The sequence below is a fragment of the Actinacidiphila guanduensis genome (genome assembly GCF_900103985.1).
GTDB classification, from domain to species: Bacteria; Actinomycetota; Actinomycetes; order Streptomycetales; family Streptomycetaceae; genus Actinacidiphila; species Actinacidiphila guanduensis.
In genome coordinates this window covers 513386-628728 of sequence record NZ_FNIE01000004.1, presented here as the reverse complement: position 1 = coordinate 628728, position 115343 = coordinate 513386, and the positions used below count along the sequence as shown (strand labels likewise).

94 protein-coding genes and 2 pseudogenes (1 of these 96 cut by a window edge) are annotated in these 115343 nt (G+C 74.1%); 51 read left to right on the top strand and 45 right to left on the bottom strand.

Annotation, left to right across the window (positions count from 1 at the left end; all coding sequences use genetic code 11):
• Positions 1-415: 415 nt before the first annotated feature.
• Positions 416-1066 (bottom strand): hemerythrin domain-containing protein, encoded by a 651-nt coding sequence (locus BLR33_RS11640; RefSeq protein WP_218136641.1) that lies wholly within the window; start codon positions 1064-1066, stop codon positions 416-418.
• A 652-nt stretch (positions 1067-1718) separates the two neighbouring features.
• On the opposite strand from BLR33_RS11640, the gene BLR33_RS11635 reads away from it, so the two are divergent.
• Together BLR33_RS11635 and BLR33_RS35165 are read left to right on the top strand one after the other, a co-directional pair.
• Positions 1719-2576 (top strand): NmrA family NAD(P)-binding protein, encoded by an 858-nt coding sequence (locus BLR33_RS11635; protein WP_093784257.1) that lies wholly within the window; start codon positions 1719-1721, stop codon positions 2574-2576.
• A 210-nt stretch (positions 2577-2786) separates the two neighbouring features.
• Positions 2787-2975: a hypothetical protein gene (locus BLR33_RS35165; protein WP_176930228.1), complete on the top strand. Its 189-nt coding sequence runs from the start codon at positions 2787-2789 to the stop codon at positions 2973-2975.
• Positions 2976-3689: 714 nt separating this feature from the next.
• Here BLR33_RS35165 and BLR33_RS11625 read toward each other — a convergent pair.
• Positions 3690-4733 carry an NAD-dependent epimerase/dehydratase family protein gene (locus BLR33_RS11625; protein WP_093784255.1) on the bottom strand — a complete coding sequence of 348 codons (1044 nt, stop codon included), beginning with the start codon at positions 4731-4733 and terminating at the stop codon, positions 3690-3692.
• 412 nt (positions 4734-5145) lie between these two features.
• Between BLR33_RS11625 and BLR33_RS11620 the strand changes: the two genes are divergently transcribed.
• The gene (locus tag BLR33_RS11620) at positions 5146-6618 is read left to right on the top strand and encodes an MFS transporter (RefSeq protein WP_093784254.1); all 1473 of its coding nucleotides are present in this window, start codon (positions 5146-5148) and stop codon (positions 6616-6618) included.
• Positions 6619-6685: 67 nt separating this feature from the next.
• Here the strand turns inward: BLR33_RS11620 and BLR33_RS11615 are convergent, their stop codons facing one another.
• From BLR33_RS11615 to BLR33_RS11590, 6 genes are all read right to left on the bottom strand, one after another.
• Positions 6686-8914, bottom strand: a complete 2229-nt coding sequence (locus BLR33_RS11615) for a hypothetical protein (protein WP_093784253.1) — start codon at positions 8912-8914, stop codon at positions 6686-6688.
• Between the two features lie 191 nt (positions 8915-9105).
• The gene (locus BLR33_RS11610; protein WP_093784252.1) at positions 9106-10089 is read right to left on the bottom strand and encodes a cytochrome c oxidase assembly protein; all 984 of its coding nucleotides are present in this window, start codon (positions 10087-10089) and stop codon (positions 9106-9108) included.
• A 163-nt stretch (positions 10090-10252) separates the two neighbouring features.
• Positions 10253-11278, bottom strand: coding sequence for a 6-phosphofructokinase (locus BLR33_RS11605; RefSeq protein ID WP_093784251.1), 1026 nt, complete (start codon positions 11276-11278; stop codon positions 10253-10255).
• Between the two features lie 256 nt (positions 11279-11534).
• Positions 11535-12263 carry a type 1 glutamine amidotransferase gene (locus BLR33_RS11600; RefSeq protein WP_093784250.1) on the bottom strand — a complete coding sequence of 243 codons (729 nt, stop codon included), beginning with the start codon at positions 12261-12263 and terminating at the stop codon, positions 11535-11537.
• A 29-nt stretch (positions 12264-12292) separates the two neighbouring features.
• Positions 12293-13534, bottom strand: coding sequence for a Mur ligase family protein (locus tag BLR33_RS11595; protein ID WP_093784249.1), 1242 nt, complete (start codon positions 13532-13534; stop codon positions 12293-12295).
• Positions 13535-13771: 237 nt separating this feature from the next.
• Positions 13772-14413, bottom strand: coding sequence for a TetR family transcriptional regulator (locus BLR33_RS11590; protein WP_093784248.1), 642 nt, complete (start codon positions 14411-14413; stop codon positions 13772-13774).
• Positions 14414-14627: 214 nt separating this feature from the next.
• Between BLR33_RS11590 and BLR33_RS11585 the strand changes: the two genes are divergently transcribed.
• Entirely contained in the window at positions 14628-15860 is a 1233-nt protein-coding gene (locus BLR33_RS11585) for an acyl-CoA dehydrogenase family protein (protein ID WP_093784247.1), read from the top strand.
• A gap of 121 nt (positions 15861-15981) precedes the next feature.
• Here the strand turns inward: BLR33_RS11585 and BLR33_RS35160 are convergent, their stop codons facing one another.
• The gene (locus BLR33_RS35160) at positions 15982-16128 is read right to left on the bottom strand and encodes a hypothetical protein (protein WP_176930199.1); all 147 of its coding nucleotides are present in this window, start codon (positions 16126-16128) and stop codon (positions 15982-15984) included.
• Between the two features lie 403 nt (positions 16129-16531).
• On the opposite strand from BLR33_RS35160, the gene BLR33_RS11580 reads away from it, so the two are divergent.
• Positions 16532-17095: a winged helix-turn-helix domain-containing protein gene (locus BLR33_RS11580; RefSeq protein ID WP_093784246.1), complete on the top strand. Its 564-nt coding sequence runs from the start codon at positions 16532-16534 to the stop codon at positions 17093-17095.
• A gap of 47 nt (positions 17096-17142) precedes the next feature.
• On the opposite strand, the gene BLR33_RS11575 is transcribed toward BLR33_RS11580, so the two are convergent.
• Positions 17143-17607, bottom strand: coding sequence for a universal stress protein (locus BLR33_RS11575; protein ID WP_093784245.1), 465 nt, complete (start codon positions 17605-17607; stop codon positions 17143-17145).
• 224 nt (positions 17608-17831) lie between these two features.
• On the opposite strand from BLR33_RS11575, the gene BLR33_RS11570 reads away from it, so the two are divergent.
• On the top strand, positions 17832-18398 hold the full coding sequence (locus tag BLR33_RS11570; RefSeq protein WP_176930227.1) for an SRPBCC family protein: 567 nt from the start codon (positions 17832-17834) through the stop codon (positions 18396-18398).
• Positions 18399-18488: 90 nt separating this feature from the next.
• On the opposite strand, the gene BLR33_RS35155 is transcribed toward BLR33_RS11570, so the two are convergent.
• From BLR33_RS35155 to BLR33_RS11530, 8 genes are all read right to left on the bottom strand, one after another.
• On the bottom strand, positions 18489-19742 hold the full coding sequence (locus tag BLR33_RS35155) for an MAB_1171c family putative transporter (RefSeq protein ID WP_093784243.1): 1254 nt from the start codon (positions 19740-19742) through the stop codon (positions 18489-18491).
• Entirely contained in the window at positions 19735-20259 is a 525-nt protein-coding gene (locus BLR33_RS11560; RefSeq protein WP_107408873.1) for a ParH-like protein, read from the bottom strand. The genes BLR33_RS35155 and BLR33_RS11560 overlap by 8 nt, the downstream gene beginning before the upstream one ends.
• 74 nt (positions 20260-20333) lie before the next feature.
• Entirely contained in the window at positions 20334-20759 is a 426-nt protein-coding gene (locus tag BLR33_RS11555) for a transcriptional regulator (protein ID WP_093784242.1), read from the bottom strand.
• 188 nt (positions 20760-20947) lie between these two features.
• On the bottom strand, positions 20948-22051 hold the full coding sequence (locus BLR33_RS11550; protein WP_093784241.1) for a baeRF3 domain-containing protein: 1104 nt from the start codon (positions 22049-22051) through the stop codon (positions 20948-20950).
• Between the two features lie 110 nt (positions 22052-22161).
• A complete protein-coding gene (locus BLR33_RS11545; protein WP_093784240.1) occupies positions 22162-24309 on the bottom strand; it encodes a dipeptide ABC transporter ATP-binding protein in 2148 nt (715 codons plus the stop codon).
• 61 nt (positions 24310-24370) lie between these two features.
• Entirely contained in the window at positions 24371-25297 is a 927-nt protein-coding gene (locus BLR33_RS11540) for an ABC transporter permease (protein ID WP_093784239.1), read from the bottom strand.
• Positions 25284-26237 carry an ABC transporter permease gene (locus BLR33_RS11535; protein WP_093784238.1) on the bottom strand — a complete coding sequence of 318 codons (954 nt, stop codon included), beginning with the start codon at positions 26235-26237 and terminating at the stop codon, positions 25284-25286. Before BLR33_RS11535 ends, BLR33_RS11540 begins: the two co-directional genes overlap by 14 nt.
• 10 nt (positions 26238-26247) lie before the next feature.
• Positions 26248-28095: a peptide ABC transporter substrate-binding protein gene (locus BLR33_RS11530; RefSeq protein WP_176930226.1), complete on the bottom strand. Its 1848-nt coding sequence runs from the start codon at positions 28093-28095 to the stop codon at positions 26248-26250.
• Positions 28096-28688: 593 nt separating this feature from the next.
• Between BLR33_RS11530 and BLR33_RS11525 the strand changes: the two genes are divergently transcribed.
• The 7 genes from BLR33_RS11525 to BLR33_RS11495 all read left to right on the top strand — a co-directional run bounded on the left by BLR33_RS11525 (position 28689) and on the right by BLR33_RS11495 (position 36756).
• Complete coding sequence (locus BLR33_RS11525) at positions 28689-29675, top strand: DUF4129 domain-containing protein (protein WP_245771339.1); 987 nt, start codon at positions 28689-28691, stop codon at positions 29673-29675.
• Positions 29672-30241 (top strand): hypothetical protein, encoded by a 570-nt coding sequence (locus tag BLR33_RS11520; protein WP_176930225.1) that lies wholly within the window; start codon positions 29672-29674, stop codon positions 30239-30241. Before BLR33_RS11525 ends, BLR33_RS11520 begins: the two co-directional genes overlap by 4 nt.
• 150 nt (positions 30242-30391) lie before the next feature.
• Positions 30392-31399, top strand: a complete 1008-nt coding sequence (locus BLR33_RS11515; protein ID WP_093784235.1) for an AAA family ATPase — start codon at positions 30392-30394, stop codon at positions 31397-31399.
• On the top strand, positions 31396-32808 hold the full coding sequence (locus BLR33_RS11510; protein WP_093784234.1) for a DUF58 domain-containing protein: 1413 nt from the start codon (positions 31396-31398) through the stop codon (positions 32806-32808). The genes BLR33_RS11515 and BLR33_RS11510 overlap by 4 nt, the downstream gene beginning before the upstream one ends.
• Positions 32805-33404, top strand: coding sequence for a hypothetical protein (locus BLR33_RS11505; protein WP_093784233.1), 600 nt, complete (start codon positions 32805-32807; stop codon positions 33402-33404). The genes BLR33_RS11510 and BLR33_RS11505 overlap by 4 nt, the downstream gene beginning before the upstream one ends.
• Before the next feature lie 122 nt (positions 33405-33526).
• Complete coding sequence (locus BLR33_RS11500) at positions 33527-35983, top strand: glycoside hydrolase family 2 protein (RefSeq protein ID WP_093784232.1); 2457 nt, start codon at positions 33527-33529, stop codon at positions 35981-35983.
• On the top strand, positions 35980-36756 hold the full coding sequence (locus BLR33_RS11495) for a putative protein N(5)-glutamine methyltransferase (RefSeq protein ID WP_093784231.1): 777 nt from the start codon (positions 35980-35982) through the stop codon (positions 36754-36756). Before BLR33_RS11500 ends, BLR33_RS11495 begins: the two co-directional genes overlap by 4 nt.
• A 53-nt stretch (positions 36757-36809) precedes the next feature.
• Here the strand turns inward: BLR33_RS11495 and nicT are convergent, their stop codons facing one another.
• Entirely contained in the window at positions 36810-37883 is a 1074-nt protein-coding gene (gene nicT, locus BLR33_RS11490) for a Nickel transporter NicT (RefSeq protein WP_093784322.1), read from the bottom strand.
• A 258-nt stretch (positions 37884-38141) separates the two neighbouring features.
• Positions 38142-40463 (bottom strand): MMPL family transporter, encoded by a 2322-nt coding sequence (locus tag BLR33_RS11485; RefSeq protein ID WP_176930224.1) that lies wholly within the window; start codon positions 40461-40463, stop codon positions 38142-38144.
• A 102-nt stretch (positions 40464-40565) separates the two neighbouring features.
• Between BLR33_RS11485 and BLR33_RS11480 the strand changes: the two genes are divergently transcribed.
• Positions 40566-41168 carry a TetR/AcrR family transcriptional regulator gene (locus BLR33_RS11480; RefSeq protein WP_093784229.1) on the top strand — a complete coding sequence of 201 codons (603 nt, stop codon included), beginning with the start codon at positions 40566-40568 and terminating at the stop codon, positions 41166-41168.
• Between the two features lie 117 nt (positions 41169-41285).
• Positions 41286-41510 carry a DUF6296 family protein gene (locus tag BLR33_RS11475; protein ID WP_093784228.1) on the top strand — a complete coding sequence of 75 codons (225 nt, stop codon included), beginning with the start codon at positions 41286-41288 and terminating at the stop codon, positions 41508-41510.
• Between the two features lie 54 nt (positions 41511-41564).
• On the opposite strand, the gene nhaA is transcribed toward BLR33_RS11475, so the two are convergent.
• The gene (gene nhaA / locus BLR33_RS11470) at positions 41565-43514 is read right to left on the bottom strand and encodes a Na+/H+ antiporter NhaA (RefSeq protein ID WP_093784227.1); all 1950 of its coding nucleotides are present in this window, start codon (positions 43512-43514) and stop codon (positions 41565-41567) included.
• A gap of 233 nt (positions 43515-43747) precedes the next feature.
• On the opposite strand from nhaA, the gene BLR33_RS11465 reads away from it, so the two are divergent.
• Together BLR33_RS11465 and BLR33_RS11460 are read left to right on the top strand one after the other, a co-directional pair.
• The gene (locus BLR33_RS11465; protein WP_093784226.1) at positions 43748-43981 is read left to right on the top strand and encodes a hypothetical protein; all 234 of its coding nucleotides are present in this window, start codon (positions 43748-43750) and stop codon (positions 43979-43981) included.
• A 25-nt stretch (positions 43982-44006) separates the two neighbouring features.
• Positions 44007-45176: an SPFH domain-containing protein gene (locus tag BLR33_RS11460; RefSeq protein WP_093784225.1), complete on the top strand. Its 1170-nt coding sequence runs from the start codon at positions 44007-44009 to the stop codon at positions 45174-45176.
• Positions 45177-45284: 108 nt separating this feature from the next.
• Here BLR33_RS11460 and paaK read toward each other — a convergent pair whose 3' ends face one another.
• Positions 45285-46547, bottom strand: a complete 1263-nt coding sequence (paaK, locus tag BLR33_RS11455) for a phenylacetate--CoA ligase PaaK (protein WP_407639661.1) — start codon at positions 46545-46547, stop codon at positions 45285-45287.
• Between the two features lie 376 nt (positions 46548-46923).
• Between paaK and BLR33_RS11450 the strand changes: the two genes are divergently transcribed.
• Both BLR33_RS11450 and BLR33_RS11445 read left to right on the top strand, forming a co-directional pair.
• Positions 46924-48288, top strand: coding sequence for an NAD(P)/FAD-dependent oxidoreductase (locus BLR33_RS11450; protein ID WP_093784223.1), 1365 nt, complete (start codon positions 46924-46926; stop codon positions 48286-48288).
• A gap of 58 nt (positions 48289-48346) precedes the next feature.
• Complete coding sequence (locus BLR33_RS11445; RefSeq protein WP_093784222.1) at positions 48347-49030, top strand: ribonuclease H family protein; 684 nt, start codon at positions 48347-48349, stop codon at positions 49028-49030.
• Positions 49031-49294: 264 nt separating this feature from the next.
• Here the strand turns inward: BLR33_RS11445 and BLR33_RS11440 are convergent, their stop codons facing one another.
• The 5 genes from BLR33_RS11440 to BLR33_RS11420 form a co-directional block, all read right to left on the bottom strand.
• Positions 49295-50443 carry a PP2C family protein-serine/threonine phosphatase gene (locus BLR33_RS11440; RefSeq protein WP_245771352.1) on the bottom strand — a complete coding sequence of 383 codons (1149 nt, stop codon included), beginning with the start codon at positions 50441-50443 and terminating at the stop codon, positions 49295-49297.
• A gap of 869 nt (positions 50444-51312) precedes the next feature.
• Positions 51313-52545 carry a DUF4232 domain-containing protein gene (locus BLR33_RS11435; protein ID WP_093784220.1) on the bottom strand — a complete coding sequence of 411 codons (1233 nt, stop codon included), beginning with the start codon at positions 52543-52545 and terminating at the stop codon, positions 51313-51315.
• Positions 52529-53017, bottom strand: coding sequence for an RNA polymerase sigma factor (locus BLR33_RS11430; protein ID WP_093784321.1), 489 nt, complete (start codon positions 53015-53017; stop codon positions 52529-52531). The genes BLR33_RS11435 and BLR33_RS11430 overlap by 17 nt, the downstream gene beginning before the upstream one ends.
• A 57-nt stretch (positions 53018-53074) precedes the next feature.
• Positions 53075-53749 carry a class F sortase gene (locus tag BLR33_RS11425; protein WP_245771337.1) on the bottom strand — a complete coding sequence of 225 codons (675 nt, stop codon included), beginning with the start codon at positions 53747-53749 and terminating at the stop codon, positions 53075-53077.
• On the bottom strand, positions 53746-54492 hold the full coding sequence (locus BLR33_RS11420; protein ID WP_176930223.1) for a DUF4232 domain-containing protein: 747 nt from the start codon (positions 54490-54492) through the stop codon (positions 53746-53748). The genes BLR33_RS11425 and BLR33_RS11420 overlap by 4 nt, the downstream gene beginning before the upstream one ends.
• Before the next feature lie 209 nt (positions 54493-54701).
• Between BLR33_RS11420 and BLR33_RS11415 the strand changes: the two genes are divergently transcribed.
• From BLR33_RS11415 to BLR33_RS11405, 3 genes are all read left to right on the top strand, one after another.
• Complete coding sequence (locus BLR33_RS11415; protein ID WP_093784218.1) at positions 54702-55958, top strand: VWA domain-containing protein; 1257 nt, start codon at positions 54702-54704, stop codon at positions 55956-55958.
• A complete protein-coding gene (locus tag BLR33_RS11410) occupies positions 55958-56785 on the top strand; it encodes a hypothetical protein (RefSeq protein WP_245771336.1) in 828 nt (275 codons plus the stop codon). Before BLR33_RS11415 ends, BLR33_RS11410 begins: the two co-directional genes overlap by 1 nt.
• Positions 56786-57082: 297 nt before the next feature.
• On the top strand, positions 57083-57910 hold the full coding sequence (locus tag BLR33_RS11405) for a VOC family protein (protein ID WP_093784217.1): 828 nt from the start codon (positions 57083-57085) through the stop codon (positions 57908-57910).
• A 58-nt stretch (positions 57911-57968) separates the two neighbouring features.
• On the opposite strand, the gene BLR33_RS11400 is transcribed toward BLR33_RS11405, so the two are convergent.
• On the bottom strand, positions 57969-59519 hold the full coding sequence (locus tag BLR33_RS11400) for an ATP-binding SpoIIE family protein phosphatase (protein WP_093784216.1): 1551 nt from the start codon (positions 59517-59519) through the stop codon (positions 57969-57971).
• A 356-nt stretch (positions 59520-59875) separates the two neighbouring features.
• Between BLR33_RS11400 and BLR33_RS11395 the strand changes: the two genes are divergently transcribed.
• Entirely contained in the window at positions 59876-60679 is an 804-nt protein-coding gene (locus tag BLR33_RS11395) for a class I SAM-dependent methyltransferase (RefSeq protein WP_093784215.1), read from the top strand.
• Between the two features lie 99 nt (positions 60680-60778).
• On the opposite strand, the gene BLR33_RS11390 is transcribed toward BLR33_RS11395, so the two are convergent.
• The gene (locus BLR33_RS11390; protein ID WP_093784214.1) at positions 60779-61648 is read right to left on the bottom strand and encodes a DUF3626 domain-containing protein; all 870 of its coding nucleotides are present in this window, start codon (positions 61646-61648) and stop codon (positions 60779-60781) included.
• A 52-nt stretch (positions 61649-61700) separates the two neighbouring features.
• Complete coding sequence (locus tag BLR33_RS11385; protein WP_176930222.1) at positions 61701-63605, bottom strand: acyltransferase family protein; 1905 nt, start codon at positions 63603-63605, stop codon at positions 61701-61703.
• A 337-nt stretch (positions 63606-63942) separates the two neighbouring features.
• On the opposite strand from BLR33_RS11385, the gene rpmG reads away from it, so the two are divergent.
• Together rpmG and BLR33_RS11375 are read left to right on the top strand one after the other, a co-directional pair.
• Positions 63943-64107, top strand: coding sequence for a 50S ribosomal protein L33 (gene rpmG / locus BLR33_RS11380; RefSeq protein ID WP_093784319.1), 165 nt, complete (start codon positions 63943-63945; stop codon positions 64105-64107).
• Between the two features lie 59 nt (positions 64108-64166).
• The gene (locus tag BLR33_RS11375) at positions 64167-64412 is read left to right on the top strand and encodes a type B 50S ribosomal protein L31 (RefSeq protein WP_093784212.1); all 246 of its coding nucleotides are present in this window, start codon (positions 64167-64169) and stop codon (positions 64410-64412) included.
• A gap of 477 nt (positions 64413-64889) precedes the next feature.
• On the opposite strand, the gene BLR33_RS11370 is transcribed toward BLR33_RS11375, so the two are convergent.
• Positions 64890-65546 (bottom strand): phosphatase PAP2 family protein, encoded by a 657-nt coding sequence (locus BLR33_RS11370; protein ID WP_143031677.1) that lies wholly within the window; start codon positions 65544-65546, stop codon positions 64890-64892.
• An 866-nt stretch (positions 65547-66412) separates the two neighbouring features.
• On the opposite strand from BLR33_RS11370, the gene BLR33_RS36920 reads away from it, so the two are divergent.
• Complete coding sequence (locus BLR33_RS36920; RefSeq protein WP_093784210.1) at positions 66413-67309, top strand: pentapeptide repeat-containing protein; 897 nt, start codon at positions 66413-66415, stop codon at positions 67307-67309.
• An 8-nt stretch (positions 67310-67317) separates the two neighbouring features.
• Here the strand turns inward: BLR33_RS36920 and BLR33_RS11360 are convergent, their stop codons facing one another.
• Complete coding sequence (locus BLR33_RS11360) at positions 67318-67809, bottom strand: GNAT family N-acetyltransferase (RefSeq protein ID WP_093784209.1); 492 nt, start codon at positions 67807-67809, stop codon at positions 67318-67320.
• 136 nt (positions 67810-67945) lie between these two features.
• On the opposite strand from BLR33_RS11360, the gene BLR33_RS11355 reads away from it, so the two are divergent.
• Entirely contained in the window at positions 67946-68569 is a 624-nt protein-coding gene (locus BLR33_RS11355; protein WP_093784208.1) for a C39 family peptidase, read from the top strand.
• On the opposite strand, the gene BLR33_RS11350 is transcribed toward BLR33_RS11355, so the two are convergent.
• Positions 68559-69539 (bottom strand): quinone oxidoreductase family protein, encoded by a 981-nt coding sequence (locus BLR33_RS11350; RefSeq protein WP_093784207.1) that lies wholly within the window; start codon positions 69537-69539, stop codon positions 68559-68561. The two genes, BLR33_RS11355 and BLR33_RS11350, sit on opposite strands and share 11 nt — an antisense overlap.
• A gap of 99 nt (positions 69540-69638) precedes the next feature.
• Here BLR33_RS11350 and BLR33_RS11345 point away from each other — a divergent pair, with 99 nt between their 5' ends.
• The 3 genes from BLR33_RS11345 (at position 69639) to BLR33_RS11335 (ending at position 72848) form a co-directional block, all read left to right on the top strand.
• Positions 69639-70289 (top strand): TetR family transcriptional regulator, encoded by a 651-nt coding sequence (locus BLR33_RS11345; protein WP_107408870.1) that lies wholly within the window; start codon positions 69639-69641, stop codon positions 70287-70289.
• Positions 70290-70830: 541 nt separating this feature from the next.
• Positions 70831-71625, top strand: coding sequence for a LysM peptidoglycan-binding domain-containing protein (locus BLR33_RS11340; protein WP_093784206.1), 795 nt, complete (start codon positions 70831-70833; stop codon positions 71623-71625).
• A 194-nt stretch (positions 71626-71819) separates the two neighbouring features.
• On the top strand, positions 71820-72848 hold the full coding sequence (locus BLR33_RS11335; RefSeq protein ID WP_093784205.1) for a hypothetical protein: 1029 nt from the start codon (positions 71820-71822) through the stop codon (positions 72846-72848).
• 61 nt (positions 72849-72909) lie between these two features.
• On the opposite strand, the gene BLR33_RS11330 is transcribed toward BLR33_RS11335, so the two are convergent.
• Positions 72910-73809, bottom strand: a complete 900-nt coding sequence (locus BLR33_RS11330) for a helix-turn-helix domain-containing protein (protein WP_093784204.1) — start codon at positions 73807-73809, stop codon at positions 72910-72912.
• Positions 73810-73952: 143 nt separating this feature from the next.
• Between BLR33_RS11330 and BLR33_RS11325 the strand changes: the two genes are divergently transcribed.
• Together BLR33_RS11325 and BLR33_RS11320 are read left to right on the top strand one after the other, a co-directional pair.
• Entirely contained in the window at positions 73953-74876 is a 924-nt protein-coding gene (locus BLR33_RS11325; protein ID WP_093784203.1) for an alpha/beta hydrolase, read from the top strand.
• A gap of 180 nt (positions 74877-75056) precedes the next feature.
• Positions 75057-76289 (top strand): glycosyltransferase, encoded by a 1233-nt coding sequence (locus BLR33_RS11320; protein WP_093784202.1) that lies wholly within the window; start codon positions 75057-75059, stop codon positions 76287-76289.
• Positions 76290-76575: 286 nt separating this feature from the next.
• On the opposite strand, the gene BLR33_RS11315 is transcribed toward BLR33_RS11320, so the two are convergent.
• The gene (locus tag BLR33_RS11315) at positions 76576-77538 is read right to left on the bottom strand and encodes a zinc-binding dehydrogenase (RefSeq protein WP_093784201.1); all 963 of its coding nucleotides are present in this window, start codon (positions 77536-77538) and stop codon (positions 76576-76578) included.
• Positions 77539-77659: 121 nt separating this feature from the next.
• Here BLR33_RS11315 and BLR33_RS11310 point away from each other — a divergent pair, with 121 nt between their 5' ends.
• Together BLR33_RS11310 and BLR33_RS11305 are read left to right on the top strand one after the other, a co-directional pair.
• Entirely contained in the window at positions 77660-78286 is a 627-nt protein-coding gene (locus BLR33_RS11310; protein WP_093784200.1) for a TetR/AcrR family transcriptional regulator, read from the top strand.
• Positions 78283-79119 (top strand): AraC family transcriptional regulator, encoded by an 837-nt coding sequence (locus tag BLR33_RS11305; RefSeq protein ID WP_093784199.1) that lies wholly within the window; start codon positions 78283-78285, stop codon positions 79117-79119. The genes BLR33_RS11310 and BLR33_RS11305 overlap by 4 nt, the downstream gene beginning before the upstream one ends.
• Before the next feature lie 98 nt (positions 79120-79217).
• Here BLR33_RS11305 and BLR33_RS11300 read toward each other — a convergent pair whose 3' ends face one another.
• A complete protein-coding gene (locus tag BLR33_RS11300; protein ID WP_093784198.1) occupies positions 79218-79532 on the bottom strand; it encodes an ArsR/SmtB family transcription factor in 315 nt (104 codons plus the stop codon).
• Positions 79533-79642: 110 nt separating this feature from the next.
• On the opposite strand from BLR33_RS11300, the gene BLR33_RS11295 reads away from it, so the two are divergent.
• Positions 79643-80050 carry an arsenate reductase ArsC gene (locus BLR33_RS11295; protein ID WP_093784197.1) on the top strand — a complete coding sequence of 136 codons (408 nt, stop codon included), beginning with the start codon at positions 79643-79645 and terminating at the stop codon, positions 80048-80050.
• 163 nt (positions 80051-80213) lie between these two features.
• On the opposite strand, the gene BLR33_RS11290 is transcribed toward BLR33_RS11295, so the two are convergent.
• Positions 80214-80564 carry an ArsR/SmtB family transcription factor gene (locus BLR33_RS11290; RefSeq protein ID WP_093784196.1) on the bottom strand — a complete coding sequence of 117 codons (351 nt, stop codon included), beginning with the start codon at positions 80562-80564 and terminating at the stop codon, positions 80214-80216.
• Between the two features lie 186 nt (positions 80565-80750).
• Between BLR33_RS11290 and BLR33_RS11285 the strand changes: the two genes are divergently transcribed.
• Positions 80751-82148, top strand: coding sequence for an FAD-dependent oxidoreductase (locus BLR33_RS11285; protein WP_093784195.1), 1398 nt, complete (start codon positions 80751-80753; stop codon positions 82146-82148).
• A 133-nt stretch (positions 82149-82281) separates the two neighbouring features.
• Here BLR33_RS11285 and BLR33_RS11280 read toward each other — a convergent pair.
• Both BLR33_RS11280 and BLR33_RS11275 read right to left on the bottom strand, forming a co-directional pair.
• A pseudogene (locus tag BLR33_RS11280) lies at positions 82282-82737 on the bottom strand (2OG-Fe(II) oxygenase); the annotation flags it as partial.
• A 123-nt stretch (positions 82738-82860) separates the two neighbouring features.
• The gene (locus BLR33_RS11275; RefSeq protein ID WP_093784193.1) at positions 82861-83706 is read right to left on the bottom strand and encodes a helix-turn-helix transcriptional regulator; all 846 of its coding nucleotides are present in this window, start codon (positions 83704-83706) and stop codon (positions 82861-82863) included.
• 34 nt (positions 83707-83740) lie between these two features.
• Between BLR33_RS11275 and BLR33_RS34715 the strand changes: the two genes are divergently transcribed.
• The 6 genes from BLR33_RS34715 to BLR33_RS11250 all read left to right on the top strand — a co-directional run bounded on the left by BLR33_RS34715 (position 83741) and on the right by BLR33_RS11250 (position 88500).
• Positions 83741-84097: a hypothetical protein gene (locus BLR33_RS34715; RefSeq protein ID WP_143031676.1), complete on the top strand. Its 357-nt coding sequence runs from the start codon at positions 83741-83743 to the stop codon at positions 84095-84097.
• A complete protein-coding gene (locus tag BLR33_RS11270; RefSeq protein WP_093784192.1) occupies positions 84094-85044 on the top strand; it encodes an NAD(P)-dependent alcohol dehydrogenase in 951 nt (316 codons plus the stop codon). The genes BLR33_RS34715 and BLR33_RS11270 overlap by 4 nt, the downstream gene beginning before the upstream one ends.
• Before the next feature lie 668 nt (positions 85045-85712).
• Positions 85713-86027, top strand: a complete 315-nt coding sequence (locus tag BLR33_RS11265) for a hypothetical protein (protein WP_093784191.1) — start codon at positions 85713-85715, stop codon at positions 86025-86027.
• On the top strand, positions 86027-87187 hold the full coding sequence (locus BLR33_RS11260; RefSeq protein WP_093784190.1) for an RNase A-like domain-containing protein: 1161 nt from the start codon (positions 86027-86029) through the stop codon (positions 87185-87187). The genes BLR33_RS11265 and BLR33_RS11260 overlap by 1 nt, the downstream gene beginning before the upstream one ends.
• A 69-nt stretch (positions 87188-87256) precedes the next feature.
• A complete protein-coding gene (locus BLR33_RS11255) occupies positions 87257-88003 on the top strand; it encodes a contact-dependent growth inhibition system immunity protein (protein ID WP_093784189.1) in 747 nt (248 codons plus the stop codon).
• Between the two features lie 5 nt (positions 88004-88008).
• Complete coding sequence (locus BLR33_RS11250) at positions 88009-88500, top strand: hypothetical protein (protein WP_093784188.1); 492 nt, start codon at positions 88009-88011, stop codon at positions 88498-88500.
• Here the strand turns inward: BLR33_RS11250 and BLR33_RS11245 are convergent.
• A complete protein-coding gene (locus BLR33_RS11245; RefSeq protein WP_093784187.1) occupies positions 88445-89344 on the bottom strand; it encodes a TVP38/TMEM64 family protein in 900 nt (299 codons plus the stop codon). The two genes, BLR33_RS11250 and BLR33_RS11245, sit on opposite strands and share 56 nt — an antisense overlap.
• A gap of 235 nt (positions 89345-89579) precedes the next feature.
• A complete protein-coding gene (locus tag BLR33_RS11240; protein WP_093784186.1) occupies positions 89580-90794 on the bottom strand; it encodes an MFS transporter in 1215 nt (404 codons plus the stop codon).
• A 327-nt stretch (positions 90795-91121) separates the two neighbouring features.
• Between BLR33_RS11240 and BLR33_RS11235 the strand changes: the two genes are divergently transcribed.
• Positions 91122-91550 (top strand): Hsp20/alpha crystallin family protein, encoded by a 429-nt coding sequence (locus BLR33_RS11235; RefSeq protein ID WP_093784185.1) that lies wholly within the window; start codon positions 91122-91124, stop codon positions 91548-91550.
• 5 nt (positions 91551-91555) lie between these two features.
• Here the strand turns inward: BLR33_RS11235 and BLR33_RS11230 are convergent, their stop codons facing one another.
• A complete protein-coding gene (locus BLR33_RS11230) occupies positions 91556-95152 on the bottom strand; it encodes a hydantoinase B/oxoprolinase family protein (RefSeq protein ID WP_093784184.1) in 3597 nt (1198 codons plus the stop codon).
• A 162-nt stretch (positions 95153-95314) separates the two neighbouring features.
• Here BLR33_RS11230 and BLR33_RS11225 point away from each other — a divergent pair, with 162 nt between their 5' ends.
• The 4 genes from BLR33_RS11225 (at position 95315) to BLR33_RS11210 (ending at position 98804) form a co-directional block, all read left to right on the top strand.
• Positions 95315-96262 (top strand): GlxA family transcriptional regulator, encoded by a 948-nt coding sequence (locus BLR33_RS11225; protein WP_093784183.1) that lies wholly within the window; start codon positions 95315-95317, stop codon positions 96260-96262.
• A 163-nt stretch (positions 96263-96425) separates the two neighbouring features.
• Entirely contained in the window at positions 96426-97424 is a 999-nt protein-coding gene (gene gap / locus BLR33_RS11220; RefSeq protein ID WP_093784182.1) for a type I glyceraldehyde-3-phosphate dehydrogenase, read from the top strand.
• A 124-nt stretch (positions 97425-97548) separates the two neighbouring features.
• A complete protein-coding gene (locus BLR33_RS11215) occupies positions 97549-98115 on the top strand; it encodes a DJ-1/PfpI family protein (RefSeq protein ID WP_093784181.1) in 567 nt (188 codons plus the stop codon).
• Positions 98116-98369: 254 nt separating this feature from the next.
• Positions 98370-98804 (top strand): universal stress protein, encoded by a 435-nt coding sequence (locus BLR33_RS11210; RefSeq protein WP_093784180.1) that lies wholly within the window; start codon positions 98370-98372, stop codon positions 98802-98804.
• Positions 98805-99009: 205 nt separating this feature from the next.
• On the opposite strand, the gene BLR33_RS11205 is transcribed toward BLR33_RS11210, so the two are convergent.
• A complete protein-coding gene (locus tag BLR33_RS11205) occupies positions 99010-100269 on the bottom strand; it encodes an MFS transporter (RefSeq protein ID WP_093784179.1) in 1260 nt (419 codons plus the stop codon).
• A gap of 81 nt (positions 100270-100350) precedes the next feature.
• Positions 100351-100911 (bottom strand): MarR family winged helix-turn-helix transcriptional regulator, encoded by a 561-nt coding sequence (locus BLR33_RS11200; RefSeq protein WP_093784178.1) that lies wholly within the window; start codon positions 100909-100911, stop codon positions 100351-100353.
• A gap of 101 nt (positions 100912-101012) precedes the next feature.
• Between BLR33_RS11200 and BLR33_RS11195 the strand changes: the two genes are divergently transcribed.
• The 4 genes and pseudogenes from BLR33_RS11195 to BLR33_RS11180 all read left to right on the top strand — a co-directional run bounded on the left by BLR33_RS11195 (position 101013) and on the right by BLR33_RS11180 (position 111948).
• Positions 101013-101735, top strand: a complete 723-nt coding sequence (locus BLR33_RS11195) for an SDR family NAD(P)-dependent oxidoreductase (RefSeq protein WP_245771335.1) — start codon at positions 101013-101015, stop codon at positions 101733-101735.
• 272 nt (positions 101736-102007) lie between these two features.
• Positions 102008-104182, top strand: a complete 2175-nt coding sequence (helR, locus tag BLR33_RS11190) for an RNA polymerase recycling motor ATPase HelR (protein WP_093784176.1) — start codon at positions 102008-102010, stop codon at positions 104180-104182.
• A gap of 408 nt (positions 104183-104590) precedes the next feature.
• Positions 104591-106957, top strand: a pseudogene (locus tag BLR33_RS11185) (GH92 family glycosyl hydrolase); the annotation flags it as partial.
• A gap of 1052 nt (positions 106958-108009) precedes the next feature.
• Positions 108010-111948, top strand: a complete 3939-nt coding sequence (locus BLR33_RS11180; RefSeq protein WP_093784174.1) for a GH92 family glycosyl hydrolase — start codon at positions 108010-108012, stop codon at positions 111946-111948.
• A 75-nt stretch (positions 111949-112023) separates the two neighbouring features.
• On the opposite strand, the gene BLR33_RS11175 is transcribed toward BLR33_RS11180, so the two are convergent.
• On the bottom strand, positions 112024-115343 hold the 3' portion of the coding sequence (locus BLR33_RS11175; RefSeq protein ID WP_093784173.1) for a TIM-barrel domain-containing protein. 10 nt of this gene lie beyond the right edge of the window; 3320 of the gene's 3330 nt are visible here — the last part of the coding sequence; its start codon lies beyond the right edge, outside the window; it ends in the stop codon at positions 112024-112026.

The window sequence follows — 115343 nt, the reverse complement described above, 5'->3', positions numbered from 1 at the left end:
CATCGCTCACCTGATCCCACGAGGTTCACACCCTACGCCAACGCCGCTGAGCCAGGCCGCCGCCGACCCCGTCGCGGCAGCGCGCGGACACCGCCGCGCGCGCCGCCTTCCGCGCACCGTGCTCCCCGCGCACCCTCCGCCCCTCGGCGACCTCGTACCTGCTCTCTTGTCAAGCGCGCCGCTCTGTACCTCTTGTGATAAAGAATCCTGACTGGAATGGCTGCCGAGAGAGCACGCGTGGGACGACGACATCGGCATCAAGCCCGACAGGGGAGCGGCCCGGTCACCGGCAGGTGAGCGGTTCGCCCTCGGCGAGGAGGGTTCGTGCGCCGCGTGCCGGCACGCCGGCGGCTGAAGGCGACCGGCACCGTAGCCCGCGCGGAGGTTCGGGGTGCGGTGTGGGTTCACCGGACGGTCAGCGGCGGATCGTGGCGGTTTCGCGGGTGAACTGGCGGTGGCCGATCAGCTTGTAGGCCAAGCGAGCTGGCGCCGGCACGACCTGCAGAAACGTCTGCCGTTCCGCGTCATCGGCTTCCTCGGTGATGTGGCCGAGCATGACCAGCCGCCGCGTGAGCGGAATCGCGCTCATCCCGTGCTTGCCGAGCGCGTCCCATTCGCTCTGCGTCACCGTGACGGAGACGATCGGGAGCAGTTTGTGCTCCTCCTCAGCCAGGTGATCGATCAGCGTCGGCATCATGGCCTCGATGAGGGCCGCCATCCGCTCGCCGGCGGCGGCGTCCGCGCTCGCCGTCCATCCGGGCAGTTCCGCGCTGATGCCGGTGACGGCATTGTCGACCTGCTCGTGCTGGGCGTCCATCCGGTCCATCAACTCCGGGTCGAGCGCGGCCCGTTCGCGGAGCAGGGGGAAGAGCAGCTCGTCCTCGCCGGAGTGGTGCGTGTGCAGGAAGCTCACCATCTCCCGGGCGTGCGCGCCGATGACCTTGGACCGTGCGCGGTCACCGGCCGCGGAGCGCAGCAGTCGGGGCAGCTGACCGAACTCGCGCCGGATGAGGCGGTGGATCAGGACCATCTCATGGGTGTCGACGCCAGGTCCGGAGGTGCTCACTGTGCCTCGTCGACAGTGGCGACGGTGTTCCGTACGGCTGCGCGCGCGGTGGCTGCCGGCCGGCCGACCACGGCCCGCCTGCCCGTCGGGCTTGATGGCGACGTCATAGCGCTACCTCTTTCTGTCTTCTCTGTGGGTGAACAGTCCTTGGGGCGCGCCGCGACGTGGCGCGCTTGCGAACGGCCGCGTCAGGTGACCCTGAAGTGACACCATTGGTCAGCGACTCTTACTACCGTACACCCGTGGCAATGGCGGACGGGCGTGAGGTCGCAAGAGGGCTGAGCCGTACGGAAGGAACGCGGCACGCGCGGCGCGGTGTGTCACCATGGTCAAAGGGGATCATCCGTCGCCGGACTCCCCTTCGTTGCGGCCCGTCGGCGCCCAGTGGCCACTCTCGGCGCCGCCTTGACGAAGTCAGTTTAGTTGACTAATCTCATCAATGATCCTGACGATCTGGTGATGGGTAATCGCGCAGCGACGCGCCTTGCGTACGTGGACGAGCGTCCATGTACGGACCGGTCCGTACGACGATCAGGGCCGTGGAGCAGCGGCGCGGCCCGGCAACTTCTCTCTCGGCGCCCGGCGAGTCCGGCCGGCTGCGTCCCCTCCCCGTTCGCCCTGGAACCCCGTATCAAGCAAAGGACCACAGGCCATGATTTTGATCACCGGAGCCACCGGCACCATCGGTTCGGAAGTCGTCAAAGCGCTTCTCCCCGCCCAGGCGGATCACCTTCGGGTCCTCACCCGCAATCCCGACGCGGTTTTCCCCGAAGGCACCGAGAAGGTCGTGGCCGATCTCGGTGACGGCGATCTGGCACCCGCGCTGGACGGCGTACGCACCGTGTTCTCGCTGACCGAAGGGCTCAACATAGCCGCGCACGGCCAGCGGCTCATCGACGCGGCGCAGCAAGCGGGCGTCGAGCGGATCGTCAAGCTGTCCGTACGCAATGTCGCACACGGCGCCACCGACCCGATCACCAGCCTGCACCGGGCCGACGAGGACGCCATTCGCGGCAGCGGCATCGGCTGGACGTTCCTGCGGCCCACCGGCTTCATGTCCAACGCGCTCAACTGGGTAGGAATGATCACGGGCGACCAGGTCGTGCACGCCCCGTTCGCCGCCGGCCGGGGCGCCTTCGTCGACCCGGCAGACATCGCCGCGGTCGCCGCGGCCTGCCTCACCCAGGACGGCCACAACCACCGGATCTACGAGCTCACGGGTCCCGATCCGCTCAGCCCCGCCGACCAGGTCGCCATCCTCGGCAAGGTGCTGGGCCGCGACCTGCAGTACGCCGAGGCCGACCCGATCGGCTGGGTCGCGCAGATGGTGTCCTCCGGCATGCCCGAGGAGCACGCGAACGCCATCGGGGAGCAATTCCGCTCCACCCTGGAACCGTGGAGCCCCGAGCCGACCAGCGACGTCACCGCCGTCACGAACCGCCCGGCGCGCAGCTTCACCCACTGGGCCGAGGCCCACCGCAACGAGCTGCTCACCCCCACCAGTTGGTGAAGTGATCCCGGCGACGGCCTACGCCGCTTTGCCCGGGTGACACCCGCGCGGTGAGTTGTCGGAGGTACGGCCAACTTGCGATGCTCGACCGGCTCTTGACAGCCCACCGGGTCCAACTGCGCGGTGCAGCAACCGAATCCGCCCCCCCCGTTGGCCCGGTCGGCCGGACCGTGCCCGGGCGGCAACGTTTCGAACGAGGAGTAGTGAGGCATGAACGACCACGTCGAGCAGAGTGATCCGGCGGCCATGCTGGAAGGTCAGCTGTGGGCACTGGCCGCGGTGGTCGTGACCTTGCGGGAGACCGGGACGGGCTCGTTGGAGGAGGCTCTGGCGGCGGACCCGGCGCGTACCGCGGTGCTGGAGGCGGCCGGAGTGGTGCGACGGGACGGGGAAAGCTGATACCCGCCCCCGTGCTGCAGCTCGGTCCCGCGGCTTCCAACATGGCGTCGGCCCGGCTCGTTCCAGGACCTCCCCCAATTCCCCACGGCACCCGGCGGCCCCATACTCGTAGCCGCCCGCCGCCCTGACCGCGCCACATCCCCGTCGTAACGGCTCGGCGGTAACACTTTCCTCCCCGGCATTCCCGGCTCGATAGGCGTGCCCATCATGCCGTGAACGGTGTGAGGCAGCTTCACGGAAGCTGCTTGAGGAAGTCGCCTGCGGGGCAGGGCTTCGGCGAAGCCGGGTGACGTACGTCTTGTGTTCATGCGAGGCCGAGCTGCGGGAGGGGCGTCGGGGGTCGCGGGGGTTGTGTCGCAGCGCGGATGCGACGGTGGTGGCGCAGGTGAGTCCGAGGATGCCGATGGCGAGGTTGCGCCAGCCGGCCGTCACGCGGGGCGCGTTGCCGGTCCGCAGCTGTGAGGCGTCTTCGGCGAAGGTGCCCGGCGGCTGGTCGCCGAGCTGGTCAACAGCGGGCCGGATCACTCCAGGGCTTCGGTGAAATCGTGTGAGGCCCGGTCCTGGCGGCACTACCCCGTGATCCGAGTGGAAGACCGCGTCTGCCGACGCGTCATCGCTGGTCCCGCCTGCCCGACAAGCCCTGCCGCTCGTGCCCACGGGCACCCTCACCCCCGCCGAATCCCCTGCTCAAGGGTGCCCTGTCGGCACGTCTCCTCAGCCGCCGTGGGTCGCCAGCCAGCGGTCCTCTTCCGCGTAGTCGTACGGGTTGTACGCCTTGGCGAGCTCGGCTGCTCTCGGGAAGGCCTCGCGCCAGTCCTTCGTGCGGAGCTGGTCGGCGATCCAGGCGACCGTGGTGGGGAGGGACGCTTCGTAGGTGGTGGGCGGCTGGTAGTCGAGGTCGCGGGCGGCCAGGGACATGTCGAGGACCATGGGGTGGGCCAGGGACCAGGGGGTGGCGCCGAGAGTCGGGGTGGGGGGCGGGCCGTCGATGGTGAACGTGGTGGCGGTGTGGCCGAGGACCTCGTCGATCGCGGTGGCGATCTCGGCGACCGTGGGGACGTGGGGGTCGCCCGCGTTCAGGACGCGGGTGCCGGGGCGGCGGGCGGCGAGGCGGATGAGCTCGGCGAGGTTCGAGGTGTGCACGGGGTGGAAGCGGCTGCGGCCCCCGTAGGCAAGGATGCGTACCTTGCGGCCGTCCAACGCCCTTTTGACGAAGTGGAGTTCGCGGGGGTACGTGCTGTGGGTGCCGTGGATCGCGCCGGCCCGCAGCAGCGTGGCGGGCAGGCGGTCGGCCGCCGCGAGGAGGGTCTGCTCCAGTTCGACCTTGCGGGTGCCGTAGGTGGACGGGCCCGGGGGGACCGTGAGGTTGGTCTCGGGGAGGGGCAGCGGGTAGCGCGGCTGGCCGTCGGGGTCGTCCTGGGTGTCGAAGCTGCGGCCCTGGTCGTCCAGGTACACCGCGGCGCTGGAGATCACCACGGCCGAGCCGATCCGGTCCGCGAGCGAGAGCAACTGCCCGGCGTCGGAGGCGTCGTAGGCCACCGTGTCCACCACGACGTCGTAGCCGTCGCCGAGCGCGTCCGCCAGCGCGGCGGTGTCCTTGCGGTCGACGCGCACCTCGCGGACGCCGTCGGGCAGGGCCTGCGGGTCGGCTCCCGTACGCGAGGCCGCCGTCACCTCCCAGCCGTCCTCGACGAGGGCCCGTACCGCCTGCCGTCCGATCTGGCCCGTGGCCCCGATCACCAATGCGCTCTGAGTCATGATCCCGAAGCTAGGGCATGTCTGCCAAATCCCGCCTGGGCGGCGGGGTCTGGCACGCTCCCCCTGCCTCCGGCGGGGGCGCCCCCAGCCGCGTTGTCGGTCGTCGGCGCAGCCCTCCCCCTGAGCCTGCGGCCAGGGAGGTACCCCCAGCGCTCTCCTCCCTCCGCCTTGCGATCCCGCCCCCGCCCTCACGGGCGGACGCCGCTATTTGCCAGACACACCCTAGGGCCGCCCGCGGGCGGCCACCAGTGCGGTTCGCCCTGCGCGGATTCGGCTCGCGGCGCAACCCGGCTGCGCGCGGCCAGGCCCCGATCGGGTGACATCAGCGGCTGCGCCTGACGGGAGTACGGCGCCGGTGGTCCACCATGGTGACCGCAGGACGATAACCGCCCGAATCAGGAGATAACGGCCCATGCACAAGGGTCCGCTGGCCCGGCACTACCCCGCGGTGGCGGCGATGGTCGTCTGCGCCCTGGTCCCGTACCTGGCCGTGTCCGCGGCCCTGGGGCCCATCACGCCGTTCGTCGCCGCCGACCTGCACATGAGCCTGCAGACCGTCGCCCTGACCTCCGGCATGGCCAACGCCGGGTACGCGGTCGGCACGGTGCTGGCCGTGCAGTGCGCCCAACTCCTGCCGCAGCGGCGGATGCTGCTCGTCTACGGCACGCTGCTCGTGATCGGCTCGGTGCTCGCCGCGGGCGCGACGGACGCGGCGATGTTCATCGTCGGGCACGTCCTGCAGGGCCTGTGCACCAGCCTGCTGCTGATCGCGGCCGTACCTCCGCTGATCATCGACTATCCCGCGACCAGGCTGCGCTCGACCGCCGTGATCATGAACGTGTGCGTCTTCGGCGCGGTCGCGCTCGGCCCGGTGCTCGGCGGGGTGCAGGCGTCGGGCCACGGCTGGCGGCCGCTCTTCTGGGTCAACGCGGGCATCGCCGTGGCGGCCCTCGCGCTGTCCGTCCTCACCTTCCGGGACACCCCGCCGGCCGCCCCCGGCACCCCTATCGACCAAATGGCGCTGGTGCTCGCCACCATCGGCTGCGTGGCCGCGTTCTTCGGCTCCGCCGAACTGCTCACGCACCCCTTCCTCGACGCCCGCACCATCGGGCCGCTGCTCGGCGGGCTGCTGCTGATCGCCGTCCTGTTCGTCCACGAGTACCTCGCCGCGCGGCCGCTGCTGTGCGTGCGCAGCCTGATCAGCACGCTCCCGGTGGCCGGCGTCGTCGCCGCCATCTGCGCGGCGGCCGCGTCGGTGTCGGCGATCGCGCTGACCCAGAGCGTGCTCGCTACCCGCCACACGCCGCTGCGCCTCGGGCTGCTCTACCTGCCGGAGTTCGGCGGCGCCGCCGTCGCCGCGGTCGTCTTCGGCATCGTCTTCCGCAGCCACCTGCTGCACTACTACGTGCTGCTCGGCCTGGTCCTGCTGACCGCGGGCATCGCGGTGCTGAACGGCGCCGTCCCGCCCACGCCCGCGCTCGTCGCGGTGGGCTCCGGACTGGTCGGCATCGGTGTCGGCGCCTCCGTGGTGCCCGCGCTGTTCATCGCCGGCTTCTCGCTGCGCTCCAGCAACGTCCAGCGCGTCTTCGCCATCATCGAGCTGCTGCGGGCGGTGGCCGCCTTCCTGATCGGGCCGGTCCTGCTGTACGTCGCCACCACCGTCGGCAGCAACGCCGACGAGGGCACCAGGACCGCGCTGTGGATCTGCTTCGCCATCGCTGCCCTGGGCGCGGTGATCGGCGTCGCCCTGTACGCGGCCGCCGGCGTCCGCCCGCCCGCGCCCTCGGTGGACGCCTGGATGAGCGGGCAGCAGACCGGATGGGACTCCCCGCCGCTGCTCGCCCGGCTCCGGCGGAGCACCTCAGCCGACGACGACTGCCTCTGAGGCGGCCACGCGCGGCACGCCCCGCGCGTTCGGCGGGGCGTGAGAAGGCCGCCCGCCCTGCGGCCGGCTACGCGTTTTCCGCCCTGTTCGTCGGCGAGGACGCGGCCATGGCCGCCTGGAGGTCCGCGGCCGCGCCGCGGGCGAAGGCGGTGGCGAAGTCCTCGTCGCCCAGCGCCGCGCGCGCGGTCTGCTCGCAGCGCTCCCGGACGGCGCGCAACTCCGGGGCGCCGCGCTGCGGGTGGCCGACGCTGCGCCAGTAGGCGCCGCCGGTGCCGTAGACCGACGCGGCGGCCTCCGCCCGGCCGTCGGCGGCGAGGGCCGCGGCCAGCAGGTCCAGGCCGAGCGCGATGCCGAAGGCGTCGCCCAGCAGCCGCTTGCTCTCCAGCATGGTGCGCGCGTACCCGATGGCCTCGGCGGGCGCCGAGGAGAAGAGCGCGACGACGGACAGCTGGTAGTCCAGATACGAGCGGGCCCACAACTCGCCCGCCCGCACGCACTGTTCCCGCAGGCGCAGGGCGCGGGTGCGGCCCCCCTCGAAGTCGCCGAGCGCGGTCAGCGACAGCACCTCCACCAGGCTGCAGCGCAGCCGGTCGGGGGAGTCGAAGGGCGAGCCGGGGGCGGCCGCGAGGGCGGCCCGCGCGGTGTCGACGGCCAGCTGCGCCTGCCCGGTGAGCATGCCGTGCAGCCCGGTCAGGCAGGCCGCGCCGATCCGGTCGTCGGGATCGCCGCTCGCCTCGGCCGCCGCCGCCACCTCGGCACCGACCTTGGCCGCGCCCGCGTGGTCGCCGTGCAGGGCGAGGGTGGCGCCGAGGCCGATGAGCGCGCGGGTGCGGGTGCCGTCCGGGACGGTGTGCCGGTCCAGGGCCCGCACCAGGTAGTCCCTGGCCTCCTTGAGATGGCCGCAGCAGGTCCAGAAGTAGACCAGCCGCCCGGCGAGTTCGGCGGCCCGGCGCGGATCGCGGTCGAGCCAGTGGTCCAGGGCCGCCCGCAGGTCGGTGTGGGCGTCCTCGACGGCGCGGTAGCCCTGCAGCTGGCCGGGACCCGCCCACGCCGCGTCCGCCCGGTGGGCCAGCGCGGCGAAGTGCTCGGCGTGCCGCTCCCGGGTGGCCGCCGTCTCGCCCAGCTCCCGCAGCCACGCGCCGCCGTACTCGCGGATGGTGTCGAGCATGCGGTAGCGCTCGGCCGCGGCGGTCCCGGTCCGGCGCAGCACCGACTGCGCGACCAGCCGCTCCAGCAGCGGCGCCACCTCCTCGGCGGCCAACGGGCCGCCCGCCGCGACCGCTTCGGCGGCCGGCAGGTCGAACGAGCCGCGGAAGACGCTGAGCCGCGCCCACAGCAGACGCTCCAGGGGCGCGCACAGCTCATGGCTCCAGCCGATCGTGGTGCGCAGCGCCTGGTGGCGGCGCGGCCAGACGAAGTCGGAGCGGGAGAGCACGTCGAAGCGCGAGTCCAGCCGCTCGGCGACCTCCGCCACCGGGGCGGGGCCGACCTGCGCCGCCGCCAGCTCGATGGCCAGCGGGATCCCCTCCAGGCGGCGGCAGATGGCTTCGGCGGCGGCCGCCGCGCCCGGCTCGGCCATGGGCCCGGGCCCGAGCCGGGCAGTGACGCGCGCGCCGAAGAGGGCGAGCGCGTCGGCGCCGCCGGCCGGCAGCGGGTCCACCTCCACGATCTCCTCCACGGTGTCGCCGAGCGGCCGCCGGCTGGTGGCGAGGACGGTCAGCCCCGGTGCGGAGGTGAGCAGTTCGCCCACCAGGTGGGCGCACTCCTCGACGACGTGCTCGCAGGAGTCCAGCACCAGCAGCAGCCGCTTGTCGGCCAGCCACTCGCACAGCGCCTCCACGGGCATCCGCGGGGAGTGGTCGGCGAGGTCGACGGCGTCGCTCACTGTGGGCAGCAGCAGATAGGAGCTGTCGAGCGTGGCGAGGTCGGCCCACCAGACCCCGTCGGGGAAGAGCGTGGCGGGGGGCGCGGCCGGGGCGCCGTCGAACCTTCGGGCCGGCAGCTCCTCGTCCAGCAGTTCGGCGTCCGCCAATTCGTCGTCCGGCAGTTCCTCGTCCGCGGCTCCCGCGCCCGCCGGTGCCTGCGTCCCGTCCGCCGGCTCCCCGCCCGAGGAGAACCGTTCCGGCGGTGCTCCGCCGGCCAGGGCCGCCGCGCGCTGCGCGAGGCGGGTCTTGCCGACGCCGCCGGGGCCGGTGAGGGTGACGAGCCGGTGGTGCTCCAAGGCGGCGCCCAGGCGCGCGAGTTCGGGCCCGCGACCGACGAAACTCGTGGTCTCGGGCGGGAGGTTGCCCTTCATGGGCACAGCCTGCCACCGTGCGACCACTCACGGAAGCCGTCATGCCCACTTTGTGATCACCGATCGTCCGCGCTGCACCACGCCCCGCGCACGCGGCCCGCGGCGTGCCTCGGGATGCGCGAAGAGAAAGGGCCCTTCCCCGGGGACATGTGCCGGGAAGGCCCCCTTGGCGTACCTGGAGAGCGGCGGCCTCAGCCGCGGGTGCCCCGGGACTGGAGCGAGGCCAGATAGGCGTTGTACGCCACCAGCTCCGCGTCGCCGTCGCGGTCGGCGGCCCGGTCCTTGCGGCGGGCCTGGCGCTGCTCGGAGGTGTACCACTGGAAGAGGAGCGCCACCAGGACGATCACCGAGGGCACCTCGCTGAACGCCCACGCGATGCCGCCGGCCGCCGTCTGGTCGCTGAGCGGGTCCACCCCGAGCGACGCCGCCGGGTGCTTGAACGTGCCGACCATCGGCTCGCTCGCCATCATCAGCGCGATGCCGAAGAAGGCGTGGAACGGCATCCCGGCGAACAGCTCCAGCATCCGCATCACATAGCCGGGCCGGTTCGGCCCCGGGTCCACGCCCATGATCGGCCAGAAAAAGATCAGGCCGACCGCGAGGAAGTGCACCATCATCGCGATGTGCCCGGCCTCGCTGCGCATCAGGCCGTCGAAGATCGGGGTGAAGTACAGCCCGTACAGGCTCGCCACGAACAGCGGGATGGTGAACGCCGGGTGGGTGATCACCTGCAGGTAGCGGCTGTGCAGCAGCTTCACCAGCAGCTCGCGCGGCCCGATCCGGCCCCGCCCGGCGGTCGGCAGGGCGCGCAGCGCCAGCGTCACCGGGGCGCCGAGCAGCAGCAGGATCGGCGAGACCATGCTGATGATCATGTGCTGCACCATGTGCACGCTGAACAGCACCATGCCGTAGTCGTTGAGCTTGGTGCACATCGTGACGCCGATGGTCACCACGCCGGCGGCGAAGGACACCGCGCGGCCGACCGGCCAGCGGTCGCCGCGCGACCACAGCCGCACCGCCCCCCAGCCGTAGAGGGCGAGCAGCACCACGCAGAGGACCAGGAAGAACGGGTCGCCGCCGAAGGCGAGGCCCCGGCCGAGGGTGAACGGCGGAAGGTCTGCGTCCATCCCCGGCATTCCGGGCATGGCGTACCCGCCGAATCCGCCCACATCCATCTGTCACTCCTTCGCCCGCCGCGGGGCCGTTGTCCCCGCACCAGACTAGAACCGCCCCCGTTCGGCGGACCGGGCGGGGGCGGGCAGGACGACCGGGCGCCGCTCGGGACCAGCCCGTTGCGGCCGGCTGCGGCCGCCTTCGAGGGGCGTCAGCCGCGCGGGCTCACAGCACGCACTCGGCCTCGGTGTAGCGCTCGGCCGGCACCGTCTTCAGCTGCTCGACCGCCTCGGCGAGCGGCACCAGCGAGATCTCGGTGCCGCGCAGGGCGGTCATCATGCCGAAGTGGCCGTTGTGCACGGCCTCCACCGCGTGCCAGCCGAAGCGGGTGGCGAGCACCCTGTCGTACGCGGTGGGGGTGCCGCCGCGCTGCACGTGACCGAGGATCACCGGGCGGGCCTCCTTGCCCAGCCGCTCCTCCAGCTCCATCGAGAGCTGGTTGGCGACGCCGGTGAACCGCTCGTGGCCGTAGATGTCCGTCTCGCCGGAGGTGAAGTCCATCGTGCCCGCCCGGGGCTTGGCCCCTTCGGAGACGACCACGATGGCGAACTTCTTGCCCGCCTCGAAGCGCTTGCCGACGACGTCGCTCAACTCCTGGACGTCGAAGGGGCGTTCGGGTACCAGGATGGCGTGCGCGCCGGCCGCCATGCCCGAGTGCAGCGCGATCCAGCCGGTGTGCCGGCCCATGACCTCCACGATCAGCACCCGCTGGTGCGACTCCGCGGTGGTCTTCAGCCGGTCCAGCGCCTCGGTGGCCACCGTGACCGCGGTGTCGAAGCCGAAGGTCACGTCGGTGGAGGCGATGTCGTTGTCGATCGTCTTCGGCACGCCGAGGATCGGCAGCCCGGCGTCCGACAGCAGCTTGGCGGCCTTCAGGGTGCCCTCGCCGCCGATCGGGATGATCGCGTCGAGGCCGAGGTCCTGCACATGGCCGCGGGCGCGCTCCACACCGCCGCGCAGATGCGCGGGCTGTACGCGGGAGGAGCCGAGGATGGTGCCGCCGCGGGCGAGGATGCCACCCACCGCGTCCAGGTCGAGCTTGCGGTAGTCGCATTCCAGCAGGCCCTTCCAGCCGTCGTGGAACCCGATCACCTCGTCGCCGTGGTCGACCACGGCGCGGTGCACGACGGACCGGATGACGGCGTTGAGTCCGGGGCAGTCGCCGCCGCTGGTCAGCACACCAATACGCATTGCTCTCGCTACTCCCGCAACTCAACCGGACGGCCGGACCCCTTCGTCCGGGTGGGCCGCGCCCCATGCTACCGAGACGGCCTCCGCGGCCTCCACGGAGACCGCTCTGCGGACGCCTGACCATTACCCGAACGGCAGGTGACGGCCGCACAGCGTGACGGCGGCCCCCACGCGTCCCCGGCGGCCCGACCTGCGGGGGACCGCCGGGAGCGGCGTATACGGGGGCGGCCGGAGGCGTGCCCCGGGGACGCGGGTGTCAGGCCGGCTGGCTCGCGGCGGCGATCCGCTCGGCCCGCAGCGCCTCGTACCACTGGTCGTCGACCGGCGGCAGCGCGTTGACGTCGAGGGCCAGCTTGATCAGCAGGTCGGCGATCTGCGGGTTGCGGGCCATGACGGGGCCGTGCATGTACGTGCCGAACACCGTCTCGTTGAAGGCGCCCTCGGTGCCGTCGCCGGTGCCGTTGCCCTTCCCGATTCGGGTACGGGCCAGCGGCCGCGCGCTCGGGCCCAGGTGCGTGACGCCCTGGTGGTTCTCGAACCCGGTCAGCGGCGGCAGGCCCAACTGCGGGTCGATGTCGGCCAGTACGTCGCCGACGCAGCGCTCGCCCTCGCCGCGCACGCTCACCACGTCCAGCAGGCCGAGGCCCGGCTCGGGGCGGCCCAGGTCGTTGACGAACTCGTGGCCCAGGATCTGGTAGCCGGCGCAGACCGAGAAGACGATGGCGCCGTTGGCCACCGCCCGCTCCAGGCCGCCGTCGCGGCGCAGCCGCTCGGCGGCCAGCCGCTGCGGGCGGTCCTCGCCGCCGCCGATCAGGTAGATGTCGCCCGACGTCGGGATCGCCTGGTCGGAGCGGACGTCCACCCGGCTGACCGGCACCCGGCGCTGCTGGGCCCGCCGCTCGACGACCAGCACGTTGCCCTGGTCGCCGTAGGTGCTGAGCAGGTCGGGGTAGACCCACACCAGACGCAGGCTGGAATCACTCATGCGTGCTTCTCCTCGGGTCCTCACGCGGTTCAGTTCCCCACCTTGCGGCGCAGGTCCTGGAAGGCCGTGTAGTTGGCGATGGCCTCGATCCGGCCGGGCGGGGCCGCGCCCACCGCCTCCTCCAGGTCCGCGCAGACCCGGAACCGCAGCCCGGCCACCTCCAGCCGCACCGCCAGGTCCAGCTTGCGGTCGCCGAGCACGAGGATCGGGTGGCCGGCCAGCCGGGTGTAGTCCACGTCCCACAGCCAGGAGGTGTCGGTGCCGTCGGCGCCGCGGGCGTTGACCGACAGGATCACCGGGGTGGGCGGGCCGTCGATGAGCGAGAAGGTCTCCAGCCAGCCCGCGGGGTTCTTCGCCAGCAGCAGCCGCAGTTCGCGCTGCCGGTAGGAGACCACGTCGTAGCGGCCGGCCACGGCCTGCACCTTGTACATCCGCTCCAGCGCGACCTTCGGGTCGATGCCGAAGGCCGCGGCGGCCACCGCGGTGGACATCGCGGCGTTGGACTTGTTGGCGCGGCCCGGCAGTTGGAGCTGGATCGGCCAGGCGACCCCGTGCGGGTCGATGACGTGGTCGCCGTGCAGGGCCCAGGTGGGCGTCGGGCGGCGGAAGCCGCACTCGCCGCAGTACCAGTCGTCCGAGGGGCGCTGCAGCACGCCGCCGCAGGACGGGCAGGACCAGGCGTCGTCCTTCCACGACTGGCCGCCGGCCACCCACACCACGGTGGGGCTGGAGGAGGCGGCCCAGGTGATCAGCGGGTCGTCGGCGTTCGCGATGATGATCGCGTCCGAACCGGCGAGGCCCTCGCGCCACTTCTCGGCGAGCATCCGCGTCTCGGCGGCGCGGTCCAGCTGGTCGCGGGAGAGGTTGAGCAGGGCGATCGCCTTGGGGGAGACGTCGCGGGCGACACCGGCCAGGTACTTCTCGTCCACCTCGATCACGCCGTAGCGCGCGTCGGAGCCGCCGGCCAGGGCGGAGGTGATGCCGGCCGGCATGTTGGCGCCCAGCGCGTTGGAGACGACCGGGCCGCCGGCCCGCAGCGCCTCGGCGAGCAGCCGGGTGGTGGTGGTCTTGCCGTTGGTGGCCGAGACGAGCACCACGTCGAGGTGGTGGGCCAACCGGGCGAGCAGGTCGGGGTCGAACCTGAGGGCGACCTTGCCGCCGATCACCGAACCGCTGCCCTTGCCCGCCGCCCGCGACACCGCCGCGGCGGCCTTGCCGGCCGTCACGGCCAGTTTGGCCCGCGGCGACAGCGGCTCCGAGTTGCCTGCCATCGTCTGTGCTCCTCCTCGACTTCGTCGCTGCTCAGCCTATCGACTCCGTCGGGTGCGGGGGCGGCTCCCCGCCGTGAGGGTTCGCCTCCGCCTCCGGCCGCAGGCCCGGGGTCCTTCTGCGGCTCCACGCCGCTGGGGTTCCTCTTGCGTTCCGGCCGCAGGCCGGGGGGCTTGTACGGCTCCCGCCGTCGGGGTTCTCCTCGTTTCCGGCCGCAGGCCGGCCGGTAGGGCGCCCTTCTACTGGGGGGCGGTGCGGTCGGGGGCGGTGGAGAGGCGGCCCCAGAGGAGGTCGGCGAGGGTGCGGACCAACTCGTCGCGGGGGCAGGGGCGTTCGCCGAGCCACCAGTCACCCGCCGCGTACATCATGCCGACGATGCCGTGGCCCCAGACGCGGGCGACGGTGCCGGCGTCGGGCCCGAGGTCGAGCTGCTCGGCGACGACGTCGCCGAGTTCCTCGCCCATGCGGCGCAGCAGCGGCACCTGGTGGCGGCCGAGGTCGAACCCCTTCTCGCCGTCGCCCGTCGGGGCTTCGGCCGGGTGCATCAGGAAGCGGTAGACCTGCGGGTTGCTCTCGATCGCGGACAGGTAGGCGTGCAGGGTGGCCTCGACCCGGTCCCGGCGGTCGCCGGGGGAGTCCAGGGCCGCGCGCAGGGTGGCGAGCAGCGCGTCGGTGTGCCGCTTGGCCAGCGCCCGGTAGAGCCCGGACTTGTCGCCGAAGTGCCGGTAGAGGATCGGCTTGGTGATGCCCGCCTCGGCCGCGATCGCGTTCATCGACGCCTCGGGCCCGTCCCGCAGCACGACCCGCTCGGCGGCCTCCAGGAGTTCGGTCCGCCGCCGCTCCGTGGCCGTCCGCTGGTCCTGCCGATGCCCGGTCTCCACCGCGCGCCTCCCGGTCTCTGCCTCGCCCCTGATCGGCTGCCGGTCCCGCAGCCGCGGCGGCACGCATATGCGCTCCGCCGTTGCCCCCGGCCGCAACGTAACACCTCACGAGCTCCGGGGGCGGCCCCGCCCGGGGCGGGCGGGGGCGGGTTGACATGCCCTACCCTCCGGTAACAGACTGCGGTTACCGCTAGTAACGTACGTGGAGGGGACGATGGGCGACTTCACGCTCGAACTCAACGACGAGCAGCAGTCGGTGCGCGAGTGGATCCACGGCTTCGCGGCCGACGTGATGCGCCCGGCCGCCGCGGAGTGGGACGAGCGCGAGGAGACACCCTGGCCGATCATCCAGGAGGCCGCCAAGATCGGCCTGTACTCCCTGGACTTCTACGCCCAGCAGTTCTTCGACCCCACCGGCCTGGGCATCCCCATGACGATGGAGGAGCTGTTCTGGGGCGACGCCGGCATCGCGCTGTCCATCGTCGGCACCGGCCTGGCCGCCGTCGGCGTGCTCGCCAACGGCACCGAGGAGCAGATCGGCACCTGGGTGCCGCAGATGTACGGTGACGCCGACGACGTGAAGGTCGCCGCCTTCTGCTCCTCCGAGCCCGACGCCGGCTCCGACGTCGGCTCGATGCGCACCCGCGCGGTCTACGACCAGGCCAAAGACGAGTGGGTGCTCAACGGCACCAAGACCTGGGCCACCAACGGCGGCATCGCCAACGTCCACGTGGTCGTCGCCGTGGTCGACCCCGACCTCGGCACCCGCGGCCACGCCTCCTTCATCGTGCCGCCGGGCACCGCGGGCCTCTCCCAGGGCCAGAAGTTCAAGAAGCACGGCATCCGCGCGTCGCACACCGCCGAAGTGGTGCTGGAGGACGTGCGCGTGCCCGGGCACTGCCTGCTCGGCGGCAAGGAGAAGCTGGACGAGCGGCTGGCCAGGGCCCGCGAGCGGGCCAAGTCGGCCGAAGGGGGCGAGAGGGTCAAGAACGCGGCGATGGCGACCTTCGAGGCGTCCCGCCCGGCGGTCGGCGCCATGGCCGTCGGCACCGCGCGGGCGGCCTACGAGTACGCCCTGGAGTACGCCAAGGGCCGCGAGCAGTTCGGCCGCCCGATCATCGACAACCAGGGCGTGGCCTTCCAACTGGCCGACATGCGCACGCAGATCGACGCTGCCCGGCTGCTGGTGTGGCGCGCCTCGTGGATGGCGACCGCCGGCCGCCCGTTCACCTCGGCCGAGGGCTCGATGTCCAAGCTGTTCGCCAGCGAGACCGCCAAGAAGGTCACCGCGCAGGCCATCCAGATCCTGGGCGGCAACGGCTACACCCGCGAGTACCCGGTCGAGCGGATGCACCGCGACAGCGCGATCTACACCATCTTCGAGGGCACCAGCGAGATCCAGCGGCTGGTCATCGCCCGTACCCTGTCCGGGCTGCCGATCCGCTGAGGCGGCACCGGCGGCCGCCGGAACGCGAGGGACGCCGCAGGAAGCGCGGGCACCAGCCCCGCGCTTCCTGCGGCGTCCCTTGTGCTGCGTGGGGGGCTGTGTGCTGCCCGCGCGCGCCGGTTCAGTCGTTGTCGCGGTAGCCGCGCAGCAGGAACCAGCCGAGGAACGCGGCGCCGACCACCGAGATCACGATGAGGCTGCGCATCACCGGGCCGGGGCCCGACGACTGGCTGACGGCCAGCGTCGTCAGCGCGTGGTGGATCTGCATGGCAACTCCTTATGCTCGACGCCCCAGCGTAGCCCCGCATCCGCCGCGCCCCGCGGCAGGGCCCCGGCTGCCCACGCGGGCGGCGCGGGAGTGACCGCGGACACGTCACCTCCTGTCCCCAACCCCTCACACCCGGCGGCCTTGGTCTGGTTCAATGGGGTCCATGGCCAGCACTACTGACACCGGGACAGGTCGCAACGACCTCGAGCCCTTCTGGCCGTCCCGGCAGGAGCACCACTTCGACCTCTGGTGTTGCCGCGCGATCCCCGCGCGGAACCGCACCTGCCGCTGATCCCTGCCGCACCGCCGCCCGACCGGCGGTGCCCACCCCAGGAGCAGGCACAGCGTTCCGGTCCGCGCACCACGGCGTCCACCGACCCCATCGCGCGAAAGAGCCGAAGCCATGTCGAACGTCTCTCCCGTTTCCCCTGTCCAGCCCCTGCCCGCGTCCGCCACCGCCCGCCAGCGGCTGCGTGCCGTGGGACCCGACGAGGTCCCGCCCGCACCGGACTTCCTGCCGCCCGGCGCCACCTGGCTGCCCGCCCCCGGACACGTGCTGCCCGCGGCACCCGGCGGCGCCCCGATGGTCGGCTACCTGGTCCTGGTGCCCGCCGACCAGGTCGAGCCGCCGATCACCGCCGAGCCCGAGCCCGCACCGCAGGCCGGTGAGGGCCCCCGGCTGCGGATCGACGGCGACCGCCGCACCGCCGTGGTCGACGGGCGCGCCCTGGACCTGACGTACCTGGAGTTCGAGCTGCTGGCCCACCTGGTCGCCCACCCGCACCGGGTGCACTCGCGCGACCAGCTCGTCACCACCGTCTGGGGCTACGGCCATGTCGGCGACGGCCGCACCGTGGACGTCCACATCGCCCGGCTGCGCCGCAAGCTGGGCGCCGAGCACCGCGCCAGCATCGTTACCGTCCGCCGGGTCGGCTACAAGTACGTCCCCGCCGCCGCCCTCGGCTGAGACCGGCGCCGGCCCGTCGGGGGCCCGTCGGGTCCGCGCCCGATCCGCTACGGCACCACCGTGACCGGCCAGCGGCCCGCCTTGACCAGGCGGACGGCGACGGACCCGACCAGCCGGTGCCCGGCCCGCTCCGAGGCGCCGACCACCACCGCGTCCGCGGTCAGCTGGTCGGCGGCCATCGCCAGGCCGTTGTACGGGTCGCCGCGGAAGGTGTGGAACTCCCAGCGGACCTGGAAGGCGTCCGACACCCGCCGCACCGACTCGCGGATCTCGGCGAGCAGCTGCTGGGCGACGCCGGTCTCCGCCTCGGAGACCGGCACCCCGAGGGCGGCGCCGCCGGCCATGAAAGGCTGCACGTAGACCAGGGCGAGCAGCGCGTTCTGCCGGCGGGCGAGCCCGCTGGCGTAGGCGGCCGCGCGCCACGAGGACTCCGAGCCGTCCAGCCCGGCGACGATCACTTTCGGTCCGTCGGTGCCGCGTTCGAACCGGGCCGGCAACTTCTGCTCTTCCACCTGGTCAGGCTATCGGCCCCGGACCCCTCCTGATCACCCCCGTGCGGGCGCCTGACTCACTCCAATGGCCGTATTGCCACGACATGTGACCTTTTGCGGGGCACGCTGTGGAAGAGGAGTGAAGCAGGCGGCCCCGCCCGGCCGGCGCACGCACCGTCGATTCGGTTCGCGCCCGCGCAGGCGGCTCGCCCACGCCGCTACCGGGGAGGTTTGTGATGCCGAGCGTGTCAACGAACGTGTTCGTGCGGCGGTCGCCGGCGGAGGTCTTCGACTTCCTCGCCGATGCCCGCAACCTCGCCCTCTGGAGCTCGGGGGTGGCCTCGGTCGATCCCGCGCAGGTGTGTCCGGGCCATGGCGCCGTCTACCGCTACCGCTTCCCCGGCCGGCGCCGGCCGCACCTGCTGGTGTGCGCCGAGTACGACCCCGCCCGCCGGATAGCATTCCGCGGCCGCCGGATGTGGAGCCCGCTGGGCACCCAGGTCCCGCTCTACTCCTTCGATCTGCTGCCGCACGCCGACGGCACCCTGGTGCGGCTGTCGGTGACCAGCACCCTCACCGCCGCGCTCCTCCTGCTCGCCCCGCTGGTGGCCATGGCCTGGCGCCGTGACCTGCCGGCCGACAGCCTGAAGCTGCGCGAACTGCTCGGCGACCCGGTCGCGCCGCCCACCGCGGCCACCGCCCCCGCAGCCCCCACGGCGCCCGCCCCGGCGGGAGAGCCCGAACCCCCCGTCCCGAGCGCGACCGCCATGCGCACGGCCCCGGCCCCGCACGGCTTCGACTACGCTCATTGAGTGTTAAACTAAGTTTCGCGAGAGGGTGCTTGCGCGCCCGCCTCCCGATGACCGCCCCGGCCTGGTCCCCCCGTCCCGGCCGGGGCTTCCTCATGTCCGGACCTGTTCCGGGGCCGCTCCGGGGGCCGGCACCGCCACCAGCGCCGTGAACGCCTCGGCCACGAGCAGCAGCCACTCCAGCTCCGCGTCGATCGTGCCGGGCGGCGCCGACGACGGGCCGGGGCCCACCGCCCCGCCCGCGAGGCGCCCCGAATCCACCGCGGCCGTCCCGGAGGCCCCGGCCGCCACCGGCGCTCGCACCCCCGCCCGCCGCGCCTCCAGGCCCGCCGCCAGCGAGGCGGCCTCCAGCAGCGCCGCCGAGGGCGGCTGCGAAGCCGCCTGCGGGCGGTGCTCCGCCAGCCACGCCGAGGCGTCGGCCGGGCAGTAGGGCCGCAGCGACAACCGCCCGTCGTGGATCTCGATCACCCGCCGGTAGAGCGCGAACCGCAACCGGCGCGGCCCCGGCAGCCACCCCGGCCGCCCGCGCCGGCCCGGCGTCAGCGCGATCCCCGGGTGCGCCTCGTACAGCGCCGACCACAGGGGCTCCAGCGTCCGGTAGGCCCGCAGGGCGCGCAGCGTGCGGGCCGGCACCTCCAGCGCGCGCCCCCACACCGCCGCGGTCGCCCCGCCCACCGCGAGCAGCGCGCAGGCCGCCGCGAGCAGTGCGGAGACCAGGTCCTCGGCGCTGTCCTGGCGGCCGTGCCGCAGCACGTCCACCACGTCGGGGAGCAGCCACAGCGTCCACACCACGGCGAGCGCGCCCGCGGCGGTCATCAGTCGCAGCCCCGTCCGCAGCGGGCTCGGCCCGATCCGGCGCGCGTGCCGGGCCACCAGCGTGCCGAAGAGCACCAGGCAGCGCACGGAATGGAAGACGAAGAGCAGGTCGTAGCCGGCCAGCAGGCACCGGCTCGGCACCGGCAGCGGGCCCGGGCCACGGGCGGCCGGCACCGCGGCGGTGAAGAGGACGGCCATCGCCGCGATCACCGCCAGCGCCTGGCGGCCGAACCGGCGGCCCGTGCCGTGCCCGGGGTCCTCCAGCTCCCGGGCGAACATGGCCAGCGAGGTCAGCCCCGCCAGCTTCAGCTCCGCGCCCGCCAGTACGGCCGCGTGCCGCAGCGGGCTCCAGCCGCCCAGCGCGGCCATGCTCGCCGGCGCGAGGACCGCGAGCGCCAGGCCGGTGCACACCGCGAACCAGCAGATCCAGCGCAGCGCGGGGTCGCGGGCGCGGCCGGTGTCGACCGCGAGGCGGTAGGGGGCGAAGCAGATCAGCAGGGCCGCCGCGGTGTAGGTGCCGGCGTCAGCCACGCCCGCGGCCCCACGGCACCCCGAACACCGAGCCCAGCCGCCGCTGCTGGCCCTCCGCCAGCGGCGGCGCCGCCGTGTCGCACGCGGCCCGCGTGCAGATCAGCGAGGCCAGCAACTCCGCCTCGTGCTCCTGCGGTTCGGAGTAGACGGTCCGGCCCAGCACCCGGCCGACCAGCGCGTCCGGCAGGTGGGGCAGCAGCGCGGCCGGGGAGGAGGCCGGCTGGCGGTCGTGGCCGCAGACCAGGTGCGCGGCCTCGTGCAGCAGGATGTGCCGGCGGTGCAGCGGGCTGGTGCCGCCGGCGTACAGGATGCAGTCGGCCTCGCCGGTGACCACCAGCAGGCCGCAGGGCAGGCCGGGCCGCTCGGGGACCGCGATCAGCTCGATCGGCCGCCCCCGCCGCTCGGCGAGCCGCCGGATCAGGGCCACCTCGTCGAAGGGCACGGGGAGGTCGGTGCCGCCCATGGCCCGGCGGTACTTCTCCCACAGCTCCCGGCGGGCCGAGTGCAGCAGCCGCACCTCTCCTCACCCCCATGCCTTGGCGCCCGGCCCAGCGGCGCCGCGAATCCGCCCATGCCCGATCGCAACGCTCCTCAGGGGGAGTTGCGGTCGGCCTCCCGCTTGGCGATCAGGTCGATCATGTCGCTGATCGTCCCCATCCCCTCCGGCGAGAGGTTGACCGCCCGCAGCGCCACGCTGCGCACGCCCGCGTCCCGCAGCGCCCCCAGCAGCTCCAACTCGGCGGAGATACGGGCACCTTGCTCGTCGTCGAAGAAGTACGCCACCGGTATCCGGAAGAACCCGGCGAGGGCTTCCAGGTGCCGCTTGGTCGGGTTGTCCCGGCGGCCGGTCCGCAACTGCCACAGATAGGTCGCCGAGAAGCTCTCGCCGGTGGCCTCCCGGCAGGCGCGGGCGACCTCCTCGTGCGTGTAGGGCTCGCGGTCGGGCCGGCGCACCACGCGGAACAGCGCGTCGATCTTCTCGGCCAGCGTCGCCGCCGTGCCGCCGCCCTCGCCCATGCCCGCCCCTCCGCCCGACCGGGCCCACATCCTAGCGGGGCAAGGGGGGTTGGAGGTGGACGGGGAACGAGAGGACGGCGCGGGAGAGGACGGATGCGGCGGGTCGGGGGACGCGGGCGCGGGGCAGGGGGACGGACCGGGAACGGCGGTGAGCACGGAACGCAGGTGCGGCGCTTGCGGGAGCGGGATCAGTAGCGCAGGACGGCGGCGATGTGGCCGGAGTCGGCCAGGCCCCCGTCCGGGACGAAGCGGACCTCGGCTCCGGTGTCCAGTGCCTGCTCGGCGATCTCGTCCACGATGTCGTCTCGGGCGCCGCGTTCCTCGGCGGAGGCGGGCACCAGGTGCTCGCCGTCGTCGCGGACCGTCGTGCGATAGCCGTCCTCGATCGCCACCAGCGCGACCCGGCCCTCGGTCACCGACTGCCACACCTCGTCCACGCCACCGGCGAACGCCTTGCGGCCCCTGGCCCGGTCCAGGTCGTCCAGCACCGCGGCCACCGCCGCCTCGTCCCGCTTGCGGTCCGCCTCGCGCACCGCCCTGCCCAGTGCCTCGGCCGGGCCCTCGGCCAGCCCGCCCTGGGGGATCCGGTCGACCGCCTCGCCGACCACCGGCCCCACCTCGTCGAGCGCGCTGAGCGCCTCCGTCTCGCCGACGACGTAGAGCGGCCGCGGGTCGGCGGCCAGTACCGCGCCGGTGGCCTCGGTGACCTCGCGCAGGAAGGTACGGGTGTCCTCGTCGTTGTAGATGCTCGGGGTGTCGCCGATCCGCTCCTGCCGCTCGGGGTCGAAGTCGATCTGCGGCCGGCGCACCGGGAAGAGGCCCGCGCCGTCCGCCCGCTCCAGGTTCTGCCGGCGGCTGCCGGACCACAGCGTGGCCACGTCGGCGGAGAAGGCCAGCACCCAGAACGGCTGGTTGGCGGCGTAGGCGGCCACCAGGTTGCGGGTCAGGAAGGTCTGCGCCAGCAGCACCCGCTCGGGCACCGAGCGGCCGAGCGACCACACCTGGTGCTCGCCGGGCGCCGCGAAGATCGCCAGGCCGTCCTCGGCGTGCACCAGGTCCACCTCGCCGAGCGCCTGGTCGAGCTGCCCGATGACGTCGATCCGGTCGCCCCGGGTGACCTCCGGGTCGTTGTGCACGGCGTTCTTGGCCTCCTCCAGGAGGTTGCGCAGCCGCACGGAGTCCTGGGCGTTGTCCGGCTCGCGCCGGTGCGTGGGCAGCAGCACCGACACGGCGGGGTACTTGCGGGGGCGGCGCAGGTCGGCGAGGGCGGCAGGGGTCAGCGGCTGGTGCATGGAAGGCATGGAACGACCTTTCCGGCGGGGCCCCCGATGTCTGTTTCCTGCTCTTTCCTGGATATATCAATCGGGCGGCATCCGCAGCCGCAGCCCGTGCCGGAGCGGGCTCAGGGCCGTCCGGCGGCCACGTCGGACGGGCTGTCCGCGGCCGGGGCGACGAGCGGGAAGTGGCACGCCGCGGTGTGGCCGGGGCCGAAGGAGCGCAGGGCGGGCTCCTCGCGGGCGCAGCGCTCCTGGGCCAGCGGGCAGCGGGTGCGGAAGCGGCAGCCCGACGGTGGCGCCGCCGGGTCGGGCAGCTCGCCGCCGATACCGGCGCCGCGCTTGGCGCGCTCCTGCGCCGGGTCGGGCACCGGCACGGCCGCCAGCAGGCCCGCGGTGTAGGGATGGGCGGGCCGCCGGTGCACCTCCGCCGCGGTGCCGACCTCGACCAGGCGGCCCAGGTACATCACCCCGATCCGGTCGGCCAGGTGCCGCACGACGGCCAGGTCGTGCGAGATGACGACGTAGGACAGCCCGTGCGCGGCCTGCAGCCGCTTCATCAGGTTGAGCACCTGGGCGCGCACCGAGACGTCCAGCGCGGAGACCGGCTCGTCGGCGACGATCACCTTCGGGGTCAGCGCCAGCGCGCGGGCCAGGCCCACCCGCTGCCGCTGGCCGCCGGAGAACTCGTGCGGGAACAGGTCGAGCCCCCGCTCGGGCAGCCCCACCTCGGCCATCAGCTCCGCGACGCGGGCGCGCTGCTCGCGCGCGGTGCCGATGCCCTGGATCCGCAGCGGCTCGCGCAGCACCGCGGAGACGCGCATCCGCGGGTCGAGCGAGGAGAAGGGGTCCTGGAAGACCATCTGCAGGTCGCGTCTGCGCCGCCGCAGCTCGCCGCCGCGCAGGGTGCCGATGTCGGTGCCCTCCAGCGTGACGGCCCCGGCGTCGGGGCGGTCCAGGCCGACCAGCAGCCGGCCCAGTGTGGTCTTGCCGCAGCCGGACTCGCCGACCAGACCGAAGGTCTCGCCGCGGGCCAGCGTGAAGGACACGTCCGAGACGGCGTGCACGACCCGCCGGTCCCGCCCCGGCAGCCAGGACCCGCGCAGCGGGTACTCCCGGACGAGCCCGCGCGCCTCCAGCAGCGGCGCCGCGGCGGCCGCCGGCTCCGGGGCGCGCGGCCGGACGACCGTGCCGGCGGCGGCCGGGCCCTCGGCGAGGCCGGTGGTGGCGGCAGCGCCCTCGCCGCCACCCGTGGCGGCGCCCGCGACCGCGTCCGCCACCTTTCCGCCGATCTCAGCGGGGGCGGGGCCGTCCACCGGGTGCCAGCAGGCGAAGCGGTGCTCGGCGGTGCCGTCCAGCTGCGGCTCCTCGGCCCGGCAGCGGGCCGTGGCGTACGGGCAGCGGTCGGCGAAGCGGCAGCCGGTCGGCGGGTCGGCGAGGTCGGGTGGCAGGCCCGGGATGGTGGGCAGCAGCAGGGCCGGGTCCTGGGTCAGGCGCGGCACCGAGGCGAGCAGCCGCTGGGTGTAGGGGTGGCGCATACGTGAGAAGAGCCGGTCGGTGCCGGTGCTCTCGGCGATGCGCCCGGCGTACATCACGTTGACCCGGTCGGTGTTGCCAGCCGTGACGCCCATGTCGTGGGTGATGAGGATCATCGCCATGCCCAGGCGCGCCCGCAGGTCGGCGAGCAGGGCGAGGATCTGCGCCTGGATGGTGACGTCGAGCGCGGTGGTCGGCTCGTCGGCGATGAGCACCCGCGGCTCGTTGGCCAGCGCCATGGCGATCAGGGCGCGCTGGCGCTGGCCGCCGGAGAGCTGGTGCGGGTAGTCCGAGAGGCGCCGGCGCGGCTGCGGCAGCCCGACCAGGCCCAGCACCTCCACGGCCCGCTCCCTGGCCGCGGCCCGGGAGACGCCGCGGTGCAGCAGCACCGGCTCGGCGACCTGGTGGCCGATGGTCTTGGTGGGGTCGAGCGAGGTCATCGGGTCCTGGAAGACCATCGCGATGTCGTTGCCGCGCACCGTGCGCAGTTCGCGGTCGGGCAGTCCCACCAGCTCGCGCCCGTCCAGCCGCACCGAGGAGCCCTCCACGAGGGTGCCGCCCGGCGGCAGCAGGCCCAGCAGCGACAGCCCCGTCATGGACTTGCCGCACCCCGACTCGCCGACCAGGCCGAGCGTCTCGCCCGCCTCCAGGGTGAAGGAGACGTCCTGGACGGCCCGTACGGTGCCGCGGCCGGTCCTGATGTGCGTGGTGAGGTTGCGTACGTCGAGCAGGGGAGGCATGCCTGGTCCTCGGGTCGTGGCCGCCGGCTGCACGGGGGGTGCTGCGCGGGTGCGGGCGGGGTCAGGTGCGCTGGAGGCGTACGTCCAGGGCGTCGTGGAGGGCGTCGCCGAGCAGGTTGAACGCCACCACGGTCGCGATGAGGATCACCGCCGGCGGGTACACCAGCCACCAGGAGCCGTCGTAGAGGAAGTCCAGGCCGCCGGTGAGCATGGTGCCCCAGTCGGCGTGCGGGGGCGGCAGGCCGAGGCCGAGGAAGCTCAGGGTGGAGAGCATCAGGATCGAGTCGGCGACGGTGAAGGTGGCGCTGACGATGACGACGCCCGCCGCGTTCGGCACCAGGTGGCGCAGCACGACCCGCGGTCCGGTGCCGCCCATCATCCGCGCGGCCTGCACGAACTCCCGTGTGCGCAGGGTCAGCACCTCGCCGCGGACCAGCCGGGCCGGGCTCAGCCAGGACAGCAGCGAGAGCAGCAGCACGATGCCCGGCAGGGTCGGGGTGAACATGCTGACCATGATCAGCAGCAGCACCAGGCCGGGGACGGCGAGGAAGGTGTCGACCGCGCGCATCATCAGCGCGTCGGCGATTCCGCCGAGGTAGCCGGCGAAGGCCCCGTACAGGGTGCCGAACACCGTGGTGGCCACCGCGACGGCCAGGCCGAGCTCCAGCGAGGAGCGCCCGCCGGCCATCAACCGGCCCAGCACGTCGTACCCGTTGGCGTCGGTGCCCAGCGGGTGGCCGCCGCCCGGGGGCAGCTGGGCCAGGTCGAGGTGCACGGTGACCTGGTCGGTGCGGTAGAGGAGCGGGCCGGCGAAACAGAACAGGGCGATCAGGGCGATCAGCACCAGTCCGGCCAGCGCGCGGCGGTTCCCGGCGAGCGCGGCGGCCCAGGGCCGGCGGGCGGCGGGGGCCGTCAGGGGCCCGGCCTCGGCGGGCCGGCCGGGTACGGGCGGGCCGGCCGCGACCGGTCCCGGGTCAGCCGCGGTCATAGCGGATCCGTGGGTCGAGGAGGGTGTAGGCGATGTCGGCGAGCAGGCTGCCGAGGACGGTGGCCACGCCGACCACCAGCGTCGAGGCGAGCAGGATCGGGTAGTCCTTGCTGGTGGCCGCCTGATAGAACAGCAGCCCCATACCGGGGTAGTTGAAGACCGACTCGGCGATCACCGCGCCGGTGACGATGGCCGGCGCGGCCAGGCCGAGGACGGTGATCACCGGCAGCAGGGCGTTGCGCAGCACGTGCCGCCGGAGCACCAAGTGCTCCGGCAGCCCCTTCGCGCGGGCCACCAGCACGTGGTCCTGGGCGAGGACGCCGATCGCCGAGGAGCGCATGTAGCGGCTGAAGCTCGCCAGGCTCACCAGCGCGAGCGTGACCACCGGCAGCACCAGGGCCTTCGGGTCGGCCAGGACACCGCCGACGGACTGCGCCTGCGGGGCCTGGGAGGGCAGCAGGTGCAGCTGGACGGAGAAGAGCGCCACCAGCAGCAGCCCGAAGAAGAAGTCCGGCATCGAGTACAGCACGAAGGACAGCACGGTCAGCATGTGGTCGCCGGCGCGGCCGCGGCGCACCGCCTGGTAGACGCCCATTGGCAGCGCCACCAGCAGGGCCAGCAGCGTGGACAGGCCCAGCAGCACCGCGTCCCTGGGCAGCCGCTGCGCGATGAGCGTGGAGACCGGCTCGTGCAGGGAGTACGAGGTGCCGAAGTTGCCCTCCGCGGCCTGCTTGACGAAGGTCGCGAACTGCGCCGCCAACGGCCGGTTCAGGCCGTTGGCGGCGTTGAAGACCGCGATCCGCTCGGCGGTTGCCTTTGTGCCCAGCGTGGCGCGGGCGGCGCTGCCCGGCGCCAGGTGGATCAGCGCGAAGGTCAGCACCATCACGCCGATCACCACCACGATCGCCTGGCCGGTGCGGCGCAGCAGGTACGCGGTCATCGGGTGCCCGTCATGAGGTGTAGGACCAGTCCTCGTAGTTGAGGCCGCCGTTGAAGGGGTTCAGCGGCACCACGCCCTGCAGCTTGGATCGGTAGACCAGGATGCTGCTGCGCAACGGGATCCACAGCCACGGCAGTTGGCGGGCGGCGTAGTCCTCGTAGGCGAAGAACGCCTGCTTGTCCGAGCCGTATTCGGTGGCCTTGATCAGCTGGTCCATCTTCGGGTCGGAGTAGCCGCCGTAGTTGTTGGTGCCGCCGGTGTCGAAGAAGCCGGTGCCGTTGGGGTAGAGCGGGTACGGGTCGTAGCCGTAGCTCGCCAGCTGCCAACCGCAGCCGGAGGCGGGGTGCGAGGCCGCGGTGCAGGTGCCCAGCGTGCTGATGAGGGTGTTGAACGGCTCGGACTTCAGGTTCACCGTGATGCCCGCCTGCGCCTCGGAGGACTTGATGGCGGCGAACTGCTGGTCGGTGGTGGCCCGTCCGGAGGAGTACACCAGCTGGAAGGTGAGCGCCTGTCCCGCCTTGATACCCGCGCCGCACTGGGTGGGCCCGGTGCCCGGGCTTCGGCAGGTGGTCTTCCCGCTGGGCACGACCTTCCAGCCGTGCGCCCGCAGCAGCGAGGTGGCCTTGTCCGGCGCGTACGGGTAGGGGCCGCCGGACTTCTCCAGCGGGGTGGCCCAGGTGCCGGTCGCCTTCACCGGCACCGGCCCGTTGCCGGGGTCGGCGTAGCCGTTGTAGACCTTCGAGACCAGCTGCGGCCGGTCGATCAGGTACTCCAGTGCCTGGCGCACGTACAGCTGCCGCAGCAGCGGTCCGGCGGAGGCGTTGTAGAGGTTGGGGACGATCTCGGCCACGCCCGGGATGGGGACGCTGGCGATCGAGTAGCCGCTGGAGCGCAGCGCCTGGGCCTGCGCGATGTCGTTGAGCGGCAGGCCGGCCACGTCCAGCGAGCTGCCCGAGCGCAGCGCGTTGATCTCGGGGGTGTCGGTGGTGAAGGGGGTGACGACCAGCTTGTCGATGGCCGGCTTGGCGCCGGAGTAGTTCGGGTTGGGCACGTAGGAGTAGTAGCCGTTGCTGCGGAACTCCTTGAGCTGCCAGGGCCCGTCGACCACCTGCCACAGCGGGTTCGTGGCGAAGCCGCCGGTCTTGGCGCCCTCCTTCTGCAGGAAGGAGTAGACGGCCTTCGCGCCGGCTGCGGTGGTGTCGCTGTCGCCGACCGGGCCGCTGGCCGAGGTCTTGTCCCAGGCGTGCTGGGGCAGCAGCGGGATCGTGCTCAGCACGTCGTCGGTGTAGAAGTCGGGGTTGTAGGACCGGGTGAGGTCGAGGACGACGGTGTGGGCGTCGGGCGTGGCGACCTTGGCGACGTCCTCGGGGAACAGGCCCTGCAGATGGGCGTTCCAGTTCTTGTAGTTCGCCTTGAGCAGGTTGTAGACGAAGGTGAAGTCCCGGCTGGTGACGGGCTTTCCGTCCGACCAGTTCCACGGCTTGAGGTGGATGGTCACCTGCTTGTCGCCGTTCGCCCAGTCCAGCGAGCTGAACAGGCTGCGGTCCTTGTTCACCTGCGCCTGGGCGCCGTCGCCGGCGACGACCAGGAAGGGCCACAGGCCCTCGGTGAGGTTGACGTTGTAGCCGTTCTCGTTGGTCGCCGGGGCGAGCGGGAAGACGAAGTCGGGCCGGGCGGACACCTCGGCGACGGTGACCGTGCCGCCGCGCTTGACCGGTCCGTGCGAGGCTGTCGCGCTCTGGCCGTCGCTGATCGAGCGGTGGCTGCCGCCGCCGCCCGTGCAGGCCGTTGCCGCCAGCGCGAGCACCGCGGCCACCGCGACACTCCTGGCCTGTCCGAGCACACGCATGCGTGCCATCGCCCTCCCCACTCGTACCGCGGCGGCCCCGACCGGGCCGCCGTCACTGCTGGCAGGTGCACGACACATCTGGAACCACAGGGGTCTACCCGCACCCCGGCCCCGCCACGCCTCGCCCACGCCAACTGCCCGCGGCTCGCCGTGCGTTCGCGTCCTGGATCGAAAACCGGCCTGCCTCCGGCGTGATCGAGACCAGCATGCCCGCCGATTGTTGCGGCAGTGCTTCGGGAGTGTGGAGTGATCGCCGGGCCGGATGCGCGGGGTGCGGCTGCGGCGGTCCGGGGGACGCCCCGGGCGCGGGGAGGTGAAGGGAGACGGCGGGGGCGGCGGGAAGGGTGGGGCGGAACGGGACCGGAACCGGGGCGGACCAGGGCGGAGTCGTAGGAAGGCCGTGGGAGGGCCGGGGGAGAATCGACACGCACAGGGTGATGTGCGAAGCTGCCGGGCAGGTGGGGGGCTCGGCCGGGCCGCGTGATGCCCGGCGCCCCGGGGTCCCGGGGCGGGCCGCGGGAACAGCACAGGAACGGTTCGGCAAACCGGTGCGCCCCCGGGAGGCGGGAAACCGCCAGGACGGCCTGGGAAGGGGCGTTTTCGTGGGGGCGCGGGAGCCGGCCGACCGGCACGCACAGGCGGCACGCGACGGGCAGCGCGCGGGACAGGCGGCGCTCGCCGTCCTCGTCGTCGCCGGACTCGCCGCCACCGCCCTGCTGCTGCGACCGGACGCGGACGCCCTCGTCCGCGGCAGGGGCCCGATCGGCCGGAACGGCGGCATCGTCGTACTCCTCGCCCTGGCCTGGGTGTGTGCCGCCCTCGTCGTCGGCAGCCGCTACCGCGACCGCGTCACCCCACCCGACCTGCACGCGGGCGCCGCCGCCCACCGCCTCGCCGACGTCGTCCGCCGCACCCTCTTCCTCGCTCCTCTCGTCGTGCCCGTCCTGCTGCTGGTGCTGCACCGCTTCTCGCCCGCCCCCGCGGACCACCGCACCGGCACCCGGCCCGCCGTGCCCCAACTCACCTGGTCCCAGGCGCCGCCACCGCCCACGCACTCGGCCGAGCCGACGCACAGCGGCGTCCACCTGCCCGGCTGGCTGCTGACCGCGCTCAGCGTCATCGGCATCGTGATCGCCCTGGCGGTGGTCGTCTTCGCCGCCTGGTACCTGTGGCGGCTGCTGCGCCGCCCCGCACCCGAGGAGTACGCGGCCACCTTCAGCGCCACCGACGACGACCGCGAGGTCCTCGCCCAGGCCGTCGCCGACGGCCGCCGCGCCCTGCTCGACGGCGACGACGCCCGCACCGCCGTGATCGCCTGCTACGTCGCCATGGAGCAGGCGCTCGCCGCGTCCGGCATCGCCCGGCTCGCCTCCGACAGCCCCACCGACCTGCTCGAACGCGCCACCTCCGGCGGCCTGTCGGGCGGCCCCGCCCGTGCGGCGGCCACCGAGCTGACCTTGCTGTTCCGCGAGGCCCGCTACTCCACCCACCCCATGGACGGCGGCCACCGCGACCGCGCGGCCGCGGCCCTGGCGGCCATCGCCGCCGCACTCGACGACCGCGCGGCCACCGCGGAGGCCGCCTCGTGAGCGGCGCTGGGAGCCGCCGGCCCGCACCGGGCGCGCGGGCCGCGGAAGCCGGCGACGGGAAGGCCACCGCCGCCGAGGGGACCTCCGCCGCCCGCCGCTCGCTCACCCTGCTGCTGCTCCTCGCCGTCGCCGCCAACGCGCTCGTCGCCCTGGCCGACGGGACCCGCGCGGCCGGCGTCTCACTCGTCCTCACCGTCGTCGCCGCCCTGGCCGCGGCCCGCTACGTCCTGGGCGCCGACGCGCAGGACAGCGGCCTCCGCTCCTCGGTGCGGCTGCTGGGCAGCAGGGCGCCCGCGCTGGGGGAGTGGCAGCGCATCGTGGAGCGCAGCCTGGGCCACGAGGGGGCCGTGCACTTCGCCACCACGCTGCGCCCGCAGCTGCAACGGCTGTTCGCCGCACGCCTGGCGGAGCGGCACGGCACCGACCTCCACCGCGACCCGCAGCGCGCCCGCACCCTGGTCGGCGCCGACCTGTGGCCCTGGCTCGACCCCGAGGCCGCGCCGCCGCAACCCGTGCCGCCCGAGCCCGTCCTGGCCGCGCTCCTGGACCGCCTCGATGCGCTGTGAGCCCGCACCGCGGCCCCGGGGTATCGCGCTGCCGCGCTGCCAAAAGCCGTACGAAGCCGTACGAAGCTACCCGACACCGTGTGAAGCCCTGCGCCCCCTACGAAGCCGCGCCGTACGAAGCCGACACGTCCGAGAAGTGAGGCCCCGCCCGTGACCAGCCCGCAGCCCAGCACCGCGTACGACGCCCTGACCCCGCGGCAGGCGGGGGAGCGGGCCGCGGCCGTGCTCGCCGAGATCCGCACCGCCGTCGTGGGCAAGCCCGAGCCGCTCGCGCTGGTGATGCTCGGCATCCTCGCCGGCGGCCATGTGCTCATCGAGGACCTGCCGGGCCTGGGCAAGACGCTGCTCGCCCGCTCCTTCGCCACCACCCTCGGCCTGGACTTCCGGCGCATCCAGTTCACCCCCGACCTGCTGCCCTCCGACGTCACCGGCGCGCCCTTCTACGACCAGCGCACGGGCGAGATGGTCTTCCGCCCCGGCCCGGTCTTCGCCCACCTGCTGCTCGCCGACGAGATCAACCGCACCCCGCCCAAGACCCAGGCCGCCCTGCTGGAGGCGATGGCCGAGTCGCAGGTGTCCATCGACGGCAGCACCCGCGCGCTGCCCGACCCCTTCGTCGTCGTCGCCACCGCCAACCCCATCGAGTACGAGGGCACCTACACCCTGCCCGAGGCCCAGCTCGACCGGTTCCTGCTGCGGGTGCGCATGGGCTACCTCACGCCCGCCGAGGAGACCGGCATGCTGCGCGCCCGCGTCGACCGGGCCGCCCCCGAGGCGCAGTTGCGCACCCTGACAGGACCCGGCGAGGTGCTCGCCATGCGGGCCGCCGTCGAACGGGTCGAGGTGGACGACGACCTGCTGGCGTACGTCGTCGCGCTGGTCGGCGCCACCCGCGGGCACCAGCACGTCCAGGTCGGCTCCTCCCCGCGCGGCGGCCTCGCCCTGGTGCAGCTCGCCCGCGCCCGGGCCGTGCTCGACCTGCGCGACTACGCCACGCCCGAGGACGTCAAGGCCGTCGCGGTGCCGGCGCTCGCCCACCGGATCAGCCTGAAGCCGGAGTTGTGGGTGCGGCAGATCGACGCCGACGAGGTGGTGCGCGAGATCGTCCGCGCCGTGCCCGCGCCGCAGACCCTGCCGCGCAGCACCGTCGCCTCATGACCGCGCCCACCCCGTCCACCCCGCCCGACGGGCCACCGGCTGCCTCCACGGTGGCCGGCACCCTCTCCGCCGCCGAGCGGCGGCGCCAGTCCGCCGCCGTGGAGCGCGCGTTGGGCGGGCGGCCGCCGCAGGAGGCGCCGAGCGGGCCGCCCCCGGTGCCGCCGGCCGGATGGCGGCCGGGCGAGCGCGTCCTCGGCTGGGCCACCGTCGCCGTCACCGCGCTGGCCGCCGCCCTGCTCAGCGGGCACGCCTGGCTGCTCGCGGCGGCCGCGGCCCCGCTCACCCTGCTCGCCCTGTCGCTGCCGCTGGGCCGCCCGCGGCGGATCGAGGCCGCCGCAGAGGTCGAGCCGCGCCGCTGCTTCGAGGGCGAGACCGTCACCGTGCGCGTCACCGTCGCCCACGACGGCGCCGCCGGCCGGCTCGACCCCGGCGTCACCCTGGGGCCCGGCGTCCACCTGGACCACCTCGGCGTCGCCGGCGGCCGCATCGACCTGGCCCTCACCCCGCGCCGCTGGGGCCGCTGGAGCCTGGGCACCCTCGACATCGACGTCTACGACACCGGTGGCGCCGCCCGCCGCACCCTGCGGGTCGACCTCGGCGAGGTCGCGGTCTTCCCGCGGCCCACCTCCTCCACGCTCACCCCGATCCCGGTCCGGCTGCCGCAGCGCCTCGGCGAGCACACCGCGGCCCAGCGGGGCGAGGGCGTCGAGGTGATCGGCGTCCACCCCTACGTCAGGGGCGAGCGCCAGCGCCGCATCCACTGGCCCGCCACCACCCGCCGCGGCTCCCTGCAACTGCACCGGTTCGCCGCCGAGCGGGCGTCCGACACCGTCGTGCTGCTCGACGCCTTCGGCGACGTGCGCGACCCGGCCACCGGCACCTCCTCGCTGGACGAGACCTTCCGTGCCGCGGCCGGCCTGGTCCGCGCCTACCTGCGCACCCACGACCGGATCGGCGTCGTCTCCGTCGGCGGCACCACCCGCTGGCTGCAACCCGGCAGCGGCGACGGCTACTTCTACCGGATCGTGGAGAGCGTCCTCGACGTCCGCAAGGACCTCGGCTACGGCGGCGCGGGCCTCGGTCGGCTGCCCGCGCCCGCCCTGCCCGAAGGCGCCCTCGTCTACGTCATCACCCCGCTCGCCGACCAGCGCATCCTCGACGTGCTGCACCAGGTGCGCACCCGGGCCAACCCCGTCGTGGTCGTGGCGATCCCCACCGGCGATCCGCCCGTCGAGCCCGGCGACCGCCGCGCCGCCCTCGCCCTGCGGCTGTGGCGGGCCAACCGCGACGCCATCCGCTTCGCCCTGACCGAGCGGGGCATCGCCGTGGTCGCCCACGAGCCCGGCCGGACCCTCGACCTCGCCCTGGCCCCGCTGCTGCGCACCCGCATCCACGGAGGCACCCGATGAACCCCCGTACGATCGCCGGCCTCGGGACCCGCCTGCTCGGCACCGCCCTCGCCGTCGCCGCCTGCGACCCCTCGGCGCTCGGTGGGGACAGCCCCGGGCGCTGGACGCTGACCGTGCTCGCCGCGGCCGCCGCCTGGTGGGCCGCGCCCATGGTGGACGAGCGGCCCGCCGCCACCACCGTGCGGTGGGCCGCGCTCGCCCTGCGCCGCCGCCCCACCCTGCTGGCCGCCGGAGCGGTCGCCCTGGCCGCGGTGTCCGGCCCGCCGGTCTGGATCGGCGCCTGTGTCACCGCGCTGCTGGCCGCCTACCTGCTGGTCACCGACCCCTGGACGTACGGGCTGACCGCCCCGCGGCCCCGGCCGCCCGCGACCGGCCGGGCGCTGGCGACCGCGGCCGCCTGCGCGGTGGTGTTCCTCGCCGCCGAGGTCCCGCTCGGCCGCACCGCGTGGGCCCGGCTGCCGGCCGCCCTCGCCGTGGCGGCCACGACCACCTGCCTCGCCCTGGCGCTGCGCTCCCGCCAGGGCGTCGACGCGCCGCCGCGGGAGCCCCCGGCCGCCCCGTCACCGCACCGGTACAGCGGCGGCCGGCCCCGCTGAAGGACCCCCTTCCTGCCGGTGGAAGGGGTGCCTTACGGTTTCACCGCGGGCCGGCAGTGATCACCGGCCGAGCGGCCGGCACCCCGAGGCCACCCGAGGCACCCCCGAGGCAAGGAGCACGGATGAAGGAGACCACGCCGGTCACCGACGGCTGGAGGCTGCGCCTTCCGGAGTCCGGCAGCGTGCCCGCCACCGTGCCGGGCTGCGTGCACACCGACCTGATGGCCGCCGGGCTGATCCCCGATCCCTTCCTGGACCGCAACGAGAAGGACGTCGCCTGGGTCGGCCGCGCGGACTGGACCTACGAGACGGTGCTGCCCGCCCGCGCGCCGGGCCACGAGCGCACCGACCTGGTCTTCGACGGCCTGGACACGGTGGCCGAGATCCGCCTCGGCGGCACCGTGCTCGGCACCACCCGCAACATGCACCGCTCGTACCGGTTCGACATCACCGGCGCGGAACCGGAAAGCACGCCGCTCACGGTGGCGTTCACCTCCGCCTACACCGAGGCCGAGCAGGTGCGCGCACAGCTCGGCGAGCGGCCCAACGCCTATCCCGAGCCCTTCCAGTACATCCGCAAGATGGCCTGCTCCTTCGGTTGGGACTGGGGCCCGACGCTGGTCACCGCCGGGGTGTGGAAGCCGGTCAGGATCGAGCAGTGGTCCACCGCGCGGCTGGCCGCCGTCACCCCGCTGGTCACCGTGGACGGCGCCACGGGCCGGGTCGAGGCGCGCGTGCGCGTCGAGCGCGCCGCCTCCGGGGCCGGCCGCGAGCTGACGGTGCGGCTGCGGCTGGGCGCCCTGACCGCCGAGGCCGTCCTCGCCCCGGGCACCGACGAGGCCGCGCCCGTGCTCACCGTGCCCGACGCCCCCCTGTGGTGGCCGCGCGGCTACGGCGAACAGCCGCTCCACGACTGCGAGGTGACCCTGCTCGCCGGACCTGAGGAACTGGACTCCTGGCAGCGCCGGATCGGCTTTCGCACCGTCGCCCTCGACACCTCCGCCGACGAGCGGGGCAGCGCCTTCACCCTCGTCGTCAACGGCACCCCGATCTTCGCCCGCGGCGTGAACTGGATCCCCGACGACGTGCTGCCCACCCGCCTGGACGCCGCCCGCTACCGCCGCCGCCTGGAGCAGGCCGCGGCCGCGGGCGTGGACCTGGTGCGGGTGTGGGGCGGCGGCCTGTACGAGAGCGACGACTTCTACGACGCCTGCGACGAACTCGGCCTGCTGGTCTGGCAGGACTTCCCCTTCGCGTGCGCCGCCTACCCCGAGGAGCAGCCGCTGCGCTCGGAGGTCGAGGCCGAGGCGCGCGAGAACGTCGCCCGCCTCGCCCCCCATCCCTCCCTCGCGCTGTGGAACGGCAACAACGAGAACCTGTGGGGCTTCCGCGACTGGGACTGGGAGCGGGAACTCGCCGGCGACTCCTGGGGCGAGGGCTACTACCTGGGGCTGCTGCCGCGGATCGTCGCCGAGACCGACCCCACCCGCCCGTACTGGGCCGGCAGCCCCTGGTCCGGCAGCTGGGACCACCACCCCAACGACCCGCGGCACGGCACCGCCCACTCCTGGGACGTGTGGAACCGCGACGACTACACCGCCTACCGGGCGAGCGTCCCGCGCTTCGTCGCCGAGTTCGGGTGGCAGGCGCCGCCCGCGTACGCCACGCTGCGCCGCGCGCTGGCCGACGACCCGCTCACCCCCGACGGGCCCGGCATGCTGCACCACCAGAAGGCCGGCGACGGCAACGGCAAGCTCGCCCGCGGCCTGTCCCACCACTTCCCGCCGCCCGCCGACTTCGACACCTGGCACTACCTCACCCAGGTCAACCAGGCCCGGGCGATCGCCACCGGCGTCGAGCACTGGCGCGCCCACTGGCCCACCTGCGCCGGCACGGTCGTCTGGCAGCTCAACGACTGCTGGCCGGTGACCTCCTGGGCCGCGATCGACGGCGACGAGCGCGAGAAGCCGCTCTACCACGAGCTGCGCCGCCTCTACGCCGACCGGCTCGCCACCCTCCAGCCCCGCGCCGGCGGCCTGGTCGCCGCCCTGGTCAACCAGGGCGGCAAGGAGTGGTCGGGCACCGCGGTGCTGCGCCGGCTCGCCGTGGACGGCGCCGTGCTGGCCGAGGCCCGGCTGCCCTTCACCGCGGCCGCCCGCGGTGTCGCCGACCTGGCCGTCCCCGAGGAGCTGCGCCCGCCGGAGAGCGGCTGCAAGGAACTGCTCACCTTGGAGGCCGACGGGCTGCGCGGCTACTGGTTCCCCGTCCGCGACAAGGACTTCGACTACCCGGCGCCCGTCTTCGAGCTGTCGCTTTCGGGTCCCGGCGGGTCGGCGGGGGACGCCGTGGAGGTCACGGTCACCGCCCGTACCCTGCTGCGGGACCTGCTGCTGCAGGCCGACCGGCTCGCCCCCGGGGCCGCCGCCGACCGCGGGCTGACCACGCTGCTGCCCGGCGAGAGCGCGGTGTTCACCGTCACGGGCTGGCCGCGGCCGGACGAACAGGCCGCGCGGGCGGCGCTGTTCACCGTCAACGCGGCCGTGCTCGCCGGGCGCGGGCCGCAGCCGGAGGGCGCGTGAGCGCCGATCCCGCGGTGGTGGCCGCGCTGCGGGTGGCAGGCTGCGTCTTCGCCGAGGACGAGGCCCGGCTGATCGCGGCGGCCGCGCGGACACCGGAGCAGACCGCCGCCATGGTGGCCCGGCGGTCGGCGGGCGAGCCGCTCGAACACGTGGTGGGTTTCGCGGAGTTCGCGGGCCTGCGGATCGGCGTCGGCCCGGGGGTGTTCGTGCCGCGGCGGCGCACCGAGTTCCTGGCCCGGCAGGCCGCCGCCCTGCTGCCGGCCCGCGGCGCGGTGGTGCTCGACCTGTGCTGCGGGAGCGGCGCCGTGGGCGCGTTCCTGGCCGCCTCGGCCGAAGGCGTCGAACTGCACGCGGCCGATGTCGATCCCGCCGCGGTCGCGTGCGCGCGCGGCAACGTGGCGGCGGCGGGCGGCAAGGTCCACCAGGGCGACCTGTTCGCGCCGCTGCCCGCGGCGCTGCGCGGCCGGGTGGACGTGCTGGCCGCCAACGTGCCCTATGTGCCGAGCGGCGCCATCGGCCTGCTGCCCGCCGAGGCCCGCGACCACGAGGCCCGGGTGGCGCTCGACGGCGGCGCCGACGGCCTGGACGTGCTGCGCCGGGTGGCCGCCGAGGCGCGCGGCTGGCTGGCCGCGGGCGGCAGCCTGCTCTCCGAGACGAGCCAGGAGCAGGCGCCGCTCGCGCTGGCGGCCCTGCGCGCGGGCGGGTTGGCCGCGCGCGAGGTCACGGACGAGGAGATGGGCGCCACCGTGGTGATCGGCACCCGGCCCGCGTGAGGCCGCGGGGCCGCGGGGCCGCGCGGCCGCGGCCACCGTGGGCCGGGCCTGCCTCACTCGGTGTTCTGCTCGGCCGGACGCAGCCCGGCGGTCCACTTCTCCTCGATGTTGCCGAACTTCCACACCGCCAGGGCGACGGCCCAGGTGAGGAAGAACAGCCCGACGATGACATAGCCGATGATGTTGAGGTCGAGGCCGCCGACCCAGTCCCAGAAGGCGCCGTGCAGCTTCGCCTTGTCCGCGACGAGGCCGAGGAGTTCGACGGTGCCGATGATGAGGGCGACGGCCACCGACAGCCCGGTGATCGTGAGGTTGTAGTAGACCTTGCGGACCGGCTTGGAGAACGCCCACTCGTAGGCGAAGTTCATGAACGAGCCGTCGATGGTGTCCAGCAGGCACATCCCGGCGGCGAACAGCACCGGCAGGCACAGGATCGCGTACCAGGGCAGGCCGGAGGCGGCGCCGGAGCCGGCCAGCACCAGCAGGGCAATCTCGGTGGCGGTGTCGAAGCCGAGGCCGAAGAGCAGGCCCAGCGGGTACATCTGCCAGGGCTTGGTGATGGACTTCATCACCCGGCCCAGCAGGCGGTTCATGAAACCGCGGTTGTTCAGGTGCTCCTCCAGCGCCGCCTCGTCGAAGTCGCCGCCGCGCATCCGCCGGAAGACCTTCCAGATCCCGCCGAGGATCAGCAGGTTGATGAAGGCGATCAGGTAGAGGAACGTGCCCGAGACGGTGGTGCCGATCCAGCCCGTCACGTCGTGCAGCCCGGAGTTGTCGTTCTCCACGGGGCTGGCCAGCGAGCGGACGCCGATCGAGAGCAGGAAGGCCAGCGCGAAGACGATCGAGGAGTGGCCGAGGGAGAACCAGAAGCCCACCGACAGCGGCCGCTTGCCCTGGTGCATGAGCTTGCGGGTGGTGTTGTCGATCGCGGCGATGTGGTCGGCGTCGAAGGCGTGCCGCATGCCGAGGGTGTAGGCGGTCACGCCGATGCCGACGCCGAACATGCCGGTGCCGACCTTGTAGTGCTGCGGCGCGACCACGCCGACCAGGGTGAACCAGCCGATGACGTGCAGGGCGATGATGAAGCCGGCCATACCGGCCAGCCGGGTCCACTCCGCCCGGGTCATCGATGCGGTGAACCGGCGCCGGCGGGACCCGGGAGCGGCCGGGCCCTGGACGATGGTGGTCATGCGGCTGCGTCCTTTGCGACGGGGACAGGAAGTATCTGCGGCACCATGCTTGTTGCAATTTAATCGCAACAAGCCTCGACCGTCACCCCCTGCCCCGTGCGACCAGCCCTCATGCCGGCCGCACCGCACGCCAACACGCCGCTGCCGCGCACCGGTTGGCGGTGCGCGGCAGCGGCGTCGCGGCTCTTGGGGACGCTACGGCCGGCGGACGGCGGCGGGCGGCACGCCGGCGGCGGGCTCCGGACCCGCCGCGGGCGCCGGCAGCGAGGCGCCCTCGATGTCCACCGCCGGCAGCACCCGGGCCAGCGGCCGCGGCAGCCACCAGGCGTACCGGCCGAGCAGCGCCAGCACCGCGGGCACCAGCGTCATCCGCACCACGAAGGCGTCGATGAGCACCCCGGCGGTCAGCGCGAAGCCGATGGACTTCACGATCGGGTCGCCGTCGAAGACGAAGCTGCCGAAGACCGCCGCCATGATCAGCGCGGCCGCGCACACCACGCGCCCGCTGCGCGTCACGCCCGCCACCACGGCCGCCCGGGGCTGGCCGTGCTGCGAGAAGTGCTCGCGCATCCGGCTGACCAGGAAGACCTCGTAGTCCATGGCCAGGCCGAAGAGCACCCCGATCAGCAGCACCGGCAGGAAGGCGATCACCGGGGCCGCCGCGGCCGCCTGGACCGCGCCGCCGAGGTGGCCGTCCTGGAAGACCCAGGTGACCAGGCCCAGGCTCGCGCCGATCGACAGCAGGAACCCGGCGACGGCCTTCAGCGGCACCAGCAGCGAGCGGAAGGCGATCATGAGCAGCAGCACCGCGAGCACCACGATGATGCCGACGTAGAGCGGCAGGGCGGCCGACAGCTTCGCCGAGACGTCGATCGCGGCGGCGGTGGTGCCGGTGACGTAGACGCGGCCGCCGGCCTTCTCCACCTGCTGCTTGCCGTCGGCGGCCGAGTGGCGGATGCGGTGCACGAGGTCGGCGGTCGCCTGGTCGTCGGGCCCGCTGCGGGGCACCACGTTGAGCGCGCCGAGGGTGCCGGCCGGGTTCGCCAGCGGCGGGGTGACGGCGGCGACGTCGGGGTCGTGGCGCAGCGCGGCGGCCAGGCCGGAGACGGCGGCGGACCGCTGCTGCCGCGGCATCTTCGAGGTGTCCACGGCGACGGTGAGGGCGGCGTTGAAGCCGGGGCCGAAGCCGCGGGTGAGCAGGTCGTAGCTGCGGTGCTGGGTGCTGGCGGCGGGCTGCGTCTCGTTGCTGGGCAGGCCGAGCCGCAGGTGCAGCGCGGGTGCGGCGAGCACCCCGAGGCCCACCACGGCGAGCAGCACCACGGCCACCGGGCGGCGGGTGACCGCCCGCGCCCATGCGGCGCCCCAGCGGCCCGGCTCGCCGCCGCCGATCCGGCCGCGGCCCGGCCCGGCGGCGCTCGCCGCACGCGGCTCCCCGGTGTCGCTCTGCGCGGCTGCCCCGCCGGTCCCGTGCGCACCCGCCGCCCGTGCGGCCCGCGCCTGCCGCGCCTGTTTCGGCCGCAGCCGCTCGCCCGCCCAGCCGAGCAGCGCGGGCAGCAGCGTGAGCGCCACCAGCACCGCGATGAGGACGGTTGCGGCCGCGGCCAGGCCCATCGTGCTCAGGAACGGGATGCCGGTCGCGGTGAGCGCGGCCAGGGCGACCACCACGGTGCCGCCGGCGAAGACGACGCTGCTGCCGGCTGTCGCGGTCGCGCGAGCGATCGAGTCGGCCACCTCGGTGCGGGGGTCGGCCAGTTGCTCGCGGTGCCGGGAGACGATGAAGAGCGCGTAGTCGATGCCCACGGCCAGGCCCAGCATGAGCGCGAGCACGGTCGCGGTGTCGGTCATCGTCACGAAGCGGGCGGTGAAGCCCACCCCGAGCACGCCGATCGCCACCCCGACCAGGGCCGTCACCAGCGGCAGCCCGGCCGCCAGCAGCGAGCCGAGGGCGAGCGCGAGGACCACGAACGCGATGGCCACGCCGACGATCTCGCTCGGCCCGCCGACATGGGTGGCCGGGTGCATGGCGGTGCCGCCGAACTCCACGGTCAGGCCCGCCTGGCGGACCGGCGCCATGGACGCCTGCAGCGCGTCCTGGGCGGACTTGGGCACGTCGTCGGGGATCTGCCGGAACTGCACGTCGGCATAGGCGACGGTGTGGTCGGGCGAGACGCCGCCGCCCTGGGCCGGCGGGCGCACCGCCACGACGCCGGGCACCTCGGCGGCCGCCCGCAGCCCCCGGTCGATGGCGGCCCGGTCGGCCGGCGCGTCGAGGGTGCTGCCCTTGGGCGCGGCGAAGACGACCCGGGCCACGCCCGCGGCGGCCTGCGGGAAGTCCGCGCGCAGCAGGTCCTGGGCGCGCTGGGACTCGATGCCGGGGACGGAGAACTCGGTGGTGTAGCTGCCGCCGAAGCCCGCGCCCAGGCCGCCGACCACCGCCACCAGCAGCAGCCAGACCGCCAGCACCCGCCCTCGCCGGCGGGCCGCCCACGCCCCCAACGCGTACAACCGACCGGCCATGGACCCTCCTTCGCGCCGGCGCCCCGCACGGGCGCCCGTAAGTGCAGTCCACGGCAAAAATGCAGTTAACTGCAAACTGACGCCCCACGGTAACATGAGGCCATGACCGAGCACGCGGCACAGGGGGCGGCCGTACCCGGCCTGCGGGAACGGGGCAAGGCGCGGCGCCGGGAGGCGATCACCCGCGCCGCCTTCGAGCTGTTCGCCGAGCGTGGTTACGACCGGACGACCGTCGCCGACATCGCCGAGCGCGCCGAAGTGGCGCCCCGCACGGTCACGCTCTACTTCCCCTCCAAGCAGGAGATCGCCCTGTCCGGCTTCACCGAGCGGGCCCAGCAGCTCGCCGACCGGCTGCGGGAGCGGGCGCCGGGGGAGTCGCTGACCGCGATCCTGGGCGCCTGGGTGGACGAGAAGCACGCCGAGCCCTGGCGGCAGGGCCTGGAGGAGGAGGCGCGGCTGATGTTCTGCGCCAACCCCGAGCTGCGCGCCCTGCAGATGGCCCGGATGGCCGACGCCGTCCAGGCCGGCACCGAGGCCGTCGCCAAGGACACCGGCACCCTGCCCACCGACCCCGGCCCGCGGATCGCCGCCGCGGCCGCCGTGGCGGTCATGCTCGCCGTCGGCGACAGCCCGTCCGGCACCGACATGCACGCGGCCCTCGCCACCGCCCTGCGGTTCCTCGACGGCGGCCTGTCCACCCTCTGACGCGGCCCCGACACGCCGATCCTGACCAGGCACTTCGCGAAACCCGCGGCCCGGGGGAGGCGCGCACGGCGGCAGCGGGGGATGATGGAGAGGATGCCCCTGGGGAGGTGTGTGCCCATGGACTATCCCGAATTCTACGAGCTGGTCTTCCAGGCCCCCGCCGTCGAGGACGACGTCGTGGTGGTCCACCGCACCGACGCGTCAGGCGCCGGCGGCTATCCCGTCTACGAGGACGACACCGGCATCGTGCGTGCCGAGATCAGCAGCGACGGCGAGGTGCGGATGATCGCCAGCGGCGGCCACCAGGAACCGGTGCCGCCCCTCGCGGTCCGCACCCCCTGACCCGGAAGATCCGCGACGACCCGCGGCCGTCGGCTGCGGGAGCGGCGGCATCCGTCACGAGTGGCGGGTGCTGCCGCTGTCGTTGCCGTCCACCAGGACCGCCCGGTCCCGCGCCGCCACCACGGCCTTCGACAGGCTCGCGATGTCGTAGGCACCGTGGTGGCGGCGGCCGTTGACGAAGAACGTCGGCGTGCCCGACACCCCGCTCAGGTCCGCCGACTCCACGTCCTGCGCGATCCGCGCCGCCCCCTTGCGCGCCTTGAGCGCGTGCTTGAACGCCTCGACGTCCAGGCCGATCTCGTCGGCGTAGCGCAGCAGGTCCTTCACGCCCAGCTGCTCCTGGCGGGAGATGAGCAGGTCCCGCATCGCCCAGAACTCGCCCTGCAGCGCCGCCGCCTCCGCCGCCTCGGCGGCCAGTTGCGCGTGCGGGTGCACATCGGTCAGCGGCAGGTGCCGCCAGACGTAGCGCACGTCGCCGAAGTCCGCGAGCAGTTCGCGCACCACCGACTCGGCCTGCCCGCAGTAGGGGCACTCGAAGTCCCCGTACTCCACCACCGTCACCGGCGCGTCCAGCGGCCCGCGCACGTGGTCGCGCTCGGGGTCCACCGGCTCGGCGAGGTCCACCAGCGAGGGCGAGGTGCCCAGCAGTGCCCGGGCCCGCCGGGCGTCGGGCAGCAGGGACGTCACGGCCGCGACAGCCGTGGTGCTCAGCATCGCGAAGACCACCGCGCTGAGCACGCCGATCTTCGCCTCGTCCAGCCGGGACCCGTGGAAGGCGAGGGTGGCGATCAGCAGCGAGACGGTGAAGCCGATCCCGGCGATGGTGCCGCCGCCGGTGACCGCCGCCCAGCCGACCGGCGGCCGGGTCCGCCCGCGGCTGGCCGCCGTCGCCAGCGCGGTGGAGCCCACGATGCCGATCGGCTTGCCCACCCCGTAGCCGATGAGGATGCCCAGCGTGATCGGCGAGGTGAAGGCGCGCGACAGCAGCGAGCCGTCGATCTGGATGCCCGCGTTGGCCAGCGCGAACAGCGGCACGATCGCGTAACTGGTCCAGGGGTGCCACAGCCGCTGCAACCGGTCGTTGGGCGACAGGGCGGAGGCGATGCCGAGGCGGGCCTCGCGCTCCAGCTCGGCGGTGGGCTGCTCGCGGAAGGAGCGGAACAGGCCGCTGGCCCGCTCCAGGGCGTCCCGCGGCGCCGGATAGGCGAACGCCAGCAGACCGATGATCAGGCCGACGACCACCGGGTCCACCCCCGAGTGCACGAACGCCACCCAGGCGACGATGCCCAGCACCGCGTACGGCCCGCCCCTGCGCACCCCGGCCCGCCGCACCGCCGCCGTCACCAGCAGCACCCCGATGCCCACCAGCAGCGGCGTCCACGAGATGTGCTCGCTGTAGGCGACGGCGATCACCGCGAGCGCCAGGAAGTCGTCCACCACCGCCACGGTGAGGATGAAGGTGTGCAGCCGGCGCGGGAAGCGCGAGCCGAGCAGCGCCAGCATGCCGAGCGCGAACGCGGTGTCGGTGGACATCGCGGCACCCCAGCCGTGCGCGGAGGACCGCCCGGCGTTGATCGCGAGGAAGATCGCCACCGGCACCACCATGCCGCTGACCCCGGCCAGCAGCGGCAGCGCGATCCGGCGCCGGTCGCGCAGCTCGCCCATGTCGAACTCGCGCCGCGCCTCCAGCCCCACCACCAGGAAGAACAGCGTCATCAGCCCGCTGTTGACCCATGCACGCAGGTCCATGGCCACCCCGTGGCCGCCCAGTTCCACCGACAGGCGGGTGGCCCACACCTTCGCGTAGCTGCCAGGTGCGGCGTTCACCCAGACGAGGGCCGCGACGGTGCCGGCCAGCAGCACCGCGGCGCTGCCGGTCTCGGTGCGGATGTACGCCCAGGGCGACGCGGTGCTGTCGCGGTCGTGCTCGCTCTGGTCGCCCTCGCGCTCGCTCCGCTGGTCCACCGCGTCGTCCGGCAGGGGAGTCGACCAACCCCGGAACATCCAGCCTCCCACTGTCCGCACGGCGTGCCGGCGCCGTGCCGCAGCCTTGTACCGTCCGATCATCCCACCAGCCGGGGGACCCGGCCGGAAATCCCCGGCGCGCCCGGCGGAACCGCCGCCGTCCGGCAGGCGTATTCCGTAGCGGCCATCGCAGGTCCCCGGGCGTGCACCGGTGGGAGGATGGTCACGGTCGGAAATCGCACCACCACGACGACAAAGGGGGGCGGCCGTTGATGGCACGGGACGATGCCGTGATCGGCTGCACGGGGGAGTTGCTGGTCGGCACCCGCGGGCCCGAGGGGCCCGGCGAGGTGCTGGTCCGCGTCAGAGGCGGCTCCGAAGCCTTTATCGCCTGGTCGGACGAGCCCCTGCCGAAGGGGAGGACCGTGCTCGTGGTGGAATCCCGCGGCAGCCGGCAGGTGGACGTGATCGAGTGGGCGGACCCGCTGGACGCTCCGGCCGGCTGAGCCGCGCTCGAGAAGGAGACGAAGGATGTTCGGATACCGCGTTCCCGCGCCCGACGAGGCGATGCTGATCTCCGGGGGCCGGCGCGGGCTCGGCGGTGCGCCGTTCCGGGTCGTGACCGGCCACGGGAAGTTCGTGCTGCCGGTGTTCCGCAAGACCCGGTTCCTCACCTTGGCGATGTGCGAGGCGGAGGTCTCCGAGCGCTGCGTGACCCGGCAGGGCATCGGGCTGACGGTGAAGGCAGTGATCGCGTTCAAGGTCGGCAACGACCACGAGAGCATCGTCAACGCCGGCCAGCGCTTCCTGTCGGACCAGGACCAGATGGCCATCCTCACCGGGCGGATCTTCGCCGGCCACCTGCGCTCGATCATCGGCTCGATGACGGTGGAGGAGATCGTCACCGAGCGGCAGAAGCTCGCCACCGAGGTGCTGGAGACCTCCAAGGCGGAGATGGCCAAGATCGGGCTGACCGTCGACTCGCTGCAGATCCAGTCGATCGACGACGGCGACACCGGCTACATCGAGGCGATGTCCGCCCCGCACAAGGCCGCCATCCAGCGGCAGGCGCAGATCGCGCAGGCCCAGGCCACGCAGGCGTCGGTGGAGGCCCAGCAGGTCGCGGCCCGCAACCAGGCCGAGTACGCCCGGCAGACCGCGATCGTGCAGGCCGAGTACAACGCCGAGGTGGACCGGGCACAGGCCCAGGCCGCCCAGGCCGGGCCGCTCGCCCAGGCGCACGCCCAGCAGGAGGTGCTCGCCGCCCAGACCGAACTGGCGCTGCGCGCGGCCGAGCTGCGCCAGCAGCAGCTGGTGGCCGAGATCGTCAAGCCGGCCGAGGCAGAGGCCGAGCGGATCAGGGTGCTGGCCGTCGCCGACGCCGAGCGGATGCGCATCCAGGCCGAGGCGGCCGCCTCGCACGACCGGGTCGCCCTGGACCGGATGCTCATCGACCAGCTGCCGCTGATCGTCAAGGAGGCGTCGGCGGGCCTGTCGGGCGCCAACGTGAACGTGCTCAACGGCGCCGACGGCCTCAGCGAGATCGCCGCGGGCCTGGTCAGCCAGGGCCTGACGATCCTGGACTCGGTCCGCAAGAACCTCGGCGGCGAGCAGAACGGCGAGGCGCCCGGCACCGCCCTGACGCTGCGCGGCAAGAACGGCAAGAACGCCTCGGGCGACGGCCCGGTCACCGTCGACTGACCGGGGCGGGCCCGGCCCGGTGTGCGCGCCCCCTTCGGCGCCCGCCGGGCCGCCGCCGCCCCCCGCGGGACCGGCCTGCCGGCCCCGCCGTCCCCGAGGCGTGCGTCGTCAGGCGCGGTCGCGCAGGTCGCGTACCCGCTGGATCTTGCCGACCGAGCGCTCCAGCGACTCCGGATCGACCACCTCGACCTGGACGCTCACGCCCACGCCGTCCTTGACCGCGCGGGCGATCTGCCCGGCTGCCGCGGCCCGCTCGGCGGCTGCCGCCTGCGGGCGGGCCTCCACCAGGACCGCCATGTGGTCCAGCCGGCCGCGCCTGCTCAGCTCGATCCGGAAGTGCGGCGCCACCGTCGGCACCCGCAGCACGATCTCCTCGATCTGGCTCGGGAAGACGTTCACCCCGCGCAGCACGATCATGTCGTCGCAGCGGCCGGTGACCTTCTCCATCCGGCGGAAGGCGGGCCGCACCGTGCCGGGCAGCAGCCGGGTCAGGTCCCGGGTGCGGTAGCGGATCACCGGCAGCGCCTGCTTGGTCAGCGAGGTGAAGACCAGCTCACCGCTCTCCCCGGGCGCCAGCACCGCGTCGGTGAAGGGGTCCACCACCTCCGGCAGGAAGTGGTCCTCCCAGATGTGCAGGCCGTCTTTGGTCTCGGCGTACTCCTGCGCCACGCCCGGCCCCATGACCTCCGACAGACCGTAAATGTCCACCGCGTCGATGCCGAACCGCTCCTCGATCTCGGCCCGCATCGCCTCCGTCCACGGCTCGGCCCCGAAGATCCCCACCCGCAGCGAGGTGCCGCGCGGGTCGACGCCCTGCCGCTCGAACTCCTCCAGCAGCGTCAGCATGTAGGAGGGCGTGACCATGATGATCTCGGGGCCGAAGTCGCGGATGATCTGCACCTGCCGGGCGGTCATGCCGCCCGAGGCCGGGATCACGGTGCAGCCCGCGCGCTCGGCGCCGTAGTGCGCGCCCAGCCCGCCGGTGAACAGCCCGTACCCGTACGCGACATGGACCTTGTGGCCGGGCCGCCCGCCGGCCGCCCTGATCGACCGCGCCACCACCTCGGCCCACACCGACAGGTCGTCCTCGGTGTACCCGACGACGGTGGGGCGGCCGGTCGTGCCGCTCGACGCGTGCAGCCGCCGCACCCGCTCCATCGGCACCGCGAACATCCCGAACGGGTACGCCTCGCGCAGGTCCGCCTTGGTGGTGAACGGGAAGTGCGCCAGGTCGGCCAGGCTGCGGCAGTCCTCGGGCCGCACCCCGGCGGCGTCGAACTTCCGGCGGTAGGTCTCCACGTGCGCGTACGCGTGCCGCAAGGTGGCCTGCAGTCGCTCCAGTTGGAGGGCCGCCAGCTCCTCGGCGCCCATTCGCTCCGCGGGGTCGAGCAGCCCGTCCGGAACCGGCGCCACCCGTGCCGCACCTCCGCCGCCCATGCCGCCTCCGCCTCGCACGCCTGTGTGCCGACCGACCGTTCGGTCGTATCCCTGGAGGCCAACGAACCAGCAAGCACGCCGGGTGTCAAGGACGAACCTTCGAGGACGAACCTTCAAGGACGCACCCGAACCCGCCCCGCCCCCCGTCCGCGCTGCGGCGGCCGCGCCACCCGGCGCCTGCGGTGCCGGGGTTCGCCGTTCCGCTGGCGTGCGCGTCGGGCGCGGGGTAGGACAGAAGTGCGGAGCCGCGATCAGCGGGCAGGCGCACCCGGAGAGCACGATCCCCGGCCGCGCAGAAGGGACCAACATCGTGGCACGACCGAAGATCCTCGTGGTGGGTGCCGGATTCGCCGGTGTGGAGTGCGTCCGCAGGCTGGAGCGCAGACTCGCCCCCGGCGAAGCCGATGTCTGCCTCGTGACGCCGTTCTCCTACCAGCTCTACCTGCCGCTGCTGCCGCAGGTGGCCTCCGGCATGCTCACCCCGCAGTCCATCGCGGTCTCGCTGCGCCGCAGCCGCCGGCACCGCACCCGGATCGTGCCCGGCGGGGCGATCGGCGTGGACACCAAGGCCAAGGTGTGCGTGATCCGCAAGATCACCGGCGAGGAGGTCGACGAGCACTACGACTACCTCGTCCTCGCCCCCGGCAGCGTCACCCGCACCTTCGACATCCCCGGCTTGGCCGAGCACGCCCGCGGCATGAAGACCCTCGCCGAGGCCGCCTACGTGCGCGACCACGTCATCGCCCAGCTCGACCTCGCCGACGCCAGCGAGGACCCGGCCGAGCGCGCCTCCCGGCTGCAGTTCGTGGTCGTCGGCGGCGGCTACGCAGGCACCGAGACCGCGGCCTGCCTGCAGCGGCTGACCAGCAACGCCGCCAAGCGCTACCCCCGGCTGGACCCGCGCGAGATCAAGTGGCACCTGATCGACATCGCCCCGCGGCTGATGCCCGAACTCGGCGAGAAGCTGGGCCTGAGCGCGCTGAAGATCCTGCGCGACCGCGGCATCGACATCTCGCTCGGGGTGTCGGTGGCCAAGGCCGCACCGGAGGAGGTCACCTTCACCGACGGCCGCGTGGTGCCCTCGCGCACGCTGATCTGGACCGCCGGGGTTGTCGCCAGCCCGCTGATCGCGACGCTGGACGCCGAGACGCTCAAGGGCCGCCTCGCGGTGACGGCGCAGATGACGGTGCCGGGCCGGGACGGGGTGTTCGCGCTCGGCGACGCCGCCGCGGTGCCCGACCTCACCAAGGACGACGAGGGCGCCGTCTGCCCGCCCACCGCCCAGCACGCCATGCGCCAGGGCCGCCGGGTCGCCGACAACGTCATCGCCACCCTGCGCGAGCAGCCGCTGCAGCCGTACGTCCACAAGGACCTCGGCCTGGTCGTCGACCTCGGCGGCCGCGACGCGGTCTCCAAGCCGCTGGGCATCGAGCTGCGCGGCATGCCCGCCCAGGCCGTCGCCCGCGGCTACCACTGGTCGGCCCTGCGCACGAACGTCGCCAAGGCCCGCGTCATGACCAACTGGCTGCTCAACGCGGTGGCCGGTGACGACTTCGTCCGCACCGGCTTCCAGTCCCGGACACCGGCCGCGCTGCGCGACTTCGAGTACACCGACTCCTACCTCACCCCGGAGGAGGTCCGCGAGCACACCCGGGCCGCGCACTTCCAGGGCTGAGGCGGCCCGCGGCCTGCGCGGTTCCCCGGCCGGCGGGAGCGGGTGGCATGATCGGGGGGTGGCAGACCGCATCATCGCCGCCTGTGACGGCGCGTCCAAAGGCAATCCCGGCCCCGCCGGCTGGGCCTGGGTCATGGCGGACGGCTCGGGTGAGCCGGACCGCTGGGAGGCCGGCCCGCTCGGCACGGCGACCAACAACGTCGCCGAACTGACCGCTCTGGAGCGGCTGTTGACAGCCGCCGGGCCGGACACGGCGCTGGAGGTCCGGATGGACTCCCAGTACGCGATGAAGGCCGTCACCACCTGGCTGCCCAACTGGAAGCGCAACGGCTGGAAGAACGCGGCCGGCAAGCCGGTGGCGAACCAGGAGCTGGTGGTGCGGATCGACGCGCTGCTGTCGGGCCGCAGCGTGGAGTTCCGCTACGTGCCGGCCCACCAGGTGGGCGGCGACCGGCTCAACGACTTCGCCGACCGCGCCGCCAGCCAGGCCGCCCGCGTCCAGCAGCCGGCCGGCAGCGACCAGGGCTCCCCGGTGCCGCCGCCGGCCCCGGAGAGCAGCCGCAAGCCCCCGAAGACGCCGCGCTCGGGAGGGTCGGGCGCGGGCGCCTCGCGCGGCGGCTCCACGGGCCCGGCCCGCACCCTGAAGGCGAAGTTCCCGGGCCGCTGCCGCTGCGGCCGCCCCTACGCTGCGGGCGAGCCCATCTCCAAGAACCCGGACGGCTGGGGCCACCCGGACTGCTGACGGCGCGGCCCGCGGGTGTCGTCACGAGGGCGCCCGCCGGTGCGGGGCCCGAAGCCGCCCGCGAGGGCTGCGCGCTGCCGCGGGAAGCGAGGGGCAGGTGCGCGCGGCACCTGAGGCCTCGCGGACCCGCCCCCGCCCTGGTGGCCGACCTGACCACGGCACGGAATGCCGGATGGACGTGGCCGCGCGGCCCGTGCGGCTCGCCGACCGCCCCGCGGGCCGGCACGCGTGGGGTGGCCGGCTGTGGGGAGCGCCGGCAGCCGGTCAGCCCGTCTGCTTCGGCTCCTCCTCGCGCATGCGCGTTGCTCCGCCGCCTGCCTGGCCGTCGGCGGTCGCGGGGATCACCGCGGCGTCCGCTTCGAGGTCCGCGTCCTCGGGGCGCTCCGCGCCGTTCGCGGACGGGGGGTGCGGGGCGGGGTCGCGGTAGCGGAGCAGGAGCATGGCCGCGTCGTCGTGGAGGGGGCCCTCGGCGTGGCGGACCAGGTCGGCCCGCAGGGCCTCCAGGGCGCGCTGGGGGTCGCCGTCGGCCAGCAGCCGGGCCCGTTCGCGCAGCGGGTAGAACATGCCGGCCGCGTCGCGGGCCTCGGTGACGCCGTCGGTGTAGAGCAGCAGCTGGTCCCCGGGGCGGAAGTCCACCTCGAACGGGACGGCGGCCTCGGCCCGGTCCAGGCCGAGCCCGAGCGGCATCGAGTACTCCGGCGGCTCGGGCAGCTCCACCTGCCCGTCCGGCTTGACGAGCATCGGCGCCGGGTGCCCGTAGTTCAGCAGCCGTGTCCCGTGCACGGGGCTGATCTCGGCCATGATCGCGGTGACGAACTTCTCCCCGCCCAGCGCCCGGTCCGCGGCCCGCTGCACCCGCTCGCCCACGCCCTCCAGGCCCTTCTCGTCGTGCGCGGCCTCCCGGAAGGCGCCGAGCACCACCGCGGCGGTCTCCACCGCCTCCAGCCCCTTGCCCTGCACGTCGCCGATGATCACCCGCACCCCCGCCGGCGAGGGCACCACCTCGTACAGGTCCCCGCCGATACGCGCCTCGGCGACCGCGGAGGTGTACGAGACCGCGGCCCGCAGGTGCCCCGCGCTGCGCGGCACCGGGCGCAGCAGCACCCGCTGGGCGACCTCCGCGATCGAGCGCACGTTCGCCAGCTCGCGCTCGCTGCGCTGCCGGATGACCGCCGCCATGATGCCGGCGACGGTGACCCCCACCACGGCGCCGATCGCGGCGAACCCGCGCCGCTCGGCGAAGAGCCCGTCCACCACGCCCAGCGCGCACACCACGGCCACCGCGAGCACCCCGACCACGGCGGTACGCACCCAGGAGCCGACCAGTCCGGCGAACGCCGGGCCGAGGGCCACCAGTGGCAGCAGGCCGACGCTCTGGCCGCCGATGCCGTCCAGCAGCGCGACCAGCGCCATCACCGCGTACGGCAGCACGGTCAGCAGGACCGGAGCGGGTTCCTGCGGGGCGGTCCCCTCGTCCTGGCCGCCGCCGAGCAGCCGCGGCAGGGCGGGGACCGCGGCGGGGCGGCGGCCGCCGCCGGTGCGACGCAGCGCCATGGACCACTCCCTTCCCCGGTGCCCGAACGGTGGCCGGAACCGGCCGGGTCCCAGGCAACCACCGGCCCGGCCGGGCCTCACCGGCCGTTACCGCATTGAGGCCACCTTCAAAGCTTTCCACGGCATCGCCCGTGCGGCTCCCGCTCGGGAGCACCCCGCCCGCGCGCGAGGGCGCACACGGGGGCGCACGGCCCGGCGACGGCCGGCCGTGCGGCCCGGCCTGTCGACCAGCGGGTCCGCCGCGCCGCGGGCCTGGACTCGCGGCGCCGGCGGCCCGTGCCCCCGCAGCGCCGCGCGCCCCGCACCTCGCGGCGCCGCTCGACGCCACGGGTCGAGCAGCGCGGGCAGCTCCGGGCCCCGGCCAGGGGTCCGCCCGCCCCTTGCCTGGGCGGCGCGGGCCCAGTGGGGCGTGGCGTCGTCAGCTTCACGTCGCGCGGCGCGGGCGGCTCCCCGCGCCCACCGGCAGGTCTTCCCGTCCGGGACCCGCAGGGCCACTGTCTCCGGGCCCGTATCGGCGCCCGCCCCGCGCTTCGCGGCGCCGCCTGCCGCCAGCAGGACCCTGACCGGAGCCGTGGGGTCCAAAGCGCCACTGTCTCCGTCTCGCAGCGGCGCCCGCCCCGCCACGTCGTGCCCGCCGCCGGCAGGACCCGGACCGGGAGCCGCGCGGTCCGCCGGCGGTAAGCGGGCTCCGGAGCCGAGGGCGCGGCCGGGAGGTGCCGGGCGGGCCGCTAGGCGGGCGGGTTGCCCGTCCGGCCTGCGATGAACGGGGTGATCTCGAAGAGGCCGTCGCAGATGGTGATCGACCCCGGGAAGGTCAGCGACTGCCGGCTGCCCGGTGGGTAGATCCGCAGCCGCGTGGAGGGGGTCTCGCACGTGCCCTGCTGGTTCGCGGTGTGGATGGTGTCGCTCGCGCTGGCGCCCGGCCGCAGGACGACGGGCGAGTGGGCCAGCGGCCGGCGGGTGGCGGGCTGCCCGATCTGCTTGCCGTTCGCGTCCAGCAGGGACAGGCCGGGAAAGCCGTCGACCTGGCAGGCCGCGCTGCCGGTGTTGGTGACCACCAGGTAGCGGTAGAGGTTGCCCGCGCCCGCGTCGCCGCCGCCGAGCGCCACGCTCAGCTGCCCGGCCGTGCACATCGCGGTGCCGCCGGCCGAGGGCGAGGACGGCGTCCGGGTGCCGCCCGTGGCCGGCGCCGAGGAACCCTGCTCGCCCGCGACGGCCCCGGCGCTGCCGCTGCCCTGCCGGTCGGGCGTGTGGGGCGACGCGGTGACCGAGGGCGCGAGGGTGCCGGACGTACGGGTCGGCCCCGGCGACGTGCTCGCCTGCGTACTGTTCGCGGGCGGTCCGACCTCCCTGCCGCCGTCCCGCGGGGCGAGCACGCCGGCCGCGTAGAGCGACCCGGTGACCACGGCGAGCGCGGCCACCCCGCCCGCGGCCGCCCGCAACCGGCGCCGCCGGGCCGCCCGCCCGCGGATGCGCTCGAAGGCGCCGGGGGGCGCGGCCAGGTACCCGGGCCGAGGCCGCAGCACCCGCTCCAGCGGATCACCGGCCCCGTCGTACCCGTCGTACCCGTCGTACCCGTCGTCCGCGGCTCTGCCGGGCAGGCCGAAGGGCGCCCCGAGGCCCCCGTCCCCGCCCCCACCGCGGCCGAAGGACCCGAGGCCGTCCGGGCCGGGGCTGCCATCGGTGCCGCCTTCACGCGGACGACCGGCGCCGTCCACGGCGCCGAAGCCCTGGCCGCCGGACCTGCCGGTGCCGCTCGGGCCGCCGTCCTCGCCGGGGGCTTCCGGCTCGCCGGAGCCGCCGCGGCCGCCGTCGATGCCACCGCTCGGGTCCGGGCCGCGGCCTCCGCCGGGGCCCGCCGGCTTCCCGGCGCCGCCGTTTCCGGGCTGCTGCGGTTCCCGGTGGGCTTGCTCGCCGTGGCCGGCGGAGCCCTCGGCGGGGTCGTCAGGAAATCCGGTCATGGTGCTCCCCGAGCTTGGCGCGCAGCAGTTCGCGGGCGGCGTGCAGGTCGGCCTTGACGGTGCCCTCCCGGCGGCCCAGCAGGGCCGCTACCTCCCGGACCGGCAGGTCCGCGTAGTAGTAGAGCAGCGCGGGGCTGCGCAGCCGCTCCGGCAGCGACTGCACCAGCATCCGCACCGTGGGATCGGCGGTCTCCGGCTGCGGGCGCACCGCCTCCTCCGTGGCCGTGCGGCGCAGGGCGCGCCGCTCGCGCTCCAGTTTGCGCCAGTGGTCGCGCACCAGGTTCGCCGCCGTCACGTAGAGGAAGCCGCTGGGCTCCTCCACCTTCGTCCAGCGCGCCCACAGCCGGGTGAACGCCTCGGACGCGATCTCGTGCGCGGTCCCGTCGTCGTCCACCAGGCGGCGCACCCAGCCGGCCAGCCGCGGGTACAGCGCCGCGAACAGCTCGGCGGCGGCGCGCTCTTGAGACCGGATGGCGGTTCCCCTCACTCGTGGTCGTGACTGTCTCCCGGCCGGGACGCGGAAGGCGGATCACGATCCGGAGACGAGCGAGGCGTACACGATCACGTTGTCCGCGTAGCCGCCGCCCCCGGTGAGCCGGGTCCCGCCGCACGTGATGAGACGCAGCTCGGGCCGGTCGACGTTCCCGTACACCGCCGATGTCGGGAAGTGCGACTTCGCCACGGTCTGCACCCGGTCCACGCGGAACCGCGCGGTCGAGCCGTCCTTGCGGGTCACCGACACCGCGTCACCCGCGCGCAGCCGGTCGAGGTGGAGGAACACCCCGTCACCGTAGCGCCCCACGGTGACGTGGCCCAGGATCACCGAGGGCCCCAGCTGCCCCGGCGTCGGCGAGCCGTCGTACCACCCGGCGGGGGAGTGCGCGGCGATCGGCGGCACCTGGACGGTGCCGTCGCCGGCCAGGCCCAGCGCCATCACGGCGGTGTCGACGCCGATCGCGGGCACCTCCAGCCGGGTCGGGACGGAGCGGTCCATCGGGTGCGCGGGGGCGTCGGTGGCCGCCGGCGCCGAGGAGGTGGCGGCGGGGGCGGAGACGCTGGCCGCGCCGCTGCCGGAGGGCGCCTGCGCCTTGGCGGAGTCCGGGCCGCAACCGCACAGCAGGGCCAGGCCCGCCGCGGCGAGCGCCAGGGCGCTCCCGCGGCGGACCCGGCCGCCTGCCGCCGTCCGGCCGCCCGTGCGGCTCAACGGCCGGTCCGCACCCGGCGGCGCGCCAGCGCGAAGCCGGCGCCGCCGAGGACGAGCACGCCCGCGCCGGTCGCGGCGAGCACCTCGGAGTTGTCACTGTGCGCACCGGTCGCCGCGAGGCCGGTGTCAGGGGCGCCGGAGGGCACCACCGGCACCTGCGAGCCGCCGCCGGTGGAGCCCGTGGCGCCGGAGGAGCCCGCCGGGCGGCTCGGGGAGGCGGTGGGCGCCGACGCCCCGCCCGGGTTGCCGTCCTTGCCCGCGGCCAGCGGGGTGACCGAGAAGGTGTTGAAGCACTCGGTGATCGAGCCGGGGATGGTGACCGAGGCGGTGTTCCCCGGCGGGTACACCTTCAGCTTGGCCGAGGCGGGCAGGCAGGTGCCCTGGTGGTTGGCGGTGTGGATGGTGTCGCTCGCGGACGCGCCGGGCCGCAGCACGACCGGGGCATAGCTGCGCGGTTCGCGGGTGGCGGGCTGCCCGATCTGCTTGCCGCCGGCGTCCAGCATGGACAGGCCCGGGTAGCCGGTCAGGTGGCACGCGGTGGAGCCGGTGTTGGTGAAGACCAGGTACCGGTAGAGGTTGCCGGCGCCCGCGTCGCCGCCGCCCAGCGCGACGGACAGCTGCGAGGTGCCGCACATCGGTGTGGCCGAGCTGTCCCGCACGGGCGAGGACGCCATGGCCGGCGCCGCTCCGAGCACGGCCACCGCGAGGACCGCGGCCCCCGCGGCCAGTGAACTGCTGCGCATGTCTGCTCCCTTGACTTCCCTTGATTTCCCTCGACTGCTCGCGGCTCCCGGGGACCGCCGGCGGCGGGCCCGTTGACGGGAATCGCGGGGAGAGACGATCCGGCCCCCGCCCGGGTTGTAAAGAAACGTCAAAGTCCGCCCCATTGCGCCCAACCACCGTGCTGACCAGCCGACTTCGGGATTCGGCCGACCTTCACTACGATCCTGCGATGATCATCCGAAAGCTACTGGCCGCCGGTTCGGCCTGCGGACTGATGGCCGCACTCGCCTGCGGCCTCCTACCGGCCACCGCCCATGCCGGGGAGCCCGTGCCGGGGGCCACCCCCAAGGTCGAACTCGTCCTGGACGTCAGCGGGTCGATGAGCGCCAAGGACATCGACGGCCAGTCCCGGATGTCCGCCGCCAAGCAGGCGTTCGACGACGTACTGGACTCCACGCCCGAGGGCGTCGACCTCGGCATACGCACGCTCGGCGCCAACTACCCGGGGAACGACCGCAAGACCGGCTGCAAGGACACCGCGCAGCTCTACCCGGTCGGCCAGCTCAACCGCGACCAGGCCAAGTCGGCCGTCGCCACGCTGCAGCCCACCGGCTGGACGCCCATCGGCCCCGCCCTGCTCGCCGCCGCCGGCGACATCAAGGGCGGCGACGGCACCCATCGCCTGGTGCTCATCACCGACGGCGAGGACACCTGCAACGCCAACCCCTGCGACGTCGCCCGGCAGATCGCCGCCGAGGGCATCGACCTCACCATCGACACCCTCGGCCTGATCCCCGACGCCAAGACCCGCAACCAGCTCAGCTGCATCGCCGAGGCCACCGGCGGCACCTACACCACCGTCCAGCACCGCCAGCAGCTGACCACGAAGGTCAAGCAGCTCGTCGACCGCTCCACCGACACCGCGGTCACCCCCACCGCCACGCAGGGCGCCGGCAGCTGCACCGACGCGCCGGTCCTCAAGCAGGGCCTCTACAGCGACCGTGAGACCTTCTCGGAGAACCGCTGGTACCGCGTCCAGGTCGCGCCCGGCCAGGAGCTGCGGGCCGCCGTCACCGTCTCCGACGACCGCGCCGTCAACGCCGACTACGGGGTCCTGCTGCGCGGGGTCACCCTGCACGGCCGCGAGATCGTCCGCGACGACGAGAGCGGCACCGGCCGCACCGACGCCGTCTCGGCCGGCATCCGCTACCCCAAGCCCGACTCCGACGACGCGCCCGCCGAGACCGTCTGCCTGCAGGTCGGCAACTCCTTCTCCGCGCCCGCCTCGGTGAAGACCGAGCCCGGCCTGCCGGTCGAGCTCTCCCTCGACCTCGTCCCCGCCCCCCACAAGCCCTCCGACGTCGCCTTCCACGGCCTGGGCCGCGGCTGGTGGCTGCTCGGCCTGCTCGCCGTCATCGGCATCGTCGCCGGCCTGCTCACCGGCTGGGCCGCCCGCTGGCGCCTGACCTCCGGGAGGACCCGCTGATGCGCACCGTACGACTCCTGGGCACCGCCGCCCTCCTCGCGGCCACGGCCCTGGCGGCCCTGACCGGCAGCGCCGCCGCCGACGACAGCACCGACACCCCCACGCCCACTGCGACGGCCACCGGCAGCGACGCCCCGCCCACCGAGGCCGGCACCGACTTCCGCACCGCGACCGTCGTGGACCAGGGCGTCCAGGCCACCGCCTCGGCCTCGGCCGGCGACTACCTGTACTGGCAGTTCGCCGCCGACACCGGCCAGAACGTCACCGTGCACGCCACCGTCACCTTCCCCTCCACCGCGGTCCGGCACGGCCCCTCCACCTGGCAGGTCGACGTCTACGACGGCCTGCGCCGCCGCCAGCCGTGCCGCTTCGGGGTGCAGACCGCGACCGTGGCGGCCGACGCCGGCTCCGTGGACCTCGCCTGCCACCTGCGGACCATCCGCTCGTGGTCCGAGCCCTGGTCCAACGACCCGCTGCGCGGCACCTACTACGTGCGGCTGACCGTCCTCGACCTGCCGCAGGCCGACCTCGGCCAGCCCGTGCAGGCCGCGATGAAGGCGACCTCCTCGGGCACCGCGGGCAGCCAGGCCGTGGACGGCTCGGTCGCGCCCGTGGTCACCGCCAACGGCCCGCACGTCGCCCCCGCCGGCGGCTGGGCCGGCACCTGGTGGTCGCCGCGCTGGCTGTGGACGGGCGGCGGCGGCCTGCTCGCCGTCGCCCTGGCCCTGGGCGCGCACCGCCTCGCCCGCGGCCCGGTCGTCCCCGCGGCGCCGTCCCGCCCGGTCGGCTACGAGCGGCCCCGGGAGCCCGTCGGCTACGGCGACTGAACCGCGACCACGCCGCCGACACCCCACAGCCGCACCCGGAGGGGCCCGCGCGAACCCCCGCGCGCGCCCCTCCGGCTTCCCCGGGGTACCCCGGTCGACCGACCCGCCCGGTCACCCACCGCGCGCAGGCGGTAACGTCGTGCACAGGGCGGCCGGGCCGCGCGGCCGCGCGCCGGGCCCCGGCGGCGATCCGGCGTGATCCGGGGCGGTACGGCATGATCCGGCCGCACCGGGGAAGGCGACGGCTCGCACCATGTCCGCCCACGGCACCCGGCCACCGAACGAAACGGCACCGCAGTGACCAACGAGCAGCCGCCGCCCGCGCCCGCGGGCACCTCCGTCCCCGACGTCCCCCGCGGCGCGCCCTGCTGGGCCCAGCTGACCGCCCGCGACCTGCGGAGCGCCGAGAAGTTCTACGGCAGCGTGCTCGGCTGGGACTTCCGCAACACCACGCTGGGCGACCACTTCGCCGTCGCCCTCAGCAGCGGCCGGCCCGTCGCCGGCATCGCGGGCCTGGCCACCGACCTGCAGATCGCCGTCGGCTGGACCCCGTACTTCTTCGTCCCCCAGCTCGACGAGGCCGCCGCCCGCATCCGCGAGCGCAGCGCCACCGTGGCCCTCGGCCCGGTCGCCTTCGCCTCCGGGCGGGCGCTGCTGGCCGCCGACCGCGACGGCGCCGTCTTCGGCGTGTGGGACGGCCGGCTGCCCACCGGCTGGGAGACCTGGAACGACCAGGGCCCGATCACGCTGCGGCTGCGCACCCGCGACGCCTTCGAGGCCGCGATCTTCTACGGCGGGGTGCTCACCTGGGCGGACGGCAGCCCGGACCACTGCACGGTGGACTACGAGCACGAGGAGGTCGTGGTCCGCAGCCGGGGCGCCGTGGTGGCCCGGCTCTCCTCCGGCGCGGTCGAGGCCGCCCCCGACCCGGCGATCCGGCCGCACTGGGACGTGCAGTTCACCGTGGCCGACCTGGACGCCGCGGTGGCCGCCGCCCGCGATCTCGGCGGCGCCCTCGTCAAGCGCGGCACCTCCCCGGTCGGCGACTACGCCGAGCTGCGCGACCCCGAGGGCGGCCTGTTCACCGCCGTCCACCTGCTGCCGGGCTCGGCCGGGCCGGCCTGACCCGGCCTGACCCGGCCTGACCCGGCCTGACCCGGGGGCGGAGCGGGCCCGGGCGGGCTCAGAGGTACTTCTCGGCCCAGATCGTCTTGCCGGTGGGCGTGTAGCGGGTGCCCCAGCGGTCGGCGAGCTGCCCGACCAGGAACAGCCCGCGCCCGCTCTCCTCCCAGGGCTCGGCCCGCCGCGGGTGCGGCGAGGTGCTGCTGGCGTCGGAGACCTCGCAGACCAGCGCGTCGTCCAGGATCAGCCGCAGCCCGACCGGGGCGGCGGCGTGCTGCACGGCGTTCGTCACCAGCTCGCTGACGACCAGCTCCATGGTGAACGCCAGCTCGCCCAGGCCCCACTCCTCCATCCGCCCCACCAGCGCCGAGCGGGCCGCGGCGACCTCCTCCGGCTGCCCGGACAGGTGCCAGTCGGCCACGTGGTCCGCGTCCAGCACGCGGGTGCGGGCGAGCATCAGGGCCGCGTCGTCGTCGTGCTCGGGCGGCAGGGCCGCGTAGACGCGGTCGCACATCCGCTCGAGGCTGTCCGCGCCCGGGCCGGGGCCGGCGGGCTCGTGCGCGCCCCTGGCGCCCGGCAGGCGGCTGTGGTCCGAGTTGTCGTTCGGGTTGCCGTACCGGCTGTGGCTGGGGCTGCCGCCGCCGAGGAGCGCGGTGAGGGCGGCGACGGCGTCGTCGGCCTCGCGGTGCCGCAGGTCGAGCAGGCCGTCGGTGTAGAGGGCGATCACCGTGCCCTCGGGAAGGGACACCTCGACCGGTGCGAAGGGGGCGCTGCCGTAGCCGAGCGGCGGGTTCTGCGCCTGCGGCTGGACCTCGACCCGCCCGTCGGGGGAGACGAAGGCGGGCGGCGTGTGCCCGGCGTTGCCCATCGTGCAGGTGCCGGCCACCGGGTCGTAGACCATGTAGAGGCAGGAGGCGCCCGGCTCGCGGCCGACCTCGTCGTGGCCCATGCGCACCACCAGGTCGTCCATGCGGGCCAGCACCTCGTCCGGTGGCAGGTCCAGGTCGGCCAGGGTGTGCACGGCGGTGCGCAGCCGCCCCATGGTGGCCGCCGCGTGCAGGCCGTGGCCCACGACGTCGCCCATCACCAGCGCGACCCGCGCCCCGGACAGCGGGATGACGTCGAACCAGTCGCCGCCCACGCCCGCCGCGGTGTCCGCGGGGACGTACCGGTACCTGATCTCGGCGGCGCTGGTGGCCGGGAAGTCCCGTGGCAGCAGGCCGCGTTGGAGGGTCAGCGCGGTGTCGCGGCTGCGGTTCAGGGCCAGCTCGCGGACCCGCGCCTGGCTGATCAGCACCGCCACCGCGGCCGTCGCGGCCATCAGGCCCAGCTTGATCAGCCACACATCGGTGTCGTCCTCGGACTGCCAGTGCCGCAGCCCCGCGTACGTGCCGACGGTCAGCGCGCCGATCAGCGCGGTGGCCTGCACGCCGTGCACGGCCGCCGCCAGGAACGGCACGACGGCCAGCGCGAGGCCGAAGTGGCCGCCCGGGCTGGTCGCCACGATCACGGCCGCGGACAGCACGAGGACGACGGACGGAGCCGCCCGCAGGGCGATCAGCGCCCTGTGGCGCGCGGGATGCCCCGATATCGCCTCCGCGGCGAGTTCCATGTCCGCCCCTCCGTGATCGACCCCCCCGACAGTGCACAGCCTACGTCAAATGGGACATATCACCTGAAGGTGTTGTGGAGTCCCGGTGGAGGGTGGCCGCCCGGCGAACCCGGGGGACTGCCGGGGCTACCCACGGGTGAAGCGTTGGGGTAGAACTGCCGGACAAGCGGCGGGCGAGCACCTGCCCGAGGCGTTGCCGCAGGGGCCGGGGAGCCCCGCCGTGGCCCCCGCGCACGGCGACCCGGAGTCGTCCGGGAGCTGTCCGGGAGCCGTCGGCGCGGGAAAACCAGGGTGTGAGCCCGTGTAGGGTGTGACGCCAATCACGCCGTCAGTGCACATGAGTTGGGTGGTATTCAGTGGACCGTCACGAGTTCCTGCGGGGCCTGCACCGGGTCGCCGCCGTGCGCAACTACCTGGAGATCGGGGTCAACGACGGACGCAGCCTGGCGCTGTCCGCCGTGCCGAGCATCGGCATCGACCCGGCCTTCAAGGTCAATGTCTCGCTGCGCGGTGACATCCACCTGGTGAAGGCCACCAGCGACGACTTCTTCGCCGGCCGCGACCCGCTCGGCCACCTCAAGAGCGCCCGCAACCCGCTGAAGAACGTCCGCAAGGGCCGCCCGCTGTTCGCCCACTACCGCGGCGGCACCACCCTCGACCTCGCCTTCATCGACGGCATGCACCTCTTCGAGTACGTGCTGCGCGACTTCATGAACGTGGAGCGCTTCTCGCGCTGGGACACCGTCATCGTCCTCGACGACATGCTGCCGCGCGACGTCGACGAGGCCGCCCGCGACCGCCACACCAAGTTCTGGGCCGGCGACGTCTACAAGCTGATCCCCGTGCTGGAGCGCTACCGCCCGGACCTGACGATCCTGCCCGTGGACACCGAGCCCACCGGCGTGCTCATGGTGCTCGGCGCCGACCCGACCAGCACCGTGCTCAAGGACCACTACGAGGAGATCGTGCAGGAGTGGGTCGTGCCCGACCCGCAGAAGGTCCCCGAGTCCATCCTCGGCCGCACCGACGCCGTGCAGCCCGAGGCCCTGCTCGACGGCGCCTTCTGGCCCACCCTGGTCCGCGCCCGCAACCGCCGCGCCTCCCGCGGCCGGTACGAGGCGCTGCGCCGCGAGGTCGGCAAGGCCGCCGGCCGGCTCTGACACCGCCCGGGCGCCGGGTGGCTCGGGCGAGCGGTCCGGCCGACCGGTCAAGCCGGCGGTCCAGGCGAGCGGTTCGGCCGGCCGGATCGGTCGACGGGGTCAGCCGACCGGGTCTGCGAGGCCGGCGGCGGGTGCGGCCTCGCGCGGCGCCCCGAAGCGGGCCAGGCAGTGCCAGACCTTCTTCAGGTCCTGCGGGTCGTACCGCCCCGACCTGACCGCCGCGCCGATCACGGCCGGGTCAAGGACCCCGCCCGCCGCCACCTCCTCGGCCAGCTCCGCCACGCGCGGCCCCCGGAAGTCCCGATGGCCGCGCAACTCCCGCGCGGGCAGCCGGAAACCACCGTGCCACTCCAGCGGGCAGGGCAGCGCCCGGGCGGCCTCCTCCACGGCGGTCCCGCGGTAGCAGGGGTCCAGCACCAGCGCCTCCACGTCCCGCTCCAGCCGGACGGGGCCGTGCACGTGCGCCTCCACGTAGTCGTCCAGCGCGTCCCTGCCGCCCGCCAGCGCGAGCGCCTCCAGCGCCATCCGCCCGGCCACCCCGAAGTCGCGGGGCTCCTCGACGCTGTCGGGGTAGCAGAAGGTCGTGCGGGCCACCACGGACGCGGCCAGCCGGAAGTGCGCCGAGCCGAACCGCGGGGCCGCGCCCACCGCGCGCCGCCGGAAGTCCCAGGCGCCGTAGACCGGCCGCTCGTGCGGGGCCGCGTCGTCGTAGGCGCCGCCGAACATCCGGCTCTCCCAGCGCCATCGGTCACCGCCGGGGAAGGCGGTCAGCCCGCCGTTGCTCACTCCGGTGGCGAACTGCGAGCGGTACACGCCGTCGGCGGCCATCCGCCGCAGGATCTCCCGGCCGCCCACCAGGCGGTCGGGGTGGAAGTTGAGGGTCACGCGCAGCGCGGCATCCACCGGCCCGCCCGTGGCGAGGGCGGCGACGTGGCGCAGCGCCCGCGTGGCGCGGGGCTCGGGGTCCATCGGATCATGGTGCCCGCGCCGGCCCGGCGCGGGCACCCGGTTTTCCCGCCGCTCAGGACCGCGGGTCCGCCGCGAGGGTGTCGGCGACACTGGCCGCGAAGAGCGCGGTGCCGGCGCCGCCGCGGGGGTGGACGTGGTCGATCCACAGCAGGTCCTGGTGCGCCTGGATGGTGTCGTACCAGTCGTCCACCAGCACCTGCGGGTGGTCGTGGCGGTAGTCCAGGACGACGTTGTTCACCGTGTCCTGCCAGGAGAAGGGCCCGCGCACGGTCATCAGCACCATCCGCCGCTGCCCGATCACCGAGCGGATGTGGTCGAGCACGTCCGCGCCGAACTCGGCGTTGGTGCCGAGCGCCAGCACCACGGTGCCGCGCAGCTCGTGCCGGGCGAGGAGCTGCGCGCAGATGCCGGGCGCGTCCTCCATCATCCGGCCGACCTCGGCGTGCAGGTCGATGCCGGGCAGTACGCGGTGCAGGTCGGGCGCGGAGCCGAGGCTGATCGAGTCGCCGATCATCGTCACGTCGCTGCCGTCGGCCTTCGCCTCGCCGCCGCCGTCCGCCGGCGGGGCCGCAGACGCGGTCGCCGCGGGCGCGGAGGCTCCGGGCTGCGCGGATGCCCCTGCCGAGGGGCCGGGCGGGGCCGCGTGGCCGGTGCCGGAGCGGCCCGCAGGCGCGCGGCCGTCGTCGTGGGACAGCGCGGCCTCGTACCTGGCCGCGGCCCGCAGCTGGTTCTGCAGCGCGCTGGGCGCCGACACCGGGCTGACCACCAGCGCGGCGACCGCGGCCAGGCCCGCCACCGTGGCGATCGGCACCGCCGAGCGCGGCCGTCCTGTCGCCGGGCGCGGCCGCCGGACCAGGCCCGCCACCGGCCGCTGCACCAGGCGCCGCCCGGCCACCGCGAGCGGCAGCGGCGCCAGGATCTCCACGGCCCGCACCGGCGCGCCCGCGGTGGGCCACAGCGCGTTGCCCGCCACCACCAGCGGCCAGTGCCACAGGTAGAGCCCGTAGGAGTGGCGGCCCAGCACCCTCGGCACCGACCGCTCCAGCAGCCGCGGCGGCGCGCCGAGCGCGCACGCGGTGCACACCACCGCCGTGGCGAGTGCGAGGGCGGAAAACCCCCACCCGTACATCGCCGCGTCCCCGAAGCCGCCCACCGCGAGGACGGCGAGCACCACCAGCGCGGCCCGTGCCGCCATGACGCCGCGGCCGGGCAGCAGGGCGGCGGCTTTGCGCAGAGCCGGCAGCAGCAGTGCGGTCGCGCACCCGGTCAGCAGGGCGCCGCTGTGGGAGTCGGTGCCGAAGTAGGCCCGCGACACGCCCGAGGCGCCGTGCGCCAGCTCGTGCATGCGCCACAGCGAGGCGGCCGCGCCCGCCGCGGCCGCGGCGCCCAGCAGGCCGCGCACCCAGCGCTTGCCGCGCCCGGCGGCCAGGCACGCGGCCAGCACCAGCGGCCAGACCAGGTAGAACTGCTCCTCGACGCTGAGCGACCACAGGTGCTGCAGCAGCGGGGGAGTGCCCAGGTGGTGGAAGTAGTCGGCGCCCTCGTGGATCTGCCACCAGTTGTTGACGAACGCCAGGCAGGCCAGCGCGTCCCCGCGCAGCCCGTCGCCGATGCCGGTGCCGTCGCCGGCGGTGAGGCGGGCGGCCACCGCGCAGGCCAGCAGCACCAGCAGCAGCTCGGGCAGCAGCCGTACGGCCCTGCGGCGCCAGAAGCCGCCGAGCGCGATCCGGCCGGTGCGGGCGTGCTCGGCGAGCAGCAGGTGGGTGATGAGGAAGCCGCTGATGCCGAAGAAGACGTCCACGCCGACGTAGCCGCCGGGCAGCCAGCGGGCGTCGACGTGGTACGTGATCACCGCCGCGACGGCGAGCGCGCGCAGCCCGTCCAGCCCGGCGAGCCGGGCCCTGCCGGGTACGGCCGGCCCCGCCGCCGTCCCGTCGGTGCGATCCGGTTCGGGCACGCGTGGCCTCCTGTTGTCCCTGTCGGCGAGTCGTCCTGTGGGCGCGCTGGACAACCACACCGTAGGAAGGGGGTGTGCGGGGGCGCGCGGGGCGACGCGGGGGAAGGGGCCGAGTGAGTTAACGGATCATCTGAAAATCACCCGCATGTCTGACGCTGCATCAGAGGCGGGGGTCGGGTGTGTTCAGTGGCGACTCGGGTGCGCGGTGTGACGACCGCCCGGCTCGGCCGGGTCGTGGGATCCACCGGGCCGGGCGGGAATGCGCGGGGGAGCCGTGCCGTTGACGAGGGTGCACATGATAACCGTTACGTGAGCTGACGAGAGAGGGGTGGCCGCGATGGCCAGCAGCGAACTGCGTCCGGTGGTGAAGCTCCGCTCCACCGCAGGGACCGGGCACACCTACGTGACCCGCAAGAACCGGCGCAACGACCCCGACCGGCTCGAACTGCGCAAGTTCGACCCCGTGGCGCGCCGCCACGTGATCTTCCGCGAGGAGCGCTGACCGCGGCGTACGCGCCCCGGCACGCACCCGATCCGGCGACAACGAGAGGACGTCCTCCCATGAAGCACGGCATCCACCCCGAGACCCGTCCCGTCGTCTTCCGCGACAAGGCGGGCGGCTCGGCCTTCCTCACCCGCTCCACCGCGTCGAGCGACAAGACGGTGGTCTGGGAGGACGGCCGCACCTACCCCGTCATCGACGTGGAGGTCTCCTCGGCGAGCCACCCGTTTTACACGGGCCGCTCCCGTGAACTCGACACGGCCGGCCGCGTCGAGCGCTTCCGCCGCCGCTACGGCCGCGGCTGATCCCCCGCACGGCCCCGTAAGCCAAGAGCCCGCAGCAGGCACCCCTGCTGCGGGCTTTTTTGTGCAAGGGGGTTCCGCGTGGGCGGTGCGGGTGCGGCTCCCGCCGCGGGGGTTCCTGTGTGCGGCCGGGTTTCGGTCTGCTGTGGCTGGTCGCGCAGTTCCCCGCGCCCCTTCGGGGGCGTGTCTGCCCTACGCGGGCGGATCCCGGCCGCAGGCCGGTGGGCGGGCAGGGGGCCACCTGCCCGCGGGGGTTCCTGTGTGCGGCCGGGCTCCGGTCCGCGGTGGCCGGGCGCGCAGTTCCCGCGCGCCCCCAACGGCAACCCATCTGCCCCGCACAGCCCGATCCCGACGGCATGCCGGCCGGCAGCAGCGGCAACCCGCCGCAGGGGTTCTCGTGCGGGGCCGGGGTGCCGTCCGCTGGGGTGGGGGCGCGGTTCGCGCGGGGCTTCGGGGGTCTGGTCCGGTGAAGGCGGCGGGCTATTGCTTGGTGGGGTGGGTGGTGAGGGTGGAGAGGGCGGGCAGGGTGAGGGCGAGCCAGGCGGCTGCGAGGAGCCAGGAGCCGAGGATGTCGGTGGGCCAGTGGACGCCGAGGACGACGCGGCCGGCGCCGACAGCCAGTACCCAGAAGCCGCACACGGCGAGGCCCGTGGCGACCGCGGCCCGTGGGGCCCCGCTGCGTACGGCGGCCCAGCCGAGCAGACCCGCGGCGAGCGCGGCGGTCGTGGCGTGCCCGGAAGGGAAGGAGTAGTCGGCCGCGCCCGTCGCCCATGCGGAGACCGGCGGGCGGGGCCGGGCGAGCGCGTCGGTGGCGAGGATGCGGAGGCCCTGACCGGTGACGAGTACGGCGACGGCGGCCGTCGCGGCCAGCGCCTCCTTGCGGGCGGAGGCCGGCCGTGGGCAGGCGGTCCACCCGGCGAGCATCGCGGCGGCGTACGGGAGCGGCCCGGTGCCGGTCGTCGTCATGAACCGCGCCGCGGCGTCCACCCCGCCCCCGCGGTGCGCGGTCACCCAGTCGAGTACCTCGCGATCCGGCCAGACGGTGCCGCCGCCCTCGTCCACGGCCCACGCGAGCCCGACAAACGCGAACGCGGCAAGGGTGAACAGCGCGGCGGACCACAACGGCCAGGCATGCACTCCCCTCGCGACACCTGGGCGCGGCCACCACCGGGCCACGACGCCCACATGCGCGGCCCCCTTCCCGCTCATTGACCGAACCACCACCCCCACCGCCCTCCTTCCACCACCGTCCGTCTACAACCCTGTAGACGTTAACCCGGACCCTACCGTTCCCCCACCCGAAAACCGCCCTTCGCCCCCACCCGACCCCGCCGCCGGAGCACGAAACCCCCTGCGCCGCCCGCACCGCCCACCCCGCACCCCGTATCGGTCCGTGTAGGACAGATGGGTTCCCACAAGGAGCGCGGGGAACTGCGCGACCGGCCACGGCGGTCCGAATCCCGGCGGTGTACGGGAACCCTTGCGGCGGGTGGCCGCTGCCCGCCGACCGGCCTGCGGTCGGGATGGGGCTGTGCGGGGCAGACGCGCCCCCGAGGGGGCGCGGGGAACGGCGCGCCCAGCCACGACGGTCGGGAGCCCGGCGGCGTACGGGAACCCCCGCGGCGGGTAGCCGCTGCCGCCGACCGGCCTCGTGGCCGGGATCGGTCCGTGTGGGGCAGATGGGTTGCCGCGAGGGGCGCGGGGAACGGCGCGCCCAGCCACGACGGTCGGGAGCCCGGCGGCGTACAGGAACCCCTGCGGCGGGTGGCCGCTGCCGCCGACCGGCCTGCGGCCGGGATCGGGCTGGATGGGGCACCCGGGTTCCCGCAAGGGGCGCGGGGAACTGCGCGCCCAGCCACCGCGCTCGCGGTACCCGGCCGCGTATGGGAACCCCTGCGGCGGGCCGCCGCCCTCGCCCCGCGCCCGCGGAACCCGGCGGCCCAAAAGAACCCCTGCGGCGGGTAGCCGCCCCCGCCGCGCCCCCGGTGGGACGCCGCGCCAGAATGGGCGGCGTGAGTGAGTCTCGGGACACCGTTCCCCGCGATGGCGCCCCCGTAGGGGAAAACGGTGGCACCCCCGTAAGAGAAACCGGTGGGGACCCGTTCGCCGCCGACTGCGGCAACTGCTTCGGGCTCTGCTGCGTCGTCCTCCCCTTCACCGCCTCCGCGGACTTCGCCGCGGACAAGGCAGCCGGGCAGCCCTGCCCGCACCTGGGGGCGGACTTCGGCTGCGGGATCCACGCGCGGCTGCGCGCCGACGGGTACCGCGGCTGCACCGTGTTCGACTGCTTCGGGGCGGGACAGAAGGTCTCGCAGGTCACCTTCGGCGGCCGGGACTGGCGTACGTACCCCGGCACCGCGCGCCGCATGGGCGAGGTGTTCCGCGTGATGCGCGCGCTGCACGAGCTGATGAGCTACGTGCGCGAGGCCCTGGAACTGCCCGCGGCCCGGCCCGTTCACGCGGGGCTGCGCCGTGCGCTGCGGGAGACCGAGGAGCTGACGAGGAGCGACCCGGACACGCTGGCCGCCGTGGACCCCGACACCGTGCGCGGCGCCGTCAACCCGCTGCTGCTGGAGGCGAGCGAACTGGCCCGGGCCGCCGCTGTACCGGGCGGACGCCGGCGGAACCACCGCGGCGCGGACCTGATGGGCGCCCGCCTGAAGGGCGCCGACCTGCGCGGGGCGAGCCTGCGCGGCGCGCTGCTCGTGGCGGCCGATCTGCGCGGCGCGGACCTGCGCTCGGCCGACCTCATCGGTGCCGACCTGCGGGACGCGGACCTGCGCGGCGCCGACCTGACCGGTGCCCTCTTCCTCACCCGGCCCCAACTCACCGCCGCCCGCGGCGACTCCACGACGCTGCTGCCGCCGCACCGCGGCCGGCCCGCGCACTGGACCCGGTAGATCCGCCCTCACCCGGCGGGCGCCAGCTCCTTGCCGTACCAGACCTCCATGTACGGGCCCGTGCAGTAGGCCGGTATCTCCCGGTAGCCGCAGCCGGCGTACAGCGCGCGGGCCTCGGTCAGGTCGAGGCGGGTGTTGAGGACCATGCGGCGGGCGCCGAGCGCGCGGGCGGCGTCCTCGAGGGCGGCGAGCAGCAAGGGGGCGCCGCCGGTGCGGCGGTGGGCGGGGCGGACGAACACCCGGGTGAGTTCGGCCCGTTCGGCGTCGAGCAGCAGGACACCCCCGCACGCGGCCGCCGTACCGGCCCGGCGGCCGACGACGAACGCGCCCGTGGGCGGGGCGAGTTGCTCCACCCCGTCACCGCGCAGCCCGCCGTCGACCTCCTCCGCCGTCGCCGGCCGCTTCCAGTACCGCCCGGCCACCTCGGCGTAGTAGGCGCGGCGCAGCGCGGTGGCGTCGGCGGTGTCGAAAGGCTCGGGGCCGAAGGTCCAAAACGTCATGCCCCTTTCTGTAGCCGAGCCCCGCGGCCGCCGGCCACCGCTTTTGGGCCCGCCGCGGCCACCGCCGCACGCGCCCCGCGGCCCCGGATGCCATGATGGTCGCGCTCCACCGCCCCCCGAAGGGACACCACCGCACGTGCCCGAGCCCACCCCGACCTATACGCAGTTCGCCAGCCCCGACCTCATCGAGGCCATCGTCTACGGCGGCCACGACGCCGGCGACGACCCGAACTGGCCCGGCTCGGGCGCCCCGGACCAGGCCGAGTACGCGACCTGGTGCCGGCACATGTGCGGTGTCGCCTGCCTGGCGACGGCCCTGCACCACCTCGACGGCCGAACGCCCGCCCTGTTCGACCTGCTGGCCGGCTGCCGCAAGCACGGCGCCTACACCGTGGACGCCGACGGCGAGATCCACGGCCTGATCTACGACCCTTTCGCCGCCTACGTCCGCGCCGAACTCGGCCTGGACGCCACCGTGCACCGCCACCTGCCCGTCGCCGGCCTGCTCGCCGAACTCGACCGCGGCAGCCTGGTGATGGCCTCCGTGCACAAGGAGATCCGCCGCCCGGACGGCCCCGCGCCCGGCCGCGGCGGCGGCCACCTCGTCCTGGCCACCGCCCACGACGGCGGCGACATCCTCTTCCGCAACCCCTCCGGCCACACCCCGGCCGCCCGCACCGCGCGCCTGCCCGCCGGGCGCTTCGCGGACTTCTACGCCGAGCGCGGCATCGCGCTGCGCCGGGCGGCGGTCACGGGGTGAGAACGAGGCGGCCGCGGGCCGTGTGGTTCTCCATCCGCTCGTGCGCCATCGCCGCCTGCTCCAGCGGGAGCAGTTCGACCTCGACGTCGGCCAGCCCCGCCGCCACAGCCTGGAGGGCGGCGGCCGCGCCGGGGGCGACGGCCTCGGGGCGGGCGGGGATGTAACCGCCGGCGTTGAAGCCGGTGACGGTCGCGTTGGCCTGCCAGACGCGGTTGCCGTCGAGCCGGTGGCTCCAGTCGCCGCTGGCGTTGCCGACCAGCAGCAGCCGCCCGAAGGGGGCGAGCAGGTCGAGGCTCTGCTCGCGGACGAGGCCGCCCACGGGGTCGACGATGACATCGAACGTCTCGCCGCCGAGGGCACCGGGCAGCTCGGCGGAGTCCACGACGGCGTCGTACGGCAGCTTCGTCGCGGCGGCCGCCGCCATCCGGGACGAGCGGACCGTGCCGACCACCCGTGACGCGCCGAGCTGCCGTGCGATGCCGGGGAAGGCGGCCGCGAAGGCGCCCAGGGCCCCGTGGACCAGGACGCTCTCGCCCGCCGCCATGCGGACCGCGCCGGTGAGGGCGGCGTGCGCCATGATCGCGTTGGGGACGACGGCGACGGCGAGCGCCGGGTCGATGCCGTGCCCCTCAGTGGAGATGACGCGCGCCTGGTCGCCGACGTAGACGGAGGCGTAGCCGCCGGTCCCGTCGGTGGACAGGGCCACCACGTGTTCCCCGACGGCGAGCGAGGTGACGCCCTCGCCGAGCGCGCGCACGGTGCCGGCCACCTCGAGGCCGGGGACGTAGGGCGGCCGCGCCAGCCCGGGCACGTCCTTGAACAGCCCCTGCCGCAGATAGGCGTCGATGAGGCCGACGCTCGCATGGGTGACGTCGATCACGACCTGGCCCGGGCCGGGCTCGGGGTTGGCCAGCTCGACGGGCACCAGGACATCCGGCGCGCCGAAGCGGCCGGCCTGTACGGCCTTCATGAGGGGTCCCTTCGTCGTTAACGCACCTCGTGATGCGTTACGCCGAACGTACCACCGCGGGCGCGTTAGCGCATCTTCGGGTGCGTTAGGATTGCGGGCATGCAGAGGGCCCGCTCGGTCGAGGACAAGACGCGCCGCTCGGAGGACCTGCTGAACGCGGCCGAGGAGCTGGCCCGCGAACTCGGCGGCGTCCGGTACGTCACGCTGGCGCCGGTCACCGAGCGGGCCGGCCTGCACCGCACCGGCGTGCGGCGCTACTACGCCAGCAAGGAGGAACTGCTGCTGGAGCTGGCCGAGCGCGGCTGGTACCGGTGGCGGGACGCGGTCGCCGCCGAGGTGGCCGGCCGCAGCGGGCTCGGCCCCGCGCAGACCGCGCGGGTGGTGAGCCGCACGCTCATCGCCCTGCCGGTCTTCTGCGACCTCATGACCCATGTGCCGCTCAGCCTCGAAGGCGACGTCGACATGGAGCGGGCCCGCCGCTACAAGACGAACGCCTTCGCCGCGCACGACGAGATCGTGGCCGCCCTGGAGCAGTCGAGCACATTGACGGCCGAGCAGGTCACGAGTCTGCTGGCGACGGCGATCATCCTGGCCGCGGGCTTCTGGCAGGTCTCGCACCCCACTCCGAGCCTGGCCGCCCTCTACGAGCAGGTGCCGCGCTGGGGTCACGTCGCCCTTGACTTCGGCCCCCGCCTGGAGCGCTCCCTGACCGCCTTCGCCCTCGGCCTGACCTCGCCCGAGCTGGCCTGAGCTGCGCCGGGCCGGTCCGAGCCTCTTTCGGGCCGGTCCGGCTGGTCCGCCCTCGCCCGCCCTGGCCGACCTGGTCCGACGTTGCCCGGTGCCGCCTGATCGGGCCTCGGGGGCCGGGCTCAGCCCTGCCGCTCGCGTCCGTTTTACGGGGATACGCAACCAATAGCCGTATCAGCAGCAATTAAGCGGACATCGCATTACTTATCGTGCACACCGATGATTGGCTACGCTATATCGTCCGCACGTATTCCCGGAACGCCCGGCCTTTTCCCCGCACCGACGTGATGCACATCATAGGACCTAAATCACCTACGAAGGTGCTTAGTTCCGGGAACCGACGCGGCTCCGCCTGCGTCACCGGCCCGATCGGGCCCACGCGGCCGCTTTCTACTAAGCAGCTTCGGATATCGGTGGATTGTCGGCCGAATTCCCTGCTGCTAACAATGTGCTCGCCGCAGCGCACCGTTGGAGAACGGCGGAACTGATTGACATGGGGGATCGGCGACTGCGGACAAAGAAATCCGAGAACGAGGTCCGCACCATGCCCAAGCACGCTTTCAAACGCCCGGCCACCACCCGTCTGCGCTCGGCGCGCGGCGCCCTTGTCGTCGGCACCTTCGCCGCGCTTTCCTGCGCGGCGCTCTCCGGCACGGCGCACGCCGCCGCCCCCGAGACCGCCACCGCCTCCGCCGGCACCACGCCGCACACCACCACGGCCGCGAAGTCGCCGCGCACGTACACCGTGAAGCCCGGCGACACGCTCATCCACATCGCCCGCTCCCAGCAGGTGCGGGCCGGGTGGCGCGCCATCGCCCACCTCAACCGCATCGAGAGCCCGTACATCATCCACCCGGGCCAGGTGCTCAAGCTGCCGACCTGGCACCACGCGCGCCCCGGCTCGGCCACGGCGTCCTCGTCGTCCTCGACGGCGAGCGCGTCCACCGCCTCCGCCACCACGAAGTCCTCGGCGACCACCGCCACCCAGGCCGCCGTGACCACCAGCACCGCGACCTACACCGACGACCTCGACGGCTGGATCAAGCACTCGCTCGCGATCATGGCCCAGGACGGCATTCCGGGTACCTACAACGGCATTTACCGCAACATCATGCGGGAGTCCTCCGGAAACCCGAACGCCATCAACCTCTGGGACTCCAACGCCGCCGCCGGCACCCCCTCCATCGGCCTGCTCCAGGTGATCCAGCCGACTTTCGACGCCTATCACGTCGCGGGTACGTCGGAGAACATCTACGACCCGGTCGCGAACATCACCGCCGCGTGCAATTACGCCTACCACGTGTACGGTTCGATCGACAACGTCAACGGCCCTTACTAGGCCGCCCACTTCGGCCGCGGAATTCCACCGCACGGAGCACCGAGGGCTCCCCGTACCGCAGTTGCGCGGTCGGGGAGCCCTTTTCCCTGCCTCCGCGGCCTCTTGTGGCGCCCGCACCCTCCGGTGCTGTCAGCCTGGACTGACGGCGCTGAATCTGTCAGTCTGGGCTGACAGACATCGATCGGGGGGCGGCCATGCGCTGGCGAGGGATCAACTACGACGTGGGCATCGAGTTCGGCAGCCACCACTCCCGGCCGGACTTCGATCCGGCGCTCACCCGGCGGGAGTTGACGGTGATCAGGGATGAACTGCACTGCAACGCCGTCCGGATCTCCGGCACCGCTCCCGAGCGGCTGGCCACCGCCGCCCAGCACGCGCTCGACCTCGGACTGGAGGTCTGGCTCTCGCCCCACCTGCTCGACCACCCGCCCGCGCAGACCCGCGACCACCTCGTCGAATGCGCCCGCCGCGCCGAGCAGTTGCGCGGCGCCGGCCCCGACCTGGTCTTCGTCACCGGCTGCGAGCTGACCCTGTTCATGACCGGGATCATGAAGGGCCGCGACTTCATGCACCGCATCCGCAACCCGTTGAGCCTGCTGCGGCTCAAGGCCCTCGGCACCCACAACAAGCCGCTCAACGCCTTCCTCCACGAGACCGCCGACGCCGTGCGCGAGGTCTTCGGCGGGCCGCTCACCTACGCCTCCCTGCCGATCGAGGACGTCGACTGGAGCATCTTCGACATCGTCGGCATCGACTACTACCGGGGCCGGCAGAACCGCGCGGTCTACGGCGAGTCGCTCGCACCGCGCCTCGCTCTCGGCAAGCCGGTCGCCGTCACCGAGGTCGGCCTGTGCGCCTATCGCGGCGCCGAGGACCGCGGCGCCCGCGGCTTCATGATCGTGGAGCAGACCCGCACGCCGCCCGGGCTGCGGCTCGGCGGCGACTACGTCCGCGACGAAGCCCTCCAGGCGGGCGAACTGGTCGACATGCTCGGCATCCTGGAGTCGGCCGGCGTCGACGGCACCTTCGTCTTCACCTTCGCCACCCCGACCCTGACCCGCAGCACTCTGCCCCGCATGGACCTCGACCTCGCCGGATACGGCCTCGTCGCCACTCACGGTGAGCCCGGCGCGGCCACCCGACCCGGCTTCCCGTGGCAGCCGAAGCGCTCCTTCCACGCGGTGGCCGACTTCTACGGGGGAAGGGCCGGCACGGCCGGCTGACCGCAGCGGCGAACGACGAGGAGGCCCGTACGCGACGCGGCCGTGCGCCCGAGGAGTGGCCTCAGCTCCTGGCGTCCGCCGTGCGTGACGGGTCCGCGCCCCAGGAGGCGAGGATGCGCAGCGCGTTGTCCTCGGGGCTGCCGGGCTCGGCGGTGAGCACCACGAAGGTGAGGTCGGGGTCGTCCGGGGCGGTCCAGGTGTCGCAGTCGAGGGTCAGCGGCCCGACGACGGGGTGCCGGAAGCGCTTGCGGCCCCGGCTCGCCTCCGACACGATCCGGCCGTCCCACCACGCGCGGAACTCCGGGCTGCGCGCGGTCAGTTCGCCGACGAGGGCGGCCAGCCGCCGGTCGTCCGGGTGGCCCGCGGTCTCCCTGCGCAGGCGGGCCGCGCTGACCCGCCCGGCCTCCTCCCAATCGGGGAAGAGGCTGCGACTGGCCGGGTCGAGGAACAGCAGCCGCGTGTAGTTGCGCTCGGCCGGGGCCAGCCGGCCGAAGTCCTGGTAGAGGGCGGCGGCCGCGGCGTTCCAGGCGAGGATGTCGTTGTAGCGGCCGAAGATCATCGCGGGGCAGTGGCCCAGGGCGTCCAGCATCCGCTGCGCCGAGGGCGGCAGGCGGTGCACGGCGGGGCGACGGCGGGTGGCGGGCGCCTTCCCGGCGAGTTCGTGCAGGTAGGCCCGCTGCCCCTCGTCCAGCCGCAGCGCCCGGCCGAGCGAGGCGAGCACGGTGCCGGACGCCTGGAGGCGGCCCTGCTCGATGCGGGTGTAGTAGTCGACGCTGATCGTCGCCAGGCGCGCGACCTCCTCGCGGCGCAGCCCGGGGACCCGCCGGACGGTCCCGTCGTCGTCGAGGCCGACCGCCGCCGGGGTCAGCTCGGCGCGGCGCGCCTTGAGGAAGGCGCCGAGCTCGGCACGGGACGAGCGGGGGCCGTTGCCGGGGTCGCTGCTGGAGGCCGGATCGCGCATACCTGCCAGTGTCCCTCGCGCGAGGGGTCCGCGGGGGGCCGGACCGCCGTAGGTGAGGGGGAGAAAACCTTCCCCGGCACGCGGCCTCCCAGGAACGAACCGGCCTCTGCCGGGCGGCGCCGCCCGCGCGCAGGGTGGAGGGCATGCGAACCGATGTGACCTTCACCAGCGCCGGGATCCCCCTCGCCGGCCACCTGTACCTTCCCGACACCGCCGCGGCCGGGCCGCTGCCCGCGATCGTCGTCGGCCACCCCGGCAGCGGCGTCAAGGAGCAGACCGCCGGCGTCCACGCCCGGCACCTCGCCGACGCGGGTTTCGCGGCTCTGGCCTTCGACGCCGCCTACCAGGGCGAGAGCGGCGGCACCCCGCGCGGCGTCGAGGACCCCGCCCAGCGGGTCGAGGACATCAAGAACGCCGTCTCCTTCCTCGCCACCCACCCCGGCATCGACCCCGAGCGGATCGGGGCGCTCGGCATCTGCGCCTCGGGCGGCTACGTGGTCCCCGCCGCCGTCACCGACCACCGCGTCCGCGCGGTCGCCACCGTCAGCGCGGTGGACATCGCCCTGGCGAACCGGCTCGGCGCGGACGGCCGCCAGGACCCCGCGCTCATCCAGGGCGCGCTCGACGCGGCCGCCGCCGCCCGTACCGCCGAGGCCGCCGGGGAACCCGTCCGGATGGTGCCGATCTTCCCCGCCACCGAGGAGGAGGCCCGCGCGGGCGGACAGCACGTCTTCGACGGCTGGGAGTACTACTGCACCGACCGCGGCGGGCACCCGCGCTCCGCCAAGGAGTTCACCCTCACCAGCGTCGACCGGATCGTGAACTTCGACGCCTTTCACCTCGTCGGCCTGCTCGCCCCGCGCCCGCTGCTCATGGTCGTCGGCACCGAGGCGGTCACGGCGTGGATGTCCGAGCGGGCGATCGAGCAGGCCCGCGGGCCCAAGGAACTCCACCGCATCGAGGGGGCCACCCACGTGGACCTCTACGACCGCCGCGTCCCCGAAACGGTGGCCGCCCTCGTCCCGTTCTTCACCCGCCACCTGACCGCGACCCGAACGGCCGCCTAGCGGCGGGGAATCGGCGGCACCGACCAGGGGGAGCGTCACCCGCGGGTGGAAAACACGAAAGGCAAGGAGAGGGAACTCCTTGCCACTCTCAACCTATAGCGCACCGGGGGCCTTGCGGCAAGGCCCCCGTGGAGGCGCACAATCGGCGGCTCGGGACGGGGAACGAGAGGGAGCCGTAGGGTGCGTGTGCTGCTGACGACGTGGGGATCGCGCGGGGACGTCGAGCCGCTGGCCGGGCTGGCGGTGGCGCTGCGGGAGGCGGGGGCGCAGGCGCGGGTGTGCGCCCCGCCCGACGAGGAGTTCGTGGAGCTGCTGGCCCGCGCCGGGGTGGAGTCGGTGCCGCTCGGACCGCCCGTGCGCTCGGTGGTCGTCGGGAAGCGGCCGACCGCGCAGGACGCCTTCCGGCTCGCCCCGGCGCTGGTGGCCGCGCGGTTCGACACACTGACCCCGGCCGCCGCGGACTGCGACGTGCTGCTCGCCACCGGCCTGATGCCGGCCGGGGCCCGCGACGTGGCCGAGAAGCTGGGCATCCCCTACGTACTGGCCTGCTTCCACACCCTCGGACTGCCCTCGCGGCACTCCCGCCCGGGCGCCCGGCCGGGAACCCCCTCCCCGGAGGGCGAGACCGACAACCGCACGCTGTGGAAGCAGGACGCCGACCGGGTCGACGCGCTGTACGGCGACGCCCTCAACAGCCACCGGGCGGCGATCGGCCTGCCCCCGGTCTCAGGCGTCCGCGACCACGTCCTCACCGAGCGCCCCTGGCTCGCGGCCGACGCGACGCTGTGCCCGGCGCAGGGCATGACCGACCTCGACGTCGTGCAGACCGGCGCCTGGCTGCTGCCCGACGAACGCCCGCTGCCCGAAGGGCTGGAGGCGTTCCTGGACGCCGGCGAGCCGCCGGTGTACGTGGGCTTCGGCAGCATGGCCGCGTACGCCCCGGACGGCATCGCGCGCACCGCCGTCGAAGCCGCCCGCGCGCACGGGCGCCGTGTGGTCCTCGCCCGCGGCTGGGCCGAGTTGGCCCCGATCGACGACGCGGCTGACTGCTTCGCCGTCGGCGAGGTGAACCAGCAGGCCCTCTTCCGCCGGGTGGCCGCCGTCGTGCACCACGGCGGCGCGGGCACCACGACAGCCGCGGCCCGCGCGGGGGCGCCCCAGGCGGTGGTCCCCCTGATCGCCGACCAGCCGTACTGGGCGGCCCGCGTCGCCGAGTTGGGCATCGGAGCGGCCCACGACCGCCGGACGCCGACCGCCGACTCCCTTGCCGCCGTGCTCGGTTCGGCTCTGAGCCCTGTGGTGCGGGCACGGGCCGCGGTGGTGGCGGGCACCGTCCGCACCGACGGGGCCGCGGTGGCCGCGAAGCTGCTCATCGAGGAGGCGGGTAAGGGCGGTACGTCCGTCCGTACGTGAACCGGCCGCGGTCGCGGGGCGGTTGGGTGGCGCGAGGGGCCGCTTTCACGGAGCCTCGGAGCCGGGTGGCTGTCGTGGACCCGGGCACGGGCTCGGTCTCACCCGTCCCGGTCCCAGGCTCTGTTGTGCGCATCCCCGTCCCGGGGCCCGTTTCGACAAGTCCCGGCCTTTGGCTCGCTCTTGCGGACCCGGACCCGGACCCGGACCCGGAGGTGGAGGTGGAGGGGGAGGGGGAGGGGGAGGGGGAGGGGGGATGTGGAGGTGGACCCGGACGCGTTACCTGGGCTCACGGTGTCAGGACGATCCTGCCGAACACCTCGCCCGCGTCCATGGCCCGGTGCGCCCGCGCGGCCTGCGTCAGCGGCAGCACCTCGTGCACGACGGTCCGCAGGTCGCCGCGGGCGGCCTCGGCGAACTGCGCGGCGCGTACGGCCTGCCGGTCGGCGAGGGGCACCGCGTCGGAACTGAAGGTGGCGAACGACAGCGACTTGCGGAAGGCGGTCATCAGCCGCATCCCGAAGTCCGCAGGCGGCTGCCCGCCGACGACGCCCACGGCAACGTACCGCCCGCTCGGGTTCAACCGGTCCAGGTAGTCGAGGAGTTGCGGGCCGCCTACGACGTCGAACACCACGTCGTAGCCCGAAGGCGCGTCCGGGCCGCCCGATCCTGAGCGGTCCAGGACGTGGGTCGCGCCCAACTCCCGCAGGCGGGCCCCGCGTTCCGCCGAGGAGGTGGTGACCGCCACCGCGCCCGCCCCCGCCCTGGCGGCGAGTTGGACCGCGGCGATGCCGAGGCTGCCCGCCGCGCCCCGCACGAGCACCGCCTCGCCCGGTGCCGCCCGTGCGCGGTGCAGGGCGAAGTGGGCGGCCACTCCGGAGCCGCCCAGCGTCACCGCGGCGGCGCCGCTCAGTCCCTCCGGCAGTGCCAGGATTTCCCCGACCGAGGCGACGGCCTGCTCGGCGTACCCGCCGGACAGCCCGGTGAACGCCCACACCCGCCGCCCCAGCCACATGGGGTCCACACCGTCTCCCACCGCGGTGACGCTCCCGGCGACCTCGCTGCCCAGCAGATGCCCCTCCCGGAAGCCGTAGCCGGCCAGCGTCCCCCGGCGGATCACGGCGTCCACGCCGCCCACCCCGATCGCCTCCACGGCGATCAGCACCTGCCCCGGCCCGGGCGCGGGCGCGGCGGCGTCCACGACCTCAAGACCGTCCGGGCTCCCGAACGACCTGATCACAACGGCTTTCACCTGGGCTCCTCCCTCGGGCGCGGCCGCGGCCGCCCCAGTGCCTCGGTGGCGCCCACCGGGTGGCGCCACCGCCCCCGGAACGTAGCGGACGCCCCCGTCCGGTTGGCTAAAGTGAGAGGCGATGACCGACCGTTTGCCTCGGACCGCGCGCGCCGACGCCCGCGACAACCGGGCCCGCATCCTGGCCGCCGCCCGCACGGTGTTCGGCGAGGAGGGCCTGGCCGCGCCCATGCGCGAGGTCGCCCGCCACGCGGGAGTCGGCCCCGCCACCCTCTACCGGCACTTCCCGACCAAGCCGGACCTGATCGCGGAGACCTTCGCCGAGCAGCGGCGGGCCTGCCACGCCGCCGTCCGCGACGCCCTCGCCGAGCCCGACGCCTGGCAGGGCTTCTGCGGCCTGATCGAGCGGATCTGCGAACTGCACGCGCACAGCCGCGGGTTCGCCGACGCCTTCATGGCGGCCCACCCCGGGGCCATGGACTTCGCGGCCGACCGGCAGCGGACCCTGCGCGCCGTCGCCGAACTGGCCCGCCGCGCCCAGGGGACCGGCCGGCTGCGCCCCGGCTTCGTCGTGGACGACCTGGTCCTGATGCTGATGGCCCACCGCGGCGTCCAGGACGCGCCGCCCGCCGCGCGGCTCACCGCCTCCCGCCGCTTCGCCGCCTACGCGATCGAGGCGTTCCGCGCGGCCCCGGCCCCGAGCGCCCCGATGCCCCCGGCCCCCCGCCTCCACCTGGCCGGATCATGAGCCCGACGCGGCCGCAGACCGAGACCGCGCACTTCTGGCAGCCCGCCGCACTGCCCGGCGTGGACCTGCTGCGGGCGCGCTACATCGGCCACACCTTCGGGAAGCACACCCACGACGGCTACGTGCTGGCGGCCATCACCGGCGGGGTGGAGGCGTTCCACTACCGGGGCGGGCTGGAGGTCGCCCCGGCCGGCAGCGTCGCGCTGGTGGAACCGGACCGTGTGCACACCGGTCACGCCGGGGTGGCCGGCGGGTGGAGCTACCGCGTGCTGTACCCGGGGGCGGACCAGGTCGCGGCCGTCGCCGCGGAAATCGGGGCGGCGCCGGGCACACCGGGGTTCGCCGCGGCCGTCGTGGCGGACCCCGAACTGGTCGGGCTCATCGTGCGGACCCACCGGTCCGCCGAGCGCGACCAGGCGCTGGCCGCCGGGACCTTCCTCCGCCTCGCGCTCGCCCGGGCGGTGCGCCTGCACTCCTCGCAAAGATTCACAAGGACCGCGCCGCAGGCGGGGCGGGAGGCCGCGCGTGCGGCCCGGGACCTCCTCGCGGCGCGGCTCACGCAGCCGCCGGCACTGGAAGAGCTGGCCGCGGCGGTCGGCACCAGGCCGTTCCCGCTGCTGCGGGCCTTCCGCGCCGCCTACGGGCTGCCACCGCACGCCTGGCTTACACAGCACCGGGTGCGGACCGCCCGCGGCCTGCTCGACGCCGGTGAGCCGCCCGCGGCCGTGGCCGTGGCCGTCGGATTCGTCGACCAGGCACACCTGACCCGGCACTTCCGCCGGATCGTCGGCGTTCCTCCGGGCGCCTACCGCCGGGCGCGCCGGACCGCGTGAGCAGAGCGACGCCGCCTGCGGATTCGCGGGTCGCGGCGTCCGGCGAGGGAGGCGCCCGGCGTCCTCGTTCCGGTCGGTCGCGCGCGGTGCGGCGGGGGTCAGGGGCAGGACCTCTTGCGGTCGACGGCGGCCGTTGCGCGCGCGGTGGCGGCGAGTTCGGCGAACCGGCCGGCCAGGTTGCCGATGACCTCGGGGCGCAGCCGGTAGTACGTGAAGCGGCCGCAGGGTTCGGTGTCGACGACTCCCGCCTCCCGCAGCACGCGGAGGTGGTTGGAGAGGTTGGTCTGCCGGGCGCCGGTCTCCTCGACCAGGTGCGTGGTGCACAGGGTCTCCTGGGCGAGCAGGGTCACGATCCGCATCCTGAGCGGGTCCGCGAGGACGCGCATCAGGTCAGGGTCGGCTGACGTCATCATGGGCTGATACCGTCACATCAGTGGCGGCTGATGGCATCGGTTCCCGAAGCTCACGGGCCTGCTGCGCCGTCCGGAAGCCGCCGCACCATCCGAACGGAAGAGACCCGCCCATGCCCGACAAGCCGTCCGTGCTGTTCGTCTGCGTTCACAACGCCGGCCGGTCCCAGATGGCCGCCGCCTGGCTGACCCGCCTGGCCGGCGACCGGGTCGAGGTCCGTTCCGCGGGCTCCACCCCGGCGGACGAGGTCAACCCCGCGGTGGTCGAGGCGATGCGCGAGGTGGGCATCGACATCTCCGCCGAGACCCCGAAGATCCTGACGGCGGACGCGGTCCGCGAGTCGGACGTATGCGTCACGATGGGCTGCGGCGACACGTGCCCCGTCTTCCCCGGAAAGCGCTACCTGGACTGGCAGTTGGACGACCCGGCAGGCCAGGGCGTCGAGGCGGTGCGGCCGATCCGGGACGAGATCAAGACCCTGGTCGAGGGGCTCGTCGCGGAGATCGCACCGGCGTCGTGAGGCACGCGGGAACGGTGACCGGTTGCCGCGGGTCGGGGGACAGGGCGGTGCGGGGGACGGGCGGTACGGGGGTGACTGCCGCCGTGGCCGCGGGGTCGAAGCAGCGCCCCGACGCTGCGACTTGGGCCGTACGGTTTGCGGCTTGCTGTCTTGGGCCCGCGCTTTACGCGTCGGCGCTCAGCATCCCGGACATCGCCCCCAGCGCCGAAGGGGTCACGCGGTAGTAGACCCACGTGCCGCGGCGCTCGGAGGTGAGAAGGCCGGCCTCGCGGAGGCGCTTGAGGTGGTGACTGACGGTGGGCTGGGAGACGCCGACGTCGGAGATGTCGCAGACGCACGCCTCGCCGTCCGGATGCGAGGCGATCTTCGAGAAGAGCCGCAGCCGCACCGGGTCGCCGAGCGCCTTGAACATCGCCGCCATCAGCTCCGACTGCTCGACGGAGAGCTCCTGGCCGACCAGGGGCGTGCAGCATGCCTCGACCGGTGACCGGGCCGGCTCCCGCAGCTTCGACATGCGTCTATGTTGGCACCGGGCCGCGAGGAACGCCAAAAGCCCTCTGGCCGGGTGATCGCCTACCGGATCGCTGATCAGCTTGTATAGATGATTCTCGAAGTTGCCCTTCCTTGTCCTTGGTGCCATGCTGGCCTGAGGGCACATCGATGAACGTCGAATCAAGCATCGACCCGAGGGGAAACCGTGATGGACGCGGATGCCGCCGAGCTGCGAACCGAGCCGTCGACCCAGCCGTCGAGCGAACTGCTCGCCGAGCCGCCCACCGTCGTGATCGGGGCGGGACCTGTCGGTCTTGCAGCGGCCGCCCACCTGGTGGAGCGCGGTGAGGACGTGGTGGTGCTGGAGGCCGGTGCCGCCGCCGGGGCGGCCGTGCGCGAGTGGGGTCACGTACGCCTCTTCTCGCCCTGGTCCGAGCTGACCGACCCCGCGGCCGAGAAGCTGCTCGCCCCCACGGGATGGGTCCGGCCCGACGGTTCGGCGTACCCCACCGGCGCCGACTGGGTCCGCGCCTACCTCCAGCCCCTCGCGGACGCGCTCGGCGCCCGGGTGCGCTACGGCTCGCGCGTCACGGGCGTCTCGCGCAGCGGACGGGACCGCGTGGTGGACGCCGACCGGGAGCGGCAACCCTTCACCGTCCACGTCGAGTCGGCCGGCGGCGCGGAGCAACGGCTCCTGGCCCGCGCGGTGATCGACGCCTCGGGCACCTGGTCGCTACCGGCCCCGCTCGGCGCCGACGGCCTGCCTGCCCTCGGTGAACGCGCGGCGGCCGACCGCGTCTCGTACCGCGTGCCGGACCTCGACGACCCGGCGACCAGGGCCCGTTACGCCGGGAAGCGGATCGCCGTGGTGGGCTCGGGCGCGTCCGCCTTCACCGCGCTGTCCTCCTTCGCGGAACTGGCCGGGCAGGAGCGCGGCACGCACACCGTGTGGGTCCTGCGCCGCGGGATCGGCGGGAGCACCTTCGGCGGCGGCGAGGCGGACGAGCTGCCCGCGCGCGGAGCCCTCGGGCTGCGGGCGAAGGCGGCCGTGGACAGTGGCCATGTCGAGGCCGCAACCGCCTTCCGCACGGTCGCGGTCGAGCGCGAGGGCGACCGCCTCGTGCTGGTCGCGGAGGACGGCCGCCGGCTGGACCCCGTCGACGAGGTCGTGGTCCTCACCGGCCTCCGCCCTGACCTGTCCTTCCTCGCCGAACTACGGCTTGCCCTCGACGAGCGTCTGCAGGCACCCCTGGCCCTCGCCCCGCTGATCGACCCCAACCAGCACTCGTGCGGCACCGTTTCCCCGCACGGAGTCCGCGAACTCTCCCACCCCGAACAGGGCTTCCACCTCGCCGGGATGAAGAGCTACGGCCGCGCCCCGACCTTCCTCGCCCTCACCGGATACGAGCAGGTCCGCTCGATCGCGGCGTCGATCGCGGGCGACCAAGAGGCGGCGGAGCGAGTCGAGTTGACCCTGCCGGAGACGGGCGTCTGCGGTGGGGCCGGGCTCTACGGCGAGGAGGGCGCGGGTGGCGGTTGCTGCGCGGCGCCCGCGACCCTGCAGATCGGCTTCGGCGTGCCGTCGACGGCGGGCGGCGGTTGCTGAGCGGCGGTGCTCGGGGGTAGCGTTCCAACCTGCTCTCGAGCGACGGCACTTGAGCCCTGACCGAGGGGCGTTGGTGCGGGGGACGTCGCCTCGGCCGCAGGCGGTAGTTCTCGGCCGGCCCGCAGGCGTCACGTCACGTCGCGTCGTGGAAGACGAGCCCCAGTGTGTGGCGGCGCCCTCCGCGAACGGTGCTCACGCCGTGGCGCATCGGGCCATTGGACCAGCCCCTCTTGGTGGCGACAGGCCGGTCGCGCGTGGTGAAGACCAGGGCGTGGCCCTGGGGGAGCGTCGTGGCCGAGGCCCTGGACTGTGCCCGGGGCCGCTGCTCCGTCATGATGAACTCGCCGCCGGTGAAGTCCGCTCCGGGCACGTCGAGGCCGATGACGACCTGGAGCGGGAAGAACATCTCGCCGAACACGTCGCGGTGCAGGGCGTTCCAGTCGCCGGGCCCGTAGCGCAGCAGGATCTGCGCGGACCTGTCCTGCCCCGCTTCGTGGCACATCGCCGTCCACTCCGCGAGGCTGTCCGGCCACGGCGCCGGCCGGCCCAGCTTCCCGGCCCAGTCGCGGGCGATCGGCAGAACCGGCCTTCGGAGAGCGGTACTTGCGATCGGCGCTGATGCTCTTACGCCATGCCGGACGGGTTCACCAGCCAGTCGGGCCGGCGAGCCGACCAACCCGCGCGCCGTGAGAGCCGATTCGGTGCGCGGCCCTTATGCCCGCGTGGTGAGCAGGCTGGCCAGGAGGCGCAGGCGTTCCTCGTCCGGGGTTCCCGCTTCTGCTGTGTACGTGATCAGGACGGGGCCCGGCGCGCCCGGGACGGGGTACGCGTCCCAGTCCAGGGTCAACTCGCCGACCAGGGGATGGTCGAGGCGCATGCGGCCGCGGGTGGTCTCCGACACGTCGTGGCGTGCCCACAGCGTGGCGAACTCGTCGCTGTGGACGGCGAGTTCGCCGACGAGTTCGATGCCGCGCGGGTGGCTGGGGTCCGCCGCGACCTGCGTGCGCAGCATCGCCGTCAACTCGGCGACCGTCGCCGTCCGGTCCGCACAGGACCGGTCCGCCTCCGGGTGCAACAGCAGCTTGAGCAAGTTGCGTTCGGCCCGGGGGAGCCGGGCGAACTCGTCCAGCAGCACACCCGCCAGCGGGTTCCACGCCAGGACGTCCAGGAAGCGGCCGACGACCATCGTCGGCGTCGTCATGGTGTGCAGCAGCCGCAGCGTGGTGGGAGGAACCTCCTCCGGCTCGTGGTGGCGGGGAGCACGGGCAGGCGTACGAGCGGCCGCCGCGAGCGTGTGCAGGTGCCGGGTCTCCTCCGCGGAGAAGTTGAGCGCCCGCGCGAGAGCGTCCAGGACCTGCTCGGAGGGCCGCACGTCGCGTCCCTGCTCCATCCGCTGGTAATAGTCCGAGCTCACCCCGGCCAGCAGCGCCAACTCCTCACGCCGCAGCCCCGCGACACGCCGCCGCGGTCCCGGTTCGAGACCGACGTCCCGCGGCAGCACCCGAGTTCGACGGGTACGCAGGAACTCCGCCAGCTCCCGGCGTGGATCGTCGCTCAAGGCGGCCAGAGCGGTTGAGGCAGTCGGATTTTCCGTGCCCGCCGAACCAGGCGGGGCGGTCGGACCGGCCGCGGCAGCCGAAGCGCTCGCGGTTGCCGAAGTGTTCAAGGCCGCCGAACTGCTCGAAGCGGCCGAACCGCCCGCGGCAGCGGTCGGGGCCACCGAACCGCTCGCGGCACCCGAAGTGCTCCGGGCCACCGAGGTGTTCGGGTTGTTCAAGGAGCCGGAAGCCGTCGGGAAACGGGAGTCGTCGGTCACGGCGCCAGTATGCCGCGCCCCCGGCTCGCGAAGGTGGGTCTGCCGGACCCAGGAAAAGCGCAACGACCCCGCCGCCCCTCGTAGCGGGCAGCATCGGAGTCACCCCAGCCGCCACGGAAGGAAACGACAATGAAGGCTGTCCAGTTCATGAGCTACGGCGCCGCCGACGTCCTGCGGATCAACGAGGTCGACCGCCCGGCTCCCGCCGCCGGCGAGGTGCTCGTGGCGGTCGAGGCGTCCAGCGTGAACGGGCACGACGTGATCGTCCGTTCGGGCGGCCTCAAGATGGTCTCGGGCCGCCGGTTCCCGATCGGCGTGGGGCTGGACTTCGCCGGTGTCGTCGCCGACATCGGTGCGGGCGTGGCGGGTTACCGGGCCGGCGACCGGGTGTGGGGCACCGTGCACCCGCGGCAGCGGCACACCACCGCCGGCGCGGCTGAGTACGTCGTGGTGGCCGCGGACCGCCTCGCGCCCATGCCCGCGGGCCTCTCGCCGGTGGAGGCCGCATCCCTGGTCGTCGCAGGCACCACCGCGCTGATCGCGCTGCGCGACAGCGTGCAACTCGCGGCAGGGGAGCGGGTATTGGTCCGGGGAGCGGCCGGCGGTGTCGGTACGGCCGCCGTGCAGCTCGCCCATTCGATGGGTGGCCACGTCACCGCTCTGGCCCGCGACCGCCACGCCCACATCCTCACCGCCCTCGGCGCCGACGAGGTCCGCGACTACGGTTCCACCACCTCCGACCAGATCGGGCCCTTCGACGTCATCCTCGACACCGTCGGTACCGAACTGCACTGCTACCGCGGACGGTTGACCCGGACCGGCCGCATGGTCACCGTCGGGCTCTCCGGTCCCGCCCTGGCCGCGATCGCCGCGTCGAGCGTCCACGGCTCCCGCCGCATCCGCACCTTCAGTGCCAATCCCGACACCGCGATGCTCCGCGACCTGGCCGCTCACGTCGACTCGGGCGCCCTGCGCCCCGTCATCGACGGCGTCCACCCCCTCGCGGACGCCCCCGCTGCCCACCAGGCGTTCGAACGGGGCGGCGTGGTGGGCAAGCAGGTGATCGAGGTGGCGGCGTAGAGCGCGTCCCGCCAAGGCCCGCCCACTCGGTGCACCCGGACCTCGCCAGGGTCCGCCGCGCGGTACGGCATGGCCTCGGTATGTCCCGATCGCTGGGTGCGAGCCTGGCGGCGGCACGGTCTGACAGCTCGGCGTAGCCGGACTTGGGCTTCGGTGCGCTCGCTGGGTCGGCCCGGTCTCGGAGCCCCCGATCAGTCGGTGCGGCTTGGCCTCGGCTGGCCTGGCCGCTCGGTACGGCCTGGCCTCGGCGTGGCCCGCCCGCTCGGCCCGACCTCGGAGCGGGCCGATCACCCGGCGCACCCCGCCTGCGGGACCGCGCCCCCCCGGCTGTGCGATCGCCCGCCTGCTGCACTTTGCCCGCCCGGCCAGCCCCGCCCCCTATCCGGTCGGCCGTACTCCACCGGCCGCGGCCGTACTCCACCGGCCGCCGCCGCACTCCGCCGGCCGACAGCGCCCGCGGCAGCCCGCCGCTTCGCGCCCCCCTACACCCCGTCGCACCCGCAGCATCCCGCCACGTCGCCCCCACCCATCCCACCGCGCCCCCGCACCCCACCCCAACTCACCCTCGTCACCCCCCACCCCGTTGTGGTCCCCCGCCCCGTTGCGAAAGCATGGTCCCCGGCTGGGCCGCTTCTGGGCCGCTTCTGGGCCGGTGGAGGGGAGGCAACGTGGGGGACGACGACTCGGCCGCCGAGCTGCGGCGCCGCGCCGGCGTGCTGCGCGACGCGGCGCGCCGGGCGCGCAACGCGGCGGCGGGGCTGGGCACTTACCTGGACGGGCCGGTGAAGAAGGCGTCCGCGACGGGCAAGGACCAGATCTGGAAGGGACCCTGGGCCGAGTCCACGACGAAGACGCTGAGTTCGCGCAGCAGCACCCTGCACACGATGGCTGCCGACCTGCTCGCGGACGCCAAGCGCTGGGTGACCGAGGCGGGCAGGCTCGAGGACCGGGCCAAGGACGCCGACAAGAAGGGCGGCCACTGATGGGCTTCTCAGGCTTCGACCCGGACAAGGTGACATCTCTCGGGTCGGACCTGAAGAAGGCCGGCGACGGCGCCGCCGCCCTGCACCGGTCCATCGGCGCGATCCTCGCCGACGCCCAGGGCGCGCTGGACCCGGGGGTGAAGGCCACCACCAACCCGCAGTTGGAAAACGTGCTGCGGACCTCGGCCGGCAACGGCGTGCTCAAGCCGAACGCCCCCGTCCCGGCCGGCGCCGGGCTGCCGGGGTCACTCGGCCCCGAACTCGACGGCGTCGCCCGGGAGATCACCCGACGGCTGGCGCTGTTCGACAAGGCCAGGCAGCCGCACGCGTTCGGTGACGGCCTGTCCCCGGTCGACGCGTTCAACGGCATCACCACCCGCGCGAAGCCGCAGCCGAAGCCCAAGAAGCGCCCCTGGTGGAAGAAATGGGTGCTGGACCCGCTGGAGGACGCCGCCTACGACGTCGCCAACGTCATGCACGTGGTGTGCAGCCTGGAGTCGCTGAAGGCCATAGGGGAGACGGCCCTGGGCATCGGCCTGCTCTTCCTGGGCGCGGCCGGCGAGATCGGCGGCGGCGCGCTGGACATCACCGTCGTCGGCGCGGGCGTCGGTCTGACGCTCAACGTCGGGGGCGTCGTCGCGATCACCGGCGGCGGCGCCCTGGCGGCCAAGGGCCTCGGCGACTTCATGAACGCCATGGCCAACGGCGACTACAACGCCTGGAGCCGGGACCGCCGCAAAGGGCCGCAGCCGAAGCAGCCGCGCGAGGCCGACCCGCTGAAGGACGAGGGCTACGGCGGCCACGGCGTCACCAAGCATGTCGGCCGCAGCGACCAGCAGCTGGGCGACCGCCTCGCCCAGGAACCGGGGGTCCAGGAAGCCTCGACCTTCGAGAAGACCGGCGACGCCCAGCGCTTCTCCCAGCAGGCGATCGACGCCAACAAGCAGCAGGTCAGCAACTGGCTCACCGGCGCCAAGGAGGGCAGCACCAAGGAGTTCACCCTCAAGGACACCGGCGAGGTGACCGGCCGCGCCCTGTCCAGGACCGACTGGCGCGACGGCACCGGCTCCCGGCCGGTCAACGGCGTGCAGGTCGTGCTGCGGGCCGATCCCGACGCGCCCGGCGGCTACTACATCCTCACCACCTACCCCGTAGGCTGACCTGGCCCGTTCCGGCCGGCGCGCCGCCGCACAGGGCGCACGCGAGACGAGAAGGTGCGAGCGAAACCCATGACGCAGCCGAACATCTTCGACGACGACGCCCCGTGGGCGGAGTGGCTCCCCGAACTGCGCATGCTGCTGGAGGCGTACGCCGCGGTGCCGCGCGAGGAGCGCTTCACCGACACCGACGAGACGCCCTCCCCGGCCATGCGCGCCTACCTGCGCATCGCCGCCTACTACCCCGGGCGCGCCTACCGGGCCACCCACGAGATCCTCGACGTCCTCAAGTACGGCCTGGACGAGGCCGACGTGGCCGACAACCTCGCGTCCATGCCGCCGATCGTCGCCCCGCCCGGCCGCACCCGCGAGGACTGCCTCATCGCGATGCTCCCGCACCTGGCGGCCTTCACCGAGGACCGCGAACGGGCCGAGCCCGCCGTGCCCGAGACGACCTGGGAGTACCGCGAGCGGCTGCCCAACCTCGCCCACCTGCTCGGCTCGTACTTCCACCAGGACGCCGAACCCCCCTACGAGGCCGCGGTGGACGACTACCTGGCCCACACCTGGGACCACCAGGTGGCCGCCGCCGCCCGCGAGGCCCGCGAACTGCTGTCCCTGTGCGGGTCGGAGGAGGACACCGCCGAGGGCGTCCGCATGCTCGGGGCCGCCGTCCTGCCCGAACCCGACGCCGTACGTGGCTGGCTCGACCGGCTCGCCGGCCGGCTGGACGCCCACCTGAGCGCGCAGGGCTACCGGCCGCACCCCACCCGCGACCTCGCCTATCCCCTGCACGACCTCCGCTCTGTCGTACGGTAGGCGGCGTGGCCAAGAAACAAGCCCCGCTGCCCAACCGCCTGGCCCGCCTGGCCACCCGCCTCAGCCGCTCCACCACCGTCGCTGTCCTGCGGCCGGCGGATCACCGCCGCCCGCTCGCCGACGTCTGCTGGGACGTCCTCGACGGGCAGCCGGGCGTGACCCTCGCCGTGTCCGGACCGGGCGACCTCGCCGAACGGCTCGCCCGCCACCCGTCCTTCACCACCGCCGAGGCCGACGGCTGGATCACCGGCACCCTCCTCACCGACCTCGCCTCCGCCGCCGGCCCGCCCGCCGGGGATCCCCAGGCGGACGCCGTCGAGCAGGAGGTCCTGGCCGCTCTCGGCCCCGACGCCCGCTGGCAGACCAACAGCACGCACCCGCGGGCTTCGCCGTCCGGCCGCAGCTGGGACGTGGTGACCACCGCGACCTTCGACCTCCTGGTCACCGCCCGGGGCCCCGCGTACGACCTCGTCCTCCTGCGCTCGCAGGACGACTGACCGCCGGGCGGGCACGGCGGCGGGCGTACGCGGCCGCCGCCACGGCGGTGACACCGAGGAAGCCGAGCGCGAGCAGGAACGTGGGGGAGGTCGGCGAGGCCGCCCGGGCCCCGGCGACGACATAGGCGGCCGTGTTCGCCGTACTGCCCGCGGCTGTCGCCGTCAGGAACGGGGTGAGGCGCACCGTGGAGACGGCGGCGGCGTAGTTCGCCGCGGCGAACGGGACACCGGGGAAGAGCCGCAGCGCGAGGGTGCTGCGGAAGCCGTGCCGGCTGAGCTGCCGGTCGAGCGAGAGCGCGAACCGCCCCCGCAGCAGGGTGCGCAGCGCGTCGCGGCCGAGCGCCCGCCCGAGCACGAAGGACAGCCCGGCGCCCAGGACGGTGCCGCCGACCGCCGCGGGCAGCCCGGCCTGGATGCCGTAGAGCGCGCCGGCGGCGGCGTTGAGCAGCGGCCGCGGCACGAAGGCGACGGTCGCCAGCCCGTACGCGAGGGCGAACACCAGGACGGCCGTGGCGCCGGAACCGTGCGGCCCCCACCCCCGGGTCAGCAGCCGCTCCAGCCGGTACGCCAGCACGACCGCGACGCCCACCCCGAGCAGGACGACCAGCAGCGCGAACCGACCCCACGGCGAGAGCAGCCGCCGCAGCGAGCGCACAACGGGCGAAGAGGGCGGAAGGCGGCCGATCCAGGGCGGTTCCCGCCCCGTACTGCCCGACTGTGACCCTGAAGTGAAGGGTGAGACTTCACTCGCGGTGACGTCCACCGGCGCATCGACGGACGCCCCGTCGGCCGCTTCCACCGAGGCTTCTGCGGCCACGTCCGCGACCGCCTCCGCGCGCGCCATCGGCCCCGGCCCCACTACCCCCAGCCCCGGCTCGTCCACCCCGCGAGCCTAACGGAGCCGCCGCGCAACAGCGCTGCCCGACGGCCGGCTGCGGGTCCCGAAGCCCGCGGGCTCGAAACTCGTACGTCCTGAGCCTGCACGCCCGAAGCCCGTACGAGCCGGTGCCGACGACAGGCGGGCGGCGCCCGGAAGAACCCGGGGCTCACCCTTCCTTGCCGCCCGGGCCCGGTGCCGTTCAGGCCCTTTCCACCACCCGCTCGCGCGGGCCGCCCTCCGCCACCACCGGGGAGACCGTCACGGGGGCGGGGGAGCGGCGGTCCAGGATGCCGGCTGTCACCGCGATGGCCAGGCCCACGACGGCCAGGACCGCGCCGACCAGGGACGGGGAGGTCCAGCCCCAGCCCGCGGAGATCGCCGCACCGCCGAGCCAGGCGCCGCCGGCGTTCGCCAGGTTGAAGGCCGAGTGGTTGGAGGCCGAGGCCAGGGTGGGGGCGTGGCGGGCCTTGTTCATCACCAGCATCTGCAGCGGAGTCGTGGTCATGAAGCCCACCGCGCCCAGGAGCACCACGCCGATGGGGGCCGCCACCTTGGAGCCCGCCATCGCGTGGAAGGCGACCAGCACCACGGCGAGCGCGGCCAGGGAGCCGTAGAGGGTCGGGCGCAGGGCACGGTCGGTGAGCGGCCCGGCCGCCAGCGCGCCCAGCGTCATGCCGATGCCGAACAGGGCGAGCAGCAGCGTCACCGAGGAGTCGGAGAAGCCGGTCACCTTCGTCATCATCGAGGCCAGGTAGCTGTAGACGGCGAAGACACCACCGAAGCCGAAGACCGCCGTGAGCAGGCCCAGGACCACCTGCGGTTCGCGCAGCGCGCGCAACTCCTGCCCGACGCCGCCGTGTTCCTCCATCGGCTGGTGCGGGATCAGCAGCGACAGCGCCGCCAGCGAGAGCAGGCCGACCACCGAGACGACCACGAACGTCGCCCGCCAGCCCAGGTGCTGGCCGAGCGCGGTGGCCGCGGGCACCCCGACGATGTTGGCGACGGTCAGTCCGAGGAACATCGCCGCGACCGCCCGCGCCCGCCGGTCCTCGGCGACCATCCGCGAGGCCACGACTGCCCCGACGCCGAAGAACGCCCCGTGCGGCAGCCCCGCGAGGAAGCGGCCGCCCAGCAGCCACCAGTAGCCGGGCGCGAAGGCGGAGAAGAGGTTGCCGACGGTGAACAGGCCCATGAGCAGGAGCAGCATGCGGCGGCGCGGGATGCGCGCGCCCACGGCGGTGAGCAGCGGGGCGCCGACGACGACGCCGAGCGCGTACGCCGAGACGAGGTAACCCGCGGTCGGCACGGACGTACCGAGGTCGCCCGCGACGTCGGGCAGCAGGCCCATCATCACGAACTCGGTGGTGCCGATGCCGAAGGCGCTCACCGCCAGGGCGAGGATGGCCAGGGGCATGGAAGGTCCTTAACGGGTGAGGGTGGGTCCTGACGGGGGGACGGGGCGGGGACGGGGCGGAGCAGCGGGCGGTACGGGGAGGGGCGGAGCGGCTGGAGCGCGGGCCGACCTGCGACCCGCATAAGTTTAGCAACGGAACAAAGTCTTGCACCCCTCGGATTCCCGCACGTCACCAACGGGTGAAGTTCGCTGGACGATTGCGTCACCCCGGGGTGGGGTGCGGATCGGCCGGCGGGGACGTTCGGCACTGGCCGCGCGGCGCCGGGAGAGCGACGGTGGAAGTGCGGGCCGGTCCGGCCTGCGACAGGCGCGACCCGAGGAGGAAGCATGACCGCGAAGGCCGAACGACGGCAGGGCTGGGCACCCAACCTCCCGGACCTGCTCGACTGGGTGGGCACGGTGCCGGGGCTGCGCATTCCGGGCGGGCCGCACGGCATCGCCGTCGAGGAGCGGCTGTCCGACGACGCCTACACCGTCAGCGCGGAGCTGCCGGGCATCGACCCCGACGAGGACGTCGAGATCACGGTCGAGGACGAGTTGCTGACCATCCGCGCCGAGCGCACCGAGAAGACCGAGGACCGGCAGCGCTCGGAGTTCCGCTACGGCCAGTTCACCCGCGCCGTCCGGCTCCCCGCCGGCGCCCGCACCAAGGAGGCCAGGGCCACCTACGACCAGGGCATCCTCACCGTGACGGTCCCGCTCGCGGCGGCCAAGGAGACCGCGCGGACGATCAAGGTCGAACGCAAGGAGCCCTGAGGGGCTCACGAAGAGGGTTCGCCGTATCCGCCGCCGCCCGGGGTCTCGATCACCAGGACGTCCCCGGCGGCCACGTCCACCCCCGCGCACCCCGGCAGGTGCCGCACGGTGCCGTCCGCCCGCTCCACGCGGTCCCGGCCGAGGGCGCCCGGGCGGCCGCCGGCCATGCCGTACGGCGGCACCCTGCGGTGCGAGGACAGGGTGCTGACCCGCATCGGCTCGCGGAAGCGGATACGGCGCACCACCCCGTCGCCGCCGCGCCAGCGGCCCGCTCCGCCGCTGCCGCGCCGCACCGCGAACTCCTCGACCAGCACCGGGTGCCGCCACTCCAGCACCTCGGGGTCGGTCAGGCGCGAGTTCGTCATGTGGGTCTGCACGGCGTCGGCGCCGTCGAATCCGTCGCCCGCGCCCGAGCCGGAGGCGACTGTCTCGTAGTACTGGTGCCGCTCGTTGCCGAAGGTGACGTTGTTCATCGTGCCCGAGCCCTCGGCCTGCACGCCCAGAGCCGCGTAGAGGGCGCCGGTGACCGCCTGTGAGGTCTCCACATTGCCCGCGACCACGGCGGCCGGGCGCTGCGGGGCGAGCATGGAGCCCGGCGGCAGGACGAGCGTCAGCGGGCGCAGGCAGCCGTCGTTGAGCGGGATGTCGTCGGCGACCAGGGTGCGGAAGACGTACAGGGCGGCGGCGCTCGCCACCGAGGCGGGCGCGTTGAAGTTGCTGTCCAGCTGGGGCGAGGTGCCGGTGAAGTCGAGCGTGGCGGACCGGCGTTCGCGGTCGACGCGGACCTTGACGCGGATGACGGCGCCGGAGTCCGTCTCGTAGGCGCACGAGCCCTCGCCGAGCGTGTCCACCGCCCGCCGGACGGCCTCCTCGGCGTTGCGCTGCACGTGCCGCATGTAGGACTGCACCACGTCGAGCCCGAAGTGCCCGATCATGCGGGTCACCTCCTCGACGCCCTTGTGGTTGGCGGCGATCTGGGCGCGCAGGTCCGCGAGGTTGGTGGCCGGGTCGCGCGAGGGGTGCGGGCCCGCGGTGAGCAGGTCATGCGTCTCGCGCTCGCGCAGCCGGCCGCCCTGCACCAGCAGCCAGTTGTCGAAGAGCACCCCTTCGTCCTCGATCCGGCGGCTGCCGGCCGGCATGGAGCCGGGCGCGATGCCGCCGATCTCGGCGTGGTGGCCGCGCGAGGCGACGAAGAACAGCAGTTCCGGATCGGCGCCGGAGCCGAAGACGGGGGTGATCACGGTGACGTCGGGCAGGTGGGTGCCGCCATGGTACGGGTCGTTGACCGCGTAGGCGTCGCCGGGCCGCAGGGCGCCCGCCCGGCGGCGCACCACCTCCTTGACGCTGGTGCCCATCGAGCCGAGGTGCACCGGGATGTGGGGCGCGTTGGCCACCAGGTTGCCCTCGGGGTCGAACAGGGCGCAGGAGAAGTCCAGCCGCTCCTTGATGTTCACCGACTGCGCGGTGGACTCCAGCCGGGCGCCCATCTGCTCGGCGATCGACATGAAGAGGTTGTTGAAGACCTCCAGCAGCACCGGGTCGGCGGCGGTGCTCACCCGGTCCTCGCGCGGGGCCGCGACCCGCCGCATCAGCAGGTGCCCGGCCCGCGTCACCGACGCCTGCCAGCCGCGGTCCACCACCGTGGTCGCGTTGTCCTCGGCGAGGATCGCCGGGCCGTCGACCACCTCGCCCGGCCGCAGCGCCGCGCGCCGGTGCAGCGGGACCTCGCGCCAGGCCCCGCCCTCGTGCATCCGCACCTGCTCGGGGCGGGCGGCGGCCCTGGGCGGCGGCCCGGCCGCGAGGTCGGGCTGCTCGGTGACGCCGACGGCCTCCACCGACAGCGCCTCCACCACGACCGGCCGGTCCATCAGGAAGGAGTAGCGGGCGCGGTGGGCGGACTCGAAGGCGGCCGCCATGGCGTCGGGGGAGTCGAGATCGACGGTCAGGGCGGTGTCGGTGCCGTCGTAGCGCAGGTGGGCGCGGCGGGCGACGCGGATACGGGCCGCGGGCACGCCCTCGTCGGCGAGTTCGCCCCGGGCGGCGGCCTCCAGCTCGCCGGCGGCCGACTCCACCGCGGGCATCGCACCCTGCCCCAGGGGGAGTTCGACGGAGCGCTCGCGCATCGCGGTGGTATCCGCCAGGCCGATGCCGAGGGCGGAGAGCACCCCGGCCATGGGCGGCACCAGGACTGTGCGGATGCCGAGCGCGTCGGCGACCGCGCAGGCGTGCTGGCCGCCGGCACCGCCGAAGGTGGTCAGCGCGTACTGCGTGATGTCGTGGCCCTTCTGGACCGAGATCCGCTTCACCGCGCCCGCGATGTCGGCCACCGCGATCCGCAGGAACCCTTCCGCAACCTGCTCGGGCGTGCGGGTATCGCCGCTCTCGCGCCGGATGGCGGCCGCGAGATCGGTGAAGCCGCGCCGGACGGCCTCGGTGTCGAGCCGCTGGTCGCCGCGGGGACCGAAGACGGCCGGGAAGTGGGCGGCCTGGACCCGGCCGAGCATCACATTGGCGTCGGTGACGGTGAGCGGGCCGCCCGCCCGGTAGCAGGCCGGGCCGGGATCGGCGCCGGCGGACTGCGGGCCCACCCGGTAGCGGCCGCCGTCGAAGCGCAGCACCGAGCCGCCGCCCGCGGCCACCGTGCGGATGTCGAGCATGGGGGCGCGCAGCCGCACCCCGGCCACCTGGGTGGCGAACACCCGCTCGTAGGAGCCGGCGTAGTGCGAGACGTCGGTGGAGGTGCCGCCCATGTCGAAGCCGATCACCTTGTCCAGCCCGGCCAGTTCGGACATGCGGACCATGCCGACGATGCCGCCGGCCGGACCCGACAGCACCGCGTCCTTGCCGCGGAAGTGGCCCGCCTCGGCGAGGCCGCCGTTGGACTGCATGAACATCAGCCGCACACCCGGCAGTTCGCCGGCGACCTGGGCGACGTAGCGGCGCAGCACGGGGGAGAGGTAGGCGTCGACCACGGTGGTGTCGCCGCGCGGCACCACCTTCATCAGCGGGCTGACCTCGCTGGACAGCGACACCTGCGGGAAGCCGATCCGGCGGGCGAGTTCGCCGATGCGCTGCTCGTGCGCGGGGTGCAGATGGCTGTGCAGGCACACCACGGCCAGCGCGCGGATGCCGTCGTCGTAGGCGGCCCGCAGGTCCGCGGCCAGCCGCTCCAGGTCGGGCGGGCGCAGCACCTCGCCCTGCGCGGTGATCCGCTCGTCCACCTCCACCACGCGCTCGTGCACCTGCTCGGGCAGCACGATGCGGCGGTCGAAGATGCGCGGGCGGTTCTGGTAGCCGATCCGCAGGGCGTCGGCGAAGCCGCGGGTGACCACCAGGGCGACCCGCTCGCCTGTGCGCTCCAGCAGCGCGTTGGTGGCCACGGTGGTGCCCATCCGCACCGCCTCGATGCGCTCGGTCGGCACCGGGTCGCCGGGGCGGGTGCCGAGCAGGTGGCGGATGCCGGCCACGGCGGCGTCCGGGTAGCGGGCCGGGTTGTCCGAGAGCAGCTTGTGGGTGCGCAGACGGCCGTCGGGCCCGCGGGCGACGACGTCGGTGAAGGTGCCGCCGCGATCGATCCAGAACTGCCATCCCTGGTCGGCCATGGCCCCCAGTATCCGGGGACCGGGCAATACGCCGCAAACAGGGCGATCCCCCACTGCGGGCGGCGATGCCTGCGCCCGTTCGCCGGTGGCACGATACTTGCGGCAGGTGTCATCCAGGCCAACACGGGCGCGGGTGCCCGTACGACTCCGAGGAGGGCGGCGATGGGCCGCACGAACCACCGCGTCGCCGTGCTGGTGCTGGAGGGCGCGAAGCCCCTCGACGTCGGCATCCCGGCGCAGGTGTTCTCCAACCGGCCGAGCATGCCCTACGAGGTGCGGATGTGCGGGGCCGCGCCCGGGCCGGTGACCGGCGGCGACGGGCTGTCCTACCACGTGGCCGAGGGCCTGGACGCCGTCGCCCAGGCCGACACCGTCTTCATCCCCGGCTACCGCGAGCCCGCGACGACCGAGCCGCCCGCCGCGGTCGTCGGCGCCCTGCTCGCCGCCCACGAGCGCGGCACCCGGCTCGCCGCGATCTCCACCGGCGCCTTCGCGCTGGCCGCCACCGGCCTGCTCGACGGCAAGCGGGCCACCACGCACTGGCACTACACCAAGGCGCTCGCCCGGCGGCACCCGCTGGTGCGGGTGGACGAGAACGTGCTCTTCGTCGACGAGGGCGACGTGCTCACCTCCGCGGGCGCCGCCTCCGGGATCGACCTGTGCCTGCACCTCGTCCGGCGCGACCACGGCGTGGGCCTGTCCAACCACGTGGCCCGGCGGCTGGTGGCCGCGCCCTACCGCAGCGGCGGGCAGGCCCAGTACGTACCGCGCAGCGTGCCCGAACCGCTGGGCGAGGTCTTCGCGCGCACCCGCGAGTGGGCCCTTGAGCACCTGGCCGAGCCGCTGACCCTGGAGGCGCTCGCGCGCAACGCCCGGGTCTCCGCGCGGACCTTCTCGCGCCGCTTCGTGGAGGACACCGGCTACACGCCCATGCAGTGGGTGCTGCGGGCGCGGGTGGACCTCGCCCGCGAGCTGCTGGAGCGCACCGAGCTGGGGGTGGAGCAGATCGCGGTGCGGGTCGGGCTCGGCACCGGGGCGAACCTGCGGCTGCACTTCCAGCGCATCCTGGGCACCTCGCCGACGGAGTACCGGCACACCTTCTCGGCCTGAGGCCGCCCCTGGGGGCGGCCGCCACGGGCTGCGAGAGCCTGGCGAGATCCTTGCGGGCCGTGGCGAAAGGTCTGGCGGGATGCTTGCGCACCATGGCGGCCCGGCCAATGTCGGAACGGCGGCCGGGCGCCGACCATGGGGAGCGAGAACGAAAGGAACCCCCATGACCCGCATCGCCGTCAACGGATTCGGCCGCATCGGGCGCAACACGCTGCGCGCCCTCCTCGCCCGCAAGAGCGACCTCGAAGTCGTCGCCGTCAACGACCTCACCGCCCCCGAGACCCTCGCGCACCTGCTGAAGTACGACAGCGCCCTCGGCCGGCTCGACGAGAGCGTCGAGGTCGACGGGACCGACCTGGTGGTCGGCGGGCGGCCGCTGAAGGTGCTCGCCGAGCGCGACCCCGCGGCACTGCCGTGGGCCGACCTCGGCGTCGACATCGTGCTGGAGTCCACCGGCCGCTTCACCGCCGCGAGCGCCGCGGCCGCCCACATCGAGGCCGGCGCCAAGCGCGTCCTGGTCAGCGCCCCCTCCGAGGGCGCCGACGTCACCCTCGCCTACGGCGTCAACACCGAGGTCTACGATCCGGCCGCCCACGTCATCGTCTCCAACGCCTCCTGCACCACCAACGCGCTCGCGCCGCTCGCCTCCGTCCTGGACGACCTGGCCGGCATCGAGCACGGCTTCATGACCACCGTGCACGCCTACACCCAGGAGCAGAACCTCCAGGACGGCCCGCACCGCGACCTGCGCCGGGCCCGCGCCGCCGGCGTCAACATCGTGCCCACCACCACCGGCGCCGCCAAGGCGATCGGCAAGGTGCTGCCCAACCTCGATGGCAAGCTTTCCGGCGACTCCATCCGGGTGCCGGTCCCGGTCGGCTCGATCGTGGAACTCAACACCACCGTCTCCCGCGACGTCACCCGCGACGAGGTGCTGGCCGCCTACCGCGCCGCCGCCGACGGACCCCTGCTCGGCATCCTGGAGTACGCCGACGAGCCGCTGGTCTCCAGCGACATCACCGGCCGCCCCGCCTCCGCCGTCTTCGACGCGGCCCTCACCCGCGTCGACGGGCGCCACGTGAAGGTCGTCGCCTGGTACGACAACGAGTGGGGCTTCTCCAACCGCGTCGTGGACACCCTCGAACTGCTCGCGCGCGACTGAGCCGGCTCCTTCGCGCGTCGGCGTCCCGCCTCGTCCCCCTCGCCCCGGCCGTCCGGAGGGGGGACGGCCGCGGCAAAGTGCGGGATGGTGGACGAGGGGGGACGGACGCGGAGAGGACGGGACGATGAGCGTGAAGGTGCTGCTGGTCGCCGGGGACGCGGCGGAGTCGCTGGAGGTGATGTACCCCTACCAGCGGCTGCTGGAGGAGGGGTACGCGGTCGAGGTCGCCGCGCCGGCCAGGAAGAAACTGCAGTTCGTGGTGCACGACTTCGTGGACGGGTTCGACACCTACACCGAGAAGCCGGGCTACACCTGGCCGGCCGACGTGGCCTTCGAGGACGTCGAGCCCGACGCGTACGCGGCCCTGGTGATCCCCGGCGGGCGCGCGCCGGAATACCTGCGCAACGACCCCGCGCTCCAGCGGATCGTCCGGCACTTCTTCGACGCGGGCAAACCCGTGGCGCAGATCTGCCACGGACCGCTGATCACCGCTGCCGCGGGCGCCCTGGCCGGCCGGACGACGGCCGCCTACCCGGCGCTCGCACCGGACGTCGCCGCGGCCGGCGCGACCTTCGAGGACGGCGACGGCGTGGTGGACGGCAGCCTCGTCTCCGCCCGCGCCTGGCCGGACCACCCCACGTGGATGCGGGCGTTCATCGAGGTGCTGCGCAAGGCGGCGCCGCCCGCCTGACCGGCACGGTATGAGCCAAGGGCCCCCTGCGCGGGGGCCCTTCGCGCTGTCCGGGGGCTGCCGGGGAGCTGTCCCCTGCCTGTCCTGTGCCTGTTCTGGGGCTGTCCGGGGCGCGGCAGCCGACCCCGGCTGCGGGACGTGGCGCGCGCCACTGGAGAATCGGGAATCGGGCCGCCCCCCGTACGGCTGAACGAGCGGGAGGGCCACACCCTGTGAGACCCGCCGGACCTTTTCGGACAAGGAAGTTGATCCGCATGTACAAGAAGATCCTCGCCGCCGTGGACGGCTCGGCGCACGGTAACGCCGTCCTGGACTCGGTCGCCGAGCTCGCCAAGCTGACCGGCGGCACCGTGCACGTCATCCACATCCGCCCGTCCCTGGTCTACGACGCCGGGCTCGCCACCTCCGTGGTGCCCACCGAGGACGCCGCCGAGGGGCAGACGGTGGTCGACGAGGCGCTGGCCGTGCTGCGCGAGAAGGGCATCACCGCCGAGGGCGAGGTGGACGAGGGCCTGCGCGAGGACCTGGCCGCGATCCTCGTGGAGCGGGCCGAGGCCCTGGGCAGCGACCTGATAGCCGTCGGCCCGGGCCACTACAGCGGCATCTCCGCGCTGCTGCACCCGAGCGTCAGCCGCGGCGTGGCCAAGACGGCCCGCGTCTCGGTGCTCCTGGTGCACAGCGAGGGCTGAGCCTGCGGGGCCGCGGGGCCGCGCTGCGGCGGCACCGGCCCGTACCGCTCGCCCGGTCCGAAGAGGTCCGCGCCATGTGTCACGGCCCCCGCGGGGCCCCGGTCCAAGGGGCCCCGCGGGGGCCGTCGCATGCGTACGGGCGCCCGCAGGGGGCGCACCCCGCGGTGCCGCGCGCCCGCTCGTGCCTTCCGCTCGCGCCTTCCGTTCACGCCTCCGGGTGGTAGCGGGCGATCGCCGCCGCAGAGACGGCCGCGCCCAGCGAGAGCAGCACCGCGAAGCCCAGCATCACCGGGTCCAGGCTCGCGTGGTCCGTGATCACGCTGAACAGGATCGAGGGACCGCCGAGCCCGACGTAGCCGGCGATGAAGTACACCGCGAGGACGCCCGCCCGCGAGCGCGGCTGCGCGGCGGCCCCGGCCTCCATCACCCCGCCCTTGAAGAGCACCCCGGCGCCCGCGCCCGCCACGGCGACCGCCACCAGGAAGAGCCACAGCCGCGGGTCGCGGGTCGCCACGACGACCAGGGCGAGGCCCACCGGGAAGACGACCGCGCCCACCACCGCCGTCGGCACCGGCCGCAGCCGCCCGATCAGCAGCTGGCCCACCGCGGCCGCGGCGAACATCAGCGCCGGCGCCAGCCCCGCGAGGAAGTGCGAGCCGATCCCGAGGTCGGTGTGCAGGATGATCGCGCCGAGCGAGCTGACCAGGCCGAGCAGCGCGAAGGAGAAGAAGCCCAGCCCGCACGCGGCCGCGAAGACCTTCGCCGCCCCCGGGCGCAGCGCGAACCGCGCCGGGCGGTCGGCCGAGCGGCGGCCGCGGTCCACCGTCTCGGGCGTGCACAGCGCCAGCACCAGGCACACCGCCATGGCCGCGGCGAAGCCGAGCTGGGTGGCCGGCAACGGGTGCGGCGCCCACTGCGCGACGATGCCGGCCGCCAGCGGGCCGAGCGCCAGCCCGCCGAGGTTCGCCATGGTGGCCACCACCCCGGGCACCGCGGAGACCGGCCGGTCCGGGTGCGCGCGGCGGTGCAGGTCGTACAGGTAGGTCGTCGCGGTGGAGGCCATCAGGCCGATGCCGACGCCGTTGAGCACCCGGCCCGCCAGCAGGCCGCCCAGGCCGGTCCAGAAGGCGAGCACGAGCGCCGCGACGATCGCCACCGCCAGCGCGGCCACCACCACCCGGCGCCGGCCCAGCCGGTCCGACAGGTGGCCGAGCGCCGCGAAGCCGAAGGCCGCGCCGATGACGAGCACCGCGTAGGCGACGGTCACCGTGGTCGCGCCGAAGCCGTCCCTCGCCTCGTAGAGCGGCCACAGCGGGGTGGGGGCGGTGCCGAAGGCCATCAGGACCGCGAAGGCGGTGGCCGTGAACCAGAAGCCGGTCCCGGGCGGGACCCGCACCGCCGGCCGTACCGAGCGGGCACGGCCGGCGGCCGCGGCCCGCTCGGCCTGCGCGCTCCTGGACGCCATGGAACCGCCCTTCCCGCCGGGACACCTGCCCCTCCAGGGTGGACGCCGCACCCCGCCGCGTCCAACGTGGCCGGGCGCGCCCTACGGGCCGGTCCGGCTGCCCGGGGCGGTCGGTCCGGGCGGGGCGGACACGCGGCGGCGCACGTCGGTCAGCAGCGTGTCCAACAGGCCGATCAGCAAGGTCCGTTCCTGCGGGGACAGGCCCGCGACCAGGGTGGCCTCGCGGCCGAGGACGGCGTCGACGGACCGCTCGATCAGCGCGTGGCCCTCCTCGGTCAGCTCCACCAGGACACTGCGGCGGCCGGTGCCGGGTGTGCGGCGGACCAGGCCCTCGCGTTCGGCCCGGGCCACGCGCTGGGAGATCGCGCCCGCGGTCACCAGGGTGCGGTGGGCGAGCTGACGGGTGCTCAGCGCGTAGGGCGGGCCGGAACGGCGCACGACCGAGAGCAGGTCGAGGGTGGCGGCGTCGATGCCCGCTCCGCGCAGCACCCGGGCGCGGTCGTCGGCGAAGAGCTTGGCCAGCCGCCAGATCGGCGTGACGACCTCGATCGACGCGGTGGGCGTGCCCGGCCGCTCCCGCTGCCAGGCCGCGGCGATCTCGGCGGCGGACGGTACGGGTCCTGGGTCCTGCTCCTCGGCCACGGTGGGGTTCCCCGCTCTCCTCGACTATGTTTAGGTCTAAACGTAGCAGCGACGGCGCCGCTCGCCCCGACCGCCAGGATCGTCCCACCAGGAGGACCGCCGTGACCCGCTCGACCCGTACCGTGCTCGTCACCGGAGGCAGCAGCGGCATCGGCCGCGCGGTCGCCGCGCGTTTCGCCGCCGACGGCGACCGCGTCGTCATCACCGGACGGAACGCCGCCACCGTCGCCTCGGCGGCGGCGGAACTGGGTGTGGAGGGGGCGGTGTGCGACGCGGCCGACCCCGGCCGGGCGGCGGCGCTGGCCGCCCGGTTCACGACCGTGGACGTGGTGGTCAACGCGGCCGGCGGACTGCCCGGCGCACCCGCGGACAGCCCGGCGCTCGCGGCCCTGCTCGCCCAGTGGCAGGACAGCCTCGCGCAGAACCTGCTCACGGCCGTGGTGACCACCGGCTCGGTGCGCGACAAGCTCGCCCCCGGCGGGGCGGTGATCAGCATCGGCTCGATCGGCGCCGAGCGGCGCGGCGGCTCCTACGGCGCGGCCAAGGCCGCCCTCGCGGCCTGGAACGCCTTCCTGTCCGCCGAACTCGCACCCGGCGGCGTCACCTGCAACGTCATCTCCGCCGGCTTCGTCGAGGGCACCGGCTTCTTCGGCGGCGCACTCACGAAGGCCCGTTACGCCGACCTGGTGGCGGAGACCCACAACAAGCGCCCGGGCACGGTGGACGACATCGCCGGGACCGCCCACTTCCTGGCCTCGCCCGCGGCCCGCCACATCACCGGCCAGACCCTCCACGTCAACGGCGGGGCCTTCACCACACGCTAGGAACAGCCGGAACACGGCCGGACACGGCTGGAGGCGCCTCGATCGCGCCTCGACGGGCCGGGGTCCGGCGAAGAGCCCCGGACATGCGAAAAGCAGGGAGACCTCTCCCCGCCACTTTCAACTTATAGCGCACTGGGGGGCTTGCGGCAAGGCCCCGGGGGTGCTGCACAATCGCTGACCTGATGCGGAAAACCGGGGAAACAGGTGGATTGCGAAGTGCGCGGGTGTATGCGAGGACTTGGCAGGGTTCGCGGATCGAAGGGGGCGGGGCGGTGACCGGGACCCGTAGCAGCGTCTTCGACCTGCCCGAGCGGCTCGCGGCCAAGGCCGAGCCCGCGCTCATCGCCCGCGACGAGCGGCACTTCGCCGAGATCGCGCGGAGCCTGGAGCGGTCGGTGGCCGAACTCTCCGCGCACCTGGACGCCGTGCGCAAGGCGCCCGGCGGCATCGGCCGCGCCGCCATGGACCGCGACACCGAAGTGCACCGCCTGACCGGCAGGCTGCGTGCCCTGCGCCGCTTCGGGCTCGACCTGTGCCTGGGCCGCATCGTCGGCGAGGACGGCGAGCCCGTCTACATCGGGCGCCTCGGCCTCACCGACGGCGACGGGCGCCGGCTGCTGCTCGACTGGCGCTCGCCGGCCGCCGAGCCCTTCTTCGCCGCCACCCACGCCAACCCCATGGGCCTGACCAGCCGCCGCCGCTACCGCTGGACCGGCGGCCGGATCAGCGACTACTGGGACGAGGCGTTCACCGCCGACGCCCTGGAGCAGCACGCTGCCCTGGACGACCAGTCCGCCTTCATCGCGAGTCTGGGCAGCAGCCGTTCGGCCCGGATGCGCGACGTGCTCACCACCATCCAGGCCGACCAGGACGCGGTGATCCGGGCCGGCTCGCGCGGCGCCCTCGTCGTGGACGGCGGGCCCGGCACCGGCAAGACCGTCGTCGCCCTGCACCGCGCGGCCTACCTGCTCTACTCCGACCCGCGGCTGAAGGGCCGTCACCGGCGCGGCGGCGTCCTGTTCGTCGGCCCGCACCAGCCCTACCTCGCCTACGTCTCCGAGGTCCTGCCGAGCCTGGGCGAGGAGGGCGTGCAGACCTGCACCCTCGGCGACCTGCTGCCCGAGGGCGCCAAGGCGCGGCCCGAGGACGACCCGGAGGTCGAGCGCCTGAAGTCGACGGCGGACATGGTCAAGGCGATCGAGGCGGCCGTGCGCATCTACGAGGAGCCGCCCACCGAGGGCATGGCGGTCGCGACCGACTGGGGCGAGCTGTGGATCGGCCCCGACGACTGGGGCGAGGCGTTCGACGCCCCGGGCCCCGGCACCCCGCACAACGAGGCGCGCGAACAGATCTGGGAGGAACTGGCCGCGATCCTGGCCGACCGGCTCGACGGCGAGGTGCCGCCCGAACTCCTGCGCCGCTCCCTGCAGTACGAGGAGGAGCTGGTCGCCACCCTCCACCGGGCCTGGCCGCTGATCGACGCGGCCGACCTCGTCGGCGACCTGTGGTCGGTGCCCGCCTACTTGCGCACGTGCGCGCCCTGGCTGAGCCCCGACGAGGTGCGCGCCCTCCAGCGCAAGCAGGACCCGCAGGCATGGACGACGGCCGACCTGCCGCTGCTGGACGCGGCCCGCCGGCGGCTCGGCGACCCGCGGGCCGCGCGGCTGGAGCAGCGCCGGCAGGCCGCGGCGGACGCCGAACGCGCCCGGATGGCCCGCGTCATCGAGGAGATCGTCACGGCCGCCGACACCGACTCGGCCGGCGACGACAGCGAGGGCGCGGTGCGGATGCTGCGCGGACGGGACCTGCAGGAGGCGCTGGTCGACCAGGCCGCGCTGCCCACCGCCGACCCGGACCGACTCGCCGGGCCCTTCGTGCACGTCGTGGTGGACGAGGCGCAGGAACTCACCGACGCCCAGTGGCAGATGCTGCTGGCGCGCTGCCCCTCGCGCAGCTTCACCATCGTGGGCGACCGGGCGCAGGCCCGGCAGGGCTTCACCGAGTCCTGGCAGGAGCGGCTGGAGCGGGTCGGCTTCGACCGGATCACCGTGGCCTCGCTCGGCATCAACTACCGCACCCCCGAAGAGGTGATGGCCGAGGCCGAGCCCGTCATCCGGGCCGTGCTGCCCGACGCCAACGTGCCGGCCGCCGTGCGCAGCAGCGGCATCCCGGTACGGCACGGGACCGTCGCCGAACTCGACACGGTCCTGGACGGCTGGCTCGCCGCCCACGCCGAGGGCACCGCCTGCGTCATCGGCGCCCGAGGCCCGGCACCGGCCTCGCTCCGGGTACGGGCGCTGCCCCCCGAACTCACCAAGGGCCTGGAGTTCGACCTGGTCGTCCTGGTCGACCCCGAATCCTTCGGCGAGGGCACCCAGGGAGCGGTGGACCGCTACGTCGCGATGACCCGGGCAACCCGGCAACTCGTCGTCCTCACCGCCGAGTAGCGGGGGCGCCCCAGTCGGCCGGCTCCGGGGACGCGGCGCTCCCGTTCCGGCGGACGGGGCGCCGCAGGACGGGAGCGGTGCGGGGCTCCGGCCGCCGGGGACCCGTGTCGCGGCACCCGGTCCGTACAACGATGTAAAGCACCGCCCGGCCCCGGGGAAAGAATCCTGTCATGCCCACCCTCGGCCCGCGCGGGACCGTTCGTGGGTGCTCCGGCCTGCCTCGCAGGTCGCACGCCGTCTGACGGGCATTCAGTTCGGTCACCTGTGAAGCAGCCATGCGGAGAGCGCTCCGGCCGGGCGGCTGTGCAACGTCGTAACGAACGGACCCTTGACACCCCTTCAGTCACAGGAGGAGCATCACATCCCGGTTTCCCGACAACGTTGTCGAGTCCGGCTGTGGAGGGTGAGATGGACCGTACGACAAGGGCGCGCGGGAGAACGCGCAGGGCGGCCGCGGCCGTGGCGGTCGCGTTCGCCACGGCGGCCGCCGCCGTCGCCGCGCTGCTGCCCGCGCAGGACGCCGCCGCGCTCGATTCGGCCCCGCACGGCGGCGACCTCACGCACCTGGTCAACCCGTTCATCGGCACGCAGAACGACGGCAACACCTACCCGGGCGCCGCCGTGCCCTTCGGCATGGTCCAGCTCTCGCCCGACACCGGCCACAACACCGGCTACGACTACAACCAGAACCGCATCCTCGGCTTCAGCTCCGTGCACCTGTCCGGCGTCGGCTGCGGTCTGGGCGGCGACCTGCCCGTGCTGCCGACCACCGGCGCCATCACCAGCACCGACGACGCCACCTACGCGGCGGCCTTCAGCCACGACGACGAGAGCGCCTCGCCCGGCGCCTACAGCGTCAAGCTCTCCACCGGCATCACCGCCGAGCTGACCGCGACCAGGAGGACCGGCTGGCAGCGCTACACCTTCCCCGCCACCGGCCAGGCGAACGTGATGCTGGACGCGGGCCAGGCGCTGCACCAGGTCACCAGCAGCACCGTCACCGTCCTCGACGACCGCACCGTGCTCACCTCCATCACCGGCCGCGGCTTCTGCCAGGACACCCAGCCCTACACGCTCTACACCGAGACCCGCTTCGACCGGCCGTTCGCCTCCTTCGGCACCTGGAAGGGCAGCACGGTCACCGCCGGCAGCCGCACCAGCACCTCCACCGGCCTCGGCGGCGCCTACGCGCGCTTCGACACCACCGAGGACCGCACCGTCACCGCGGTCACCGCGCTGTCCTGGACCGGCCCGGCCGGCGCCGCGGAGAACCTCGCCGCCGAGGGCAGGGGCAGCTTCGACGCCGCCCGCGACGCCGCCCGGCAGGCATGGCAGCAGCGGCTGTCGCAGATCCGCGTGCAGGGCGGCACCGACGAGCAGCAGCGCACCTTCTACTCCTCGCTCTACCGCTCCTTCCTCGCCCCGAACATCGGCAGCGACGTGGACGGCCGCTACAAGGGCTGGGACGGCAAGGTGCACCCCGCCGACGGGATCACCTACTACCAGAACTGGTCGCTGTGGGACACCTACCGCACCCAGCAGCAGCTCCTCTCGCTCCTCGCGCCGCACGAGGCACGGGACATGGCGCTGTCCCTGCTGCGGGTCGGCGAGCAGAGCGGCCAACTGCCGCGCTGGGGCTACGCGACGGTGGAGACCAACATCATGACCGGCGACCCGGTCACCCCGTTCCTGGTGGACGCCTGGCGGCAGGGCCTGCTCAAGGGGCACGAGGAGGAGGCGTACCAGGCGCTGAAGAAGCACGTGGACCACGCCGCGCCGGACTCCTCGCCCTCCGCGGTGCGCCAGGCCGACCCCGAGTACCTCAAGAACGGCTTCGTGCCCTACGACCCGGCCCGCCCGCAGCCCAAGCCCGGTGACGACGACTACCAGCACGGCCCCTCGGCCACCCTGGAGTACGCGCTGGCCGACGCCGCCCTCGGCGGCATGGCCCGCGACCTCGGGCACACCAAGGACGCGGCCACCTACCTGACGCGCGGCCAGAACTACCGCAGCATCCTCAACCCGGCCACCGGCTTCTTCCAGGCCCGCGACGACGACGGGCTGTTCACCGGCCCCACCGACCCCGCCTCCAGCGTCGGCTTCCACGAGGGCACGGCCTGGCAGTACATGTGGCTGGTGCCGCAGGACGTGCCCGGCCTGGTCGGCCTGATCGGCGGCCAGGACACCGCGAACTCCCGGCTGGACTCCTTCTTCGCCTACGACCAGCTGCTGAAGGACCCGGCCGGCACCGCCCGCAACGTGTGGGTCAACGGCCCCTACTCGTACTACAACCAGGACAAGTACAACCCGCAGAACGAGCCCGACCTCAACGCGCCCTACACCTACCTGTCCACCGGGCAGCCGTGGAAGACCACCGACGTGGTGCACGCGGCGCTGACCCTGTTCACCGACGCGCCCGACGGCGTCACCGGCAACGACGACCTCGGCACGATGTCCGCCTGGCAGGTGCTCTCCGCGATCGGCCTGTACCCGCTGGCGCCCGGCACTGCCGAATGGGGCATCTCCACCCCCGAGTTCAGCCGGGTGGACCTCACCCTGGACCGGGCGTACTACCCGCACGGCACGCTCACCGTGACCGCCCGCGGCAGCAGCGACACCGACCGCTACATCCAGACCGCCGCCCTGGGCGGCAAGCGGCTCGACGACACCTACCTCACCACCGCGGACATCAAGGCCGGCAAGGACCTCGCCCTCACCGTCGGCGCCGCGCCCTCCCGTTGGGGCACCGCCGCCGCGGACGCGCCGCCCGCCCTGGACCACGTCGCCGACAACCGGCGGCACACCTCGGCCGGCATCACCCCGGCCGCCCCCGGCATGCTCGCCGGCGGCAGCGGCGTGGACGTCACCGCCTCCGGGGTGCTGACCGGACCGGGCCACGTCTCGGGCACCCTGACCGTCAGTGCGGGCGGCCCGCTCACCGCGACCCCGGCGAGCACCGCGCTGCACGCCGACTCCGGGTCGCTGCCGGCCACCACCGCCGTGCCGGTGCACATCACCGCCCCGGCCGGCACACCGCCCGGCACCTACCCGCTGACCGTGCGGGTGCGGCAGAACGGCGGGCCGAGCGCCAGCAGGACGGTGCAGGTCTCCGTCGCCGCGGCCGACTGCAAGGCGGCGGCCGGCGACTGCCCGCAGGACCTGACCGCCCTCTACGACACCGACGGCGTCGGCACCTCGGGCAGCCCGCAGGGCGCCGGCTTCGACGGCGGTGGGTTCGCCTTCCCCGCCGAGCAGTTGCCCGCGCCCGGCACCGGAGTGCTCGCCGGCCACGCCTACACCTTCCCGGACACCGCCGGCGACGCGAAGAACTTCGCCACCGCGCACGGCCAGACCCTGGACCTGGTGCCGCGGGCCTACTCGGGCCTGGACGTCCTGCTCTCCGCGCACAACGGCGACGTCACCGCGAACGCCACCGTCCACTACGCCGACGGCACCTCGGCGCCCGTCACCCTGAAGGCCACCGACTGGGCGGCCGGCTCGCCGCGGCTCGGCGAGGACACCGCGATCCGCGCCGACAGCCGCTACGACGCCCAGGGCCGGCCGGACGGCGTCGCGGTCAGCATCTGGCACCTGGCCGTCCCGCTCGACGCGAGCCGGACCGCGGTGTCGCTGACCCTGCCCGACAACGACCACCTCGCCCTGTACGCGGTCAGCGGCCGCGACGCCTGAGACCCGCGGGCGCCGGCCCGTCCGGCGGCGCCCGCACATCCCCCCGCACCGCAACTGGCGCGCCCGCCCCCTGTCCACACCCGGGGGCGGGCGCGCCGACCACCACCCGCCGAGCCACAACCCGAAAGGCAGTACGCATGAGAAGTGGCCGACCACGCCGCCTCCTGGCCAGACCCCTGCTGGCCGCAGCGGTCTCCGTGGCCCTGACCGTGCCGCTGTCGGCGGTCGCGCACGCGGCCACCGGCACAGCAGGGCAGGGCCACGCGCCCGCCCCCGCCTTCAGCACGTCCTTCGAGGACGGGCAGGCGCAGCCGGCCGCCGACACGGCCGAGACCCTGGGGGACGGCAAGCCCTGGGTCTCGGGCGTGACCGCGGGCACCCTGCCCGTGCTGCCCGGCAGCATCAAGGACAAGATCACGGCGGTCACCGCCAACTCCGACAACCCGCCGAACGAGACCGCGCAGAAGGCCGCCGACGAGGACCCCAACACCAAGTGGCTGACCTTCAACTCCACCGGCTGGCTGCAATACCGGCTCAGCGGTGACGTGACGGTCAAGAAGTACGCACTGACCTCCGCGAACGACTCCCCGGGCCGCGACCCGAAGGACTTCCAGCTCCAGGGTTCGCAGGACGGCAGCCACTGGACGACCGTCGACAGCCGCACCGGCCAGGACTTCCCCGGCCGGTTCAAGTCCCATGTGTACGACGTGGCGAACCCGGGTGCGTACTCCTATTACCGGCTCAACGTCAGCCTCAACCACGGCGACCCGATCGTGCAGCTCGCCGACCTGATCCTCTCCGACGGCTCCACCGGGCCCGCCCCGGCCGCCGGGATGACCACCGAGGTCGGCACCGGCCCCTCCTCGGGCCCCAACGTCACGCCCAACGTGGGCTTCACCGGCCTCAAGGCGCTGGAGTACGCCGGCACCCACACCGCCGACGGCGCCGTGCACGCCTACAACAAGCTCTACGACGTGCACATCAAGGTCGCCCGCGACACGCAGCTGTCGTACGACATCTTCCCCGAGCTGACCGGCGGCGACCTCGCCTACCCGAGCACCTACGCCGCCATCGACCTGCACTTCACCGACGGCACCTACCTCAGCCAGTCGAGGAACCCCGCCGACGACCAGAACGGCGTGCCGCTCACCCCGCGCGAGCAGGGCGACAGCAAGATCCTCTACGCCTCGCAATGGAACGCGCAGAGCGCCGACATCGGCAAGGTCGCGGCCGGCAAGACCATCGACCGCATCCTGCTCGGCTACGACAACCCCAAGGGCAGCGCGGCCGAGGGCGCCCAGACCCAGTTCAAGGGCTGGATCGACGACCTGGCGATCGGCTCGGCCCCCGCGGCCGACCCGCACGCGACCTACGCCGACCACGTCGACACCCGGCGCGGCACCAACGCCTCCGGCTCCTTCTCCCGCGGCAACAACCTGCCGGCGACCGCCGTACCCAACGGCTTCAACTTCTACACGCCGGTCACCGACGCGGGCAGCGACAGCTGGGAGTACTCCTACGCGGCCCAGAACAACGCCGACAACCTGCCCACCCTGCAGGCGCTCGGCATCAGCCACGAGCCGAGCCCGTGGATGGGCGACCGCGACCTGTTCCAGGTGATGCCCTCGGCGGCCACCGGCACGCCCAGCCTGGACCGCGCCAAGCGCGCGCTGCCCTTCAAACACTCCGACGAGACGGCCAAGCCGCAGTACTACGGCGTGACCTTCACCGACGGCATCAAGGCCGAGATCGCACCCGCCGACCACTCGGCGGACTTCCGGTTCACCTTCACCGGTGACACCGGCGACCTGCTCTTCGACAACATCGACAACAACGGCGGCCTCACCTTCGACCCCGCCGACGGCACCCTGCAGGGCTGGGCCGAGCACAAGAGCGGCCTGTCCACCGGCGCCTCGCGGATGTTCGTCTACGCCGAGTTCGACCAGAAGCCCACCACCGCGCAGAAGGTCACCGGCTACGGCCGCGACAACGTCACCGGCTACGCGCAGTTCGACACCTCGAAGTCCAAGACCGTCACCATGCGGATCGCGACCTCGTTCATCAGCGTCGACCAGGCGAAGAAGAACCTGTCCCTGGAGATCCCGCAGGGCACGTCCTTCGGCACCGTGGAGAAGCGCGCCGCCCAGCAGTGGAACGCCAAGCTCGGCAAGGTCGAGGTGCAGGGCGCCAGCAGCGACCAGCTCACCACGCTCTACTCCGACCTGTACCGGATGAACCTCTACCCGAACAACGGGTCGGAGAACACCGGCACCGCCGCGCACCCGGTCTGGCAGTACGCCAGCGCCTACCAGCCGCAGGGCACCAGCACCGCCACCCAGACCGGCGCCAAGGTCGTGGACGGCAAGGTGTACGTCAACAACGGCTTCTGGGACACCTACCGCAGCGAATGGCCCGCCTACTCCCTGCTGGAGTCCAAGACGGCAGGTCAGCTCGTCAACGGGTTCGTGCAGCAGTACAAGGACGGCGGCTGGACCGCCCGCTGGTCCTCGCCCGGTTACGCCGACCTGATGACCGGCACCAGCTCGGACGTCGCCTTCGCCGACGCCTACGCCAAGGGCGTCACCGGCTTCGACGCCCAGGCGGCCTACGAGGCGGCAGTGAAGAACGCCACCGTGGTGCCCACCAACTCCGGTGTGGGCCGCAAGGGCCTGTCGACCTCGGAGTTCACCGGCTACACCGACACCTCCGTGGACGGCAGCATCTCCTGGTCGCTGGACGGCTACGTCAACGACTACGGCATCGGCACCATGGCGGCCAAGCTCGCCAAGGACCCGAAGACGCCCAAGGCCGACCGCGAGCGGTACAAGGAGGAGTCCGCGTACTTCCTCGCCCGCGCCCAGGACTACACAGAAGTCTTCAACAAGAACACCGGCTTCTTCGAGGGCCGCAACCCCGACGGCAGCTGGCGGGTCCCGGACAGCTCGTACGACCCGCAGACCTGGGGCTATGAGTACACCGAGTCCAACGGCTGGAACTACGCCTTCACCGTGCCGCAGGACCCGGCGGGCCTGGCCTCGATCTACGGCGGCCAGAAGAACCTGGAGAAGAAGCTCGACACGTTCTTCTCCACCCAGGAGACCGCCGACGGCGACACCGGCTCCTACGGCGGCACCATCCACGAGATGATCGAGGCCCGCGACGTGCGGATGGGCGAGCTGGGCATGAGCAACCAGCCCTCCTACGCCATCCCGTACATGTACGACTACGCGGGCGCCCCGGCCAAGACCCAGGCCGTCGTCCGGCAGATCGAGCAGCGCCTCTACACCGGCAGCTCCATCGGCGAGGGCTACCCCGGCGACGAGGACAACGGCGCCGCCTCCACCTGGCAGATCTTCGGTGCGCTCGGCTTCTACCCGCTCCAGGTCGGCAGCGACAACTACGTGATCGGCTCGCCGCTGTTCACCAAGGCCACCATCCACCTGGACAACGGCCGCAGCATCGTCGTCAACGCACCCGGCAACAGCGGCAAGAACGTCTACGTGCAGTCGCTGAAGGTGAACGGCAAGCCGTACGACAAGGTCTACCTGACCCAGGACCAGCTGTCGGCCGGCGCCGTGCTGGACTTCACCATGGGGTCCCAGCCGTCGTCCTGGGGCACCGGCAAGGACGCCCTGCCGACCTCGCTGACGCCCAAGGGCGGCACCCCCAGCCCGCTCACCGACACCACCGGCAGCGGCCTGGGCACCGCCACCGCCTCGGACGGCACCGCCACCGCGGCGCTGTTCGACAACACCTCCGCCACGCAGGCGACCTTCACCACCGCCACGCCGCAGATCACCTACACCTACAGCGGGAGCGGCCAGAAGGCCACCTTCTACACCCTGACCTCCGGCAGGACCGCGGGCCAGGATCCGACCGCGTGGCGGCTCGAGGGCTCCACCGACGGCACCCACTGGAAGACCGTCGACTCCCGCACCGGCCAGTCCTTCGACAACCGGCTGCAGACCCGGCCCTTCGAGATCGCCCACCCGGGCACCTACACCTCCTACCGGCTGGTGGTGACCGCGGGCAGCGGTGACACCACCACCCTGGCGGAGGTCGAGCTGCTGCACTGACCCACGGGGCCGGCAAGCAGCGGGGGCGCGGCCGTTCGGCCGCGCCCCCTTCGTGCTGTGCTCCCTGCGCCCGCCTCAGTGGTACGTGACCACCAGCGCGCTGTGCACGCTGTGCGCGGGCAGCGTGACCGTCAGCCGCCCGGAGGCGGCGTCGTAGCTCCAGGCGTGCCGGGCGAGCGGCACCCCCGAGGCGGTCACGGTGTGCGGGGCCGAGGTGGCGCCGAGGAAGGACACCGTCCAGGACCGGCTGGCCGGTTGCCCGGCGTAGGAGCCCTTGGCGGGGTCGATCCGGACCTGGCGCACCGCGCCGTGCTGCTGGACGTGCACGGTGGTGGTGGCGTGCCGGGCGGCCGAGGTGCCGTTGTCCTCGTAGAGGGTGAACGACGCCGCGGACGACGGGGACGAGGAGGAGCCGGGGGCGACCGTCAGCGTCATCGCGGCCGGCTTGGCCTGCTGGTCGTTGGCCGGGTCGCCGGTGCGGGTGACGAGCGCGGCACCGGCCCGCACGAACACCGGCATGGTGTCCAGCGTGGTGGTGACGTTCTGCGTGGTGCCGCCCGCGTAGGTCTTGCCGGTGAAGTAGTCCGTCCACTGCCCCGGCGGGAACCACACCGAGGTGGTGGCCGTGGTGCCCGGTGTGGTCACCGGCGCCACCAGCATGTCCGGGCCGTACAGGTACTCGCTGCCGGCCGTGGCGTACGCCTGGGCCTCCTCCGGGTACTGCAGGTACGTCGGGCGGACCACCGGCACGCCGGTGGCGTTGGCCTGCTGGGCGAGGGTGTAGGTGTAGGGCACCAGGTCCTCGCGCAGCCGCAGGAACTTCTCCGCGGAGTCCTTCGCCGCCGTGCCGTACTGCCACGGCAGCCGGTCGCTGTGGTTGCCGTGCAGGCGGTCCACGGGCTGGAAGGTGCCCAGCTGCACCCAGCGCGCGTACAGGTCGTCGGGCAGCTTGTTGGTGTGCTGCCCGTTGCCGTAGGTCTCCGAACCGGTCAGCCCCGTCGCGTCGTTGAAGCCGCCGATGTCGTGGCTGACGGCCGACAGGCCGGTCGAGGCGGACTCGCCCGGGGTGTAACCGACCTCCATCTTCAAGGTGCCCCACGTCGAGGAGGTGTCACCGGTGAAGTGGACGGTGGTGCGCTTGTCCGCCCACGGCCCGGTGGCGACCCCGGTCGGGCTGGAGTAGCCGCCGGACTGCAGCGAGCCGAACGCGCGGGAGAGCACGAAGCCGCGCCCGACCGTCTTGTCCGCGTCCGTCGCGTACTGCTGGTTGATCCACGCGTCCGGGGTCGTACCGGCCTGCGAGGACAGCGAGTTGTCGCAGCACCAGTCCAGCCACCAGAAGTCGGCGCCGGCCTGCTCCATGTCCTGGTGCAGGTCCATGTACGCCTTCAGCTGGTCCGGGTCGCCCCAGTCGAAGGTGTAGGTGCACACGCTGCCGCTGCAACTGCCCTTGGTCAGCTTGTTCTTGGCGGTCGCCATGGCCGCCGCGAACTGCGGGTCGTTGCTCTGGATGCTCGGGTGGATGTTCAGGGTGTTGTGCAGGCCCTGGCTCGCCGCCCAGTCGTAGAACGCCTTGGGGTCGGGGAACTTCGAGGGGTCCATCTCCCACCCGTTCCAGGTGGCCGGGGACTTGAAGTCGGTGTCGGTCACCAGCACGTCCAGCGGCACCCCCTCGGAGCGGAAGGCCGGCAGGATCGTGTTCTCGTAGTCGGCCGCGGTGCGGTCCATGTACTCCGAGTACCACACGCCGTACGCCCAGCGGGGCAGCAGCTCCGGCGGGCCGGTGAGGGTGGCGAGATCGGTCAGGCCCTGCTCGTAGTCGTGGCCGTAGCCGAACAGGTAGCCGTCCTGGTACGGCGCGCCGCCGTGGCCGGGCCGCGGGGTCGGCTTGCCGGCCGACGGGTCGTACAGCGCCGAGGTGGTGTCGTCCAGCAGGTACCAGCCGTCCTTGTAGGTCAGGCCCGGGGTGATCGGCGGGTTGCCGTTGTCGCCGTTGACGCCGTCCAGGCCGCGCCGGTAGCCGCCCAGGGCCAGGTGCGGCTGGGGGGCGGCGGCGCCGGTCGCGGTGACGGCCACGGTGTCGGCGTTGACGTGGCAGCTGTCGGCCTGCGGGCAGCCCAGGGTGATGTCGTCCGCGCCCGCCTTGAGCGTGACGGGGACGGACGCGGTGCCCCAGGTGTCCCAGTCGGTGGTGGCGGGCAGGCTCAGCGTGGACGTGGCGCCGCCGGCGGTGACCGTGGCGGTGCGGGTCTGGTGCAGGCCGTCGCCGCCCACGCCGTTGGCGTAGCGCAGGTGCAGGGTGTAGGTGCCGTCCGCGGGAACGCCGGTGACATGCTCGGTCAGGCCCGCGTTCTGGTTGAGCTCGGCGACGAACCCGGAGCCGGAGTAGCCCTGGTGGTCGGTGGCGACCTTCGCCGAGCCGGCCGCGCGGCCGCTCTCGGCCTCGCAGCTCGTGCCGAAGGCGCAGTCGGGGATCGCGGTGGCCGACACCGGCGGGTAGCCGGCGCCGGGGGCGACCACGGCCACGCTGTCCACGTTGACGTTGCCGGAGTCCGAGGCGCCCTTGGCCAGGGTGATCGTGTGCCGGCCCGCGGTGAGCTGGAGCGGCACCCGGACCGTGCTCCAGGTGTTCCAGTCCGCGGTGGTCGGCAGGGTCACCGTCTGCGGGGAGCCGCCGTCCACCGTGAGCGACAGGGTGCGGGTGGTGTCCTGGCCGTCGCCGCCGACCGCGTTGGCGTAGCGGGCGGCGAACTCGTAGGAGCCCGCGGTGGCCACGTCCACCTGCGCGGTGGCCGCGTCGCCGGTGGACTGGAAGCCGGCCAGGAAGCCGGTGCCGGTGGCGCCGGTGTGGTCCGAGGCGGTGCTCACGCCGGTGGCGGCGAGGTTCTCGGCCTCGCAGAGCGCGCCGACCGGGCAGGCCAGCGGGTTCCAGGGGGCCGCGGTCACCGCGGCGGGCCCGGCGTTCAGGGACACCGACAGGTTCTGCGCCGTGAAGGGGCCCGAGCCGACCTTGTAACGCAGCGTCAGCTTCGAGGTGGTCAGGGTGAACCAGCCGCCCGCGGTGCTGCTGGTGTACGGCGTGGTGGTGAAGTCGTCGCGGCCGATGGCGTTGAAGGTCGCCTGGTCGGTGAACTTCCCGTCGCCCGCGTACTCGGTGCGCACCAGGGTGGGGGAGAGCACCTCGAACCGGGCGTCGTTCGACACCGTCACCGAGGGCAGCCGCGGGTGGGCGGCCGCGTGCGCGGGCCCTCCGGTACCGACCAGGGCCAGGGCCGCGGTACTCAGGGCCACCAGGGCGGCCAGCCGGCGCCGCGGCGCGCGGAAGCGCCGCGGCCGCGGTGGCGGGACGGGCGCGAGTGGTGGGGCGATGAGGGGCCCGGTACGCCCCGGGCGTG

What these genes read in the sequence shown, in the direction of transcription:
- BLR33_RS11635 (WP_093784257.1), top strand. Translation starts at nt 1,719, where the DNA reads ATGATTTTGATCACCGGAGCCACCGGCACCATCGGTTCGGAAGTCGTC.
- BLR33_RS35165 (WP_176930228.1), top strand. Translation starts at nt 2,787, where the DNA reads ATGAACGACCACGTCGAGCAGAGTGATCCGGCGGCCATGCTGGAAGGT.
- BLR33_RS11625 (WP_093784255.1), bottom strand. Translation starts at nt 4,733, where the DNA reads ATGACTCAGAGCGCATTGGTGATCGGGGCCACGGGCCAGATCGGACGG.
- BLR33_RS11620 (WP_093784254.1), top strand. Translation starts at nt 5,146, where the DNA reads ATGCACAAGGGTCCGCTGGCCCGGCACTACCCCGCGGTGGCGGCGATG.
- BLR33_RS11615 (WP_093784253.1), bottom strand. Translation starts at nt 8,914, where the DNA reads ATGAAGGGCAACCTCCCGCCCGAGACCACGAGTTTCGTCGGTCGCGGG.
- BLR33_RS11610 (WP_093784252.1), bottom strand. Translation starts at nt 10,089, where the DNA reads ATGGATGTGGGCGGATTCGGCGGGTACGCCATGCCCGGAATGCCGGGG.
- BLR33_RS11605 (WP_093784251.1), bottom strand. Translation starts at nt 11,278, where the DNA reads ATGCGTATTGGTGTGCTGACCAGCGGCGGCGACTGCCCCGGACTCAAC.
- BLR33_RS11600 (WP_093784250.1), bottom strand. Translation starts at nt 12,263, where the DNA reads ATGAGTGATTCCAGCCTGCGTCTGGTGTGGGTCTACCCCGACCTGCTC.
- BLR33_RS11595 (WP_093784249.1), bottom strand. Translation starts at nt 13,534, where the DNA reads ATGGCAGGCAACTCGGAGCCGCTGTCGCCGCGGGCCAAACTGGCCGTG.
- BLR33_RS11585 (WP_093784247.1), top strand. Translation starts at nt 14,628, where the DNA reads ATGGGCGACTTCACGCTCGAACTCAACGACGAGCAGCAGTCGGTGCGC.
- BLR33_RS35160 (WP_176930199.1), bottom strand. Translation starts at nt 16,128, where the DNA reads ATGCAGATCCACCACGCGCTGACGACGCTGGCCGTCAGCCAGTCGTCG.
- BLR33_RS11580 (WP_093784246.1), top strand. Translation starts at nt 16,532, where the DNA reads ATGTCGAACGTCTCTCCCGTTTCCCCTGTCCAGCCCCTGCCCGCGTCC.
- BLR33_RS11555 (WP_093784242.1), bottom strand. Translation starts at nt 20,759, where the DNA reads ATGGGCGAGGGCGGCGGCACGGCGGCGACGCTGGCCGAGAAGATCGAC.
- BLR33_RS11550 (WP_093784241.1), bottom strand. Translation starts at nt 22,051, where the DNA reads ATGCACCAGCCGCTGACCCCTGCCGCCCTCGCCGACCTGCGCCGCCCC.
- BLR33_RS11545 (WP_093784240.1), bottom strand. Translation starts at nt 24,309, where the DNA reads ATGCCTCCCCTGCTCGACGTACGCAACCTCACCACGCACATCAGGACC.
- BLR33_RS11540 (WP_093784239.1), bottom strand. Translation starts at nt 25,297, where the DNA reads ATGACCGCGGCTGACCCGGGACCGGTCGCGGCCGGCCCGCCCGTACCC.
- BLR33_RS11535 (WP_093784238.1), bottom strand. Translation starts at nt 26,237, where the DNA reads ATGACCGCGTACCTGCTGCGCCGCACCGGCCAGGCGATCGTGGTGGTG.
- BLR33_RS11530 (WP_176930226.1), bottom strand. Translation starts at nt 28,095, where the DNA reads ATGGCACGCATGCGTGTGCTCGGACAGGCCAGGAGTGTCGCGGTGGCC.
- BLR33_RS11510 (WP_093784234.1), top strand. Translation starts at nt 31,396, where the DNA reads ATGACCGCGCCCACCCCGTCCACCCCGCCCGACGGGCCACCGGCTGCC.
- BLR33_RS11505 (WP_093784233.1), top strand. Translation starts at nt 32,805, where the DNA reads ATGAACCCCCGTACGATCGCCGGCCTCGGGACCCGCCTGCTCGGCACC.
- BLR33_RS11500 (WP_093784232.1), top strand. Translation starts at nt 33,527, where the DNA reads ATGAAGGAGACCACGCCGGTCACCGACGGCTGGAGGCTGCGCCTTCCG.
- nicT (WP_093784322.1), bottom strand. Translation starts at nt 37,883, where the DNA reads ATGACCCGGGCGGAGTGGACCCGGCTGGCCGGTATGGCCGGCTTCATC.
- BLR33_RS11485 (WP_176930224.1), bottom strand. Translation starts at nt 40,463, where the DNA reads ATGGCCGGTCGGTTGTACGCGTTGGGGGCGTGGGCGGCCCGCCGGCGA.
- BLR33_RS11480 (WP_093784229.1), top strand. Translation starts at nt 40,566, where the DNA reads ATGACCGAGCACGCGGCACAGGGGGCGGCCGTACCCGGCCTGCGGGAA.
- BLR33_RS11475 (WP_093784228.1), top strand. Translation starts at nt 41,286, where the DNA reads ATGGACTATCCCGAATTCTACGAGCTGGTCTTCCAGGCCCCCGCCGTC.
- nhaA (WP_093784227.1), bottom strand. Translation starts at nt 43,514, where the DNA reads ATGTTCCGGGGTTGGTCGACTCCCCTGCCGGACGACGCGGTGGACCAG.
- BLR33_RS11465 (WP_093784226.1), top strand. Translation starts at nt 43,748, where the DNA reads ATGGCACGGGACGATGCCGTGATCGGCTGCACGGGGGAGTTGCTGGTC.
- BLR33_RS11460 (WP_093784225.1), top strand. Translation starts at nt 44,007, where the DNA reads ATGTTCGGATACCGCGTTCCCGCGCCCGACGAGGCGATGCTGATCTCC.
- paaK (WP_407639661.1), bottom strand. Translation starts at nt 46,547, where the DNA reads ATGGGCGCCGAGGAGCTGGCGGCCCTCCAACTGGAGCGACTGCAGGCC.
- BLR33_RS11440 (WP_245771352.1), bottom strand. Translation starts at nt 50,443, where the DNA reads ATGGCGCTGGTCGCGCTGCTGGACGGCATCGGCGGCCAGAGCGTCGGC.
- BLR33_RS11435 (WP_093784220.1), bottom strand. Translation starts at nt 52,545, where the DNA reads ATGACCGGATTTCCTGACGACCCCGCCGAGGGCTCCGCCGGCCACGGC.
- BLR33_RS11420 (WP_176930223.1), bottom strand. Translation starts at nt 54,492, where the DNA reads ATGCGCAGCAGTTCACTGGCCGCGGGGGCCGCGGTCCTCGCGGTGGCC.
- BLR33_RS11415 (WP_093784218.1), top strand. Translation starts at nt 54,702, where the DNA reads ATGATCATCCGAAAGCTACTGGCCGCCGGTTCGGCCTGCGGACTGATG.
- BLR33_RS11410 (WP_245771336.1), top strand. Translation starts at nt 55,958, where the DNA reads ATGCGCACCGTACGACTCCTGGGCACCGCCGCCCTCCTCGCGGCCACG.
- BLR33_RS11400 (WP_093784216.1), bottom strand. Translation starts at nt 59,519, where the DNA reads ATGGAACTCGCCGCGGAGGCGATATCGGGGCATCCCGCGCGCCACAGG.
- BLR33_RS11390 (WP_093784214.1), bottom strand. Translation starts at nt 61,648, where the DNA reads ATGGACCCCGAGCCCCGCGCCACGCGGGCGCTGCGCCACGTCGCCGCC.
- rpmG (WP_093784319.1), top strand. Translation starts at nt 63,943, where the DNA reads ATGGCCAGCAGCGAACTGCGTCCGGTGGTGAAGCTCCGCTCCACCGCA.
- BLR33_RS11375 (WP_093784212.1), top strand. Translation starts at nt 64,167, where the DNA reads ATGAAGCACGGCATCCACCCCGAGACCCGTCCCGTCGTCTTCCGCGAC.
- BLR33_RS36920 (WP_093784210.1), top strand. Translation starts at nt 66,413, where the DNA reads ATGGGCGGCGTGAGTGAGTCTCGGGACACCGTTCCCCGCGATGGCGCC.
- BLR33_RS11360 (WP_093784209.1), bottom strand. Translation starts at nt 67,809, where the DNA reads ATGACGTTTTGGACCTTCGGCCCCGAGCCTTTCGACACCGCCGACGCC.
- BLR33_RS11350 (WP_093784207.1), bottom strand. Translation starts at nt 69,539, where the DNA reads ATGAAGGCCGTACAGGCCGGCCGCTTCGGCGCGCCGGATGTCCTGGTG.
- BLR33_RS11345 (WP_107408870.1), top strand. Translation starts at nt 69,639, where the DNA reads ATGCAGAGGGCCCGCTCGGTCGAGGACAAGACGCGCCGCTCGGAGGAC.
- BLR33_RS11340 (WP_093784206.1), top strand. Translation starts at nt 70,831, where the DNA reads ATGCCCAAGCACGCTTTCAAACGCCCGGCCACCACCCGTCTGCGCTCG.
- BLR33_RS11335 (WP_093784205.1), top strand. Translation starts at nt 71,820, where the DNA reads ATGCGCTGGCGAGGGATCAACTACGACGTGGGCATCGAGTTCGGCAGC.
- BLR33_RS11330 (WP_093784204.1), bottom strand. Translation starts at nt 73,809, where the DNA reads ATGCGCGATCCGGCCTCCAGCAGCGACCCCGGCAACGGCCCCCGCTCG.
- BLR33_RS11325 (WP_093784203.1), top strand. Translation starts at nt 73,953, where the DNA reads ATGCGAACCGATGTGACCTTCACCAGCGCCGGGATCCCCCTCGCCGGC.
- BLR33_RS11310 (WP_093784200.1), top strand. Translation starts at nt 77,660, where the DNA reads ATGACCGACCGTTTGCCTCGGACCGCGCGCGCCGACGCCCGCGACAAC.
- BLR33_RS11305 (WP_093784199.1), top strand. Translation starts at nt 78,283, where the DNA reads ATGAGCCCGACGCGGCCGCAGACCGAGACCGCGCACTTCTGGCAGCCC.
- BLR33_RS11300 (WP_093784198.1), bottom strand. Translation starts at nt 79,532, where the DNA reads ATGATGACGTCAGCCGACCCTGACCTGATGCGCGTCCTCGCGGACCCG.
- BLR33_RS11295 (WP_093784197.1), top strand. Translation starts at nt 79,643, where the DNA reads ATGCCCGACAAGCCGTCCGTGCTGTTCGTCTGCGTTCACAACGCCGGC.
- BLR33_RS11290 (WP_093784196.1), bottom strand. Translation starts at nt 80,564, where the DNA reads ATGTCGAAGCTGCGGGAGCCGGCCCGGTCACCGGTCGAGGCATGCTGC.
- BLR33_RS11285 (WP_093784195.1), top strand. Translation starts at nt 80,751, where the DNA reads ATGGACGCGGATGCCGCCGAGCTGCGAACCGAGCCGTCGACCCAGCCG.
- BLR33_RS11270 (WP_093784192.1), top strand. Translation starts at nt 84,094, where the DNA reads ATGAAGGCTGTCCAGTTCATGAGCTACGGCGCCGCCGACGTCCTGCGG.
- BLR33_RS11260 (WP_093784190.1), top strand. Translation starts at nt 86,027, where the DNA reads ATGGGCTTCTCAGGCTTCGACCCGGACAAGGTGACATCTCTCGGGTCG.
- BLR33_RS11255 (WP_093784189.1), top strand. Translation starts at nt 87,257, where the DNA reads ATGACGCAGCCGAACATCTTCGACGACGACGCCCCGTGGGCGGAGTGG.
- BLR33_RS11245 (WP_093784187.1), bottom strand. Translation starts at nt 89,344, where the DNA reads ATGGCGCGCGCGGAGGCGGTCGCGGACGTGGCCGCAGAAGCCTCGGTG.
- BLR33_RS11240 (WP_093784186.1), bottom strand. Translation starts at nt 90,794, where the DNA reads ATGCCCCTGGCCATCCTCGCCCTGGCGGTGAGCGCCTTCGGCATCGGC.
- BLR33_RS11235 (WP_093784185.1), top strand. Translation starts at nt 91,122, where the DNA reads ATGACCGCGAAGGCCGAACGACGGCAGGGCTGGGCACCCAACCTCCCG.
- BLR33_RS11230 (WP_093784184.1), bottom strand. Translation starts at nt 95,152, where the DNA reads ATGGCCGACCAGGGATGGCAGTTCTGGATCGATCGCGGCGGCACCTTC.
- BLR33_RS11225 (WP_093784183.1), top strand. Translation starts at nt 95,315, where the DNA reads ATGGGCCGCACGAACCACCGCGTCGCCGTGCTGGTGCTGGAGGGCGCG.
- gap (WP_093784182.1), top strand. Translation starts at nt 96,426, where the DNA reads ATGACCCGCATCGCCGTCAACGGATTCGGCCGCATCGGGCGCAACACG.
- BLR33_RS11215 (WP_093784181.1), top strand. Translation starts at nt 97,549, where the DNA reads ATGAGCGTGAAGGTGCTGCTGGTCGCCGGGGACGCGGCGGAGTCGCTG.
- BLR33_RS11210 (WP_093784180.1), top strand. Translation starts at nt 98,370, where the DNA reads ATGTACAAGAAGATCCTCGCCGCCGTGGACGGCTCGGCGCACGGTAAC.
- BLR33_RS11205 (WP_093784179.1), bottom strand. Translation starts at nt 100,269, where the DNA reads ATGGCGTCCAGGAGCGCGCAGGCCGAGCGGGCCGCGGCCGCCGGCCGT.
- BLR33_RS11180 (WP_093784174.1), top strand. Translation starts at nt 108,010, where the DNA reads ATGAGAAGTGGCCGACCACGCCGCCTCCTGGCCAGACCCCTGCTGGCC.